We start from the raw sequence: 115,343 nt of genomic DNA, 5'->3' as shown, positions 1-115,343 counted from the left end.
GCTGGTAGGCCTGATTGACGTCGCGCTGGAAAAACTCCTTGCCTTCCACCGTCACTACCGGCGCTTCTTTGCCGCCGCCGAGATAATTTTGAATGCCCCACAAACCGAACAGCACGCAAATAAATATCAATATGATCGATGCAAAAACTCCATGCACCTTTTCTCTTATTTCTAAAAGCATAAACGCTTTCCTTAAACAGAATTAAACCCGATCGCTAAAGGCGATAAAATTACACGCAAAAAAAAACCTCGGACCGTACGGCCCGAGGTTTCTGTTTTGGCGGAGCGGACGGGGCTCGAACCCGCGACCCCCGGCGTGACAGGCCGGTATTCTAACCAACTGAACTACCGCTCCAAAGTCTGGTGGGTGCTGAGGGGTTCGAACCCCCGACCCTCGCCTTGTAAGGGCGATGCTCTCCCAGCTGAGCTAAGCACCCGACTAAAGAGCGACTAGTTTACAGCATCTTTTAAAGATTTGCCAGCTTTAAATGAAGGAATTTTTGCGGCTTTAATGGTGATCTCTTCGCCGGTTTGCGGGTTGCGGCCTTTACGTTCCGCTCTTTCTTTAACATCGAAAGTACCGAAACCAACCAGGGCAACGGAATCGCCTTGTTTCAATGCGTCTTCAACGGCTTTGATAAAACCATCCAGAGCCCGACCAGCATCGGCTTTTGTCAACTGTGACGCACTGGCAATAGCGTCAATAAGTTCCGATTTATTCATTTATTTCCCCTTAGGATGTCGTTGTATTAATTATGCTCGGCAAACAAACACGTGTTTTGCCCGCCCACCGGTTATTCCACCAACCCGAATACGGCCTCTCCTCTGCGAGAGGCCGACATTTATATCAACGGGCTGCGATCGGTGTCAAGCGTTAGGAGCCTTGGAAACCACGATTTTTGCGGTTTCCAAGGATTTTAACCCATGCTTAATGTGCCACTACCCCGGACTGTTTTACCTCGACCTTTGCGCTAGTCGCATCGGCCAATTCAGCCGGAGAAAGAGGGGTTGGCATACGTTGTAAGGCCAATTCCAAAACTTCGTCGATCCAACGTACGCACTTGATCGCCAGATTGCGTTTGATGTTTTCCGGAATCTCAGCCAAGTCTTTTTCGTTTTCGGCAGGAATGACCACGGTAGCGATGCCGCCTCGGTGTGCGGCAAGCAGTTTTTCCTTCAAACCACCGATGGGCAAGACCTCCCCGCGCAGGGTAATCTCGCCGGTCATAGCCACGTCGGCCCGCACCGGAATCTTGGTCAGCGCCGAGATAATCGCGGTGCACATGCCAATACCGGCGCTCGGTCCGTCTTTCGGCGTCGCTCCTTCCGGAACGTGGATGTGAATATCGCTCTTCTGGAACACTTCGCTGTCGATACCTAATATACCGGCCCGACTGCGCGCAACCGTTACGGCGGCCTCGATAGACTCCTTCATCACATCGCCAAGCTTGCCGGTAGCCAATTGCTTACCCTTACCGGGCATGACTGCGGTCTCTATCGTCAGCAGTTCGCCGCCGACTTCGGTCCAAGCCAGACCGGTTACTTGGCCGATTTGGTCGCTATCCTCGGCCATGCCGTAGCTGAACCGGCGCACACCAAGGTACTTGTCCAAGTTCTTTTCGGTAATGGAGGTCCGCGACTTTTTCGCTTTCAGTAACAAATCCTTAACTACTTTACGGCAAATCTTCGATATTTCCCGCTCCAGGCCGCGCACCCCGGCTTCCCGAGTGTAGTAACGCACAATATCTTTGACCGCGCCTTCCGAGATATGGATTTCCGACTCGATCAAGCCGTTACTCTTGATCTGCTTCGGAATCAAGAACCGGGTCGCGATATTGATTTTCTCGTCTTCGGTGTACCCGGCCAAGCGAATGATTTCCATTCTGTCCAGCAAGGCTGGCGGAATATTCATTGTGTTGGCGGTAGCAACGAACATCACGTCGGACAAATCGAAATCGACCTCCAGGTAGTGGTCGGAAAACGTGTGGTTCTGCTCGGGGTCCAGCACCTCCAACAACGCCGATGCCGGGTCGCCGCGAAAATCCGCCGCCATTTTGTCGATTTCATCGAGCAGGAACATCGGATTGCGGGTTTTGATCTTCGCCAGGTTCTGCAGAATCTTACCCGGCATCGAACCGATGTAGGTCCGGCGATGACCGCGAATCTCCGCCTCGTCTCGGACGCCGCCCAGGGCCATGCGCACGTATTTACGGTTGGTAGCACGGGCAATCGATTGTCCCAACGAGGTTTTACCAACCCCCGGAGGTCCGACCAAGCACAAAATCGGCCCTTTCAACGCTTTGACCCGTTGTTGAACCGCGAGGTATTCGAGAATGCGTTCCTTGACTTTTTCCAGACCGAAATGTTCGGCTTCCAATACCTCTTCGGCCACTTTCAAATCGTGGCGAACCTTGGTTTTTTTCTTCCAAGGCACGTTAACCATCCAGTCGATATAATTCCGAACCACTGTGGCTTCCGCGGACATCGGCGACATCATCTTCAATTTGTTCAGCTCGGCGGTTGCCTTGGTTTTCGCTTCCGCACTCATACCCGCAGCGGCGATTTTCTTTTCCAGCTCTTCGATTTCGTTGCCGGCCTCATCCATTTCGCCCAACTCTTTCTGAATCGCCTTCATTTGCTCATTCAGATAGTATTCGCGCTGGTTCTTTTCCATCTGTTTTTTGACGCGGCCGCGAATCTTCTTCTCCATTTCCAGAATATCGACTTCGCCTTCCATCAGCGTCATCAGGTTTTCCAGACGCTTGGCCACGTCGACCATTTCCAGCATCTCTTGTTTTTCCTCGACCTTCAGCGCCATATGCGCCGCCATCGTATCGGCCAGACGGCTGGGATCGTCAATGCCGGACAAAGAATTCAAGACTTCGGGCGGAATTTTGTTATTCAGCTTCACGTACTGATCGAAGGAGTTGATCGCGGTGCGTTGCAGCACTTCCGCCTCCTGCTCGGAAATATTCATTTCGTCCGCTAACTCGATGACGCTGGCAGCGCAATAACTGTCGACTTCGCAGTATTGGATCACCGAACAGCGTTGGCTACCCTCCACCAGCACTTTCACGGTGCCGTCCGGCAATTTCAGTAATTGCAGGATATTGGCCAACGTTCCGACCTTATACAGATCGTCGAAGCCCGGTTCGTCGACATCGGCTTGTTTCTGGGCTACCAGCAGCACCTGCTTATCTTGCTTGATAGCGGCATCGAGTGCGTCGATAGACATGCCTCGGCCGACAAACAACGGGATTACCATGTGCGGGTAAACCACCACGTCCCGTAAAGGCAGGACTGGAATCAGTTCGTCTTGGTTTTTCAAATCGGTCATTTCAATTGCTCCCGGAGCACGTCAATACACACCCAATCCTATATGAGGACGATCCTGGAGAAAACAAGTATCTTAAATTCAGCGCAAAAAAAAGGAGTTTGGTATCAGCCAAACTCCCGGATTTTGTTTCGGCTCAAGCAAAGCCGGATGTTTCAGACTAAGAAGCGTCGGAAACGGCCATTTTCGGCTCGGTTTCGTAAACCAAAATCGGTTCGGAATTACCCGATATCACGCTTTCGTCGATCACGACTTTCGAAATTTTGTCGTTGGACGGCAATTCATACATCGTATCCAGCAAAACATTTTCGACGATAGTACGCAGGCCGCGGGCACCAGTCTTTCGTTCCATCGACTTGCGGGCAATCGCCGCCAATGAATCGTCTCTGAATTCCAGTTCGGCACCTTCCATTTCGAACAGATGCTTGTACTGCTTGATTAACGCATTTTTCGGCTGCGTCAGAATTTGAATCAACGCCGCTTCGTCCAATTCGTCCAAAGTCGCAATCACCGGCAAACGGCCGACGAACTCCGGAATCAAACCGTATTTAATCAAATCCTCTGAACGCACGTCTGCGAAAATCTCACCGACATTTCGACTGTCGTCCTTGGTTTTGACTTCGGCGGCAAAACCGATACCGCCTTTTTCGGTACGGTTTTTGATGACTTTATCTAGGCCGGCAAAAGCGCCACCGACGATAAACAGAATGTTCGCCGTGTTGACTTGCAGAAAATCCTGCTGCGGATGCTTGCGCCCACCTTGCGGCGGCACCGAAGCTACCGTGCCTTCGATCAGCTTCAGCAGGGCCTGTTGCACCCCTTCGCCGGACACATCCCGCGTAATCGACGGGTTATCGGCTTTACGGGAAATTTTGTCGATCTCATCAATGTAGACGATGCCGGTTTCGGCCTTCTCTACGTCGTAGTCGCACTTTTGCAGAATCTTCAGGATGATGTTTTCGACGTCTTCGCCGACATATCCGGCTTCGGTCAAAGTCGTTGCGTCTGCGATCGTAAACGGTACATCCAACAATCTGGCCAGCGTTTCCGCGAGCAGGGTCTTACCGGAACCGGTCGGACCTATCAACAGAATATTACTTTTCGCCAACTCGACATCGCTTTTCTTGCTGTTGCTACGCAGGCGTTTGTAATGATTGTAAACGGCCACTGCCAAAATTTTCTTGGCGTTTTCCTGGCCGATTACGTAATTATCCAATTCAGCTTTGATTTCTTTGGGCTTAGGTAACGCACCGCCGGATACCGCCATTTCGTCTTCGAGCAATTCATCCCTGATGATGTCGTTACAAAGCTCGACACACTCGTCGCAAACATAAACGGATGGCCCGGCAATCAGTTTCCGCACTTCATTTTGGCTTTTACCGCAAAAAGAACAGTAAAGAAGCTTTTCGTCGTCTTTACCTTTCTTGTCTCTACTCATAGACAGACTCCACCGTTTCACTTCGCTTCATCACAGAGATGAAATACTTCAAAAACCAATAGTAAACTCCCCCGCACATCGCGGCAACCGGGGTGCGTTGCTGTTAACCGCTACGACTGGTCAACACCTTATCGATCAAACCGTAATCCACGGCCTGTTCCGCACTCAGAAAATTATCCCTATCGGTATCCTGTTCGATCTTCTGCAAGGACTGGCCGGTGTGGTGCGCCAACACCTTGTTCAACCGATCCCGAATCTGCAGGATTTCTCTTGCATGGATGTCGATATCCGAGGCCTGTCCCTGGAAACCACCCAAAGGCTGATGAATCATGACCCGGGAATGCGGCAAGCAATAACGCTTACCGGCCGCACCGCCCGCCAACAACAACGCTCCCATACTGGCCGCCTGGCCGATGCACATGGTGCTGACGTCCGGCTTGATAAACTGCATCGTGTCGTAGATCGCCATACCCGCAGTTACCGAACCGCCCGGCGAATTGATGTACAGGTGAATATCCTTATCCGGGTTTTCCGATTCCAGGAACAGTAGCTGGGCCACAACCAGATTGGCCATGTAATCCTCAACCTTGCCCACCAGAAAAATGACCCGCTCCTTCAGTAAGCGGGAGTATATATCAAACGATCTTTCCCCACGGGCTGTTTGTTCAACCACTATCGGCACTAGACCGCCCGCCGCTTGCGGCGCCATCATTTCGCTAATCACATTTTGGTTAAACACGTTAAGCCCTCATTGTCACTATCGTTCCATTACCTGATCAAAACCGACGGTCACGTCGGCGACTTTAGCCTGACTTACGATCCATGCCACAGCCTGATCCTCGAGAACCATTTGTTGCACGTCGTTCAGCCGAGACTTGTCTGCATAATACCAGTTCACGACGTCTTCAGGGCGCTCATAACTCTTCGCCATGTCTTCGATAACCGAACGAACTTTGTCGGCATCAACCTTCAATTCGTTTTTATGAATCACTTCGCCCAAAATCAAGCCCAAGGCCACGCGGCGCTTGGCTTGCTCTTCGAACATATCCCGCGGCAGATTCAGGTCTTCCAATTTCAAACGCATGTTCTTGGCCCGTTCCGCGTAAGGCTTCATCAGGGCTTGAATTTCCTGGTCGATCAATGCATTGGGGATCGACACCGAAATGTGCTCGAACAACGCATCCATCACGGCGGTTTTCAATTTGTTTTTCAAGCCTTGCGCCAACTCCCGCTCCATGTTGGCGCGCACATCGGCGCGGAAGGTTACCGCATCGCCGTCTTCGACGCCGTAGGCTTTGATGAAGTCGGCATCGACTTCGGGCAACACAGGCTCCTCGACTTTAACCAATTCGACTTCGAACTCAGCCGGTTTGCCGGCCAGCTTTTCACTGTTGTATTTTTCCGGAAAAGTCACAGCAAATGTTTTGCTTTCGCCGACGTTCAGGCCTTTCAGCTCGTCTTCGAAACCGGGGATCATCTGCTTGCCGCCGATCTCGACCTGATAGTTTTCGACCTTGCCGTCGGTGAAGTTTTCGCCTTCGCAAACACCGGAAAAATGGATCGAAACTCTGTCGCCTTCTTGCGATGCGCGTTCGACGCCGTTCCAGGTTTTCTTCTGTTGCCGCAACTTTTCGACCATGTTATCGACATCGCTTTCTTCGACGCTCGCATTAGGCCGTTCGATTTGCAAGTTGTCGATGCCGTCCAACGCGATTTCCGGATACACTTCAAACTCGGCGACGTATTCGAATCCCTCGGTTTTCTCGCTGGGATGGATATGAGGATGACCAGCCGGATTCAAATCCTGCTGTTGCAAAGCTTCAAAGTAAGTCGACTGAATCAAGTCGCCGGTGACTTCGTTTCTGACCCGATCGCCATAAAGTTTTTTCACCATACTCGCAGGCACTTTACCCGGGCGGAATCCATCGACTTTGACGGTGCGCGCCAGTGTTTTGAAGCGAGTTTCCATTTTTTCCTGAACTACGGCGTCTGGAATGCTGACAGTCATTTTCCGGCTTAATTCTGATGTCTTCTCGACAGAAACTTGCATTGCTTTACCTCGATAACTAAAAAATAGGAATTTATGATTCGGGAGAATCGTCGACGATGTTCAAATCCGGGGAGCTTTACGGTCGTAAAGTGACGCATTAAGCGGGTATGGTGCGAGCGGAGAGACTCGAACTCTCACGGGGTTACCACTGGAACCTAAATCCAGCGCGTCTACCAATTTCGCCACGCTCGCAAAACAAAAGAACGCGGCATTATAATCAGCCGACCCGGCAAAAACAACTTCGGTTACCTTTTTTCTATGAGGCAATACGCCACTTCCAGCATGAATATTCGACTGCGCGGCGCAATCGCCGCTTTGGCATTAGCCCTTACGGCGGGCGCAAAGCCGGCACTGGCGGACGGACAAACCCCATTCGCCCACAAACTGGTTTTTGAGAATCAACAACATCCGGTCTACGTGGCTATCGCCAATAGCGCCGAGCAACGGGAATTGGGTTTGATGTTCCGCCGCGAGCTCGGCCCGGACCAAGGCATGCTATTCGTTTATGCGGACCAACGCCCGCGCAGCATGTGGATGAAAAATACGATGATCGCGCTCGACGTGCTATTCGTCTCCGCAGACGCCAGGATCGCCGCCGTCCTGAAAAACCTGCCTCCCTGCAGAATCGACCCTTGCCGGATCTACGACTCGCAGATTCCGGCGCAGTACATGCTGGAATTGCCGGCCGGCTTTATCGACCGGCACGCAATCGGCATCGGCCAGAAATTGATCTTGCCCGACGGCCTAGCCACTGCCGACAGGGATTAAGGCCCATTGACATCCTCGGCATCGCCTTCATACGGCGTTGCGTATTTGCATTCCTTCTGCGGGCAGACTTTTTCGGTGCCCCGGCGCTTCGTGGTTTTCAAGGTCAGAATCGGCCAATGACAATCCGGACATTCTTCCTTGATCGGCGCATCCCATAACGCATAATCGCATTTTGGATATTCCGAACAGGAGTAGAAAATCTTACCGCTGCGTGCCTTGCGCTTCAAAATCGCGCCTTTTTTGCACTGCGGGCATTCGACCCCGGTATCCTGAGGCTTTTCCAGCGGTTCGATGTGCTTGCATTTCGGATAAGCGCTGCAACCGACAAACTTGCCGTAACGCCCGGTCTTGATCACCAACGCCGACTCGCACTTCGGGCAGACGCGACCTTCGACCACTTCCGGCTCGTTAGCCGCCACCGCATTGTCTTCGCCGAGATTGCGGGTGTAAGAACAAGTCGGATAATTGGTACAACCGATGAAACGGCCGTTCCGGCCCAACCGGATCGACAAGGCGCTGCCGCATTCCGGGCATTTTTCGTCGATACTTTCTTGCGTGACATCCTTGCGCTGCACGCTTTCTTCTTTCTCGTTGATCAACTGGGTAAACGGCCGCCAGAAATCGTTCATCAACGGAATCCAATCCTTTTCGCCGCGGGATACCGCGTCCAGTTCGTCCTCCAGATTAGCGGTAAAACCGTAGTCAACGTACTTGGTGAAATGCTCCGTCAGGAATTTGTTGACGATGCGACCGACATCGGTCGGATAGAAACGCTTGTTTTCTATCGTCACATATTCGCGATTTTGCAGTGTCGAAATGATGGTCGCATAGGTCGAAGGCCGGCCGATGCCGTGTTCTTCCAAAGCCTTGACCAAACTGGCCTCGCTATAACGCGGCGGCGGCTCGGTAAAATGCTGGGTGGCGACGATCTCCTGCAGCTTGACCGGCCGCCCTTCCTCCATCGGCGGCAGAATACTTTCCTGGTCGTCCGCCGCTTCTTTGCTGTCGTCGACGCCTTCCAGATAAACCATCATGAAGCCGGGATTGGTCACGGTGGAACCGGTGGCGCGAAACACATTTTTTTCGCTACCGCAGTTCAAATCCACGGCCACAAGATTCAGAGTGGCATGGATCATCTGACAAGCTACGGTACGCTTCCAGATTAAATCGTAAAGTTTGTACTGCTCAGCCGTCAGCCGGCCTTTGACCTGCTCCGGCAAACGTCGCACCGAGGTCGGCCGAATAGCCTCGTGAGCTTCTTGTGCGTTTTTTGACTTGGTTTTAAATTCGCGCGGCTGTTTCGGCACGTTCTCGGCACCGTATTTCTCGGCAATCAGAGCGCGAATATCGGCAACAGCTTCTTCTGCCAGATTCACCGAGTCGGTACGCATATAAGAGATTAAACCGACGGTTTCGCCACCGAGATCAATGCCCTCGTACAACTGCTGGGCAACCATCATCGTGCGCTTGGTGGTAAACCCCAGTTTCCGCGCCGCTTCCTGTTGCAAGGTCGACGTGATAAACGGCGGTGCCGGATTCCTGTTGCGCTGTTTCTTCTCCAGCTTGGCAACGATCAGCTGGCCGTCGGCTTCGGCCAACAAAGCCTGTTTGACCTGATGGGCCTGCGCTTCTTCAGTAAAGCTGAATTGGTTGAGCTTTTCGCCGTTGAAATGCGTCAGTTTGGCTTTGAAAGGCTGACCCTGGGCATTGGCTTCGGCAGTATGCGACCAGTATTCGCGGGTCTTAAACGCTTCGATCTCCATCTCGCGCTCGACGATCATCCGCAACGCCGGACTTTGCACTCGGCCGGCGGACAAACCGCGGCGGATTTTTTTCCACAACAACGGCGACAAATTGAAGCCCACTAGATAATCCAAGGCCCGCCGCGCCTGTTGGGCATTGACCAGACTGTTGGATAACTCGGTCGGATGGGCAATGGCTTCGGTGACAGCCTTCTTGGTGATTTCGTGAAACACCACCCGCCGCACCTCTTTGTCCTTCAGGAGCTTTTTCTCCTTCAAATGCTCGAACACGTGCCAGGAAATCGCCTCGCCTTCCCGATCCGGGTCGGTCGCCAAATAAAGCGTATCCACATCTTTAATGGCCTTACCGATTTCCTGCAGATGGCGCTGGTTGCGGTCGATAACCTGATACTTCATCGCAAAGCCGTTCTCCGGATCGACTGCGCCTTCTTTGGGTATCAAATCGCGAACATGGCCGTAGGAGGCGAGAACCTGAAAATCTTTACCCAGGTATTTTTCGATGGTTTTGCATTTCGCAGGCGACTCTACAATGACTAAACTTTTGCTCATACAGTCGTAAAAGCCTCAGTGTAAAGAACTAGGTATCAAATCGTAGACGATGTCTTCCATTCTGGAAAAAGCGGCACTGTCACCGGGTTGGCTCAATAGCACCATCAACACGATCCACTTCAATTTGTCTAGGGTGATATTTTCGTCTTTCAAGGCCATCGCCCGGTCGATGGCAATCTCGCGGTTGCCCGGAGTCAGAATGCCGGCGTGTTCCAAGTACATCAGAAAGTCACGGCATTCCAAATCGAAAACAGCGTTTTCCTGCTGGCTAAAAATCCGGAAAGACGACGAAATCGCCGGCGATATGCTGTCCATTTCCGCGAGCGACTCCAGCCAATCGAAGGCTTTATTGACGTCCGGCTGCTGAAAACCGGCATCCAACAATTCGCTGGCAATGATTGAAGTATCGGGGTAGTTATCGCTGTCGCCATCCAGATAGTTTTCAAACAGATATATCAGCACATCAAAAATATCTTCTTTCATTAGAACCTTTATTTGATTCGAAGGTAGCTACCGCCGGCGATACCGGCCACGTAGCCCTGCAGCTCCAACACCAGCAACATCGAGGAGACCTCTTCGACCGTCCAAGTACCTGCGTGCACCAAAGCATCTACCGTTGTGGGGCTATACGGAATCAAATTCAATAGATTTTGTTGTTCCAGGTCAAGCACAGTCTGCGCCGATTCCGGCTCGGTTCGCATACTTTGTTGATTATATTGGCCTAATTCTTCAAAAATATCCTCGACGGTCTCCACCAGTTTCGCACCTTGCCGAATCAGGGCATTGCAGCCGCGTGCCAGCGGGTTATGGATCGAACCCGGAATCGCAAACACCTCCCGATTCTGCTCCAGCGCCAGCCGCGCCGTGATCAGCGACCCGCTCTGCTGCGCCGCCTCCACCACCAGCAAGCCCAGGCATAGGCCGCTGATGATGCGATTCCTGAGCGGGAAATGACTGGCCTTGGCGCCGGTGCCGGGCGGAAATTCGGACACCAAAGCGCCGTGCTCGACGATTTGCGTGGCCAAGTCCTTGTGCCGGGCCGGATATACCCGATCCAGCCCGGTGCCGGCCACGGCAACGGTACGGCCGTTGGCGTTCAAAGCCCCTTGGTGGCTGGCGGCATCGATGCCCAACGCCAAACCGCTGGTGATGACCAATCCGGCGGCCGCCAGCGTTTCGGCAAATTGCAGAGCGGTACTGACTCCGACCGGAGACGGATTGCGACTGCCGACGATCGCCAATTGCGGCTCGGCCAATACGGCCGGATCGCCTTTGACGAACAGCACCGGCGGCGGCCGGTCGATTTCTTTCAATTGGGGAGGATAGTCCGGATCCCGCAGCGTAAACGCATGGTTACCGGTTTGTGCCAGCCAAGCCAGATCCGTTTCGACGGCCTGCCAGTCGGGCGCTTGCAACACGGAGATTAACTTGTCGCTGATTCCGAGAGCGCCAAGGCTGGCGCGGGAGGCAGTAAAAATAGCTTCAGGTTGAAAATGCTCCAGCAAGCGCTGAATCGTTCCGCCGCCGACGCCCGGCATGCGCAACAAGGCCAACCAGTATTTCAGCTCGGAATCGCGCGCGAGGTCCAATTCAGTCAACCGATCGAGCCGCTCGCCCCGGAGCACTTAAGATCAGGTCGCGCCATACCGTAAAGGTCAAGGCGTCTGCACCCGGTCCAAGGTGTGCATCGCGGCCGACGCTTTCATCACCAAGGCATAGCTGACCCGCTCGAAGGTCCGGAACACCATCAGTTCGCCGGCCAGCTCGTCCGGCATTTTCACAGCAACCCCTTCCGGAGACTGGTAGCGGTCCAACAAGAAGTTACCGCGCCGGTAAACGTCGAACACATGGCCGACTTCGATACCGTCGGCCGTTCCTTTATCGATCACCACCACGTCGTGCTGGCCGATCTGGGATACGCCGCCCATCACCCGGATAATACTGCCGACGATTTGTTTTTCCGGCGGCCGCGGGAAGTAGTTCAACGCCAATTCGCCTTCGGACGTCAGCATCAAGCGGTCGCCGCGCTGAACCTCCATATCCGATTTATTGATGAGCAGCGTCGCCGGATCGCCGGGCTGTTGCAACGTGGTATCGGCAATGAACTGCGCCTCGTAACCCAAAATCTCTTTGGTAACCGGGCTGATGTAAGGTTTGCCCTGCCGGTAGATCGTATAACCCAAGCCCTGTGGCTCCTCGATCGCCCGCACGTAAACCCCGTCGCCAGCACCGGCGATCAGATGCTCGCCAACAAAACCGATCACGTAGGGCGCACGATGCAATTCATCGGCCGTCACCACTTTCGGCGAATTCAGAAACTGGATAATCGCATCACTCGGCACCATCCGTATGGCTTGTTCGACCGAAGATTCGCGAACCCGTGGCAACAGTTTTTCTTCAGTTGCATCGCCCGGAGCGAAACTTAACCTGGGTTTGCCGTCAACATAAGAAAAGTACAAAGTATCACCCGGATAAATCCAGTGCGGGTCTTTAACTTGCGGATTGTTATGCCAGAGTTCGGGCCATTGCCAAGGATGTTGCAAAAACTTGCCGGAGATATCCCACAGCGTGTCGCCTTTTACCACCGTGTATTGGTCGGGATGATTGGGGTTGATCTGCAATTCGTCGGCGCGTGCAGTTGCCGCGGCCAACAACGAAAATGCAATACCCAGAGCGGTGCGAAGCAACATATATCTATCCTGCCGAAGCCAGTAACGTGTTCGATCCGATCTCTAACAGCCGAAACCGGGCGTAGTATGAGCCGGCCGGCGCTATCGCCGCCGGCCGCCAATAGAATTTGCCGCACAGTTTAGATGAATTGACGCAGATTGCCAGCAGTACGCCGCGGCTCGCCAGCCTGCCGCAGCATGCAAACCCAGGCTGATTTCGGATAGAATCGCCGACATTGATTTCAGCAATACGGAGTAAGGCGTGAGTATTCTTACGATTTTGGAGTTCCCCGACAAACGCTTGCGCACGGTCGCCAGCGAGGTGGAGCGAGTCGACGACGGCATCAGAAAACTGGTCGACGACATGATCGAAACCATGTATTCGGCCAAGGGCGTCGGCTTGGCCGCAACCCAGGTCAACGTCCATAAACGCGTGATCGTGATGGATGTCTCCGAAAACAAAGACAATCCAATCTGCCTGATCAACCCGCAAATCGTCGAACGCGACGGCGTTGAAGAATCCGAAGAAGGCTGCTTGTCCGTGCCCGGCTTCTTCGAAAAAGTCAGCCGCGCCGAACAGATCAAAGTCAAAGCGCTCGATCGTAACGGCGACAGTTTCGAACTCGACGCCCGCGACTTGTTGGCGGTTTGCATCCAACACGAAATGGACCATCTGGAAGGTAAGCTGTTCGTCGATTATCTGTCGGCATTCAAGCGTAACCGAATAAAATCCAAACTGGATAAGATCCACCGCTCACAGGGCGTATAAGGACAACCATGAAAATCGTTTTTGCCGGCACCCCGGAATTCGCGGTGCCAACGTTGCAAACCCTGATAGATTCGCCGCACGAAGTTATCGCCGCCTATACCCAACCGGACCGGCCGGCCGGCCGCGGCCGTAAATTGACGGCCAGTCCGATCAAACATTTGGCGTTGACGGCCGGCATCCCGGTGGCCCAGCCGGAAAACTTCAAAACCGCCGACGCTATCCACGCCTTGGCCGATTTGCAACCGGACCTGATGGTCGTCGTCGCCTACGGCCTGATCCTGCCACAAGCCGTGCTGGACATTCCCAAATTCGGCTGCATCAACGTCCACGGCTCGTTATTGCCGCGCTGGCGCGGTGCAGCCCCGATCCATCGTGCGGTCATGGCCGGCGACAGTAAGACCGGGGTTACGATCATGAAAGTCGTAAAAAAACTCGATGCCGGCGACATGCTTTATAAAATCGAGTGCCCGATCGGCGCCGATGCCACGTCCAGCCAACTGCACGACCACCTGGCCGAACTCGGTGCCGACGCTTTGCTGAAAGTCGTGGATATGATCGAAAACGGCACGGTACAAGCCGAAGCGCAGGACGAGAGCCTGGTCACTTACGCGCACAAGTTGGAAAAACAGGAAGCGATAATTGATTGGCGGCAATCGGCGACCGAACTGGACCGGAAAATCCGCGGCCTGAACGCCTGGCCGGTGGCGCAAACCGCCTTCAACGGCCAGCCCTTGCGGGTCTGGCGCAGCGAAGTATTGGACAAGGCGGCGACCGCAGCGCCCGGCACGATAGATAGTTCGACGCAGGCCCTGGATGTCGCCACCGGCGAGGGCATGCTTCGACTGCTGGAAGTGCAACTACCGGGCGGCAAGCGCATCAACGGCAAGGATTTCCTGAACGCGCATCCGACCGCCGGCGTCGTACTCGGCTCATGAACCTTCGCGGCTGCGCAGCGCAAATTCTGGCCAAGGTCATTGGCGACGGCCAATCGCTGACCGCTGCTTTGGAGCACGGCCTGCCCAAGCTGAAGGACGCGAAAGACCGAGCCTTCGTTCAAGCCTTGTGTTACGGCGTAGTCCGTCACTTTTACGCGCTGGACTTCGCGTTAGGCAAACTGCTGAGCAAGCCGCTAAAAGCTAAAGATGCCGACATCAAGACCCTGTTGCTGGTCGGCCTTTACCAACTGCAACACATGCGCGTCAAACCGCACGCCGCCGTTTCGGAAACCGTCGCCGCCACCAGCCACAAACCTTGGGCCAGAGGCCTGGTTAACGGTGTGCTGCGCCAGTATTTGCGCGACGCGGACAGCTTGTTGCAAGCCGCAGACCGTGATCAACAGGCCCGACTCAACCATCCGCAATGGATTATCGAAGCGCTGTGCCGCGACTGGCCGGACCGCCACGAAAAAATTCTGCACGCCAACGACCAGGCCGCACCGATGTTTTTGCGAGTCAACCAACGCCAAACCGGCCGCGATGCCTACCTGGACCAATTGGCCGCGCAGGGCATTGCCGGCCAGCCGGTCGATTGCAGTGGCACGGCAATCCGATTGGATCAGGCAGTGGCAGTCGAGCAATTGCCCGGCTTCAGCGATGGCCAGGTCTCTGTACAGGACGGTGCCGCGCAACTGGCGGCCGAACTCCTCGACGCCCAAACCGGCGACTGGGTATTGGACATGTGCGCGGCACCAGGCGGCAAGACCGCAGCGATTCTGGAACGGCAGCCGGCATTGGCCGGACTGGTGGCGATCGACGTCGACGCCCAGCGCCTGCAAAGGGTCGAGGAAAATCTGGCCCGCCTGCATTTGCAGGCCGAAACATTGGTCGCCGACGCCGGCCAAGCCGCCGATTGGGCCGGACCACGCCGCTTTCAGCGAATTCTACTGGACGCCCCCTGCTCAGGTTTCGGCGTGATCCGCCGCCATCCGGACATCAAATTGCTGCGCAGGCCGGAAGACATTACCGCGCTTCTGGCCACGCAAGCCAGAATCCTGCAGGCTGCATGGCACCTGCTCACTCCCGGCGGCATCCTGCTTTACGCCACCTGTTCGGTACTGAAAGCGGAAAACGAACAGCAAATCGCCGCGTTTCTGGCTACCCATGCCGACGCCGAAGAATTGGCGATAGACGCGCATTGGGGCCTACCCCGCCCGCACGGCCGGCAAATATTGACCGGGGAAAGGCAAATGGACGGCTTTTATTATGCCAAGCTGCGCAAATCGGTTTAGCCCCGGCCTGTTTGCGTTATGTCTGGCGCTGGGTTCAGCACCGGCCTGGGCAGGTGACTACGCCGCCCGGATCGAATATGCCGAACTACAAACCGAAGGCGATACCGCAACCATCTCCAGCCAGATCGAGTACAGGCTGAGTCCGGTCGCCAAAGAAGCGCTGGCCAAAGGCGTGCCGTTGACCTGGGACGTGGTAATGGAATTGCGCGAACCCGGCTGGCTATGGGACAGCGTGGCCTACCGCAGCAAGCAGCGCTACCGGCTGCAATTTCATGCGCTATTGAACCAATATGCGGTGCAAACCCCTCAAAACCACAGCGAGATGTTTTTGACCCTGAGCGCCGCGCTGCATTTCATGGCCAGCGTGCGCGACCAACAACCAATCCCGGCCGCCGCGCTGCAAACCGGCCGCTACTACCAACTGGCGGTGCGCAGCGAGTTTAACCGCGAGGCGTTGCCGATCCCGTTGCGCCCGGTAGCGTATCTGGATCACCGCTGGTTTCTTTCCAGCCATTGGAGCCTATGGCCTATTCAAAAATGAAGCTGCCGGCCAGCGCGTCCATCGTCATTCTGTTCGGTTTCGTACTGCTATCGCTGCAATTGATGAGCAGCGCCACCCAGGAGTCGTCGGAACTCGGCGAGCTTTATTCCTGGCTGTTGGTCATCAATACTTTGGGCTCGATCATTCTGCTAGGCCTCGTCGTCGTCAACGCCTACTCGCTGGTCCGCGAGCTGAAGAAAAAGGAAGCCGGCTCCAAACTGACCACGCGCATGGTCTCGCTATTCGTGTTGCTGGCACTGGCGCCGGCTGCAATCGTGTTCTACTTTTCGGTGCAATTCTTGCACCAAGGTATCGACAGTTGGTTTAACGTCGAAATCGACCGCGCCATGGACGACGCGCTGGAGTTGAGCCAATCGGCGATGAATCAACGCATGAATTGGCACATCAAGCAAACCAAGCAAATGGCCGAGCAATTGCAGCACAAATCGGAAACGCTGATTGCATTGGAAGTCGGTTCGTTGTGGCGGGAATCGGGCGCGCTGGAACTTGCGGTATTTACCAACCAGGGCCGGATTCTGGCCTCGAGCAGCATCAATCCCAGCGACATTCTGCCGCATCTGCCCGACGAGCAAATCTGGCTGCAATTGAAGCAGAACAAAGAATATTTCGCCTTCGACCCTGGCGACAACGACGAAATGCTGGTGCGCATCATCGTCGCGATCGAAGCCGACCAAAGCCGATTTTTACAAGTACTGTACCCGATCCCGGTTCGGGTCACCGATTTGGCTGATTCGATCGAATTCGCCTTCATTCGTTACCAGGAAATGAACTTCCTGCGCGACTCACTAAAAACCAGCTTCTCGTTGATCCTGCTGCTGGTGCTGCTGCTAAGCATGTTGGCAGCGATCTGGGTTGCCTTTATCAGCATCCGCAACATCGTCGCTCCGGTCAAGGAATTGGTGAAAGGCACCCAGGCCGTCGCCGACGGCGACTACCAGCAGCAATTACCGGTCATGAGCCAGGATGACCTGGGCTTTCTGGTCGAGTCGTTCAACCAGATGACCCGGCGCATCGCCCGTTCCCGCGACGAAACCCGCGCCGCCGGCCTGGAGGTGGAAAATCAGCGCGCCTACCTGGAAACCATCCTCGCCAACCTGACCGCCGGCGTAATCAGTTTCGACGCGGCATACTTCATCCGCACTGCGAATCAGGCCGCCTACCGGATTTTGCACATCCCGGTCAGCCATTTCGTCGGCCAGAATCTACCCGCCTTGGCCGAGCTGCATCCCGAACTGGCCGACGTGTTGACAGCAATCCAAAGCCTGCTGGAAAAAGCCGATGACATCTGGGAGCAGCGCATCGTCTTTCTCGGCCCCAACGGCCGCCAAGAGCTACTGTGCCGCGGTACGCCGCTGTTTTCGCAACACGGCGCCCACACCGGCGCCGTGGTGGTGTTCGACGACGTCACCGATTTGATTCAAGCCCAGAAAAACGCGGCCTGGGGCGAAGTCGCCCGGCGTCTGGCCCACGAAATCAAGAACCCATTGACGCCGATCCAACTGTCCGCAGAGCGTTTGCAGCACAAGTTGTCCAAAGAACTGCAGGATGGCTCAGCCGAGTTTCTGCAACGCGGCACCCGCACCATCGTCCAGCAAGTGGAAGCGATGAAACGCATGGTCGACGACTTCTCCGAGTACGCCCGCCCGTCGAAAAAGCAGGTCGAAAAAATCAACCTGGTGGATTTGATCCAGCAGATCACTACGCTGTACCTGCCGTCCGGAATTAGCTTCGCGATGGCCGCCGCCAGCCAGCACGTCATTGTCGAAGTCGATCCGGTCAGCATTCGCCAGGTGCTGCATAACCTGATCAAGAACGCGCAAGAAGCCACTGGGGAAAAATGCCATATCGCCATTAAAATCGGCAAAGTCACGCGCAATAACACCGATTATGTCGAAGTCGGTTTGTACGACAACGGCAGCGGCCTGAATGCGGATCAGATCGAAACCATTTTCGAACCCTACGTCACCAGCAAATCCAAGGGTACTGGTTTGGGCCTGGCCATCGTCAAAAAAATCGTGGAAGAACACGGCGGCGTGATTTGGGTGGATACGGCATATAATGGCGGCGCTGGCTTTCTGCTCCAGCTACCGGTTTTTGAATTTGGAACGATGCATGAATAAACAAGCGCCCTACATATTGGTGGTCGACGACGAACAGGATATTCGCGAACTGGTGTCGGAGATTTTGGAAGACGAGGGCTATCAAGTCGCGATGGCCGAAAATGCCACGGAAGCGAAGAAACTGAAAAACCAGCGCCAGCCGAATCTGATTCTACTCGACATCTGGATGCCCGATAGCGACGGCATCACGCTGTTGCGGGAATGGGTCGGCGAAGACAGCTCACTCTGTCCGGTAATCATGATGTCCGGCCACGGCTCGGTCGAGTCGGCAGTCGAAGCCACCCGCCTCGGCGCTTACGATTTTCTGGAAAAACCGCTGTCGATGGCAAAATTGCTGTTGATCGTCGAGCGCGCCCTGGAGACCAGTTCCTTGCAGCGGGAAAACGCCGGCCTGAAGCAGCAATTGATGATAGGCGTGGAGCCGGTCGGCAAAAGCGCCGTGGTCGAGCGCACCAAAGACAAACTGAAACGTCTGGCGCAACACGACGCCCGCGTGCTGCTGGTCGGCGAAGCCGGCGTCGGCAAGGAGATGTACGCCCGCTACCTGCACAACAACAGCTCCCGCCGCGACGGCGCCTTTGTCGACGTCTCGGTCGGCAGTATCTCCCCGGAAAACGCGGCGGTCGAATTTTTCGGCCGCGAAGACAACGGCCGGATTTACCGCGGCCTGCTGGAGCAGGCCGACCGCGGCACGCTGTTCCTGGGCGAAATCGGCGGCATGGACCCGGAGACCCAGACCCGATTGCTCAGCGCCTTGGAATCCAGTTCATTCCTGCGGGTCGGCGGCAGCCAGGCCGTGCGGGTCGACGTGCGCGTGGTCGCCTCGACCCGAATGGCACTGGAGGAAGAAGTCAACAACGGCCGCTTCCGTCAGGATTTGTACTATCTGTTGAATGTGGTGACCTTGGAGATTCCGCCGCTGCGCGAGCACAGCGAGGACGTACCGAGTCTGCTGAATTTTTACGTCGACCATTTCGTCGTGCACGAAAAACTGCCATTCCGCCGTTTTTCGATGGCGGCGCAGAATTATCTGCGCAACTACAGTTGGCCCGGCAATGTCCGCGAGTTGCGCAATCTGGTGCAGCGGTTGATGATTCTGGGCGCCGGCGACGACATCGAGTTGGACGAAGTCAAAGCAGCCTTAGGCTCGATTGCCGAGCAACCCAAACTGGGCTTGAACGTGCCGGAGTTTTTCAACCTGCCGCTGAAAGAGGCCCGCGACCATTTCGAAAAATCCTATTTGGAATACCATTTCGAAAAAAACGGCGGCAGCGTCGCCAAGTTAGCTGCCGCTATCGGCATGGAACGCACCCATTTGTACCGGAAACTGCATTCGCTGAAAATCAAGCTGTAATTGCAACTTGAAGTTAGCGGGCGGTTTAAGTAGAATGCCATGCTTTTACAGCTTCAACCGATTTTAAGAAAGCAACGATGAAAACATTTAGTGCAAAGCCCGCAGAAGTTAAGCGCGATTGGTACGTGATTGATGCAGAAGGAAAGACATTGGGTCGCCTTGCTACTGAAATTGCACGACGTCTTCGCGGCAAACATAAACCCGAATACACCCCGCACGTTGATACCGGCGATTACATCATCGTCGTCAATGCCGAAAAAATCGGCGTTACCGGCAACAAAGAAAAAGACAAAATGTATTACCGCCACACCGGTTATGTCGGCAACATGAAATCTGCTTCTTTGGGCAAACTGAGACAAACCTTCCCCGACCGCATCATCACCACCGCAGTGCAGGGCATGCTGCCTAAAAATCCACTCGGCCGGGCGATGTTTAAAAAATTGAAAGTGTATGCCGGTCCGGAGCACAATCACCAGTCTCAACAACCTAAAGTTTTAGAATTCTAAGCAGGTAGATAGTTTATGGCAGCTCAATACTACGGAACAGGTCGCCGCAAAAGCTCGGTGGCTCGTGTCTACGCAACGGTCGGCACAGGCAAGTTCATCATCAACAACCGCCCTGTAGACCAATACTTCGGCCGCAAAACCGATGAAATGATCGCCAGACAACCTCTGGAACTGCTGGCGAAATCCGGCGATTTCGATATCAACATCATCGTTTCCGGCGGCGGCCCGTCCGGCCAGGCCGGCGCGATTCGCCACGGCCTGACCCGCGCGCTGATGGCCTACGATGAGTCTCTGCGTTCTCCACTGAGAAAAGCCGGTTATGTAACTCGCGATGCCCGCGAAGTCGAGCGTAAAAAAATCGGTTTGCACGGCGCCAGAAAGCGTCCGCAATACTCGAAACGTTAAGAAACGATCGATCACAAAAAGCCGCACATCAGCGGCTTTTTTTTCGACTGCCGCATAGGCCTCGTCAAACCCCCAGCCCCAACTCGCGAAAGCGGAACATACTGGACTTGTTCGGCGCCACCAACGCCGCAGCAGCATTGGCAACCGGTAACTCGACCACCGACCAAGCGTCGACAACCCCGAATTCGCCAGGAATCGCAACAAGCTGTCCGCCCGCTTCCAGCGCAAACTCGCACAAGTCCAAACCTGCCGCAATCCCACGCCCGACCGCCTTAACAAACGCCTCCTTCTTGACCCAGAGACGGTAAAAAGTCGGCAATTGCTGCTCGGTCGGCAACGCCGCCCACTCCCGATATTCCCGCACCGAGAAACAACGCCCGGCGAGCGCATGCAGATTTCGCCCGACTCGCAGACTCTCAACATCAACCCCCAACTCGCCGAGATCGGACACCGCAATCAGCAAATGATCTCCGGAATGAGAAATATTAAAATGCAGCCTTGCCCCCACTAACGCCGGCTTGCCGTACTCGCCCGACTCGAACACCAATTCCCGCGGCTCAACATCCAAATACCCGGCCAATGTGCAACGCAACAAGCCCCGCACCGCAACAAAGCCCTGGCGCCGCTCCGGGCGTTTATACTCTTGGCTCCGCTGTCGCTCCTGATCCGACAATAAGGCATCCCAAAAGGTTAAGGCCTTAGAATCCAGCCCCCTCAACTCGGCATGCCAAACATCAACAAATTGCGCCCGCAAAACATCCCTCCTCTTCAAAACCTGTCGCTGCTTACCGCGAAACCAAGCAAAACCCTTGGTTTTCCTTGACGAAACCGGCCAAAGACAGTAGCTTATCCAACCTTTTTTGTAAAATCCGCATTTCACGCTTTGGTTAGCTTTTCGAGGGCATAAAATTGGAACTCAGTGGCGGACAAATTCTTGTCCAATGTCTTAAAGATGAAGGTGTCGAATTTGTATTTGGCTATCCGGGTGGCTCTGTCTTGCACATCTACGATGCCATTTTCCATCAAGACGACGTTAAACATATTCTGGTGCGGCATGAGCAAGGCGCCACCCATTCGGCCGATGCCTATGCGCGCGCGACCGGCAAACCAGGCGTGGTGCTGGTCACCTCGGGCCCGGGTGCGACCAACGCCGTAACCGGGATCGCGACAGCCTATATGGATTCGATCCCGATGGTGATCATTTCCGGCCAGGTGACGTCGCCGGTAATCGGCAGCGACGCGTTTCAGGAAGTCGATACGGTCGGTATCACCCGCCCCTGCGTCAAACACAACTTCCTGGTCAAGGACGTCAACGATCTGGCCGAAACGATCAAGAAAGCGTTTTACGTGGCAACCACCGGCCGTCCCGGACCGGTTCTGGTCGACGTACCCAAGGACATCACTGATCCCAATATTAAGATACCTTACAAATATCCGAAAAAAGTCAGTATGCGCTCTTACAACCCGGTGGTAACTGGCCACAAGGGTCAGATCAAACGCGCCGTGGAAATGCTGTTGGGTGCGCAACGGCCGATGATTTATTCCGGCGGCGGCGTCATCTTGGGCGAAGCCCATGATGAACTGACCGAATTGACCCGGATGCTGGGTTATCCGATCACCAACACGCTGATGGGCTTGGGCGCCTATCCGGCCACCGACAAGCAATTCGTCGGCATGCTCGGCATGCACGGTACCTATGAAGCCAATATGGGCATGCACGAAGCCGACGTGATTTTGGCGGTCGGTGCCCGCTTCGACGACCGTGTCACCGGCAAACTGGCCGAGTTCTGCCCCTATGCCAAGATCATCCACATCGACGTCGATCCAGCCTCGATCTCAAAAACCGTGAAAGTGGACGTACCGATCGTCGGCGAAGTCAAACCGGTGTTGCAGCAAATGATCGAACTGATCAAGGACAGCAAAACCAAGCCGTCAAAAGCGGCGCTGGAATCCTGGTGGCAATTAATCCAAAGCTGGCGCGACGTCAATTGTCTGGAATACGACCGCGAAAGCCGGATCATCAAGCCGCAATACGTCGTTGAACAACTGTATGAAGTCACCAACGGCGAAGCGTTCGTGACTTCGGACGTCGGCCAGCATCAAATGTACGCAGCGCAGTATTACAAGTTCGACAAACCGCGGCGCTGGATCAACTCCGGCGGCCTGGGCACAATGGGCTTCGGCTTACCAGCGGCAATCGGCGTCAAACTGGCATTTCCGGATTCCGACGTAGCCTGCATCACCGGCGAGGCCAGCATCCAGATGTGTATTCAGGAACTGTCGACCGCGTTGCAATACAAAACACCGGTCAAGATCATCAACCTGAACAACCGTTACATGGGCATGGTTCGCCAGTGGCAGGAATTTTCCTACCAAAGCCGTTACTCGCACTCGTACATGGACACGATCCCGGATTTCGTCAAGCTGTCGGAGGCCTACGGCCATGTCGGCATCCGCGTCGAAAAACCGGAAGAAGTGCGCGACGCCTTGAAACAAGCATTCGAAATGAAGGACAGAACTGTGTTCCTCGATTTCATTACCGATAGAACCGAAAACGTATACCCGATGATTGAAGCCGGCAAAGCTCACCACGACATGAAATTGCGCGTCGCGCCCGGCACCCCGGTCGAGAGGGAGTTGTCCTGATGCGCCATATCATCTCCATTTTGATTGAAAACGAATCCGGCGCCCTGTCGCGGGTGGCCGGCCTGTTCTCGGCGCGCGGCTACAACATCGAATCGCTGACCGTCGCCCCGACCGAAGATCCCAGTCTGTCGCGGATGACCCTGGTCACCAGCGGCAGCGAAGAGATCATCGAGCAGATCACCAAGCAATTGAACAAACTGATTGATGTGGTCAAATTGATCGATCTGGCCGAGTCGGCCCATATCGAGCGCGAATTGATGCTGGTCAAGATCAAAACCACGCACGACACCCGCGAGGAAGTAAAACGCATGGTCGACATTTTCCGCGGCAAGATCATCGACGTGACGCCGAACAGCTATGTGGTCGAAATGACCGGCCAATCCAACAAACTGGATGCCTTCATTCACGGCTTCGAGGAAGGCAGCATCATCGAAGTGGCGCGTTCCGGGCCGACCGGCATTTCCCGCGGCGAGAAAGGCTTACATCTTTAAATGCTAGCGGAGCGCGAACCCACTGCGCTCCGCACAGCGGCCGCCAAACACAATTTTTAATTCACACCAAGAGTAACGAGAAACACTATGCAAGTTTATTACGACAAAGACGCCGATCTCTCGATCATCCGCAGCAAAAAAGTTGCCATCATCGGCTACGGCTCGCAAGGCCACGCCCATGCCAACAACCTGAAAGACTCCGGCGTTGACGTCGTGGTCGGCTTGCGCTCCAACTCCGCGTCCGTCGCCAAAGCCACCAACAGCGGCCTGATCGTGAAAGATGTACCGGAAGCCATCGCCGGCGCCGACGTGGTCATGATCCTGACCCCTGACGAATTCCAATCCAAACTGTACAAAGAAGAAATCGAGCCGAACATCAAACAAGGCGCCGCCCTGGCTTTCGCCCACGGTTTCTCCATCCTGTACAACCAAGTCGTACCGCGCGCCGACCTGGACGTGATCATGATCGCGCCGAAAGCGCCGGGCCACACCGTGCGTTCCGAATTCGTCAAAGGCGGCGGCATCCCTGACTTGATCGCCGTGCATCAAAACGCTTCCGGCCAAGCCAAAGAATTGTGCTTGTCTTACGCTTCCGCGATCGGCGGCGGCCGTTCCGGCATCATCGAAACCACCTTCCGCGACGAATGCGAAACCGACCTGTTCGGCGAACAAGCAGTACTGTGCGGCGGCGCGGTGGAACTGGTCAAAGCCGGTTTCGAAACCCTGACCGAAGCGGGCTACCCACCCGAAATGGCCTACTTCGAGTGCTTGCACGAACTGAAATTGATCGTGGATTTGATGTACGAAGGCGGCATCGCCAACATGAACTACTCGATCTCCAACAACGCCGAGTACGGCGAATACGTCACTGGTCCGCGTGTGATCAACGACGAAAGCCGCAAAGCGATGAAGGAAGCCCTGAAAAACATCCAGGAAGGCCGCTATGCCAAGCAATTCATCCAGGAAGGTGCCACCGGCTACCCGGAAATGACCGCACGCCGCCGCCTGAACGCCGAACACCCGATCGAAACCGTCGGCGCCAAACTGCGGGCGATGATGCCTTGGATCAAAGCCAACCAAATCGTCGATAAAAGCAAGAACTAAGCTTATCGGCTAGGATTAAAGCCCATCTACACGATGGGCTTTTTTTTGCCTGCAGGATTCTGCCGAATGTCCGATAGCGCTCACTGGAAGCGGCCTAATGCCGCCCTAATCGCTTTGCTGTCCTTACAAATCCCGGCGCCCTGCTCCGCCGACTTCATGCAATGGAGCAACAGCGAAATCCAATATCTGCACGGCAGCAACTACCACGAGCCTTTCAATCCTAACAACGTCAGCCAAGCCATCGTCACGATCACTCATGCCCACGGCTGGGCGTACGGCCGCAACTTTTTCTTCATGGACACACTGTTCAGCGAATCCGGCCAGCAGGCGCAAACCCATTTATACGGCGAAGCCTACAGTACCTTCAGCTTGAGTAAAATCGGCGGCCTGGATTTATCTTACGGGATTTTCAAAGACTTTGGCCTGACCGCCGGCATCAACCTCGGCGAGAACATGAACAGCCGACAAAGCGGTTTTCGGGCCTGGCTGTACGGCATCAGCGTCGATTTCGACTTACCCGGCTTCAATTACTTCAACATCGATTTTCTGCGCCAACGCGTCACCGAAACCGCCGACATTGGTACCTCCTGGCAAATCACCCCATTCTGGCAATTACCGTTTCAAATCGCCGGCACAAAATGGAGTTTCGAAGGCTTCGCCGATTTCATCGGTCGCAACCAGACCGCCGCTCGCCAGGCGCTGGCCCAACCGCAATTGAGATTGGACCTGGGCGATTTCTGGGGTGACTCAGGCCATCTGTTTATAGGCCTGGAGTACCAATATTGGCATAACAAGTACGGCATCAAAGGCTTGCACGACAATGTGCCGCAGGCTTTGCTGGTCTGGAAATTCTGAACGGTTCGAGGGCGACCAAACTATCTGGAGACAGATTGCCGCACTGTCCGCTTTACAGCGCGCAATCCCGCCCTGTCACGCAATCGCAATAGCACGCCCCGGACCGAGCATGTAAAATGCCGCCAACTTGTTACCGCTTGCAACCGCCATGCTGAAAAATCCTCAACCGAAACGCCACCGCGGCATTTATCTGCTGCCCAACCTATTTACCACAGGCGCCATGTTTGCCGGTTTTTACGCGATTACGTCGGCGATTAACGGCCGCTTCGAAACGGCGGCGATTTCGTTGTTCATCGCCATGGTACTGGACGGCCTGGACGGCCGGGTCGCCCGCTTGACCAACACCCAGAGCGAGTTCGGGGTGCAATACGACAGTTTGTCGGACATGGTTTCCTTCGGCGCCGCACCGGCCATCGTCATGTATTTGTGGACTTTATCCAGTATGGGCCAGGCCGGTTTGTTCGCGGCTTTTGTGCACATGGCCGGAGGCGCATTGCGGCTGGCGCGCTTCAACACGCAAGTCGAAGTCGCCGACAAGCGCTACTTCCAGGGCCTACCCAGCCCGGCAGCGGCAGCGATTCTGGCCGGCGGCCTGTGGTTTTGCGTCGAGAACGGCTACGACGTAGAAAACTTCAAATATCTAGTGTTGCTGGCCACCATCACCACCGGCCTGCTGATGGTCAGCAATTTCCGCTATTCCAGCTTCAAAGAAATCGATCTGAAAAACAAAGTGCCGTTCATCGTCGCCATTATCGCGATGCTGGTCATCAGCTTTGTCATGGCTCAGCCGCAACGCATGCTGTTCCTGCTGTCGGTCGGTTACGCCGCATCCGGCCCTATCATCACGCTGGTAATGCGCAAACGCCGGCTACAAAGCCGCAAGGGCTAGACGTGGCCGACGCCGACGGTAATTTGCTGAGTACAGCGCTTTACCGTCAGTGGCGCCAATATCGCAAACGCCTGAAAGCCTGCTGCCAAACGTGCAGCGAAGACCACGTCCACGCTTTGCGCACCGGCATCCGCCGTTTGTTGAGCATTCTCGGGCTATTACAGCAAATCGGCCCTTGCCGGCCGCTGACGCCGTTACGCAAGACGCTCAAACACCAACTGGACAGCTTCGACGATCTGCGCGACGTGCAGGTCATGCTCTACGAAGTGGCCGGCAAGCTGCCGCAATTGCCGGAATTAAGCGACTTCCTCGACCACCTGCACCGACGCGAGCAACAACAACTGACACGTTTACCTGCGCTCGTTGCCGAGCTGCGCCAAGCCAAACTGCGCCGAAAAATCGATAAGGCGGCGCGCCAATTTCGGCATCCCAAAGCCCACCGAAACCAAATCTCTGCCGACGTACTCAACGCATTGGACCGAATTTATGCGGAAGCGATGGCGCGCTACGCTGCGGTTTCTGTCGAAGACCTGCACAGCATCCACCGCCTGCGTATCTCCGTTAAAAAACTACGCTATGCCATCGCCGCGATGGCGGCAACCGTCCCGCGATTGCCGGCCGACCACGACCAATGCTTGCAACGCTATTTGACCGCCATGGGCGAGATCCAGAATACCGTCGTCATGCTCGCGGCGCTGCAGAACTTCTACGGCGGAAATGCACCGGAATCGGCGTTGGCACACTATCGGCAGCGCCAAAACCAGTTGATCGGCGAATTTGTCGCTCACCACGAAGAGTTATTCGGTTTCTGGCGCCCCGCCCCCGATCAAGCCTTCCCCTGGCAGTAAACGCCGCCGGTATTGCCGGCCGCGGCTTTATAGTACAATTTCGGGCAGTTTTCGGCCGCGACGGCGGCGCACGATTTTTTCACAAAACGGGTTCAGACAAATGGCAACGATGGATGATAGAGACGGTTTGATATGGCTAGACGGGAAATGGGTTGACTGGCGTGACGCGAAAGTCCACGTCCTGACCCACACCCTGCATTACGGCTGTGGCGTCTTCGAAGGTCTGCGCGCTTACAAAACCGACAACGGCACCGCCATTTTCAAACTGGCCGAACATACCGACCGTCTGTTCCGTTCCGCGCATATCATGAACATGAAAATGCCGTACTCCAAGGAGGAGATCAACCAGGCCCACCGCGACGCGGTCGCCAAGAACAATCTGGAGTCGGCCTATATCCGCAGCATGGTGTTCTTCGGTTCCGAAGGCATGGGGCTGCGCGCCGACAACTTGAAAGTCCACGTCATGATCGCGGCCTGGACCTGGGGCGCTTATCTGGGCGCGGAAAACATGGAAAAAGGCATCCGCATCCGCACCTCGTCCTACACCCGCAACCATGTCAACAGCACGATGTGCAAGGCCAAGGCCAACGGCAATTACATCAACTCGATCCTGGCCTTGCAGGAAGCGCTATCGACCGGTTACGACGAAGCGCTGCTGCTGGACCACGAAGGTTTCTGCGCCGAAGGCAGCGGCGAAAATCTGTTCATCGTCCGCAACGGCAAGATTTACACCCCGGAAACCACCTCGGCGCTGGAAGGCATCACCCGCGACACACTGATGACGATAGCTCGCGAACAAGGCTACGAAGTGATCGAAAAGCGCATCACCCGCGACGAAGTTTATGTCGCCGACGAAGCCTTCTTCACCGGTTCCGCCGCCGAAGTGACGCCGATTCGCCAATACGACAACCGCGACATCGGCTCCGGCAGCCGCGGCCCGATTACAGAGAAGTTGCAAGCCTTGTATTTCGACTACGTCCAAGGCCGCCGCGCCGACCACAAGGAATGGTTGACGCTGGTATCCTAAACCGACGTGCCTGCCCCGCATAACATCCTGGTCGTCGGCCCATCCTGGGTCGGCGACATGGTGATGGCGCAAAGCCTGTTCATCACGCTAAAACAACGCCTCCCCGATTCTCATATCGACGTCCTGGCGCCGACCTGGTCTTTGCCGTTATTGGCAAGAATGCCGCAAGTGCGACAAGGCATAGCCATGCCGCTCGGCCACGGCCAATTCGGCCTCGGCGCCCGGTTTGGCTTAGGCCGTCAGCTTCGCGGCCGTTACGACCAAGCTATCGTCCTGCCCAACTCCTGGAAGTCGGGGCTGGTGCCGTTTTTTGCCGGCATCCCGCTACGCACCGGCTATCTTGGCGAATTGCGCTGGGGTCTGCTCAACGACCCCCGCCGACTGGATAAAAACCAACTGACCATGACGGTGCAACGCTTTGTCGCGCTGGGACTGCCTGCTGCAAACGAACAGCCGCCGGCCTATCCGATTCCGCAACTGGCGATCAGCGCCGAACAGCGCCGACAAGTCTGCGACAAATTCCGCATCGATGCCGACAAAAAAATCCTGGCACTGTGCCCCGGCGCCGAATACGGTCCGGCCAAGCGCTGGCCGGCCGAGTATTTCGCCGCCGTCGCCAATGCCAAAATCGGCGACGGCTGGCAGGTCTGGTTGTTCGGTTCCGATAAAGACCGACCGGCCGCCGATGCCATCGTGAATTTGACCGGCGGCGTCTGCCGCAATTTCGCCGGTGACACCTCGCTGGCCGAAGCGGTCGACTTGCTGTCGCTGGCCGACGCCGTAGTCAGCAACGACTCGGGCTTGATGCACGTGGCCGCCGCGCTGGACAAAAAAATCGTCGCCGTTTACGGCTCCTCCGATCCGGGCTTTACCCCGCCGCTGAATCCGGCCGCGCATATTCTGACCCTGAAATTGGAATGTTCGCCCTGCTTCAAGCGCGACTGCCCTTTCGGCCACACCCGCTGTCTGGTCGACCTACGCCCCGAGCAGGTGCTGGCCGCACTGGGAGCCTGACAATGAGAATTGCGATCGTCAAATTGTCGGCATTGGGCGACATTGTGCATGCGATGGTAGCCTTGCAGTTCATCAAGGCCGCCTATCCGGATCTGACAATCGACTGGATCGTCGAAGAACGTTTCGCCGGGCTGCTGGCAGACAATCCGCATATCGATCAGGTGCTGCCGCTGAATTTGAAGGCCTTGAAAACCGATAAGCTGCGCATATTCGGCGAAATCGGCAAGGTCCGCGGTTATGCCAAGCACGGCTACGATCTGGTAATCGACGCCCAGGGCTTGATCAAATCGGCCTTGGTCAGCCGGCTGCTGGCCGCCAATTGCGCCGGCTTCGATCGCAATTCGATCCGCGAAAAATCGGCGGCCTGGTTTTACGCGCAGACCGTCGCCTGCCCTTACGATGCCAACACCATAGACCGCAATGTGACGGTGCTGACCCGGCCGCTCGGGCTGGAGGTCGGGACCGATCGCATCCTGGAAAAACAGCCTTTTCTGTTTTTTCGACCGCCGCGAATCAGACTGGAAGACTATTTTTCCAAGCAACAAAGCAATATCCTGCTGGTGGTTGGCTCGACCTGGCCCAGCCGCAATTATCCGCTGGAAAAATATCTGCAGGTGATTTTCGGCGTGGAAGCCAATTTTCTGATCTGCTGGGGTAACGAAAAGGAACACTGGATGGCGCAATGGCTGGCGGAACGCAGTCTGGCGCGGGTGTTGCCGCAGATGAACCTCAACGACTTGAAAGCGGTCGTGGCCAAATCCGATCTGGTGATCGGCAACGACACCGGCCCGACCCACATGGCCTGGGGCATGAACCGACCATCTATCACCTTGTTCGGCCCGACACCTGTCAGCCGGGTATACCAGACCGAAATCAACCAAGTGCTGAAATCCCCGTCCGTGGTCGATCCGTTCAAGCTGAACAAAAACGATTTTTCGATCGGCGAAATTCCGGTAGCCGATATCGTGGCCTTGGCCAGACAATTGTTGCCAAAGCCTGCCGCCGAAGCGGCAGAAAGTTAAAGCCGCTCCATCGCCGCAAAGCTGGCGAGCAATTCGATAAACGGCTCGTCGGTTGCCGGAAGCCGCGCTATGGCTATATTGGAATGGACGGCTTGACTCAAATCGATGCGTTGTTCCTGAAACAGCAACTGTTTGTTGGAGTCGGCAATGACGCGGCACGCCGGCCGGCCTGGATCATCAGCCGGCATCTCATCCACCATCGCCAACACGCCATTGGACAATTCGACAACACATCCCGGCGGATAGACGGTGACGGCCTCGATCAAGCCGGCCACCGCGACGGCATCGAATTGTGCCGGACTCGCCTGATACAGATACCGGAGCGCTTCGACTTTGCTTTGCGCAGGCCGGTCGGCGCGATCGCTAAGCAGGGCTTCATAGACCGATGCCGCACCCACCAGCCGGGCCGGCAAACCGATTTGCCCGCCGGCCAAACCGCGCGGATAGCCTGCACCGTCCGGCCGTTCGTGGTGATCCCCGACAACCTCCAGCACCGTGCTTGGCACCTCCGGCGTCGTCGCCAGCAGCGCCAATCCCGTCGCTAGATGTTGCCGAATTTCTAGCTGCTCCGCGTCGGTCAGCAGCGAGGCTTTGCCTAAGATGGCTTGGGGCAGCTTTAGCAAACCGAGATCATGCAATAACGCGCCGATTGCGGTATGCCGCACCAGCTCCGGCGCCAATGCCTGCCGCTGTGCCAGAGCTGCGGCCAGAAAACAGACGTTGACCGCTTTGTGCGCCAACCTGTCACCACTCTGGTGCCAGCCTTCAACCCGGTTTAGCGAGATGCAGCCGCTATCCAGCACAGACACAATTTCGCAGGCAATGTCCTCGACGGCGGCGAAATCCAAGCCGGAGCCGGCGCGAATCCTGCCCAACACCGTTTCGAAACGGCTCCGGAACTGCAGCAACGGCCCCGGTTCCGGCGCGGCCGGCGCCGACCGGTCAGACGGGGTTGTGTAATCGTGTTCCGGCTCGGCTACGTCCAGCCCCTTCGCCAAATCGATGAACACTTCGCGGCAATACTGCCTTAAGGTATCGATGTCGGCGTCAGAGCGGATTAAAAACTTGGTGGTGAGAAACGGAATGTCTATCCATTTGCGGTCGGTACCGCATAGATACATGCCTTTACGCAGTTGGCTGGTGGCGATTTTTTTTACCATGGCAAAGAGTCGAAACGGTCTGTTGTGCAGCCGCAAGCGGGTTTCAGGAAACTTCCGGATACGCTTGGCTGAATTTACCGTCCCGGCAGTATTGGTTTAAGTCGATCCCGTAATCCTGCGGCCGCATAATTTGTTTGATCCCGTAACGCTTACCGTTTTTGTCGGTAGCGGTCACCGCCAGATCGAGGATGTGCTCGGCGATTGGCTGTTTGTTCTCGTCTTGAATCAGCAAAATCTTCGGCTTCAGCCGGTCGGCTCGGTTTTGTTCGACAATGACGCCAACTTCGCCGTTACTCAACTCGGCTAAATTGCCTTGCGGGTAAAAACCGATGCAGTTAATGAATTGAGTAACGAAATTGGCCTCGTAGTGCTGATTCATGCCTTTTACCAAGATGCCCAGCGCCTCCAAATGCGGTTTGCCTTTTTGGTAAACCCGGTCGCTGGTGATCGCGTCGTAAGTATCGACCACCGTCACCAAGCGCGTGAACAACGATAGCGCTTCTTTTCCCAATCCGCGCGGATAGCCGGTGCCCGCCAGATGCTCGTGGTGAGCATAGGCCACATCCACCGCGCCGGGATAGGCGTTGCGCGCCGACATCAGCACATTGCGTCCGTGCAACGTATGCTGACGCATGATGACCATTTCATCGTCTTCCAACCTGCCGGGTTTGTTCAGAATTTCCAGCGGCACTCGCATTTTGCCGACATCGTGCATCAACCCGCAAAATCCGAGTTTGTTCAATTCCTGGACCGAGAGCTTCAACTCGCGCCCCAGCAATATCGACAACACGCAGACATTCATAGAATGTTGAGCGGTATATTGATCCTGATCCTTGAGCTGGGTTAACAACAGCATGGCATCCGGATTCTCCAAAACTTGATCCACCGTTTCCGCCACGGCCTGCTTCACCGCGCTGACGCTGAACTGGTTGCCGAAGCGGATGTCATCCAGCACCGTTTTAATCAGACTACCGGTTCGGTTGAACGTATTTGCGGTCTGGTTGAACGATCTGGCAAAACTCAAGTGCTTGAGCGAATCGCTGTTTCGGGTCGGAATTGCTCCGGCCGACGACTTTTGCCATTTGACGTCGATATAGACGTAATCGCAAATATCCTGAATCAACTTAATATCGGCTGGGCTTTCGATCACGATACGATCGAACATGAACGGCGATTCTTTCCGCGGCTCCTCCAATCGGCATACGCACATACCGACTCTCAATTCGTAGACATGAATTCTGAGCTCACCGTCGTCTTTACTACTCATACCTGCGACACATCCCAACACGTTTACACATTTCAGCAATGGATACAGCTTAATACAGTCAGCAGCCGAACCCTATAGTCATACGACGCCGATCCCGCAAAATTGCATCGTCAAGTATGCGGCAATTCACAGTTAGAATCGGAAGATTCGGGTAGTGCATGCAGTCAGGCCACACCAAGCGAACCCAAGGACTTCCGGCGGTAATAATTCAATTGCCAGATTCGGATAAAGGTTTACACTGCATTTCCAACATGCCGGCAACCTCAGGCCGAAACCGATTTCGGCAGTCGTCGCCGCATGCTTACGAACAATAAGAATAGCGCCAGATCGGCCATTTTCCCGGAGAGAATCGTTATGCTGTTGAATCACAACGATTTCCAAGTCGACGCCGACGAATTTTACAGCCCCGAGCCGGCACCGAAACGTTTGCGCCGCAGACACCTGTTTTTTCTGGTCCTGCTGCCGGCTTTAGCCGCGACCGAATCCTATGTGTTTCTGCAACCTGCCGTCTATCAAAGCCAGGCGCTGGTATTGACCACGGCGGCGAGCGATATAGACCAAACCCACGCCGTAGCTGATCTGGAACACGTTAATATCCAAAAACAGGTACTGCTGGGGCAAAACGTGCTGGATAAAACCGTGGCAGTACTGAATAGCACGGAGAATTCGCCGCATGTCGGGGTCAACCAACTAAAAACCTTATTTCAGGTCAGCCCGATCGCGGATACCAATCTGGTACAACTCAGCGCCGAGGGCCACGAACCGCATTTTTTGCAAAAAGCCTTAAATACCTGGATTAGGGCCTACCAACAAATCCGCAGCGAATATATTGCCGAAATCAGCGATAAAGCCACGGTCGACATCAACGCCGAACTGATGCGCCTGGACCGGCAAGTACAAGACCAGCGCCGGAGCGTTGAAACCTTCCGCCGCGAACACGACATCGTTTCGCTGCAAAGCCCGGATAACGAAGCCCACGCCCGGTTGCAAGGACTAAACGGCGCGTTGAACAACGCCCAGGAAGAGGAAGTCAAGGCCAAGGCCAGACTCGAAGCGATCCGCGATGCTTTAGCGACCGGCAAAGCCGTGGTGACCGATACCGATTCGCAAACCCTGGCAGTATTGACGGCGCAAGCAGAAACCTTACGCGCAGCGCTGGAGCGCCAACGCAGCCAATACACCGACGAATACATCGATTTTCACCCGACGCTACGTACGGTTAAAATCCAACTGGCCGAACTGGAACGAAAAATCGCCGAGAAGGAGCAATCGGCCAGCCGCTTCGCCGAACAGGAGGCGGAGAATAATTACAATGCGGCCCAAGCCGCTGTGAAAAATCTGCGCCAGGAACTGGAACGGCATAAACAACAGGCAGCCGCTTACACCGACCGTTTTGCCCAGCATCAGGCAATGTTGGAACAGCTGGCCAAAGTGGAAGAGCTGCAAAGGCAAACTCGGCAACGACTGGTCGAAATCGAAGTAAAACAGCGACAAAGTAATCCGCAGCTGGATGTGGTCGACTGGGCCTCGTTACCGGAAACGCCGATCAGGCCAGACTACACGGCGGAAGCCGCAATCGCCGCTGCCGCCAGTCTGATGCTGGCGTTATTGGTCGTCTGGCTGCGCGATTACCTGAACAGGGAACCGATGCTGGCGACGATCAACAGCGTCACCGAATACCAAATCTACCACCAAGCCGACCCTCAACTGACAGAACATCCGGCCCCGCCCCACGTGGAGTTCGACCAAGTCAAAAAACTAAGGCGCTGGGACGATCCGAAACCTCTACCCGACGATCCGTCCCATTCCTAGGCGCTACCGCAGCATCAATGCTAGAATCCGGCTTTTGTTAAACTCAAGCCAAAAGGAAATTCATGAGCCTCATTACCGTAGAGCACAACCCCAGCGAAGAGCGTTTGCAGGAACTGGGTGTAGCAAGCTGGCCGATCTGGGAAAAAGAAATCTCTACCTTCACCATCGATTTCGACGAGACCGAAACCGCCTACGTGCTGGAGGGTGAAATCATCGTCACGCCGACCGGCGGCGAGCCGGTCCGCATTCTGCCGGGCGATTTGGTCATGTTTCACGCCGGCCTCGACAGCCATTGGGAAGTCGTCAAACCGCTACGCAAACATTACCACTACGATTGATTGCCGCCGCAGGCTGGCACTGATCGAAAAGGCATCTGCGGATGCCTTTTTTGTTTGCCGAACCCGCCTGGGTAATTTGTGGCCGAAAAGCCGACCCAGTCAGGATAAGGCTTGGGCCGGTTTCGGCGATTTTAAGCTCGGCTTTGGGCAAACCCCTTTTGCAAAACGCCCTGCCGATAATATTTACTGATGTCGATACCGTAATCCTGCGGCCGAACGATCCCTTTTATGGTCAGCACGTTACCGCGCTTGTCGAGTACCATTTCGGCCAAATTGACCACTCTTTCTTCGACCGGCTGCCCTTCCGAATCGAGCAAAATGATGACCTTAGGCCTCAGGCGCGCCAGCTCGTTGACTTCGACCACAATCGCAATTGCGCCATTGGTCATCTGCACCAGACTGCCCGGCGGATAAACCCCCAAGGCTTCGATAAATTTGACGACCAGCCGACCGTCCAACTGGCTGCCGCTCAAATTCGACATGATGCTGGTGGCCTCCAGGTGAGTCCGGCCCTTTTGATAGACACGGTCGCTGGTCATTGCATCGTACATATCGACAATCGTCACCATCCGGGTAAATAACGAAATGCCTTTGTCTTTGATCCGCCGCGGATAACCTTTACCGTCCAGGGTTTCGTGATGGGTTAAAGCCGTTTCGATCGCGCCCAAATACATATCCGAGCTCGATTTCAACAACTCGTGACCCAGCGAGGTATGCGAACGCATAATTTCCATTTCATCCTCATCCAACTTGCCGGGCTTGTTTAAAATCTCAAGCGGAATCAACATCTTGCCCATATCGTGCATCATGCCGCACAAGCCTACCAAATTCAGGTTGGACACCGAAAAGTTCAGGTGCCGGCCCAACACAATGGACAAAGCGCAGACGTTCAAACTATGTTGAGCGGTATATTCGTCCCGGTTTTTCAGCTGGCTTAGCCAAAGAAAAGCATCCGGCGAATGCAAAATACTGTTCACGCATTCGGCCACGGCAGCCTTGGCGGCCTTAGTATCGACGCCCTCGCCGCGAGCGATACGCTCCATAAAATCGGAAACCAGCTCCCCCATCTCCTGGTAAACCGATTCGGCCCGTTCGATTTCCTTTTCGAACACGCTCAATTTCGGCGGTGGCGGCGGGAAATCGGCGATGCTGTCTAAGGATAGATTTTCTTGCCCACCTTTGTACTCGACTACTTTCTTACGGCTCTTGGTGACGTCGATATACACGTACTCGCAAACCTCGCGCACCTTGCGAATATCGTCCTCGGTTTGCAATTCGAAACCCTGAAACAAAAACGGACTGTCCAGCCAGGGCCGGTCCAATTCGATCACATACATGCCCAGCTTGAGCTGAGCCACCGGCGTATAAACCCGCTGGTTAACGTCGTAAACGTTGACAGTGCTCTGTACCGTTTTTTTCTTGTTGCGACGGAACGGCCACCAATTTGTTATAGGCATGTGATTCGATTTACCGAAGAAGATGGAATGCGCTTTCCTGACCAAGGCGAAATCGCCGTCATCTGGCGCCAGCCGAATTGGGCCGGATGATACCGGTATGTCCAACGTTACCCAAGTTTTCCGCCGTGCGCTAGCTCTCGTTTCCGAGATGGAAACCTATCGTACCGGCATAACCGGCCACGACATAAAAGTAACATAATTTATCAGCGGACAGACGGACGGACTAGCCGAATGGAGGGCTGCGGTTGCTTGGCCCGCAATCCATCTGGCATTCCCCTGGCCTTGAACCGGCAGGATTTGAGTTTGGTCGCTTCAGACCCGCCACACGGAAGCCGAAACCACACCACTACCTGTTGCCCACGATGGCACAGAGCCGAGCGAATGGCGTCGCCAAGCTTCGACGCCTAAAACGGAACGCCAGTGGAAATAGGGCCGGCTGAATCGTTACTGGGTTAAGCAAAGCCGAAACGCGGCGGCAACTTGTTTCAGATTTTCATCTTGGCGAGCTGAGCCTCGAATTCTTCGAGCGTCATCGCCCCGCTTTTACCGTCGCGCCGGTGTCCGGCATCAAAGAAATAAGTCCTCGGCAACTCTCCATACCAAGCCGGATCGATCTCATAGCGTAATTTTTCCGGATTGTCGCCGCTAAAAGCCCAATTTTCCATACTGCCAAGCTTATGAGTGTCGACGATCCGCTGAATCTCGGGCAAGGCATCCCCCTCATCGGCCGCCAGCATCACGATCTTCAACGCCGGGTGTTTGTCGTGCAATTGATTGATGGCCGCCATGTCCTTCAGGCACGACGGGCAATCCACCGACCAGATCGCCAGCATCAGCGGCTTGCCGGCATTCGCCGCCAGAATTTGCTGGTAACTGCCGGGAATGAAGGGTTTTATCGGTGTTTGATCGGCCTCGGCGCTACCGGCCAAGCAAGCCATAGCCAAGCTAAAAAACAGGACAGGTTTTTTCATCAGTTAATGTCCGAATAGTTGGAAGGGATACGAGCTTTTTCGCTTGGCACATTACCGCCGATCCCGCCCGCATTCAAGCTGAGACTGAATCAGCAGACTAAGTCAACGATATATATGTTATTTAACATAGTTTTAATACCGCTTTGCCAATTCGTTCCACCACCCTAGGAACAACCTCACGTCGATTCCGCCCCTCCAAGCGACACTAAATACTCACTCCAGGGCTTCAAAGGCCGCCGTCGCCAAACTCGCGGCGAGCTCTGCAGAACGCTCGGTGTGGTCGGCTATCTTCCGGTTATTGCATCTCTCGAGCGGCGCCTGCCAAATACCGTGCGATGTGTTAGGCAATTTCCACTACATACTTCGCAAACATTCAACAGTTACCTAACGCAAAAGCCCTGCATTCGCGGCATATCACTCATTCAATACCCAGAAAATGAGTTAAATAACACAGTTTATTTTTAACACCCGCTTAAAACAAATAAAATCAAATAGATAACAACATGGTTTCACTATTGCTACTTAAAAACCTTTACACTTACCCGCTTTTGTTACCCGCCTTGTCGGCAATTTTGAGACTTTTCCGTACCATGCCAAGAAAAACTAAAATTAAGTCCGCATTCCTGATACTACCCGGTGCCGTCGCGTTAACACCCGACGTCAACGCTGCCGAAGCCTCCACGACACTATCGGACGTGGTTGTCACGGAGCAATCCGAAGACGGCCGCCCGGAAACCCCATCCAAAACCGATTTCGCCACGCCTAAAACCAAAGTGACCAAGGCAGCTATCGAGAAGACCAATGCCGTGACGACGGTGGACGCAATGAAATTCGAATCCGGCGTGTTTGCCCGGCAACGCTACATCGGCGACCAAAATGCCCCGATCGGCATGCGCGGCTCCAGTCCCTACCAAGGCGGCCGGGTCATGGTATTCATGGACGGCATGCCAATCTGGAACCCGTTGCAAATCAGCTTTAACGGCTCACCGCGCTGGGGTTTGATCGGGCCGGGCGAGATCAAATCGATAGACGTACTATCCGGGCCGTTTTCCGCCGAATACAGCGGCAACGCGATGGGCGGGGTTCTGAACTACAACACGTTGATGCCGCAGAAACGCGAAATCTACACTGAGGCGACCTATTTCGTGCAACCGTACGAATTCGAGGGCACCAAAACCAATCTGCAAGGCTTTAAGACCTTTGGCTCCTACGGCGATAAATTCGGCGATTTCAGCACCTATTTCTCGTATAACCATATCGAGAACGAAGGCCAGCCGATGACGCCGCAATTCTCCGGCGATAAAGGCTTCAACCGCAACACCGCCTTGGCCGGCATACCGAACGGCGCCTTTCTGGAGAAGAATCCGCGCACTGGCCAGTACCGGTACAACTACGGCGACGACGGCATCCAGCATTCGATCGACGACCTGTACAAATGGAAAGGAAGTTACGCGATCAACCCCGAGTTGGAAACCAACTTTGTCATTGCATTCCAGAATTTCGAACGGACCAATACCGGCCAGTCTTTCATCGAGCGCGCCAACGGCACCACCGTCTGGCCGGGCAGTAACGTAGCCAATTCCGGTTCGTTATGGCCGGCCACGTTGGGCGCGTCGCCGACCACGCTCGGTACCAGCACCCAAACCCGGCAAACGCTGACCTTGGGCTGGGGCTTGAAAGGCCGAATCGCCGGCGATTGGTATACCAACACCAATATCAGCTTCTTCGACATCCTGAAAGACCAAACCATCAGTTCCAACTACAATCCGCAAGACCCGAACCGGGTCATGACCGGACGCGATAGTTCGTTCGACGATTCCGGCTGGTTCAACATATCCACCAAGTTCAATAATGAACAATTCCTGGGCCGCAAGGATTTGTCGTTCGCGACCGGTTACGAATTTCAGCACTCCAGAATTTTGCTGACCCAAACCAACTTGGCCAATTATGAAAACAACACCCAAGCGACGAATTGGCTGAACTCGAAAAGCGGCGGCACCACCGATGTCCACGCCTTGTTCGGCCAATTGAGCTGGCGCTTTATGCCGGATTGGGATGCCACGGTCGGCACCCGGCTGGAACGGTGGAACAGCTATGACGGCATCAACCTGACCAGTACCCAACAAACCGGCCGCTTGAATCCGGCCGACAGGCAAGTATCGAGATGGTCGCCCAAATTCTCGCTGGGCTACGAGCCGGGCCGGTGGAAATTTCGTTATTCGGTCGGCAAAGCTTATAAGTTCCCGTTACCGGAGGAACTGTATGGCAACTCCAGCGGCGTCAGCGGCAACGTTTCGCTGGCCGACGCGACTTTGAAACCCGAGGACGGCACACACCACAACTTGCTGGCCGAATACGACTTCAACAACGGTTACGTGCGCCTAAACCTGTTCCATGAAAACGTCCGTAACGCGATCTACAACCAGTCGATTTATTTACCGGGCAGCGCGGTGCTGAGCACGCTGGTGTCGTCGATCGGCGAAGTCGAAACCGACGGTCTGGATTTTACGATCAACCACGACCGGGTGTTCGGTTCCAATTTCGACGTTAAATTGAACACCACGATATTGAATGCCGAGATCATCGCCAACGAGCGCAACCCGGCCTATGTCGGCAAGCAGTTCCCGTTGATGCCGAACTACCGCGCGAATCTGTTGACCACCTACCACTACGGCACCGATTGGGATTTTTCGGTCGGCACCCGCTACTCGGGCAGACAGTTTTCGCAATTGGATAACTCCGATCTGCAACTGCCGTACTACAGCGCATTTACCGAATCGGTCTACGTCGATTTGAAAGCCACATACCGCTTCAACAAAGCCGGCCACGTCTCCGCCGGTATCGACAACATCAACGACTACCAAGCGTTTTATAACCACCCCTTACCGCAAAGAACCTTCTTTGCCCAGGTCGGTTACAAATTCTAGTTATGCTATTTCGCTTGCGGGGCCGGTTATCCGACACCGGTTTCGCAAGCCGAATATTCCCCCGCGGGTTATCCGCAACACCCCTTTCAAATCAGCCTTCCCCTGTTCCGATTGATCCTGGCAATAATCCGAACAGAATTACTCCCGTTGTGAAATTAGGTTGTGTTGAGCAGCGAGAGAATATTGTCGTCCGACAAGCGGTCATTTCCCCGGCTTTACCAAAGTCCGCAAAACGATATCAAGCCGGTGTCGGGTTTGCGCAGGTTGACTGGGTTGAATGATAATGAAACCCAACTTCGAAGCGGATGGTTTGGAGTTTCCAAAAAAACATTTTGGATACAACGAAACTTGATTAATCAAGTCACCTGCTGGGTTTCGCGTTGCTCTACTCAGCCTACTACCCCCTTGTTAGCATAACAAGGCTCCCAAGCGGAACAGTGGCTGTCATCCGTACATTAGACTCACGTTGAGGTATTTCATGCAAATCATAGTTACCCTTACGGATGCGTTGTTTGTCCTGACCGGTATCGGCGTTATTCAATTCCTTCTTGGTTTGTGGATCAAGGCTCGCATCGAATCCTCGATCAAATCAGAGTATGACAAGCTATTAGAGGACTATCGATTTGACCTTAGAACTAGAGAACAAGCGGCCAAGGCTGCCGAATACATCGCTCTAGCACGGAATCTTAAATTAACGTCGACTGAGGCGGATTACTGTCGCGCGAATCAATTGGCGTGGGAATTAGCGCTCTGGTTACCAGACGACCTTTATCGTAATCTTGGTAAGGCGTTAGCATCTCCATCGCCCGACAACAATATTCTGTCTGTACTCATCGAGATTCGAAAATTATTGCTGAAGACACCAGGAACTCTTAACGATACAGAGGTAATTCACCATGCTCAAAACGTTAGAGCAATTCGGTCTCTTGGCAGTTAAGCAGCGCGCTAACCCTCTGATTGCGGTACCGTAGATCCGGTAAACAATGCGCACCACGTCGTTCGCACTTGGTGCGGTACGTAAACTCAATGCACCCTAAGTCTGCTATTAGCATTTTTGATTTGTCTGACGGTTCTGAAGCCCAAACCCACCAGCGCCTCTCCCCTCAATCCTCCGGCCCAAAACACTGCTGGTAGTCCTTGCAGACTTCGCAGGACGGCGCCCGGCAGACGTACAAACCCTCGGCTTCGCAGAGCTGTTTGTACAAAAATTTCTTCCATTTCATATCCTTGCTGTTGCGTGCGACCAGGTTGGGAAAGTTGTAGGCCAGCATCGCCGACAGATCGGCGCGCGACCACAAACCCAAGTCCTGCCACAAATGGTCGCTGCCCAGGCAGGCGGCGACGATCAGCGCAATCAGCCATTCGGTATCGGCGCCCGGTTGCGCGGCGAATTGGCGCAATAGCGTTTCCAGATCCTGTTTTTCCAGCATCCGGCTGTAATCCAGGGTGTGGCCGGACACGGCGGCCTCGGCCAACATATAGCCGGGAAAATGGCTAGCCAGCAACGCGACGAATTGCTCCGGCGCCAAACCCAGCCGATCCGGCAACGCGCCCTCTCCCACCGCCCAACTGGCGATGATTTGCGCCAGCCAGACGCTGTTGGGCGACCAGCCGGCGCACGCCGCGAGTTCCTGATAAATTTGCTGCCGTGACTTTGGCGTAACCGCTAGACTCGGAATAGTTTGGGTCGGTTCTAGAGCAGGCATGCAATTCATTTCGGTCCTCCGGCGTTTATGGATGGAACGGACTAATACTCAACGCGGATGTCTTCGTCCCTGACGATCATCTGGCAAGCCAGACGCCATTCGCAGGGCAGATCGTCGACGATCATTTTCTCCAGCTCTTCGCCGGTGACCTTGCCGAGCTGCTTTAGCACCGCTTTTTCTTTTTCGGTCAGCGGGCCGCCCATGCGTTGGTTCTTCTTGTCGATACTGGTGACTTTGACCAGACAGGTACCGCATTCCCCGTCTTCGCATTCGAAGTGGATGGGGATTTTGTTCTCCAGCGCCAGCTTCAACACGGTTTGGGTGTGGCTGCCGGCGACGGCGTAAACGGTTTTGTCCCGGTATTCCGGGCTTGAAAATGTGACTAATGCCATGTGTTGTCTCCTTGAACGGCTTACACCGGTTTGACGGAAATCTCGCCGCCCAACACCTGCGCCTGACAAGCCAGACGGTTGTGCTTGCCGGCCATGTTTTCCCGCAGAATTTTGTCTTCCAATACCGAGGGCTCGGTCAGATGATTCCAGCCCGACGTCACTTTCATGATGCAGGTGCCGCAATCGCCCTCTCGGCAGCCGTAGGTAATGCCGGAACCGACCTTCTCGGAAACCTCGATGATGCGGGTGCCGGCGGGTACGGTGACGGTGACGTTGATGTCTTCGAATGTAATGGTCGCTTTGGCCATTGAAAAAACTCCTTACGCTATTTAAGTGTCATCTCGGCAACCTCCAATCTGAGGACTGCCGTTTTGGAATCCGCAAAGATTCCCGATTCCCGCCGACTCGAAAGCCGGCGGGGTTCGCCTATCCGTCCTGGGATCGGCTTAGCCGGCCTACTGCACCGGCTCAACGCGTGACGTATGTCTAAAACTGTTGAACACGCATCCGGCTCAGGCCAGATCCGCAAAATTAATCACTTTCGATAAGCGGGCGCCGGTCAACTCCTGCGCCAGCTCCAAGCCAAAGGCCGTGCATTCCAGGATTTCGTCGTCGGTCGGGATCAATTTCACCCGCAAGCCCGGAATCGGCACCCGCAATTTCAGGCCGCGCAAGCGGTCCTCGACCAAACGCACGCCCTCACCGGTCCAGCCGTAAGAACCGAACACGCCGCCCAGTTTGTTCTTTAAATTCACCACCGCCAGCGACGACAACAAGTCCCAGATCGGCTTGACCGCGTCGCCGTTGATGGTCGGCGTGCCCAACACCAGGCCGTCGGCTTCCTCGATCAGATCGACGAAGGGCCCGACCTCGCCGCCTTCCAGGTCGTACAGCGACACCCGCACGTCCTCGACCTGCATCGCTCCCTGGTAAATCGCCTCGGCCATGCGCCGGGTATTGCCGTAGGAACTGATGTAAAAAATCAGCAGGGTTTTCTGGTTGGGGCTGAGTTCGTTATGCAAGGCCGGGCTGGACAGTTGCCGGTAGCGCTGGATGTAATGCTGCGGTCGGTCGCGCAGAATCGGGCCGTGGGTCGGCGCGATCAGGGTCAACGGCAAAGGCTCGATCAATTCCAGCGCCCGCACCACGTACTCCTTGAACGGCCGCATGATGTGGGCGTAGTAGTATTCGAACGAGAAACGGAAATCGCCGACGCTGTCGTTGAACAGACGCTTGTCGCAGAAATGGCAACCGAACACGTCGCCGGAAAACAGCATCTTTTCTTCCGGGGAATAGGTGCACTGGGTATCGGGCCAATGCAGATACGGCGTGTGCAAAAACTCCAGCCGGCGGTCGCCCAACGATACCGAATCGCCGGTCACCACCGGCGTAAAGCTCAACGCGTCCTGCTTCAGCAGGCCTTTCAGCATGGTTTGGGCTTTTTGGGAAATGAACAATTGCGCCTGCGGCGCCCGCCGCATCAGTTCCGGCAGCGCCCCGGTATGGTCCGGTTCCAGATGGTTGAGGACGATGACTTTGATTTCGCTGTAATCGGCGACGCTTTCCAGCCGGGCGAAAAAATCGCCGGCGAAGCCCTCCTTGACCGTGTCGATTACCGCGACACCCTCGCTGCCGCGGATGACGTAGGCGTTGTAGCTGGTGCCGTTGGCGGTTTTTAATATGATGTCGAAGATGCGCAGATTGGGATCGAAGGCACCGACCCAATACACCCGCTCGGATAGCGGCACGGCAATCGGTGTACCGTCGTCGCTTTCCAGCTTGACGCCCTTCATGGCCCGTACGCCTCGGCGCGGGCCTGGCGCGGGCAGGTCTCCAGGTCTCTGCCGCTGGGCGCTGATTTCAATCCCAGCCAGGCATCGACTTCGGCTTCGTCGAAGCCGGACACCCGCCGCAGACCGGATTCCATCAACGGCCGCCGGATCAACAAGGGTTGCTCCACCATCAAGGCGATCGCCTGCTGTTCGTCGAGTGTTGCCGGGTCGATCAGTCCCTGCTTGATCGCCGGCGCGCTGCGGTTAAACCATTCCGCGACCGGCTTGTCGCCGAAAAACGAACGCAGCTTGACCTGCTGCTTGGCCCAGGGCTGCTGCAACAAGTCGTAGACCACCAGCAAATGGCCGGCTGCGCTCAATAGCTGCTTTTGCCGGGTGTTGTTCAAACAGCCCGGCTTCTCGTAAAAGTGGACGGTAGCCATAGCCGTCAGTGGGCTTGGAGTTCCGCCATCACCTCGGCCATTCTCTCCGGTGGAATGCCGGTCAACGAACCGGGCGGATTGATCGCCAAACCGTTTGCATCCAGGATCGCACCCTCGATCGGGCAGATGCTGGCGCATTGGGTGTCCTGGTAATCGCCTTCGCATTCGGTGCATTTGTTCGGATTGATCCGAAAATGTCCGGCTTTGCTGGACATGAAAATCGCCTTGCTCGGGCACAAAGGCTCGCAGGCGTAACAGTTGACACAGGATTCAATGATTTGTAGAGCCATGACGTTCGTCCTATGCAGGCCGGGTTACGGCCGTAACCCGGCATTGGATTCGATGGCCGGGTCGCGCGTTAACGCTAACCCGGCCGAGGTTTATTAAGCGGTTGCCCGCTCTTCGGTAGCGCTCTCGTCCAGCTTGCCGGCGGCGGCCAACTCTTTGTAAACCGCCATCACCGCATCCTCGATCGGTTCCATCGCGTGCTCGCCGTTGGGTTGGATACCGGCTTGCTCCAGCATGTCCCAAGGCTCGTAGCCGATTTTGGAGCACAACACCACTTCGCAGCCTTCCAGCGCCCGGATCGTGCGTTGCAACACGCTCTCGCCGTCGCCGCAAGTGTCGTCGCCGCTGCAGTACAAATCGGTTTTGCGGTGGCTCATGAAGCGCACGCCGTCCGGCGAGGCTTCGTAGATCAGGAACTCTTTGGCATGGCCGAAGTGCTGGTTGATCACGCCCTGGCCGCTGGTGGCGATGGCCATCAACACCGGACGAGTATTGAGCTTGGGCTCGTCGGCATGGCCGGCGGCTTTTTCAGCTTTGGCGGCGCGCTTGCTATGCATTTCCTCGGCAATCGCTTCGTGGATGACTTTGCGTTTTTCCATCGCCGATTGGTAATCGATCTCCATCGCCTCGATCTTGTCCATCGTGAACTCGTCGCCGCGGTCTTCACCCAGCAGACCGACCGCGTCGGCCCGGCATTGGCGGCAGTGGCGCATCATGTTCATGTCGCCGGAACAGGCGTCCTGCAGATCCATCAACTCGTCCTGAGTCGGGCCGCGTTGGCCCATCACGCCGTAGAAAGTGCCGTGTTCGGCTTCGGCGATCAGCGGCATCACGTTGTGCAGGAAAGCGCCCTTGGCTTTGACGATTTTGCTGACTTCAGCCAAATGCTTGTCGTTGACGCCGGGAATCATCACCGAGTTGACTTTGACCAGAATGCCCCGGGCCGTCAGCATTTCCAGGCCTTTTTGCTGCTGCTCGATCAGAATTTTCGCGCCTTTGACGCCCTTGATCCGCTTGTTCTCCCAGAAAATCCACGGATAGATTTGGGCACCGATTTCGGGATCGACGCAGTTGATCGTGATCGTCACGTGGTCGATGTTGTGTTTGGAGAGTTCCTCGACCGATTCCGGCAAGGCCAGACCGTTGGTGGAAACGCACAGTTTGATGTCCGGCGCTTCGGCACTCAGCCGACGGAAGGTTTCGAAGGTGCGTTCCGGATTGGCCAGCGGGTCGCCGGGGCCGGCGATGCCGAGTACGGTCATTTGCGGAATGTTGGCAGCCACCGCCATGGTTTTTTTCACGGCCTGATCGGGAGTCAGCAACTCCGATACCACGCCCGGACGCGATTCGTTGGAGCAATCGTATTTGCGGTTGCAATAATGGCATTGGATGTTACAGGCCGGTGCCACCGCGACGTGCATCCGCGCGAAATAGTGGTGGGCGTCTTCCGAATAGCACGGATGGTTTTCCACTTTGGCCCGGATCTCGTCGGACAAGTGGCCTAATTGGTCGTCCGATGAGCCGCAGGAGTGGGAGGAGCAGCCGCCGCCGCTGGCCGCTGGAGTTTCGTTCAAAACTGGCAATTCCATGATCTTCACCTCGCTTAAATGGGTTGCAAGAGAGATAGCACAGGCCATGCCAGTTATTTTTCGATCGTAACCATATGATTTATTGGATTTTTCAAATCAAGCAACCTTCAACTTGTCGCAAATATCACATGCCGATGTTTGTAAGAGCACAAACCATCGCGTCGAATTGTCGAAATTTCGGAAACCATTGGGATTTGCGGTCGGATATAGCCTGGCCCAACGCGGCAAGTTCGCGACGAAAACCCTACTTATTTTGAGTGTGGCGCCACAATCCGTGTGATAGACTTCACATAAATCAACATTCGCCTCCCCGGTGAATAGGGCTGCGCTGCTGGCCAACGGATAACGCGTCTACGACCTTAATATGGAGCTGGGCCAACGCTTATGAACAGGTTTCGTTCTCCCGCCGCGATGGGCGTTTTAGGATTTTCGGTCCGGTTGGGCGTAGCGTTTCTGTCCTTGCCGGGGCCGGCCCTTGCCGCGGTCTGTACCTGGGAGGGCGGCGACTCGGTCTGGTCCACCCCCGGTAACTGGAGCTGCGCGGCCGTGCCGGGCAATGCCGACGACGCGCTGCTGAATACGGACAACAACCTGGATCTGGATGTTGCCGCCACCGTCCAAAAATTCACCCTGGCTTCCCCCAGCGCCGTACTGCAAGGTAGCGGGCCGTTGACTTCGAACAGCGCATTCGATTGGCAATCCGGCACGGTCAGCGGCAGCGGGGTTTTAACCTCGAACACGACCTACAATCTGCAATCCGGTTCGTCAGTGGCGACAACAGCTACACCGGCACGATCCAGGTCAACGCCGGGACCTTGATTTTCAACGGCAGCGGCAACCACACGCTTACCGGCAGTTATACCGACGCCGGCACCTTGGAATTTCGGCGGCACCAACCAGTTCGCGACCGGCGCGACAATCGCCACCACCAATTTGACCTTCAGCGGCGATAGCAACCAGATCACCAGCGGCGGTACCAACACCCTGAACGCAGCGCTAACCGCGACCAATGCGACTTTTAGCGGCGCCGAAAACGTCGACACCACCAATATCAACGCCGGCTACACCGTCAGCGGCACCACGACAATCAATGGCGGCAAAGTCAATTTCGCCTCATCGACGCCGGCGATATTGGGTCAAACCCTGGTGATTAACGACGGCCACGTCACTTTCGCGGCGGCCGTCACCGAAGTCGACCAGTACATTCAGACCGGCGGCACCTTATCCGGACCGGGCGAATTGAGAGTGTCTTCGACAACCTTGTCCGGCGGTTCCATGCTCGGACCCGGCAAATTTATCATCGACGGCAGCGTCGGCGGCCAGTTGGTCAACCAGGGTACGCTAGGCGCCAATGGCAACAACCTGGTGTTGAACGGCCCGGTCACCGGCAGCGGCGCCCACGTCCGCCCCCTCTCCCGCAGGCGGCGCACCGACAAGCGCTGACCGCTCCGGCCAGGCGCCCGGCGCCACGCCCGGTTCCGGCGCGCTGTCGATCAATCTGCAAAGCGACCGGGACAGCCCGCCCGATTTATTGTCGTCGTTCAAGAACCTGGGGTTTTTCCTGAACGGCCAGTTCGAATGGGTGGACCGCAGCTCGACACTGGTGCAGCGCGGCTATCGCTCGGCGCTTTACGGCGTTACGGCCGGCGCCGACTACCGCTTCAGCCAGCGGTTTTTATTGGGTACCTCGATCGGTTACGGCAACACGTTCGCCGAAGTCGCCAACAACGGCGGCGACCAGTCCATCGGCGGCTATACCGCATCGCTGTTCAGCTCGTTGAATCTGACCGACAACTGGTATATCGATGCCGTCGGCAACCTGACTTACAACCAATACCATACCAACCGCACCACGGCCTATACCGACGCCAACGGCAATGCCGTCAACGAAACCGCAAAAAGCAAAACCGACGGCTGGCAACAGCAGTTGAGCCTGTCCAGCGGCTACGATTTGCCGGTCGGCGAGTGGACTTTCGGTTTGCGCGCCCGCGGCGAATACGCGCGTATGTCCATCGCCGGACGGAAGGAACACGGCGCCAATTTGGGCATGAACCTGATTATCGACGACCAGAAATACGATTCGCTGACCAGCGCGGTCGGCGCCGTCGTCATGCGCAGCTTCAGCCTGCCGTTCGGGGTACTGGTGTCGCAAATCAACGTCGAATACGAGCGGCAGTGGATAGACAAGTTACCCAGCATGAAGACCGGTTTTGCCGACCAACCCAACGTCAAATTCACCACCGCGTCCTACGTGGTCGACCAGGATTATTTGAACGTCAGGGCCGCGGTTTCGGCACAATTGCCTTACGGCGGTTCGGCCTTCGTGCAGTACGATACGACCTTGGGCCTGGAGAACACCTCGCGCCACGCCATCAATGCCGGGGTAAGGTTCGAGTTCTGATGTCGGGGCCGGAAATAAGCAGAGTGGAGAGGAGATTTGTTTAGAAAACCTCCTCCGCCCCCTGGTAGCTGAAGAGAGGAAGCGATTGCAACAGGACTGTCGCAATCGAGGAGATTATTGCTTAACGCCGTTCGTCGGCCTCTTCGCCGATTTCCCATTCCTCGGTGGCAGTCTCGATGATCTTGCCGCTGGCGGCATCGACTTCTATCTTGGTTTCGACGCCTTTGTCGTTGACGATATCGAATTCATAAGACGCGGCGCCGTTTTCCTCGATCTCATATTCGACTTCTTCTATGGTGCCGGGATTGGCTTTCAATGCGGTCGCCGCGGCGTCTTCTTCAGTAACCTTGACGCTCTTTTTGAAGGCCTGACTATTCGGATCGGCGACTTCCGATTCCCGCTCGGTCACTTTGCCGCTATCGGCGTCGCACATGAATTCCCATTCCTGACGGTTGCCGTCGCGTAATTCCAGCTCGTAAACACCCTTGCCGGCCACATTCAACTTCTCCAACTTGACCAAGTCGCCTGATTTTTCTTTTTTCACCGCCTGGATACAGCTTTCCAAACCCTGATCGGCCGCCACCGCACCCAGCGACAACAAACCCAAACCGGCCATTACCGCGGTTTTTACCGATATCTTCTTCATAACTCACCTCACATAAAAAAAGGAAAAATTCCCGAACGACGGGAATCATACCCTTCAACCCGAGATCAAGCCATGGCTTTCGGCAAATTTTTTCATCGTGTCCCGACCGTCCAAGCCAAGTTTCAGCTTCAACGAGGTCTGACAGTTGGAAACGGTCTTGGAACTGATGCCCAACTGCTCGGCGATGTCTTGCAAGGCAAATCCCTCGGCCAACATGCAAAACACGTCGAACTCGCGCGAGCTCAATGCGTTGAACGGCTCCAACAAGCGCTTGACGTGGCGGATCGCCAAGACTTGGGCGATATCCGGGTCCAGATAATAGGCCCCGCCCTGAACTCGATGGGCTATTTCGGCCAGACGTTGCGTATCCGTACCGAAATCGGCGACTCCAACCACGCCAGCCTGCAGGTAGGCCAAGGCCCGGCTGCCGCTAACACCCGACACGATCAATGCCCGACAATCGGGAGCCAGTTTGCGCATCTCAGCCACTTGTTGTTCGACACCAAGCCCCGCCCGGTCGGCAAACGCTACCACATCTGCTTGCAAGCAACCGCGCGTGTCACTTTGGCTCAAATCGGCACAAGGCGCAAACGCCAGTTGCACGCCAAGCTCGGCTAACACGCCGGCATCGATCGGATAGTCAAATAACGCGGACTGTACCATCAACAAACGGATGGGCACGGCATCTCCTTGACGAGAAAGAGGGACAAATTCAGGTTCTAGACCAGCGGAAATTGTATGCGTTATGCCGATGAATTGGCAGCGGAACGGCTTATCGGCCGATATTAACGTGCAATTGGCGGGAGTTGGCTTCCGTAAGGCGGACGAAGCGTCGAGGCCGGTCCGATTTCAGAAAGTTTAGCGGCCGCAGGCCGATAAAAAACGCATCCTTGCGTGGCGACATCCATGCCGCTCCAGTCCACTCGACATTAGCCGACCGGTTTCCGAAAACTAAATTCAATATTTGCAGCGGACGTTTTCGCAGCCTCTACGCGGCGCCTAATTACACCCTGCGCCGGGCACACCTTGGCTGCCGGCGAGTCCCCCAATCCGCTAGGGCCGGCATCAAACGGGAGTTGATTCGATATCCAAACTGGCCGAATTGGTCGCAGATACGACGCGAATCCATTGTCTTACTCCATCGCTCAGGAAATCCTCCCGAATTCCAGAATCAATGCGTTCTTGACCGAGTTCGGGAGTTTTTCCCGTGCGCCCGGCAAAAGACTGCTTGCGCTGAGACCAGCGCAACGCGAACGGTAGTAGCGTTTACCCTCTCCGGCGCAGCTCAATACAAGCGCTTGCGAAACAACCAGCCGGCGCAGCTCAGACAGAACAGGCCGATGATCGCCAGCGGCCAGTATTGGTCAAGCAAGTCGGCGGTCTGCAAGCCTTGCAGAAACACGCCGCGGATGATGACCAGAAAATAGCGCAGCGGGTTGATCAGCGTGAAATGCTGCACCAGCTCGGGCATGTTTTCGATCGGCGTGGCGTAGCCGGACAAAATCACGCCGGGCACGATCACCAGAAAACCGCCGAGCAGGCCCTGTTGCTGGGTCAGCGACAGCGACGAAATCATCAGGCCGACGCCGATCACCGAAAACACGTACAACACGATCCCCAGATACAGCGCCGGCAGGCTGCCCAGCAACGGCACCCGGAACCAGAACACGGCAAAAAAGATACTGAGCGAGGCCTCCAGCACGCCGATGATCAGGCCAGGTATCGCCTTGCCCAACAGAATCTCGGTCGGGGTAAACGGCGTCACCAGCAGTTGGTCAAAGGTGCCCTGCTCCCGCTCCCGCGCCACCGACAAGGCCGAGACCGTCATCGTCACCACCAGGGTCAGCAGGCCGACGATGCCCGGCACGATAAACCAGCGGCTTTCCAGATTGGGGTTGAACCAGGCCCGCACCACCAGTTCCGCCGGCGGCCCGGCCTGGCCGCGGCCGGCCGCCCAGTCGTTGTTGAACCGGCTCAATACCGAACGCAGATAACCCTGGGCAATCTGCGCGGTATTCGAATCGCGCCCGTCCAGCAACACTTGCAGACTGGCCGGCTGGTGCCCGCCGAGCAGATCGCGGCTGAAATTGCGGCCGATGTGCAACACCAGCAACACCCGCCTGCTGTCCAGCGCGGCAGCGATCTGCTCCTGCCGGGTAATCCGCAGCTCTTCGCGGAAGGCCGGCGCACCGGTAAAGCGGGCGATCAAATCCCGCGCCGCTTGTCCGCTGTCTTCGTTGTAAATCGCAATCGGCATCTGGTTCAGATCGAAGGTGGCGGCGTAGCTAAGCACGAACAATTGCACCAGCGGCGGCACGATCAGCACGAAGCGGCTTTTCTTGTCGCGCAGCAAATTCAAAAATTCTTTAGCCAACAAGGCATAAACCCGCCACCACATCGCTTACTCCAAGCGGCGCGGCGCGCGCCACAGGGCCAGGGCCAGAAAGGCCGCGGCCATCACCAACAAGGCCAGGGCATTGGGCAGAATCACCTCCCAGACGTCGCCGGCCAGGAACACGGTCTGCAAAATAGCCACGAAATAGCGCGCCGCGACCAGATGCGTGATCAGTTGCACCGCCGGCGGCATGCTGTCGATATTGAATATAAAGCCGGACAGGATAAACGCCGGCAGAAAGGTAACGATAATCGCGATCTGGCCGGCGACGAACTGGTTTTTGGCGGCAATCGAAATCAACAGGCCCATGCCCAAGGCCGCCAGCAAAAACAAGGTGCCGGCCAGCAGCAACACCCACAGCGAGCCGGCCAGCGGCACCTGAAACAAAAACACCGCCATGCCGATCGACAACAACATGCCGCCCATACCCAACAGGTAATACGGCAACAGTTTGCCCAGCAGCACTTCGCGCACCGTCACCGGCGTCGAAATCAAGGCTTCCATCGTGCCGCGCTCCCATTCCCGCGCCACCACCAATGCGGTCAACAAGGCGCCGATCAGGGTCATGATCACGGCGATCAAGCCCGGCACCAGAAAATTGCGGCTGCGCAACGCGCTATTGAACCAGATCCGCGCTTCCATCTGCACCGGCCGGTTTACCGTCCGGCCGCTGTGTTCGGCGTGGACGCCGAGCCATTTGTCCCACACGCCCTGCACATAACCGGACACCAGCCTGGCGGTATTGGCGTCGACGCCGTTCAGAATCACTTGAATCGGTGCCGGCGCATTGGTTTGCAAACGCCGGGCGAAATCGCTTTGCAAATGGACGATGCCGTTGATCTGCCGCGCCAGCAAAGCCGCTTCCGCCTCGTGCAGATTGGCGAAATAGCGCGGCGCGAAATAGTCGGACTGCGCGAAGCCGCCGGCAAATTCGCGCGCGGCCGGCGAGCTTTGCTCGATGACCAGACCGATAGGCACCTGCTTGGCATCCAGCGATACTCCATAGCCGAACAGCAACAGCAGAAACACCGGCATCGCGAAGGCAATCGCCAGACTGCTGGGGTCGCGCCAGACTTGCAGGAACTCCTTGCGCATCAAACCGCGCAAACGCAAACCGAAACCGCTCATCCGCCGGCCTCGCCGCCGGCTTCGACCAGCCGGATAAAGGCCTCTTCCATCGTCGTTACCGGCTCTGCGCCGCCGGCCTGGCTGCGCTGTTTGATCTCGGCCGGCGTGCCGGCCGCCAGAATGTCGCCTTCGCGCATGATCAGCAAGCGGTCGCAATATTCGGCTTCTTCCATGAAATGGGTCGTAACCAGAATCGTCACGCCCTGCGCCGCCAATTGATTGATCCTGGCCCAGAATTCGCGCCGCGCCAGCGGGTCGATGCCGGAAGTGGGTTCGTCCAAAAACAGGATTTCCGGCTCGTGCATCAAGGCGCAGGCCAACGCCAAGCGCTGCTTGTAGCCCAAGGGCAGATCGGCGCTGTTATGCTCCAGAAAGGCTTGCAAGCCGAATTGGCCCACCGCCCAATCGATCCGTTCCCGGCGCCGGCCCTGGTGCAGGCCGTAGGCCTGGCTGAAAAACTCCAGGTTCTGCCGGACCGACAATTGGCCGTACAGCGAGAATTTTTGCGACATGTAGCCCAGCCGGGCTCTGGCTTGCGAGGCGGCGCGGCGCAAATCCAGCCCGGCCACCTGCAAGGTGCCGTTGCTGGCCGGCAGCAGACCGCACAGCATGCGGAAGGTCGTGGTCTTGCCGGCGCCGTTGGCGCCTAACAAACCGAAGATTTCGCCGCGGCCGACCTGAAACGACAATTTTTTCACGGCCTGGAACCGGCCGAACCAGCGGTCGACCTGATCGACCTCGATCACAGGAGTCCGGCTGCCGCCGAGTTTGGCGCCCGCGCCGTGAGGGTTGAAACAAACCGTCTCCGCATCCGCTAGGCTGCTGTGGCACCGGGTCAGCAACAAAATAAAGGCATCCTCCAAACGCGGCGCCACCGGCCGGGCGATCAAGGTTTCGGCGCCCGGAAACAACTTGGACCAATCCGGCCGGCTACCCGGCCTGACCACGGTGCGTACCGCACCGCTTTGCACGACGCTGTCGACCACGTCGGGGTGCGCCGCCAAGCGTTGTTGCAAGGCCCGGTTCGAACTGCGGGGGCTGGACAGTAGGAAACTGCAATCCCCGGCCAGTGCGTGGAATGCGGCCGGCGCGTCCTGGTGCAGGATTTCGCCGCGATCCAGCAACACCACCCGCTGGCAGCGTTCGGCTTCGTCCATGTAAGCGGTGCTGAGCAATACCGTGGTGCCGAATTCTGCCACCAGCGTGGCGATGATCTGCCACAACTCGCGGCGCGACAGCGGATCGACGCCGACCGACGGTTCGTCCAGTAGCAGCAGCCGCGGCCGGTTCAATAAAGTGCAGGCCAAGCCCAGCTTTTGCTTCATCCCGCCGGACAAGCGGCCGGCCAGTCGCTCGCCGAACTTGGCCAGATTGGTCATCCGCATCAAATCGGCGAAGCGGCTTTGGCGCTCGGTTTGCGCAATGCCGTACAGATCGGCATACAGTTGCAGGTTCTCCTGCACGCTGAGGTCTTCATAGAGGCCGAAGCGCTGCGGCATGTAGCCGATCAGACTGTGCAACTGGCCGCCGGCCGTGATGCTATCCAAACCAAAGCTTTCGATGCGGCCGCGGTCGGGCAGCAGCAAACCGGCAGCCAAACGTAGCAACGTGGTTTTGCCGGCGCCGTCGGGTCCGACCAGCGCCGTGATGCCGCCGACCGGCAAAGCCAGGTCGATGTCGCGCAGGGCCGGGCCGGTATCGGCAAACGCCTTGCTGACCGCAGCAAAGCGCAGCGCGCAGGCACTAGCGGATTGGTTCACGGCCGCGGGCCGCAGCCCGGTTGCGCCAGCGGTTGCTGCCGGGTATCGATCGTCACGCTGACCGGCATCCCCAAGCGCAACTGGTCCTGGCTATCGCAGACGAATACCCGGATCTGGTAGACCAGGCTGGTGCGCAGTTCGCTGGTTTCGACGCTTTTGGGCGTGAATTCGGCGGTCGGCGAGATATAGCCCACCCAGCCGGGATAAGCCTTACCGGGAAAGCTGTCGCTGTAGACGCTGGCCGGCGCTCCGGGGCGGACCTTGCCCAGATCGGTTTCGGCCAGATAGGTTCTGGCCCACAGCGGCTCCGGCAGGGCCAGGGTCAACACCGGCGTCTGCGGGCCGGCCATGTCGCCCGGTTCCAGGATGCGGTTTTGGACGACGCCGGTCTGCGGTGCGTACAAATGGGCGTCGGTCCAGGCTTTTTCCGCCAGTTGCAGCGCGGCGCGGTCGGCCTCGACCTGGGCTTGGGCCGCCCGGATATCCTCGCGCCGCGGTCCGATCTCGGCCAATGCGTACTGCTGCTGCAAGGCGTGCAGCGACTCCCGCGCCGAGTCGTATTGGGCCTTGGCCCGATCCACCGACTCTACGGAACTGAGTTTGCGCGCCACCAGGGTTTTCAAGCGGGCCAACTCTTTTTCCGCCAGCACCACGGCGGCTTCGGCGGCTTTGACATCGTTACCGGCTTTGCGAATTTCCTGCGGCCGGGAGCCGTGCAATAGCTTGTCGAGCTGGTGTTGGCGCACGGCCAGCGTCGCCGCCGCCTGATCCTTGGCATATTGAAAACGTTCCAGCGCTTGCGTCGCCAACAGCTGGCCGCGCTCGACCCGCTCGCCCTCCTGCACCTCGACCCGCTCGATCCGCTCCGGGTCGCGAAAACTCAACTCGACCTGGCGGATATCGATATTGCCGTGCAGCAGCAACACATCCGGATCGCCGCCGTTTCGGCTGGCCTGCCAGCCCAGGCCGACTGCGCCAACCGCGAGTAACGCACCGATAATCGCCAACCTTCGTTTCGTCGCCACGCTCCGCTACCCGCCAGTTGTCCTGAAGCCTGCAGTATAGCCAATGGCCGAGTCCGGGTTAAGACGCCGGTGGGTTGCCCACAGGCAAGCTGGCACCCGTTTGAGATCAGTCCGCCCCATACTCGGGGAAATCGGTACTTGGCTCGTAACGGCCATTAGCCGCCGAATGGAATAAAAGTGTTAATGGCGAATATCTAGCCAAAAGCAGGCGTAGGGTGTGGTGAATTTACGAACCGCACCAATCGCGAACGATTCGGTGCACGTTGTTTACCGCATCCTAGCGAGCTGATAGGTTAAAGAAAAAGCATTGTTTGCTGACAAATCGGTTGGCCGTAATAATCGGTCCAATACTCATTTTTATCCCCCTATAGCAGTATTAACTAGCCACGCATGAACAGCAACTGGCTGCACGCTTCAAAATGCCGTTTTCGCTTAAACCGACGCCAGTACATGAACCTGTTTCTGCAGTTACGCTGCAACTCACCTGATTGATCACTCTGCTTATCGTCTTGCCGGCACAAGAGCACTGGTTAGTTGCGTTCGGAGGAAGATTAGATGTGCAACTCGCAAGCGACTTAACTGTTGGCCCAACTGGGCCTTGCGGTCCCATAGCCCCTGCCGGCCCTTGTGGACCAGTGAAACTCAGCCCCTGTTGAATTTCAACGGTGTATGGCGTTCCGTTAAACCAGTCAGGTCGGGTATTGCACGAAAACGTGTCATTGAAGGATATGTAAACAGGAGCCTTCGTTAATTGCGCCTGCATGAGGCTGGCTCGCCAAGCATTGCATATTTCTGGGGGAATGTACCCTCTTGTACCATCGTAGTAAACCGTGTCTGAGTCTCGATCGACGTGACATATTCGCCAATGATTAAAGCCGGGAGTATCTAATAACACGGTCAATGACTGATCTTGACCTTCGATGAGAATTGATTTGACTTTTCCTTGACATAGATAAGGTGCCGAGACGGCGATTTCAACTAAAAAAATCCAGAAAATAACGATAGAAAAAATTTTTTTCATAAGGGCAACTCCAAAATCAATTTGAATCACCCTCGGGCACAGCCGAGGGTGAAGACTTTTTTAATATTCTGGCAGGTCATGACGAGGCCAACTTCGCCCGTCTCCCTCCCTTTTATTTTTATTTGTTCTGATTATTCCTATCGTAAGAATACGAATTCAGACGATTCTGGTAGCAATCATGGCTTTCCCAGCTTTGCTGTGGCGATGGCGAATAACCCCGCTGAGATTCGAAAATCCCAGCGTTTCTTTGCCCTTCCCAGCTTGTACTACCGTCATGATTTCTAAATGGATTAAGTAAGTGGTTGTCGCTCATAGCTATTCTCCGAAATATTAAAAATCCCTACCAGTTGCTTAAAACGTCATCCGTTGACGACTTATAGAATAAACAAAAAACGCCGCAAGTCAATGATTTATTTAATTAAATCAATAACTTATATTTGATTAACTTGCCAGACTTGACCTCTCATAACTACAGTTGATATAAAATTCCAACATTGGAAAATTCATCAGTTTTTGGTGGTGGTTATGTCAGATAAAGAATCAATAAGAAGAGAAAACAGCAAAATCACTCCCACTCATTGCGGTGAAAAAATTAGGCAAATCATGAATGAAAAACGGATTTCGGAGGATCAAGTATTATCAAAACTTGGCTACCGCCCTCTCAATACCAACCCCAACGGATTTAGTCGATTTATAAAAGGACAATCCGCAATCGGACTGAATGGTTTGCTTGAGCTGGAGGATTTGCTAGATGTTGATATGCAGGATATTGTCAAGAAAGAATATGCGGAAAAATTTAGCAGTTTTAAGCTCAAGCATTTTGAGGATGAATGCAATCTCAATGCTTTTTTGTTTGACTATGAGGAGCGTCATGGTGGCAGATATGCCGTTTTGAACAGTTTCCCTAGCATGATTTATTATCCAAACGACGATCCTAATCGGAAAAAACGCTTCGATCTGCTCAACAAGAACGGAATAGACAACAAAGAATACTACCCCCTTAGAGCAATACTTGAATTCGCTTTTGGAAATTTTTCAAAATTCTCCAAAAACAGAAAATAGGAATCTTAAATAATGTGATCAGCTGTCACACCGGAGAAAATAAAGACGATCATCAGCGGATCAAAATCATCGTTGATAATGATAACTTTAACTACTCGCCATTTGCCGCAGACTGCGAAATAATTGATAGAAAAATACTGATAATTGCCGCACCTTTTTATTCAAATTCCGTTTTTGTTATGAAGTCAATACAGTATGTAGAAAAAAAACTATATTCTGATATAACCAGAGGCAGCAGAGATCATGTTATGGAACATAATCGGAGCCTAAAAATGCTAACCCTGCTTCGGGATTGCCTGGAAAGCAACGAATGTACAGTAAATGGCTTTCTTGAAAAGCTTAAAACTAATAAATCTAGCCTTTACGAACCAGTATTACACGTATTACCTTTTTTTGAACTTAAATAGACACTATATGCGAAACACAAACCTGAGTGGGCAAAATCAGGCCAAAAATTTGTTGAATGAGTCAATTGCAAGTTAATAGCTTGCGGTCAATGTATTGAATTTTTTCCGTTCATCATTAAGTGTGACCGGTTAAGTCTGAATTGCCGACATTGAATCAAGCGGAGCACGTAGGATGCGGTGAACAACGTGAACCGCATCGATCGCGTCACTCTCTCGCCGCTATCTTCGATAAGTTGATTTCATGCCCCCAATTCTCGGCATACAAACCTAATTTCACATAACGATGAAAGCTGGAATAAGGCCAATCTTTGACTACCTGAACCCATCCATGTTTGACTGGGTTCCAATGAATATAATCGATATGCTGCCGGTAGTCGGTTTCATCGCGAATCAGATGCTCCCAGAATCGCCTTTGCCAGACACCCCGTTCGCCTCGTTTTTCTCGACTTTTCGATATTCTCTCGCCTTTGGCGACTCGCCGGGAAAAATTGGCTTTGATTAATCCCCAGCGGGTAGAAAAATCGGAATCGCCAACCGGCAAGGTCAAAATGCAATGCAAATGCTCTGGCAGCACAACAATCGCGTCAATTTCAAAAGCGTGGCAGCTTTTAACCTGCGCGAAGGCGGTTCGTAGTGGATCGATCTGGTCTGTCAGCAATCGGTTGCCACGACGCTCAGCCAGATTGACCGTAAAAAACCACGTGGCTCCGGGATATTGAAAGCGGCGATAGTCTGTCATAGTTGTTATTTAGCTCCTTTCTCGATCGATGCGGTTCGTTCCTCACCGCATCCTACAAGGATATCTGCCTTACCAAAGGCATTTGCCATTTCCCGATAGAGTGAGCGATCTTTCATCACGGCCGGGCTACCCGCAAGGCACTTCGCCGTAAATATTTATTGTTCGCTCTCGCATCACATCAACCTTACGGGCCAGATCGTTTGAAAGCGCCGCTATTAGTCCAACCTGTTCCGACAAAGTCGAACCCAGCAAAAAATATCGCTGTCGCCAACCTGCTTCACCATGCACGACCGAAGCCTTTGCCAATCGGAAAACCGGCAGGCGAAGCGCCGGCCTGTATGCGCAATTTAATTGCTCAGGTTAACGCCTGCCATAACCTGCTCAATTCCGCGCCGACAACCGCAATCCAGATCAATATGGCGATGCCGGTGGCGGCGGCGGAGACGTCCTTGATGATACGGATTTTGTCGTTATGGCCGGATTCGACGAAATCACACAGCGCTTCGATGGTAGTGTTGAACATTTCCGCGATCAGCATCAAGCCGGTCGCGGCAAACACCGACAAAAAATCGAGCCATTGCCGGTAATAAAAACATGCGGCCAATACCGGCACCGACAGCACGCATTTGTAGGCGACACTAAAGTCGTAAACAACGGCGTAACGCAAGCCGGACAGGCACACCTTGATTTTGCGTAGCGGGTGGTAGCCCGGTTGGCCGGTGCTTAAAAACTTATTGCGCATGGGTGTTCCGGTTGGCCTGAAAGGTTGGGCAGGTTTACGCTAAGCCGTTGCGAAAGCGCAATCATTGCGACCAATCGTCCGTATGTTCCACAAATTTATCGCGCAGGAAGCGGCCGTGGATCGACAGGCCTTGGGCGTCGTGCCGATACAGGCTGGTCAGCATGCTATGCAGCGAGCGGTCGAGCAGGTCCAATTGTTCCGCCAATAAGGCATGCGCGGTCTTGCCCTGGCTCACCGGTTCGGTGCGGGCCAGCATGGGCGGCAGGGCCAGGTAGCGTTCGATGGCGCCGGGCAGGTAGTCGCCGGCGATTTGCTGCAGGTTGTAATGGTCGGGGTCGGTGGCGTCGGCGGTTTGCGGCAGGCGCGACAAGAGCGTCATCAAAGTATCGACGATGCCGGTGATTTTGCGTTCCACCTCGTCGTCGACCCTGCCGGCGACGCGGCGCTGCAGGGATTCCAGTTGCTGACGAACCGGCAACAGAACGGCTTGCTGCGTTGGGGTTTGGTGGGCGGCGGAATTTGCCCCGGCTTTCTCGATCCGCTGGTAATACAGCGTTTCCGCCGTCCCGCGCAATTGCGTTTCCAGGCGTTGCAACTCCTGGCCCAAACGTTCCTCGGCCGCGGAACCGCCCGCCGGTTCCGGATCGGACGGCGACAGACGCAGGTAGTGTTCTAGCATAGTCGGCAACTGTTCCAATACCGCGCGTTTGGCCGCGGCCAGTTCATTACTGCTGCGATTGGACAGACCGTCGAAATCCGGCAGCAGGTTCAGTACCAGTTGATGGGTATGCTCCAGCGCCGACCGGGCCGCGGGCTGGCGCAAGCGGGCCTGGGTGGTCTCGATCAGTTTTTCCAGGCGCCGGGCCTTGCGCCGCAAGCGCCAGGACAGTTCCGATACCGACGAGCGCCGCCCCGGCAGTACGATCCATAACACCAGGTAAAGCCAGAACGTCAGGCTGAAACTGAAAAATATCGAGCCGAGAAAAATAAACCGCACGGCGGTGACGCTAAAACCGGTATAACGCGCCAGCCCGCTGCAGACGCCACCCAACCGGCGCCGGTCGAGATCGCGTTCGAGTTTGCGGCTTGCGGCAGCTTCCGGGAATATTGGCATGGCGCCCTCAAAGAGTTGGGTTTTGGCGAGACGTGTCGAAAGCCGATCATACCCCAATTCGCCAGCCGATCCGAACCGAAACGGGCCGCGCGGCTGAACGCGATCGGGCGCCAATCCAATCCGGGTTATCATAGGCCGCGCCACTGGCCGCCACTTGCCGGCGCAGATCGGCACTAGCAATCCGGTTCCGGACCCGCCCACATTTAACGCCAGCAGCAGGGAGACCCACGATGAGCAATATCCCCGAATTGACCCCACCGGAAACTCTGACCGCACCGGCCCCGGTGTTGCCGATCGCCAAGGAGCAAGCGGTTTCCATGGTCAAACTGCCGGCCGAAACCGTGGTCAAACTGGACCAGCGCGTCGCCGAATTCATCGATACGGTGTTGGCGGAATCCAGCCAAAGCCCGGCCTTCAAGGCCAAGGTGGATAGCGTTCACCAGCTTGGTGCCGGCGAAATTAAGGAAGCCGCCGCCATTTCCAACCGCCTGCTGGCGCGTCCGGCCCAAGCGCTGGATGCCGGCGTGTTCACCGAGGGTTCGAAAATCTCCCGTTCGCTGGTCGATCTGCGCAACCAAGTGGAAGCGCTCGATCCCAGCCGCCAGGGCGACTTGCTGCAACCGCGCAAATTGCTGGGCTTGATTCCGTGGGGCAACCGGCTGCACGATTATTTCCAGCAATACCAATCGGCCCAGCAGCATATCGATGCCATAATCGTCGCCCTCTACGGCGGCCAGGACGAACTGCGCAAGGACAACGCCGCCATCGAAGAAGAGAAAGTCAACGCCTGGCACACCATGGAAAAGCTGGAGCAATACATCCACGTCGGCCGCAGCATCGACGCAGCGCTGGAAGCCAAGCTGGCCGAGATCGAGCCGGCCGACCCGGAAAAGGCGCGCATCATTCGCGAAGAACTGCTGTTTTACTTGCGGCAGAAGGTGCAGGATTTGATGACCCAGCTCGCCGTGACCATCCAGGGTTATCTGGCGATGGACCTGATCCGCAAGAACAATCTGGAGTTGATCAAGGGCGTCGACCGGGCCACGACCACCACCATCTCCGCCTTGCGCACCGCCGTGATCGTGGCGCAGGCGCTGGCTAACCAAAAGCTGGTGTTGGATCAGATCGGCGCGCTGCGTGCCACCACCGGCAACCTGATCGAATCCACCTCGGCGCTGCTCAAGCAGCAGGCCGGGCAAATCCAGCAACAGGCCGGCACGGCTGCGGTCAGCCTGGATCAACTGGCCGTGGCCTTCAAAAACATCTACGACACGATGGACACGGTGGCCAATTACAAACTGGAAGCCCTCGCCAACATGAAACAAACCGTGGTATCGCTGAGCACGGAAATCGACAAGGCCAAAGGCTATCTGGACAAAACCCGCGAGAGCACCGTGCAGGAAACCAAGCAGACCTTAAAAATCGCGGCGGATGACGACATCGTGTTTTGACGGCCGGACGTCGGACCCGGTAGCCGCGATCCGGCCAAACTCTCGGCCTCAGTCCACCAAGACCGGCGTTGGCCTTTGCGGTTTATCTCTAGTACACTGCGGTTAACCTAATGTTTCAGACTCTGCGCTTATGACTTACTGTATCGCCGTCTCTCTGAAGGACGGATTGGTGTTAACCTCGGATTCCCGAACCAACGCCGGCATCGACAACGTCAGCACCTACGGCAAAATGCATGCCTTTACCACGGCCAGCGATCGCAAGATCATCCTGCTCAGTGCCGGCAATCTGGCTACCACGCAGGCGGTGATCGACCAATTGAAACGGGACATCAAGGAGCAGGCCGAAGTCAATTTGGACAGCGTCAGCTATTTGTCCGAAGCCGCCGATTACGTCGGCCATGTCAGCGTGGAAAAGCAACGGCGGCATGTCGATGAAGGCCAAAGCAGTTTCAACCCCTCGGCCACCTTCATCCTGGCGGGGCAGATCGGCCAGGAGCCGCACGGCGCCTATCTGGTGTATCCGGAAGGCAATTGCATTACCACCTCCCGCCAAACCCCCTATTTGCAAATCGGTGAAAACAAATACGGCAAACCGGTCCTCGACCGGTTTCTGAAAATCGAAACATCGCTGCAGGAAGCCGGCCGCTGCTGTCTGATTTCGATGGACTCGACCATGCGCAGCAACGCCAGCGTCGGCGCACCGGTGGAACTGCTGGTCTATCACAAGGACAGCCTGGCTCTCGACGAATACTACTGCTTCCAGGAAGATAACGAATACCTGATACAACTGCGCCGCATGTGGCATGAAAAGCTGAAGGAAGCCTTCGCGACGCTGCCGCAATTCAGCAAGGCCGATTCCCGGCCGCTACCGATGAATTGCTGAACGCCCCCAGACCATACCCCCTTGCCGCCCGGCCTGACTCTTTCGGCCGGGCCCAACCGTCCGGCGTCCAAATTGGACGCTACGCACGCCAACCGATCCGCCGTCCAGCGGGATATAACGCCCGCCAACACTGTCCAACCGCGGTTGGATCAGCGTTGCCGTCAAATTTCAACACGCCAGAGTCCGGAAAAAACCCTCCACAATCTGAAAATTTTGTCTATACTTTTCCACGCCTTACAGGCCATTTTTAAAGCCTTTTACACCAAAAAACTCGTCATCCAAGCCTAAGGGGCTTGAGGAGAGTGCCATGAAAATCCTACTTGTTGCCCGCCCCGCCAAGTTGTTGGCAGTCATCGCCGTTTTTGCCGTTTGGCCCGGCACTACCGGCGCCACCCCCACCGCGACGCCCGAATCCCGCCCGGAATTGATCCTCAGCATGCCATCGGACCGCTGGCTGGACGAACGGCCGGCGCAAAGTGGCCCGACGTTGGCCGATAACCGCGAGCAAAATTTGATTGGTTCGCGGAAAAGCCGCAAATCCAATGTCGACGTCGACTGCAATATGGATTTAAACCAAAACACCCTCGGTACCGCCCCGCTCAGCGAACGCCTCGGCGGCAATTGCGAATTTGGCTACCACTACTAAATCGACCAGCCCTTTTCTGCAGGCGCCGAACCCGCTCGCGCCATTGCCCCGATAGCGAGCACTGCGCTCCGGTTTGGCGCGGCCTTGATATTGCTGCGGCACCCGCGGTATGTCGCCTGCGAGCCGCGGACCGCCCATTCCGGAATCCGACGCCCCAATCCGAACGCAGCGGCACGACATTTGCTGTCGGAAAACCGGCAGCGGCCAAGCAACCGAGACTGCCACTATCGATTGCGTAATTCGCCTTAAACCGGCAAACTCGTCGCCATGACCACTTTCAGCCTGCCAGAAGCTTTCGCATCCGCGTACCGCCAACAGCCCGAGTGCTACGACGAAATGCTGGACGAGAGCGGCCAGATCCGCGGCCATTGGCTGCATTTGATGCAAGCCTTGATCCAGCTTGGCCCGGACGAGGTGGCGCAACGCCACCGCGAAGCATTGCGGCTGTTGCGGGAAAACGGCGTCACCTACAATGTCTACGGCGACCCGGACGGTGCCAGCCGCCCGTGGGGATTGGACCCGGTGCCGCTGCTGGTCTCCAGCGACGAATGGTTCGATATCGAAGCCGGCCTGTTGCAACGGGCCGAATTGCTGAACTTGATCCTGGCCGACCTCTACGGCCCGCGCGAGCTGATCAAAAAGAACCTGTTGCCGCTGGAACTGGTTTACAACCACGGCGGCTTTTTGCGGGTCTGCAACCAGATTCGCTTGGCCGGGCAGCACCAACTGATACTTTATGCCGCCGATCTGGCTCGCGGCCCGGATCGAAAAATGTGGGTGTTGGGCGACCGGACCCAAGCGCCGTCCGGCGCCGGCTATGCGCTGGAAAACCGGCTGGCCATGTCCCGAGTGCTGCCCAGCTTGTTTCGCGACAACCAAGTCCATCGGCTGGCGCGTTTTTTCCAGTCGCTACGCGCCGGTCTGAACGCAATCGCGCCAAAACACCACGAATTGCCGCGGGTCGTGGTATTGACGCCGGGACCGCTCAACGAAACCTTTTTCGAACACGCCTATCTGGCTGCCTACCTGGGCTATCCGCTGGTCCAAGGCGACGACCTCACCGTGCGCGACGGTTGCGTCTGGCTGAAATCGCTGACCGGCCTGCAACGGGTGGACGTGATCCTGCGCCGGGTCGACGACAATTACTGCGATCCGCTGGAACTGCGGGAAGACTCGCGGCTGGGCGTACCCGGTTTGTTGGAGGTCGTCCGCCGCGGCAATGTCGCCATCGCCAACCCGCTGGGCAGCGGCGTGCTGGAAAACCCCGGTCTGATGGCCTTCCTGCCCGGTATCGCCGAATACTTTCTGGGCCAGTCGCTGAAATTGAATTCAATCGCGACCTGGTGGTGCGGGCAAAGTCTGGAACTGAGCTACGTGTTGGCCAACTTGCCACGGCTGGTGATCAAGCCGATTTACCGCAAACCCGGCGAGCACGCCGTGTTCGGCCACAAACTGAGCCGGGCCGAACTGGCCGCCTGGCGCCAGCGGATTCAGGCGCGGCCGGCTATCTACGTCGGCCAGGAGTACGAAAGCTTTTCCACTGCGCCGAGTCTGGCCGAAGGCAGCTATCAGCCGCGGCAATCCTTGTTGCGCTGCTTCATGGTGGCTCGAGCCGACGGCTATACCTTGATGCCGGGCGGCTTGACCCGCAGTGCCCACAGTTACGGCGAGATGCTGATCACGAACCAGATGGGCAGCATCAGCAAGGACACCTGGGTCATCGCCAGCGAACCGCAAATCACTACCCTGCCGCAAGCCGGCGATAACGGCCTCAGCGGCCATGCCAGCGCCCTGCCCAGCCGCGCGGCCGATAATATTTTCTGGGTCGGCCGCAACGCGGAACGCGCCGAAGGCGGCATTCGCCTGATCCGGGCCACGATCAAAAAATTATTCATCAATCCGGAACGCGACAATCCCGATTACCAACACAGCATGCATACCCTGCTGCGCTGCGTCACCGGCACCACCGGTTCCTACCCCGGTTTCTTTGGCGAAGATGCCGAGGAATTGCTGAAGGCGCCGGAAGCCGAGTTGCTGGCATTGGCCACCGATGCCGACCGCATCGGCAGCCTGCCCGATACCATCAACCGCATGGCGCAGTCGGCCTATGCCGTGCGCGACTTGTGGTCGTCGGATACCTGGCGGGTGGTGGACGAAATCGAAGAGCAAATCGCCGCGGCGCAACGCCTGCGCAAGTCCGGACTGTGGTCGATGCAGGAACAGATGGACCAATTGGTCACGACCTTGTCCGCCTTCAGCGGCCTGGCCATGGAAAGCATGACCCGCGGCGACGGCTGGCTGTTTCTGGACATTGGCCGCCGCCTGGAACGCGGCCTGCAACTGGTGTCGCTGCTGCGCACCGCATTCGCCGAACCGCAAAGCGAAGCCGCCGAAACCCGGCTAATCGAATCCTTGCTGGACAGCAGCGACAATCTGATCTGCTACCGGCAACATTACCGCGCCAACCTGGAGCTGGCGCCTTTTCTGGAATTGCTGTTGCTGGACCCGAACAATCCGCGTTCCCTGGCTTACCAAATCGGCCGGCTACAAGAACACGTCGCCAAACTGCCGCGCGAGGCCGGCAACCGCCGCATCGGTGCCGAGGAACGTTTGCTGCTGGAGGCCAGTTGCATTTTGCACATCGCCAACATCGAAGAATTGCAGACTGTCGCCGCAAGCGGCAGCCGCGAAGCGTTGGACAGCCAACTCGGCAAAATATACGGGCTATTGGCCAATCTGTCGGAAACGCTGACGGCGACCTATTTCCGCCACGGCGATGCGCCGCAATCGCTGCTTTGAGGGCTTGCCATGCGTTATAAGGTGACTCATACCACGGCTTACAGCTACCAGCAAACGGTCGGATTGTCCTACAACGAAGTCCGCATGTTGCCGCGGCCGACCCCAAATCAGCAGGTGATCGACACCCAATTGCAGATTTTGCCCAGCCCCAGCGAATACCGGGTACGGAACGATTTTTTCGGCAACCAGGTGGCTTGGTTTTCGATCCGCGAACCGCACCAGACGTTCGAAGTCACCGCCGTTAGCGAAGTCCGGGGCATCCGCCAGCCGGCACAAATGGATCTCAGTCACGGCGTCGCCTGGGAAACCGCCAAACAGATACTGCACAGCGAGATCAGCGAACCGACCCTGGACGCGCGCCAATATGCGCTGGATTCGCCGCTGGTCAGCGCCGGCCCGGAGCTGGCGGCGTATGCAAAGCCATCCTTCGCACCGGGCAGAGCGCTACCGGAAGCGATACGCGATTTGATGCAACGCATCTACCGCGATTTCACCTTCGATCCGGAATTCACCACTTTGAGCACGCCACTGGCAACCGTATTGGAACACCGGCGCGGCGTCTGCCAGGATTTCGCCCACTTGGCGATTGGCTGCATCCGCTCCCAGGGGCTGGCGGCGCGTTACGTTAGCGGCTACATCGAAACGCTGCCACCGCCGGGCCAACCAAAGCTGGTCGGCGCCGACGCCTCGCACGCCTGGTTTTCGGTGTATTTGCCGGACCTGGGCTGGATGGACTTCGACCCGACCAACAACCAAACCCCTGGCGACCAGCACATCGTCGTCGCCTGGGGCCGCGACTACAGCGACGTCACGCCGCTGAAAGGCGTCATTTTCGGCGGCCAGGACCACGAGTTGAGCGTCAGCGTCGAAATGGAAAACCTGGGCCAATAAACCGGCGCGGTTTATTGCGGGTATTCGGTTCGGGCTGAACCTGTCTAAGGCCCAGCTGACCCGCACTTCGAAACACTCCCTACCCAAGGGACCAAAGGCGCTATCAATTGAGCGAACCGGCGCCGCTCTCAACCGGCCAGCCTCCGCGGCCGGCTGCAATGGATGACAAAACCTTATCATTTGTGCGATAAACGGTCGGTTTCGGCACCCCGAATCCCGGCTCTTCGTTTTGACCTAAGGTATTTGTTTGCAAACTATATTTTCCCCTTTCAGCGGCAATCCGCTTGCAGCAACCGCACTGGCCTTGGCCTACGCGCTGGCGGCAAAGCTGGCCGCAGATTTTTTTGCGTCCTATGGCACGGTCGCCATTATCTGGCCGGCCAGCGGGATTGCCTTGGGCGGATTGTTGCTGGGCGGCCGCCGCTACTGGCCTGCCGTGTTTTCCGGCGCTCTGGCCGGCAACCTGTGGGCCGGCAGCCCGCCGCTGGCGGCATTGGCCTTCGCCGGCGGAGCCGCCGTATCGGCATTGGCCGGCCAGCGTTTATTGCGCCATTCCCCCACTCTGTTGCAAACCCCGCAGGATTTCCTGCGCTTACTGCTCTGCGGCAGCCTGGTATCGGTCATCTCGGCGTTTTGCGCCGCCACGGCGTTACGTGTTTTCGAATTGAGCCCGGCCGGACAGTGGACCAACGACTGGCTGCATTGGTGGATGGCGGATTTGCTGGGCATCGCCATCGCCACCCCCATACTGCTGCTCCGGCAATACCGTCCCCTGGTCCGCTGGAATGTCTGGCGTTACAGCCACGGCGCGGCCCATCTGGCGCTAGCCCTCTTGGCCGGCCATATCGTCTTTTTAAATTGGCCGCTTTATCCGGGCGCTTTCGGCAAAGCCTTTTACCTGCTGGCCTTTATCGGTTACGGGGCATTAAATTTCGGCCTACCCGGCGTTTTGCCCTTGGTCGCGACAATAGCGATGCAAACGCTGCTCGGCGCCGCACTCGGCCGCGGTTACTTTGCCGGCGTCGATCCTCACAGCGGGCCCTACCTGGAATGGTCGTACCTGTTGCTCTGCGCGGTCCTCGGCATCATGCTGGCCCTGGCCGTCGAAAACCACAAACGCGCGGAGCTGGCCGCCAAATCGCTGAGCGCGTTTAACCGGCAGATTCTGGAGTCGCTGCAACAAGGCGTGGTGATCTACGATGCTCAGGGCCGGTACCAGCTATGGAACCGGTTTATGCAGACCCTCACCGGCATCGGCGAAGACGACTGTTTGGGCCGGACACCGCTGGAAAAATTTCCCTGGCTGGCGGCAACCGAGGTCCCGGCCGGGATCAAGCGTGCCCTGAAAGGAGAAACCGTCTACCACGCCCCGTTCCAAAGCGTGGACGGTCGTTGGCTCGGTTCGGTGCAGACACCGTTGCGCGACGCCGACGACCGCATTGTCGGGGTAATCGAACTGGTGAAGGACGAGTCGACGCAAATCCAGTTCGGCCAATCGCTATCCACATCGGAAGCCCGGTTCCAGAGCATTCTGGACCATACGCCGACGATGATTTTCACGAAAACCCCGGACGGCGCCTACCAAATGGTCAACCGGCAATTCGCTGCAATATTCGGCCTGAACGAAGACGAGGTGCGCGGCCATTTCGATGCCGACCTGTTCCCGGCCGAGATTGCCGCCAGCCTGAGCGGCAACGACCGCATGGTATTAGAGGCCGGGCAGCCCATGATCTTCGAAGAGCAAATCCCGCACCGGGACGGTACGCTCCGAACCTACTTGGTGCATAAGTTCCCGCTACGCACCCCCGGCGGCGACATCTACGCAGTCTGCGGCATTTGCACCGACATCAGCGAGCGCAAGGCGGCCGAAAAACGGCTGCAAGAAAGCGAGCGGCGTTGGAAATTCGCCTTGGAAAGCGGCGGCGACGGGGTCTGGGACTGGGACCTGGCCAGCGGCCAAGTGTTTCTATCGCCGCGCTGCATGGAAATCCTCAATTTCGACGAACTCGACGCCCGCGATAACTACCGCAATTGGAAAGCCAGCATCCATCCGGAAGACAGCCCGAAACTGATGGCCGATTTACAGGCCCATCTGAATAATCTGAACCCACGTTTCAGTAACGAACACCGAATCAAAGTCGACGGCGACTGGCGCTGGATCTTGAGTCGCGGCCTGGTCATCGAACGCGACGCCAACGGCAAGGCCTTGCGGATGATCGGCACTCACACCGATATTTCCAAACGTAAGCTGCTGCAATGGCAACAATTGGAAAAAATCGTCGCCGGCGCGCCGGAAGCGGCGCTACTGGTCGCAGCCAGCGGCAACATCCTGCTGGCCAATCAACCGGCGGCAACCGTATTCGGCTATGCGCGCGAGGCCCTGATCGGCCGTAACGTCGACGATTTGGTGCCGTTTCCGGCCAACCTGAACCATGCCGCGTTGCGCGAGCGTTTCATGCGGGATGACGTAGCCAGGCCGATGAGCGCCAACCGCTCGCTAGCGGCACTGCGTGCCGACGGCAGCCAGTTTCCGGTGGAAATCAGTCTGAACCCGCTCGAAATCAACAATCAACATACCGTATTGGTATCGGTGCACGACGTCAGCGAACGCAAACGCCTGGAACGGGAAATGCAATTGATGGCGATGATCCACCAAGCCATCGGCGAAGCGGTGATGGTCGCCGACGCCAACAATCGGATTATCGCCATAAACGACGCCTTTACCCGCCTGACGGGTTACCGTGAAGAGGAAGTGATCGGCAAAACCACCGATATTTTGAAATCCGGCCGCCACAGCCCCGACTTCTACCAGCACATGTGGCATTCGTTGCTGCAGACCGGCCACTGGCAAGGCGAAATTTGGAACAAACGCAAAAACGGCGAGATTTACCACGAGTGGCTGGTGATCAACAGTATCTATAGCGAAAACGGCGAGCTGGAACGCCGCGTGGCCATGTTCTCCGAAATTACCGAACAAAAACACGTGGAACAGGCCATCTGGCGCCAGGCCAATTTCGATCCGCTGACCGATCTGGCCAACCGCCGCATGTTCCAGGACCGGCTGAACCAGGAGATCAAAAAATCGGCACGCGACCGCACAGGCTTGGCGGTAATGCTGCTGGATCTGGACCGATTCAAGGAAGTCAACGATACGCTGGGCCACGGTATGGGCGACGTATTATTGAAGGAAGCGGCCAAACGCCTGCTCGACTGCGTTCGCCAAGCCGACACCGTGGCCCGCCTGGGCGGCGACGAATTCACCATCATCCTCGGCGAACTGGAATCGCAGGCCGACACCGACCGGGTGGCGCAGGCCATTCTGCACAGTCTCAGCGAGCCGTTCCGCTTGGGCGACGAACTCGCGTATATCTCGGTCAGTATCGGCATCACCCTGTATCCGCAGGATGCCACCGCCGCCGAGCAGTTGATGAAAAACGCCGATCAGGCCATGTATAGCGCCAAGCAGCAAGGCCGCAACCGCTACAGTTACTTTACCGCCGAGATGGAACAAGTCGCGCAAAACCGCATGCGGCTGACCAACGATCTGCGCCAAGCTTTGGTTAACGGCGAATTGGAACTGCATTACCAGCCGGTCGTGGACCTGACCACCGGCGCCATGCATAAAGCCGAAGCGCTGTTGCGCTGGCGCCATCCGAAGCGCGGCAGAGTCAGTCCGGCCGAGTTCGTACCGCTGGCCGAGGAAACCGGCCTGATCGTCGACATCGGCGACTGGGTGTTCCGGGTGGCGGCCCAGCAAATCGCCCGCTGGCGCGCCAGCCACGCGCCGGATTTCAAAATCAGCATCAACAAATCGCCGGTCCAGTTCGCCCGCCATAACCGAGTCGACAGCGAGTGGCTGGCTTACTTGCAATCGCTGGGCCTGGCCGGGCAGGCAATCGTGATCGAGATCACCGAAGGTCTGTTGCTGGATGCCGACAACGTGATCCGCGACCACTTGTACGCCTACCGCGATGCCGGCATCCAGGTTGCGATCGACGATTTCGGTACCGGCTATTCGTCGCTGTCGTATTTGAAAAAATTCGACATCGATTACCTGAAAATCGACCGAAGCTTCGTCCGCAATCTGGGTTTTGACGCCAGCGATCTGGCATTGTGCGAAGCGATCATTGTCATGGCCCACAAATTGGGCCTGAAAGTCGTGGCCGAGGGCATCGAAACCCGGCAGCAAATGCAGCTGTTGCGGGCCGCCGGTTGCGATTACGGCCAGGGCCATCTGTTCTCCAAGCCGTTACCGGCGGAAAAATTTGCCGACTTGTTCGGTAGTAACCTGATCGAGGCCCAAGCCGCCGCCGACGGCGATTCCGCCACTAACAGATCTGCCGACGGCGAGCCGGAACGCGATTGACGGTTGTCAAACGGCGGCTGATGGCCGACACTTAGGGTTGAAACCGGGGCCAATCCGGCGCCCCGCTGCAAAGGAGCCTGTATGCCGATCAAGATCCCATTCGCCGCAGCACTGCTGTTGAGCTGCGCAATGGCCGCCGCGCCGGCCACAGCTCAGGAGGCGCCTTCGCCGCTGCAAGCCCTGCAAAACTTCGGCATCGGCACCGAGCAAATCGCCCAGTTGGACCGCGGCGAGATTGTCGGCTACGACGTCAGCGAAACCAGCCAAAAGGAGTTGGCGATAGGGGTGGCAATGGTATTGCCGGTGCCGTTGGCGCAGATTGCCGATTACATCAAGAAGGGCAATATGAATGCGATCGAAAGCGACATTCTGGCCAGCGCGACGCTGGGCCCGAATCCGAGCAGCGACAGCTTTAAAAAATTCGCCTTCACCGACAAACAACTGGACGAAGCCAAGGCCTTTCTGGCCGCCGAAGCCGGCGACGAATTCAACCTCTCCAAAGCCGAGCTGGACCGCCTGAACAGCCTGCAACCCCAACTGGAAGACGCCGACGACAAGACCCTGTTGAAAACCGCCAACCAGACCTACCGCGAGTTCTTGCTGCAGCGCCTGCTGGCGTACAAAAAAAACGGCCTGAACGGCATCGCCGCCTACATCCGCGACGGCGGCAGCGCCGACCCCGCTGCCGAGTTGCGCACCGACGCCGTCAACAGCAAAGCCTGGGCCCGCTACTTTCCGGAATTGCAGCAAGCCTGGTTGACTTATCCGGCCGCATTACCTGCCAATACGACCGAGCAATTCATTTGGTTGAATCGGCGGGTGGAAGACCGGCCCACCGCGATTCTGAATCATAGGCTAATCTCAGTCGGCGATGCCGGCGGCATCATCCTGTCCCGCCAGTTTTACGTCGGCCACTCCTACAACTCCAGCCAGGTCGTCGCCGGCGGTTTGCCCTATAAAGACGGTACGCTGGTGTTCTATTCGATCCGCAGTTCCACCGACCAGGTTGCCGGCATGGGTAGCAGCCTGAAACACTCGATCGGCCGCGAGCAAATGAAAAAGGAGATGGTCAAACGCCTGCAGCGTCTGAACAAAGATTTGAAACGCAAACCGGCGACCGTGGCGGCAGAATAATCATGACGACGCCGGTCGATTGGCGGCGACCGGCATGCCGCCGCCCCCGCCAGCCTTGCACATCATCCCGGCCCTGGTAAACCAAGCCGGTAACCAGTTTCCTCCCCAGCCCTAAAACCCTGATGAATATTAAACACAAAGCACACCCCTGGCACGGCATCCATCCCGGCGACAATGCGCCGGACATCGTCACGGCCTTCATCGAAATCGTGCCGTCGGACACGGTCAAATACGAAATCGATAAAGACAGCGGTTATCTGAAGATCGACCGGCCGCAGAAGTTTTCCAACATGATTCCGACTTTATACGGGTTCATTCCGCGCAGTTACTGTGCGGAACGCATCGCCGAATTCGCCGCCAGCCGTTCCGGCCGTGACGTGACCAAGGGCGACGGCGACCCGCTGGATATTTGCGTATTGAGCGAACGTAGCGTGACCCACGGCGACATCCTGCTGCAAGCGATCCCGATCGGCGGTTTCCGGCTGCTGGACGGCGGCGAGGCCGACGACAAGATCATTGCGGTGATGAAGGGCGACGAGTTTTACCGGCAATGGCGCGATGTTTCGGACTGCCCGGATTCCTACATCAATCGGCTGAAACATTATTTTTTGACCTACAAACATCTGCCCAGCGAGAAGAACGTCTGCGAAATCACCCACGTTTACAACCGCGAAGAAGCGCACGAAGTGATCAAACGGGCCATGGCCGATTACCAATACCACTTCGGTTGCCAGGACGACGAGTAGTCCGGGTCCGGCACGTTTTTTGGCGACTACAGGGCGGCGGCTTTGGAAAACACCCGGATCACCACCACGCCGGACACGATCAGAAACATGCCGGCCAGCGCCGGAACATCCAGTTGCTGGCCGAACAACAGCCAACCTACCGACGCGATCAAAACGATGCCGACTCCGGCCCAGACCGAGTAGACGATGCCGATCGGGATATAGCGCAAAGCCAGCGCCATAAAGAAAAACGACACCGCGTAACCGGCCACCACGATCAGCGCCGGCCAAAGCCGGGTAAAGCCGTCGCTGGCTTTCAGCGCCGAAGTCGCCACCACCTCGCTGCCGATTGCCACGGCTAATAACAACCACGGATTCATATCCACCTGCCTGTTTATGGAACGACCCCGACATTATTAGCCCGAATCGGCTTGCCCGGTCAACGCCGAATCAACCGACCAAGGCCGCAGCATTGCTAAACCGGCATACAGTCTATTGCCGAATTCGGTGGTTTATTAATGTCGCCAATTTCGATAAATTGTCCGTCGGGCCAGCCTGGATTAACGCCCGCTTGCCGCGGCGCCGGACCCGGCCTTGATTTGGCAGACTCGTTTCGACCGCGATTGCCGTTAACAGGAAGAAAAAACAGACCATGAAGACTTTTGTAGACAAGGTTCTGACCCAGGCCGAATTGCAGCCGGCCCGATTGCTGGAAATTTTGCGGGCGGTGCAAGCCGAATTCCGCCACATTCCGGAGCCGGCCATAGCGCAGATAGCTGCGAGTTTGCAAATTCCGCGCACGCAAATCATCGCGGTCGCCGAGTTTTACAGCTTTCTGCATCTGACGCCACAAGGCCGCTACGATCTGCTGGTCTCCGACTCGATTACCGACCACATGCTCGGCAACCGGCAAGTGCTGGACGCGCTGGCCGCGCGCTTGCAAGTCCAAGTCGGCAGCGTGCGCGGCGACGGTCTGGTCAGCCTGAACCGCACTTCCTGCACCGGCATGTGCGACCAGGGCCCGGCCGGGCTGGTCAACGGCTATCCGCTGCCGCGTCTGACCCCGGCCAAAATCGCTGCGGTGGCGGAGTTGATCGAAAAGCAAGTGCCGCTGGCGGACTGGCCGGCCGAGCTGTTTCAGGTTGACGAACCGATTTGCCGCGCGGACTTGCTGCTGAAGCAGCCGTTCAGCAGCGGCGAGGCGTTGCAGACCACGTTCGCCCGCGGGCTGGCCGAAACCCTGGCCGAAGTCGACCTATCGAATTTGCGCGGCCGCGGCGGCGCCGGCTTTAAAACCGCGTTGAAGTGGCGCACCTGCTCGCAGCAAGCGGCGACGCCCCGCTATGTGATTTGCAACGCCGACGAAGGCGAGCCGGGCACCTTCAAAGACCGCATGTTGCTCGACCTTTACGCCGACCAAGTCTTCGAAGGCATGACCGTCTGCGCCGCGATCATCGGCTCCAGCCACGGCCTGGTCTACCTGCGGGCCGAATACCTGTTCCTGCGCGACAAGCTGCTGGCGGTGCTGCAGGCCCGGCGCGAGCAAGGCTTGCTCGGCAAGGCGATCTTGGGCCGGGAAGACTTCGATTTCGACATCGAAATCCGCATGGGCGCCGGCGCCTACATTTGCGGCGAAGCCTCGGCCCAAATCGAATCGCTGGAAGGCAAGCCCGGCATCCCGCGCACCAAGCCGCCCAATTCGGTGGTGTGCGGCTACCAGCGCAAACCGACCGTAGTCGACAACGTCGAAACCTTTTTCGCCGCCACCCACATCGCCATTCAAGGCGGACAGTGGTTTGCCGAAGTCGGCACGCCGCAGTCGACCGGCACCAAACTACTCAGCATCAGCGGTGACTGCCGGCGGCCGGGAATTTACGAATACCCGTTCGGCACCCCGGTGCGCCAGATTCTGCTGGATTGCGGCGCCGACGAAGTGATGGGCGTGCAAGTCGGCGGCCCGTCCGGCACTTTTATCTCGAACCGGGAACTGGACCGGGTCGTGGCGTTCGAAGATCTATCGACGGCAGGTTCGTTCATGGTGTTCAACCGCTCGCGCAACCTTTTCGCCATCGCCCAAAACTTTATCGACTTTTTCGCCCACGAGAGTTGCGGCTTCTGTACCCCGTGCCGGGTCGGCACTGCGTTGCTGAAAAACCAGTTGGCGAAAATTGCCGACGGCCACGGCGCCGCCGAAGACCTGGAACAGCTCAGCGCCTTATGCGAAGTGGTCAAGAACAATAGTCATTGCGGCTTGGGCGAGTCGGCGGCCAATCCGATATTGACCACGCTGCTGAGTTATCCGGAGCATTACCTGCAACAATTGCAAGTCAGGGAATTCGCGCCGGGCTTCGATCTGGACGCGACCTTGGCGGCGGCCCGCCGCCTGGCCCAGCGCGACGATGCCGCTGCGCATTTGAACCAAGTGGAGAATTGACATGAGCGGCACGCTGACCATAGACGGCAAGACCATTCCGTTCGCGGAAGGGCAAAGCGTGATCGAAGCCGCGCGTTGTGCCGGCGTCTACATTCCTCACCTGTGCCACAAGCCGGGCTACGCGCCGCACGGCAGTTGCAAGCTGTGCACGGTGTTCGTCAACGGCCGCAAAACGTCGGCCTGCACCTTTCCGGCGGCAGCCAACCAGAACGTGGTCAGCGATACCCCGGAACTGCAGCAGGACCGGCTGCGCCTGACCCAGATGCTGTTCGTCGAAGGCAACCATTTCTGCCCGTCCTGCGAAAAGTCCGGCAATTGCCAACTACAAGGCGTGGCCTACCATTTGCGCATGCTGGACAACCACTACCCGCATTTCTACCCGCAGCGAGAAGTGGACGCTTCGCATCCGGACATTTTGCTGGACCACAACCGCTGTATTTTCTGCAATCTGTGCGTGCGGGCCAGCCGGGATAAAGACGGCAAAAACGTGTTCGCCATCGCCGGCCGCGGTATCAACAAGCGCTTGATCGTCAATTCGGCCAGCGGCAAGTTGAAAGACAGCGACATCAGCGTCGCCGACGAAGCCACCCAGGTCTGCCCGACCGGCGCGATTCTGATCAAGCGTAGCGGCTACCAGTTGCCGATCGGCCAACGCCTGTACGACCAACGCCAAATCAGCGAGGTTGCGCTGTCCGCGGAGGTTGACCATGAGCCCTAAAATCAAAATCGCGACCACCTCGCTGGCCGGCTGCTTCGGTTGCCACATGTCATTTCTGGATATCGACGAGCGCATCACCGCGTTGGCGGAAGTGGTGGAATTCGACCGCTCGCCGCTGACCGACATCGAACACTGCGGCCCCTGCGACATCGGCCTGATCGAAGGCGGCGTCTGCAATTCCGAAAACGTGCACGTGCTGCGCGAGTTCCGCAAGAATTGCAAGGTGCTGGTCGCGGTCGGCGCCTGCGCCATCAACGGCGGTCTGCCGGCGTTAAGAAATTTCGTTTCGGTCGAGGAATGTTTACTGGAAGCCTACCGCGACGGCATCGGCGTCGACAACCCGCAAATCCCGAGCGATCCCGAGTTGCCGTTGTTGCTGGACAAAGTGCATCCGATCCACGAAATCGTCAAGGTCGATTACTTCATGCCCGGCTGCCCGCCGTCCGCCGACGTGTTCTGGACCTTCCTGAGCGCGCTGATCGAAGGTCGCGAGCCGAGCTTGCCTTATGAATTAGTCCATTACGACTGATAAGGAACCGTTATGTACGAACATTTGGAAACCGCCGCCAATCCCGCCGGCCTGAAGCGGGTCGCGGTCGATCCGGTCTCCCGGGTCGAGGGCCACGGCAAAGTCACCTTGTTGCTGGATGACCGGAACCGGGTGCAACAGGCCCGGCTGCATATCGTCGAGTTTCGCGGCTTCGAGAAATTCATTCAGGGCCGGCCCTATTGGGAACTGCCGGTGCTGGTGCAACGGCTGTGCGGGATTTGCCCGGTCAGCCACCACTTGGCCGCGGCCAAAGCCATCGACCAGTTGGTCGGCATCGATCCGGCCGATCTGCCGCCGGCCGCCGACAAACTGCGCCGACTACTGCATTTCGGCCAAGTCCTGCAGTCACATGCGTTGCACTTTTTTTATCTGTCCAGCCCGGACTTGCTGTTCGGCTTCGACAGTGAGATCGGTCAGCGCAGCATTGTCGCGGTACTGGCCGACCATCCCGAGATCGGCTTGCAGGGCGTCAAGCTGCGCAAATACGGCCAGGAAGTGATCCGCCTGGTATCCGGCAAACGCGTGCACGGCACCGGCGCGATTCCGGGCGGCATGAACAAGGCGCTGAGCCGCGAGGAGCGCGACTATTTGTTGCAGGACATCGGCCAGATTATGGCTTGGGCGCAGGCAGCGGTGGCCTTGGTCAAGCGCTTGCATAGCGCCAACCGGCCGTTTAACGACCAATTTGCCACGATCCGCAGCAATTACCTGAGCCTGGTCAACGCCGACGGCGCGCTGGAGCTTTACCACGGCGGCATTCGCGCCAAAAACGCCGACGGCGCGACCCTGTTCGACCATTACGATTACTGCGACTACCAAGATTTGATTCGCGAGGAAGTGCGGTCGTGGACCTATATGAAATTCCCCTACCTGACCGCTCTGGGCAAAGCCGACGGCTGGTACCGGGTCGGGCCGCTGGCCAGGGTCAACAACTGCGATTTCATCGACACGCCGTTGGCCGAGGCGGCTCGCGTCGAATTCAAACAACAACTGGCAGATCCGGCCTTGGTGCATAGCACGCTGGCCTTCCACTGGGCGCGGATGATCGAGCTGCTGCACTGCGCCGAAAGCATCGAACAATTGCTGGCCGACCCGGATTTGCTCAGCAGCGAGCTGGTAGCCCAGGGCAGCAAACGTTACGAAGGCATCGGCGTGATCGAAGCGCCGCGCGGCACCTTGTTCCACCATTACCAGATCGACGACAACGACATCGTCACCAAGGCTAACCTGATCGTCTCCACCACCAGCAACAACACCGGCATGAACGAATCGGTACGCCAGGTCGCCGCCGAATACCTGTCCGGCCGGGAATTGACCGAACCGCTGCTGAACCAGTTGGAAGTGGCGATCCGCGCTTACGACCCCTGCCTGTCCTGCGCGACGCATGCGGTCGGCAAGATGCCGTTGCAGGTGGAATTGGTCGATGCCGCCGGCCAAGTCGTCGATCGTTTGCTGCGGCACAGCAACGGCGAATTCGCCCGCGGCGACGCGGTTTGATGACGGCCAAGCCGGTTTTGCTGCTGGCCTGCGGCAATCCGAGCCGGGGCGACGACGCCTTGGGACCGCTATTGCTCGAGGCGCTGGCCGAGCATGCCGATCCGGACCTGGTCGAATGCATCGTCGACTTTCAATTACAGATCGAACATTCGCTGGACTTGCAGGACCGGCAACTGGTGATTTTCATCGACGCGTCGGTTCGGGAGCCAAGTTTCGAATTCACCATGCTGACGCCAGAACCAGCCCTGAGCCATACCACCCACGCGCTGAGTCCGGCGGCATTGCTCGGCGTTTACCGCTCGCTCCACGGCGAACCGCCACCGGCCTACCTGCTCAGCATCCGCGGCCATAGTTTCGAACTGGGCGAAGCCTTGAGCCCGGCGGCTCAGGCCAATCTGGCCCAAGCCACCCGCTTTGCACTGGACCTGCTACAGGGCGCGCCGACTGAGATGGCGGCTTGCGCTGCAAAGCTTGCGGTTACGCCCAGCGCCAACGGATAGCGCGGAACCATCCTGCGACAGCAAATCGGCGTGTGTAAACGCAACGGAATTTGTAAGCCGGGCTATATTTGCCGTCTGCAACCCCTAACCGTTCAGTTCATTCAGCGTCCGCCTTGCAACCGCCAACATCCGACATGACTATCGATTCGCGTTTCGCCCCATTTCGCCCGGCCCGGCGCCGTTTCCTGCAACTCGGCGCAGCCGGCCTGGCAGCACTGAGCCCGGCAGCAAATGCTCTGTTCCGCCTGAATAACCCTTGCCTGAATCCGACTGAAACGCCGATGCTGGAGTTGGAAACAGCCGCCTGGCAAGGTATCGATCCGGCCGATTGGTGGGATTGCCATACTCATATCGTCGGCTCCGGCGACGGCGGTAGCGGTATCACCCAAACCCCGGACATGCACGCGCCGTTGCGCCATCCGATTCAAACCCTGCAGCATTGGGCCTACGCCAATGCCGCCTGCATTCCGGACCAAAATCAGGACCAGGCCTTCGTCGATCGGCTGCGGGCCTTGATGGACACCATGCCCAAAGGCGCCAAGGCCATGTTATACGCCTTCGACCGCGCCCACGGCGCCACCGGCGACCCGGATCACGCCAACACGGCGTTTTTTGTACCGAACGAATACGCCCAACGCCTGGCCAAGGCTGATCCGGACCGCTTCGAATGGGTCGCCAGCATCCATCCCTACCGCGCCGATTGCGTCGAAGCCCTGCAGCAAGCCGCCGCCAAAGGCGCGCGGGCGGTGAAATGGCTACCGCCGGTGATGGGGATCGATCCGGCCTCGCCGCTGTGCGACCGGTTTTATAAAGCTGCGGCAGCATTGAATATGCCGATCATCACCCACGGCGGCGAGGAGAAGGCCTTGCACGGCGCCGACCAACCGTTGTTCGGCAATCCGTTACGACTGCGGCGGGCACTGGAAACCGGGGTGCGGGTGGTGATCGCCCATTGCGCCACAATCGGCCAGGACGTCGATGCCGACGGCCGCGAAGTCAGAAGTTTCGATTTATTCGCCCAGCTCATGAGCGAGCGCCAATGGCAGGGCCGCTTGTTCGGCGACATTTCCGCAATCGTGCTGCGCAACCGCGATCCGGAGGTTATCAAAACCCTGCTCAGCGAATCCGGCTGGCATGATCGGTTGCTGTTCGGCTCCGATTACCCGCTGACCGGCATCTTGCCGTTGATTTCGGTGCCGGCCTTAGCCGAGGCCGGCCTGTTGCCGGAAACAGCGATAGCACCGCTGCAAACCCTGCAGGACTATCATCCGTTTCGCTTCGACTTCGTGTTGAAACGCACCTTGTCCTGGCAAGGCAAACGCTTTGCCGACCGTATCTTCGCGACCCGGCCGTTTTTCGCCGCCGGCCGACCAAGCGCCGCTTAAGCCGAGCCCGGCCGCTGCCGGGTCCAGGCCAACAACAACCAGGCGGCACGGCCGAAGCCGTAACTGGTCGTGACGATGCTGGCAAAGGTATAGAGTTTAAATAACAGCAACCAGCCGTCCGCCTGCGGCTGCGGGCCGTCCAGGTGCGGAAACAGCGCCATCAGCAAGAACAGGCTGGAATTGGTGCAAGCTCCAACCACCATCGCCCACGCCACCAACCGGGGCAAGCCGATGCCGGCCGCCGCGAAGCCAAACAACAACGCGCTCATCAGTAAATAGTCCAAATGCGCCTGCAACAAACGCGCAGGCTTGCCGGGGAACAGCACCTGCAGCGGCGCCAGTTCCAGGTTCAAACCAACCATGCACCAGGCCAGCAGCAACGCCACCAGCAGCCATAACGCCGCGCCTTTCAACAACAAAATATCGGTCGGCGCCGGATTGTTCTTAGCCATCTTCTTCTCCCTCGGTTCTCTCAATCGATGCGGTTATCCTAGCCGCCAGACACGCGGCCGGCTTGACCGGGACGGCGCTATCGCTTGACTGCAAAGGTGCCGGCGAGGCTATCATGGGCACATCGAATTTAGGGAGCTATACCGTGAAGCCATCCGCCAATCCGGCGTTACGCCTATCGACCGCCGACCTGCCGCCGGCACAGCGGCGGGACTGGTTACACGAGGTGATCGGCCGCGAGTACGCCAAGGTCCGGATCACACCGCCGAAGCAAGCCGAGCTGTTCAACGAGATGACGATTTACCCGTGGCGGGAACTGCGGCTGTCGGCGATCCGCTCGCACAGCATCGGCCTGCACTGCCCGCCATGCGAACCGGAAACCGCCAGCCAGGATGCTTATTTCGCGGTGGTCTTGCTCAGCGGCCGCTACCGGCTGCAGCAGGACGGCCGCGCAGCGGAACTGCAACCCGGCGACATCGCGTTGTACGACGCCACCCGGCCCCACCGGATCGACTGCCCGGAGCCGTTTGCCAAACTGTTGGTGTCGATTCCGCGCCAAATGTTGAAACAACGCTTGCCAGGCGTCGAGCGTTGTTCGGCGTTGCAGATTCCCGGCGACTCCGGCCTCGGCGCGGTAACGGCCGATTTCTTGCGTAGCGCCGCGCGCCAGGCCGATTGCATCGACGTCGCCCGGTTTGCACCGCTGGCCGGTCAGGCGCTGGATTTGCTGGCGTTGACATTGAACACGCTACGGCCCGGCCGATTCGAATTAGCCGACCACCGCACGTTGACTCTGAACCGCATCAAACGCCTGATCGAAGCCCGCCTGACCGACCCGGCGCTGGACAGCGCGGCAATCGCCCGCACGGCGCACCTGTCGCCGCGTTACCTCAACGCCCTCTTCAACGCCGAAAACACCTCGCTGATGCGCTACGTTTGGCTGCGCCGGCTGCAACATTGCGCCGAGGAACTGCGGTCCGAGCAACATGCCGGCCGCAGTTTGACCGAAATTGCTCTGTGCTGGGGATTTAACGACATGGCCCACTTCAGCCGCGCCTTCAAACGCCATTTCGGCTGCACGCCCAGCGATTACCGGCAGATGCAGGCTTAGTTTTTGGACGATGGCGCTGGCCCGGCCGACAAGGCCTCTCCGCCGTCACCTTCAAGTTAGGCCGATGCCGAGCGATCCAAGCGCCGCCGCGTTATCTCTACCCCGCCACCGCCCATCTGCAACGTCAACAAAATTTTTCACTAATCACTCGCAATAAAATTAATTTGACATATTTGCTGACTAACTTATAACTGAGTCGCAGGCTCGCCGCCGGGAAGGACTATTTGTACCCAGGTAGGCGAACCCGCAACCCGCGGTGATAAGGATCAAACCGCGAATCGGGGGAAATCCGTTGGAATCAGGCCCTGGCGTGCGATGCAAGCGACTACGCCGAGTCGGTTCCAAGCTAACGCCGGCCGCCAGTTTTAACGCAATGCGGAACAGTCCCATTGCCAAACCGACGGACGGCTTTTAACCCGTTTTTCCAGGAGCCGGTATGAAGCTGCAATCGATTTTAAAATGGATAGTGGTCGTTACTTTAAGTACGACGTTCGACGCAAACGCCGCCAACATCGCTGTTTACGGCGGTTACTACGCAACCGACATTACGAATTGGCTCAACACCACCGGTAACGCCGCCAGCAATCGCGGCGAAGCGGAGATTACCGGCACCGACCTGCTGGATGTGGATGTGGTAATCATGGACCGCACCATCAGCGGCAACATCGCTTTGGCCGACTTCATTTATGCCGGCGGCAAGTTAATTACCGAATGGAGCAGCTCGCAATATGGCATGAATTTGCTGGGCGGCCACGCCAGCGATAATTACGACGGCTACATCACCAACGACTCGATAAATTTCAGCGCCAGCGGATTGGCGCTGGGTTTGGGACAACTCATCGGGGCCAGTTACCGCGATGGCGATCGGACGGAATTTTTTCAGGACTTCGATGCGTTAGGCAGCGGCAGCATCCTGGCGACAAGGGGTAGCTCCGGCGCGCCTGTCATTGTCGGCGGCAGTTACGGCGCCGGCTACATTTTCGTCAACGGTTTTGACTGGTCCGACGCGTTTCCGAACGCCAGTTCGCAAACCCACCAGCTGTTGCTGAATCAAATCGATCCCAGCCAGGTACCGGTACCCGCTGCGCTATGGTTGTTCGGTTCGGCGCTGGCGGCCGTCAGCCGATTCGGCCGCATCAAGCGATCGCGCTAACCCAGCACCGGCAACGCCGGGCAAACCGCCAAGCGCGGGCGTCCCGGCGCACTCGAAACCGCCGGTCAAACCACGGCCCGCAGCAAATTGCCGTAATACAAGGCGTTGCCGGTCCGGCTGCGGGCCCACAGTTGCCTGGTTTCGCTTTGACCTTGTCCAAAATGCAGTCCGGCCGCGGCGGCCAATTCCTGCAGCCCGACTTGGGGCGAGTAGGTATTCAACACCAGAAAGCCGCCGGGCTGCAGCAGGCCGCGCGCGGTTTCCGCCAGCCGCGGCAACTGGTGTTCCAGCTTCCACTTCTCGCCGTTGGCGCCCAGCCCCCAGGCCGGCGGGTCCATGATGATGCCGTCGTAGCACTTGCCGCGTTTCAGTTCGCGGCCGGCGAATTTCAAGGCGTCTTCCAACACCCATTTGATATCGGCCAAGCCGCTCAGCGCCTGGTTGGCGTTGGCCCAATCCAGCATTTGCCGGACCGAATCGACATGGGTCACGTCGGCGCCGGCCGCGCGCGCCACCAGCGAGGCGGCACCGGTATAAGCAAACAGATTCAAAATTCTGGCGCCGGGGGCGACCCGCTCGGCGATAAAGCGCCAATTGGCCTGTTGTTCCGGAAACAGGCCGAGGTGTTTGAATTGGGTCAGCTTCAAATTAAAGCGCAGTTGCCGGTAGCCGATGCTCCAACTCTCCGGCGCATCGGCGCGCAATTTTTGCCAACGGCCTCGAGTCGAGGACGTTTCCACAAACTCCCAGTGCGCCAGTTCCCGCCATTCGGTAAGCGGCCATAACGCGGCGGCGACGGCGTTGATTTCGGGCCGGATGGTCACCACCTCGCCCCACCGCTCCAGCTTCCGGCCGCCGCCGGCATCCAGCAATTCGTAATCGCACCAGGCTGCGGCGTATTCCCGCCGGTTTTCGGGCTGCGCTGCTTGAGTGCTGACTTTGGGCCGGGCGGGATGCCGGCGGCGTTGGGAAAGGTTGGATGGAGACGGCATGATTCGTTGAGCGGGCTGATTAGAATTGATCGGCTGGACGCCTAAGGTTCGGCGGCACGGGCGGCTATTCTATCGCGGCGGCCGCGAAAAATAAGCCGGGACCGGAATTGGCGTTAGGCGCAACTTTCGCCGACGCTTTATCAGGCTTTGCCCGCATTTGTAATACGTTTCACCAAATCTTCATCGAACAATCACAACTTCATCACAAAACATCCCTATTGTGCCCGGCGTGCCGACCAGTAACGGACTGCTGCGGCCCACCAATTAGGATTTTTGTTTTGTGGCGAGGCGATCGGACGAACCTTTGTTGCCGCAGTGTCCCCCATTCACTGCAGCGGCCGCCACTCAACACCAAACACAACCGGAGCCGCTTAAATGTTCAACCAAAAATTTCTTTGCCAGACAGTGTTACTGTCGGCGCTATCCGCCAATGCCGGCGCCGCGGTGCTGAATGCTAACGGCCAATGGCATCCGTTCGACGTCGACGAAGCTGTCTCCGCTTCCGCCGGCCTGGAATGGATAGACCTGGACGGCAACGCCTTGAGTTTCGATTTTACCCTGACGGGCTCGGCCATTTTAAGAATCGTCGACGGCGGTTTTGCCGGCGACCGTTTCGACGTGTTCAACGGCAACCTGCTGTTGGGCCGGACCTCGGCGGCCAGCAATAATTACCCCGACTCGCTGGGCCTGGATTTCGACGCAGCCTTTGCCGACAACCGTTACAGCCGCGGCGTATTCCTGCTGGGGCCGGGCAGTTACAGCATCAGCGGCTTACTGAGCCAATCGGCGCTGGACGACAGCGCCGGCGCCATCAATGCCACGGTCGGCGCGATCAGCCTGACCGCCGTGCCGTTACCGGCCGCCGCCTGGTTGTATCTGGCCGGAACCGGCCTCATGGGCTTGACCGCCCGCCGCCAATCCAAATCCGGAGTTTAAGCGCATGAATCTGCATACCTTAGCCGGCGCCATCGCTTTGGGCCTGAGCGCCGCAACCGCCCAAGCGGTAACCACCATGCCGGCCACGACGATCAAAATCGTCGCCTTCAACGACTTCCACGGCCAACTGGAATCGCCGGGCAATTTCCGCAACCTGCCGACCGATGCGGCTTCGACCATCCCGGTCGGCGGCGTCGATTGGATGGCCGGCTACGTGGCCGACCTGAAAGCGCAAAACCCCAGCACCATCGTCGTCTCGGCCGGCGACATCATCGGCGCCACGCCGCTGGTTTCGGCACTGTTCCATGACGAACCGACCATCGAAACCATGAACCGGCTGGGCCTGGAATTCAACGCGGTCGGCAACCACGAATTCGACGAAGGCAAGAACGAATTGAAGCGGATGCAAACGGGCGGCTGCCACCCGACCGATCCGAATAGCTGCAAAGGTGCCGAGGTCGGGACGCCGGTGCCGTTCGAGGGCGCCAAGTTCAAATTCCTGGCCGCCAACGTGGTCGAAACCGCCAGCGGCAAAACCCTGTTTCCGCAGTACGCGATAAAAGTCGTCGGCGGCGTCCGGGTCGGCTTCATCGGGATGACCTTGAAAGAAACCCCGACCATCGTCACCCCCACTGGCGTTGCCGGCTTGACGTTTACCGACGAAGCCGCCACCGTCAATGCGTTGATCCCGAAACTGCGCGCCCGCGGCGTCGAAGCGGTCGTGGTGTTGATCCACCAAGGCGGCACGATTCCGGTCACGCAGAGCGTTGCCACAATCAACAATTGCGACGGCGGCCTGGCCGGTTCGCCGATCAAAACCATCGTCAACCAACTGGACGACGCAGTGGACTTGGTGATTTCCGGCCACACCCATCAAGCCTATAACTGCCAAATCGCCAACAAAGCCGGCCGTTTGATTTCGGTGACCAGCGCCAACTCCCAAGGCCGGGTATTGACCGACATCGACGTCACGATCGACACCCGGACCGGCGAAGTCAGCGCGGTCAATGCCGAGAACATCGCGGTGGTGCGCAACAACCCGGCCATCACACCGAATGCCGGCATCAAAACCATCGTCGACAACTACAAAGCGCTGGCCACGCCGATCGCCAACCGGGTGATCGGAACCATCAGCGCGGCGATTACCCGCACCGCAACGGCTGCCGGCGAATCCGCGCTGGGCGACGTGATCGCCGACGCCCAATTGGCGGCGACCAGCCCGGCCGGTTTCGGCGAAGCGGTGGTTTCGTTTATGAATCCGGGCGGCATCCGTGCCGATTTGACCTATCCCGGCAGCAGCGCCGGTGAAGGCGACGGCAAGGTCACTTACGCCGAAGCCTTTACCGTGCAACCGTTCGGCAACACCTTGGTGACATTGACCCTGACCGGCACCCAAATCCACACTTTGCTGGAACAGCAATTCACCGGTTGCACCGCGGGTTACCCGGCCGGCGCGCCGGCTAGCGGCCAGCCGTTCAACCGGATCATGCAAGTTTCGGGAGGTTTTAGTTACGAGTGGTCGGAAAAAGGCACACCGTGCGATAACGTCGATCCGGCCAGCATCAAAATCAACGGTGTCGTGGTCGATCCGGCCGCCGGCTACCGGGTGACCGTCAACAACTTCATGGCCGACGGCGGCGACCAATACTACGTGTTGACCCAGGGCAGTAACCGCTTGGGCGGCGCCTTGGATTTGGACGCCCTGGAAAGCTACTTCCTCGCCAACGGCAGCGTCAACCCCGGCCCGCGCAACCGGATCTTGTTGGCGCCGGCACCCTAAAGTTTCAGGCTAAAGCTCTGCAGCACTTTGCCCGCCGGTAGGCTTACGGCGGGCTTTTTTTGCAATGTGCATTCTAAGGCTGGATAGCGCAACGTCCACCCGCAAAGATGATTACCCGAGTTGTGCAATACAGGGGTGACGCACTACCTGATTCCCTAGGTCTGTTTCGTGCAAACTGCGGTTGGGATTCAATAAGGGCCGCTTTGGTCGAACTCGCGAATTTAGCTCGGTCAATTCAATGGCTGACATTCCAGCTTTTGCTTACGCGAATGAGTAAAACGGCCCGTTGCGGTCTATCGCCTAATCTGATTCAATGGCCTCCGCCTGATGTTTACCAGTCATACCTACCAGGTTCCGATGATATACAGAAGGGAAACCCATATGCTGATCAATGATTTATCGTTTCGAGGATCATTTTTCGGTAGATATACAGAACCATCTAATTACTAGTTATGTTTCTTGGAGCGAAATACCATGAGTATGGATATAAATGTATTTCTAAATGAGTTGGACGATTCAATCGTTCCAATTTGGTTAGAAAAAATGCAAGAGCTCGGCATGTCTTGCCAAATTCATCCCGAGTTCTCGTTTCGCACGCATTCGGGGTTTTTGCCTTTTAAAATCAATATACGGGACCATTCTCACCCTGACTTAATAGGCAAAGATTACTATGCAGGGTTTGAGTTCTATTACGACCATTTCGATGTCAATAAGCATATAAAGCAGCCTAAACAATCATGGATAGATAAACTCTTGAGAAAACCAGTACCCGTTGCATATTTCGCTAATGCGGAAATAGATCAACGGCTTAAAAAATGCACGAAATCAACCTTATTCAATTTTGGCTCATCGGACACTTTTGATCTGAGAATGGCGTTACTTGCATCTGCAACACTTACCGAGATAGCGAAAGGTATCTGCTGGCAAGCGTTTTCAGACGCATGGCCTAGTAGTGATACGATAGTTTCCCAAGCACTTAATGAAGTGTGCGAGTATGAAAAATCATTAACGCCTAAAGACTTCAAAGTGCATGAATTCAAAGGATGGATATGAAAAAACATAACGATTGCGTCAACGTGACCGGTTTTCCGCTGGCGCTCCAAACCGGCCCGTTACGCTGGCGTTAGGCGCTTCATGGCATCGAAAGCGAAGCCTCTAAATGACGAATTAAGGAAGCGATTCTATCCGTTGGTAATATCAAGAGGATTTGAAAAGCTAAAGTCTAGCGATCCCCATTTTACTGAATTCAAAAGGCAAACCTCTGTGGGGGAAGATTTTTTTGAAGTTCAGTGGGACAAATATTGGCGACCTTATTTTGTTCTGAATTTTAAGAAGCAGGAAACAGATGATCCACGCTGGAGTTATGGCGGTCGCCTTCAACGAAAGCGAGGTGGCTCAATGGCATGTTGGTTTAGTGTAAGAAGACCTCTTTTACATAGACTATTCACCCTTCAATGGAACTATAAGCCGCAGGAAGTTGTGGATGAGCTAATCAATGCATTTGAAGAATTAGAACAATGGTGGAAAAATGGGGAAATTGGTCCTCATATTTATATTTGGCAATATCATGCCTAACAGGTTGGTGAAAAACCATATTTGAGACGCTAATTTTGCTCAATCGAACCAACATTTAGTAGGAAATCGGCTTCATCGTCACTAAATATAGAGTCATTCAAAGCCAAAAAAGAGTTTTTCACCAACCTGCTAACAACGCGCTCAAAGGGACGCTCCGCTTCGCTACTCGCCCCTTAGCTCTGCGTTATGCATCAGGAGATATCTGTGCAGGAACCCGATGACAAATTCTTTGATCGTGCAGATGCACATATTCATCTTTCGAACGATCAGATTTCTGGAGGCGTCACGAAAGGCAAAGTCAGTGCATCAATGATGTACGCCACAGCAAGGTTCAATTCGTGGGTGAGCGCAACCGGCTGGGCCAATTCAGAAGAAATGGAAGCCGCAAAAGAAGAAACCATTGAGTACTTCGTAAATGAGTACCGAAAGATGCTAGACGAAAACCTAAACGACTACATCAAGAACTTCAAAAATTACATGGGTGGCGGCAATGCATAACCAGCGGGTCAACTTGACGGCAAAAGCTACGCTCCTATCGTCGCTACGCTTTCGCCGTCAAGTTACCCTTATCGTTAGGCAGAAAATATGAGCTACATCGCTTCGTTTTACCTCGTGAAAGCGTCTCAAGCAGAAGAACTTGTCTCTTTGGCAGAGTTGATTCCAGCCCAGAAAAAATTTCTGGGGATATTTCCTAAAAAGGTGGTGGATACAAAAACGAAGTTCTGGGACTTCGTAGCTAACCACGTATCGGAGTTGAATGAATACGAATACTCTGGGTTTGCTTTTGTCGAGTTATTCGCGCTGTTCCCTGATGTTACCGCTATTAGTAAATCGTCTTTAGGCATTCGTATTGCCAAGGCGATGGACAGCACCTATTTATCGTTCACGGAACACGAAGCGCAGGAGGCTTTGTCGGCACTGGGTTCTGAACCTCCCGGCGATGCTAAGATTCGAGCCTATTTCGAAGAAGATGACCGGGGCTATGACGCATCCGATTGGGTCATTCCCGTTCAGGAAGCGTGGAGCACTTTGAAGGAGTGGTTGCACCAAGTGCATGGTAACGAAATTGGCTTGTTGTCAGTTGGCTAGTGTGAGCCACGGAGCCTACCCGGCGCTCAAAGCGACGCTCCGCTTCGCTGCGCACGCTTTAGCTTGGCGTTGGGCATAAAAAATGAAGCCAGCTATAGCATTTAAAAAAATTTGGGAAGATGATGATATGGTAGAACTGACCATATCTTTTTCAGATGGCAAATCACTATTCCAATGTGATGTTTATGTTGGCCATCAAACAATGGCCGAAGCTGTAAACGATCTTAGCGTTTTCAAAAATCAAATTTATGGTGGCCTCTATGACTTGAGGTTTGGAGAGTTTGGACCGGAGTATGCTAGCGGTGCATTTCATGCGCGTTTCGAGTTTCACCGCTCTGGAAATGGAAAATTATCAATTACAGCTAAGGCGGAGTCAGATTGGAATGATTTTACTCACACAAAAGTTGCAAGCAACGCAACTTTATATCTTAAGACAGAGCCGGTCTTGTTTGATAATTGGCTAAATGAATTAAATGGTCTTAAAAACGGATCAAGTAATGAGGCCGTACTTGAGTGTACTCAATGAAAATGCCCAACCAACGCGTTAACTTGACCACAAAAAGGAAGCTCCGCGCCTATCGTCGCTACGCTTTTGCCGGCAAGTTACCCTTATCGTTAGCCATCAGGAGATCAATTATGGAAACTGAACTCGTAAAAGAACTGATTGATGAATTGGAAGCTGAAATAAATAATGGTGGCTTCGATCAATTCTTTTTTAACTCAGCAGGTGACAAAGCCGCAGACATTATCAGCGCACTTAGTTCAATTGGCGCAGAACATACTGCGAATATAGTGCGAGCCGCTTGCGCAAAATTTCCTGGAGGTATGCCTCCAAAAGATAGAGATGCCCGTCAGGAAGTCCTCGAGCAGGTTTCACCTGACAGTGATGCTTTTGAAGAAGAGGATCAGGCATTTTTGGAATACAAAGACGATCTCTCTGGTTTGGTTGCAAACTATGTCGGCTAACACATCGCTCATAGGGACGCTCCGCTATGCTAAGCGCCCCTTAGCTCTACGTTAGGGCGACTATGAGTCTTGAAAACTCACAACTCGCCGGGCTAGTACTTGCAGGAATATTCACTATCGCTCTTCTCGGTCTGACGGTTTGGCAACGAATCAAGTACCCCAAACGCAAGAATCAACAATCTGATCCAATTGCAGAAGCAGAGGTTTATCTGGCCTACGGGCTAAGAAAGAAAGCAATTGAAGTACTCAAGAAGGCCCAACTGGAGACCCCGAATCGTGTTGATATTGGAGAAAAACTGGATGAGCTATCTAAGCAACCCTAACCCCGCGCTCAAAGGGACGCTTCGCTGCGCGCCCCTCACCTCCACGTAAGGCAGCATGTCTCCGACGATTGTGATCCGAGCCGTTGCTGCGTCAGACCAGCATGAGTTCATTTTGGCTGCACGACGAAGCCGCGAGCTTCATCGGCCATGGACATCGGCGCCTTGCGATGAAGCGGCGTTCACGCGATACCTTGCCCGCTTTGATGCCCGGAACAACTTTGGCTTCGTGGTCGTGCTTGCGAAGTCCGGGGAACTCGTTGGTGCGATCAACCTCACGAACGTGGTCTACGGGCTGTTTCAGAGCGGCTACCTCGGCTACTTCGCATTCCAGGGCCACGAAGGCCGTGGTTACATGAAGCGGGGTTTGTCTCTTGTCGTACGCCACGCCTTCCGCGAGCTGAGGCTACATCGCCTGGAAGCGAACATTCAGCCCGGCAATCTAGCCTCCATCGCACTTGTTCGCGCCTGCGGCTTCAGGCAGGAAGGCTACTCGCCCGCGTATCTCAAGCTCGGCGGCCGCTGGCGCGACCACGAGCGCTGGGCGCTGGTGCGGGGCCGCCCAAATACAGCCTAACATGTCGATCAACCCGAGCCTTCGCGGCATCGCACCGCGATTCGCTACCTTCGCGGCTTGCGCTCTACTTGCCGGGTGCGCCAGCACAAGCGTCACTTTGCAGCCCACGCCACAGGCTCCTGTCTGCACTTCCTCGACCAACGCGCTCGTCCTGTGGGCGCCTAACTGGCGTCCCGATCAAAAGGACCGGACCGCGCGCGAGGAAGCCGCCGCCTCCGGTCTGAACCAGTTCTTTGCTCAATCGGGCTGTTTCGCCCGCACTGAACTCCGCAGGGTGCAGGCGCTGGCGCCGGCGACAGTCCAAGCGGCGCTTGGCAACACACGCGAGCCGGTCGGCTCGGTAGTTGGCATTGAGGTCCGCGAGCTTGGCCCGATTGTCAAGCTCCTGTCGTCTCTGGCGCTGGTTGAAGGCGGAACCGAAGTGGTCCTGCGCATTGCTGAATACTCGCCTCAGTCAGCCGCTGAAGTGCGCCAGTTTGTCGTGCACTGGAAGAATGGCGGCCCAGGTGTCGTCCGGGGCGTCGCCGGCCTAGCCGATGACATGCAGTCTGCCTTGCACACGGGCCTCCAACCCGGACCACGGTAGGATGCGGTAAACAACGTGCACCGCATCGTTCGCGATCGGTGCGGTTCATAAACTCACCACACCCTACGCCTGCTTTGGGCTGGACTGTTGACATTGGCAATTTTGTTTCGTGTCCCGGCTTTTGGTCGGCAGGAGCCTAAAGACCGAGAGTTCCAACCAATCTCAGGAAAGTTATTGACGCTAAATTCCCTTCGATTTCAACCCAGCATGCATTAACCGGCTACTGCGGCTTTAACGCGTGTTGAGATCATTTCCAACCCTGTCTTCACATCGCCCTTTTTGAGATCGAAAAAAAACCGGGCCTGCCAATTTTGGCAGACCCGGCTAGACCAGCGAGGAACTGGAATCGGTTTATCGACTGTTAATCAGAATACTTCCGCAAACAGGTTATTGGCCCACGCCAACATCATCTTGTAATTGTCGGAGTTAATCTGCTCGGCTTCGCCGGAGGCGGCCGCGATTTTTTCCATCGCATCCAGCGCCGGGTTATAGCGGTAACCGGCGGTCAAAAACGACGCCGTGCTGGCCGTGATCGGACTGAAACAGGCGGAATTGGTGACCGGCGCTTCGTCCGGCATCACTCTTGCCGGCCTTAACTGTAGATGGCGCAACAGCGCGTCGGCGCAGACTTTGGCCTCGGAGTTGGCGATATGGCCGGCTTTGGGTTGCACCGAATCGTGGGCATCGCCGATCACGTAGACATCGTTATCGTAAAGCGACTGGTAAGTGTCGATATGAACGCCGGCCCAGGCCTTTCCGCCCAGCAAATGCCGGAAGTCGGTTCCGAACAATAAATCGGCCGCCTTTTGTTTCGGAATCACGTTGATCAAATGGAATTTTTGCGCGGAACCAATCGGGTTGGCCGGCAATGCTCCGGTATAACTGACGTTGATGGTTTTGTCCTGAGGCAAGGCCAGGCGCGGATTGAAGGCCGCGGCGGCGCTGACGGCGTTGACCGTGGCATTGGGTTGATACTCGATTATGCCTTTATACAGTCCCGAAAAAGCCTTGCCGAAATTCAGCGGTTCGGCTTGGATCGTCGGATTCGCGTCCAGCACGAACAATTTGCCGCCGCCCTTTTTGTTTTTTAAATAATCGGCGATCAAACAAGCGCGCTCGTAAGGCCCTGGCGGACAACGGTAGGGCTTGGGCGGAATCGTCATCACCACCCGGGCTTTACCGCCGCTCGGCAACATTTTCAATTGATCGCGCAGATTATTGGTTTGCAGGCCCGCTTTCCAGGCATGCGGAAACGGGGTATTGGTGTCGGTCCAGCCGTTCTGCAGCATGCCCGGCGGAAAATCGAAATCGATACCGGGCGACAGCACCAGTTTGTCGAAGTAAATCTTGCTGCCGTCCGCCAGCGTGACGAAGCGACTGCCGTTGAGTTCGGCTCCCATCCCGGCCACGGCGCCTTGTTTGAAGGCAAATTGGTATTTTTCAGCGGCTTTGACTAACGGAAAGGTTAAATTCGCCAACGTTTTCTGGTTGTTCAAAACCAGGTTGGACAAGATGCAGGAAACGTGGGCGGCATTGCTGTCGACCAAGGTGACTTTGACGGCTGTCCCACCCCACAAGGCGATGTATTTCGCGACCGAAGCCCCGCCGAAGCCGCCGCCGACCACGACGATTTCCAACGGATCGGCCGCGGCAACGGCAGCGGCGCCGGTATCGGCTTTAGCCAGGGTACCGGCGACTGCAGCCGAAGCGACGGTGCCGAGGCCCAATTTTTTGACAAACGTTCTTCTATCCATGGTTAATCCCCTTGATTTGGCAAAGTCGACAGGTATTGGGCAATTGCATTCAGCTCGCAATCGCGATAAGCGCGGGCTTGCAGACTCATGATGTCCGCTTTGCCGTTGCTCTTGAATTCCCGCAAATCGCCGTATAAATCGCTGGCGGACTTGCCGCCGATGGAATCGATTTCACCTAACGATCGCCCCTGGTAACCGTGGCATTGATAACATTGCGCCGCCAGCAATTCTCCGTTCGGCTGCATGACCCGCTGCACGCCGTTGGCGTCGGTCACGCTACAATCCGCCGGCAATGCGGCGGCAACCTCTGTTGCTGCAACGGCCAGCAACACTAACAACACGTTTTTTTTCATGATAGTTCTCCTCGTCTCCTGGTGCAGAGCATCGCTTCATTATTTAATAATGAAGCTCTAATACATTAAGCCGCCAAGATGAATCCAACTTGAATTCAAGATTAAAATCCGGTGAAAACTGTGGTTTTTATACCGTCTATTCTTTGCCTCAGCTGTAAAAGGACGCCGCCGAAGCCGATGCAGCAACGATTGTCATAATTCCGCCACATTGCTCGGCTAATCTCGCCCGTAACCACCATCCAGGGGAAATGGGTATGCGCGATAAGCCTTGCGGTCGAGCGGCTAACAGTTGTCAGTCGCCCACCGTTCGCAACCAAGTTGTTGCTTCGATTTGGCTGATGTTATGCCTGGTTTTGGCTTTACCGCCGGCGATTGCGAAACCGCAGCACAGTGACGTCGTCATCGTCGGCGCCGGTCTATCCGGGCTCAGCGCCGCCTACTATTTGCAGCAGGCCGGGAACAGCGTGACACTGCTGGAAATGAGCCCGCATATCGGCGGCCGGATTCGGACCGCACACTATCCGGACGGCGCCCATGCCGAAATCGGCCTGGAAGAGTTTTGGAGCAACAGCCCGGCCATCGAGTTGTTCCGGGCGCTGAAGATTCCGTTGGAAACCTCGTACAGCAGTTTTTCCAGCTTTTACCGCCAGGGCCGTTTGTATCCGTTTACTCAGAATTCCAACCGGGCGTTTCTGGAATCGGTGCTGGATCCGGCCGAGCTGAAGGCTTACCAAGCCTGGGATAGCAACATGTCGGCTTTGCAGCGGCAACTGGAACAAAAACCGCTGAGTCCCGAATTGCGGGCCTTGCAGGATATCTCGTTCGCCGAATGGATCGAAACCCGCAGCGGCTTTCCGGAAACCGCGCAGCAGTTGGTGCGGATCGAAACCGAACCGGAATTCGCCACCTCCTGGCGCAAGATCAGCGCGTTGGAAGGCATCGCCGAATGGCGCTTGTTCTCCGGCGACGGCGCGACGCCGTACCACGTAATCGGCGGCAACCAGCGCGCCGCGGAAAGGTTGGCCGATGCGGTCGGCCGCAAGCGGATCAGGTTGAACCAATTGGTGACGCATATCACCGCCACGGCGGAAGGCGTGGAAGTCACCGCCGTCGATCAAAGCAATTTTCGCCAGCGGATTTACCGGGCCAGTTACGTAATTACCGCCATTCCGTTGTTCCGTCTGAACGATATCCAATTCGAACCGCCGTTGAGTGCCGAGCGCAAACAGGCGATTCGAACCCAATCCGCCGGCGCCTATTTCACGGCCCACGTGTTTCTCGACCCCGACGCCGCCCGGTTCTGGACCGTGCAAGGCCAGAGCGTGCTGCCCATCCTCAGCGACGGCCCGCTGGGCGTGATTTATGCCGGTCAGTCCCAGCCCGGCCGCGACATCTTGTTGAATCTGCTGGTCAACGGTGCCAGCGCGGAGCGCTTCAATTCCCGCGTCAACGACCCGGACCAAATTCGGGAGGAATTGCTGGTCGCGTTCGACCAGCTCTGGCCCGGCGTGCGGCCGGCGATCAAGCGGATGCAGTTCTACCGCTATCATCCGCGGGCCATCGCTTCTTGGCCGGTGGGGCGCTCGCGCTTCGACGAACTGGCCGATGCGCTGCGAGCAGGCCAAGGCCGAGTCTACTTCGCCGGCGACTTTAGCGAAGACACCCATTCCAACGGCGCAGTCGAATCGGCCCAACGCGCGGTGCAGGCGATTCTGACGGCGTCGCGGCCCCACTGAAACGCGCCAGTTGCTTCGGTTCGAACTTTAACAATTCGGCGTTTTTGGAAGCCGATCATGGCATAGGGTATAGTTGGGTTACCGTGCATTTTTTGCGAGCCGAGCGCCTTGATCGCGGCTTAAACTCCCGCCCCATACCATGAGTAACCGGCGCTCCAAGCCGCAAAAACCGGATTCTTCCACCTGAACATTCAGTGCCAGACAAGGCCAAAGCCTCCTATGCCCGAAAACGCCATCGGCCAGTCCGCCGCAATTCTAGACAGCGACTTCATCGCCATTGCGATCGTCAAAGACCGGCACGTCGTCTGGGCCAACGCCGCGATGCATCGTATATTCGGTTACGCACCGGGCGAATTGGTGGGCCAAGCCACTCGCCAGCTGTTTCTGGATCAGGCCGGGTACGAGGCGTTCGGCCGCGAGGCGTATTCGGCGATAGCGGCTGGCCGAACCTATACCGGAACCATCCCGCAAAGACGCAAGGACGGCACGACGGGCTGGTACGAATTCAACGTTTCCGGCCTTGCCGGCTGTCCTGACATGGCCATAGGCGCCATCGTCGACCGCACCGCCTGCCATCGCGAGGTGCAAAAACTCGAACAGAGCGAATCACGCTACCGGTCGGTCGTGGAAGACCAGACCGAAGTCATCAGCCGCTTTTTGCCGGATGGTACGTTCTTGTTCGTCAATGAGGTCTATTGCCGGCTATTCGGAAAATCCGCCGCCGAATTGATCGGCCACCGCTGGCAACCCGTAGCCCATCCCGACGACGTGCCGATGATCGAAGCCGGACTGGGCACAATGGCGCCGGATCAGCCTGTCGTCGTGATCGAGAACCGGGTCTTCATCGCCGGCGGCGAGCTGCGCTGGATGCAATTCGTCAATCGCGGCTTTTACGACGAAACCGGAAATCTGAAAGAAATTCAATCGGTCGGCCGCGATATCACGCGTCTGAAACAAATCGAATCGGACCTGCGCGAAAGCGACGAGCGGCTGGAAATGGCGTTGGCAGCCTCGGGGCTGGTGCTATGGGACTGGAATATACCTGAACGCAAGGTCACCGCCGGGAATCGCTGGTTCGACTTGCTCGGCTACACCGACGCGGAACTGGGTACGGACGAAGACGACTGGATGGCCTTAATAAATCCTCGGGACCTGGAACGCTTTAGCCACAAGCTTCAAGCACATTTGCATGGCGAAACCGCCAGCTTCGAAAGCGAACACCAGTTGCGGCATAAAGACGGACATTGGGTTACGGTCGAAGCCAAAGGCAAGGTGACTCGCCGGGACAAGGACGGCATGCCCTTGCGCATGGTCGGCACCATTCAAGATATTACGATGCGCAAGCGTCTGAACGAAGAAGGCATGGATTTGTTGAAGCGGATCGAATCGTTGATACGCGACAGTTCATCGTCCCCCTCTGCAGCAACGGCAGAAGGCAAAACCGCGGAAAGTCTGACCAAACGCCAGCGGCAGATCCTGGGGCTGATCGCGATCGGCATGACTTCGGCTGAAATCGGCAAGCGCTTGCATCTGGCGACGCCAACGGTCATTTCGCACCGCCGCAACCTCATGGCGAAGCTGGATCTGCACAGCACCGCCGAAGTCACCAAGTTTGCAATCGATCACGGCCTACTTCCTTCCAAATAAGCCGGCCTAGTCGGCTGCGCGCGGAAATTAGCATATATACGCTATAGAGTTACCATATTATGGTGGTTATTTTTTTGTACCGTTGTCTTATGCTTGCCCTATGTTGGACGCGCAACAACTCAAACAATGGACAAAATAGATTTCGGGCAGAACTGCCCGCTTACCCGTTATTTGCAGAAAATATCGATGTTAGACGCCGGCGGCCGTAAATCGCAGTTTGCCGGCGCCTTGCTGTGCGGATTTGGTTATCCGGATTTTATCCGGAACTTGCCGGACGTTACTTTCACGGCACAGCTGTTGCGATCTATCGCCGAGTCCGGACAAATCGAGATTTTATCCGACGCGGCAAATCGCTGCACCGAATGCCCGGAATTAGGCCGTTGTGAAATCGGCACTCAAATCATGGCAGCCTCTCACACCCGGTAGCAACGCTGTCCGGTCCCTATTCCCCGTTCTCCCACCGCTCCCGGTACCTCTTACGCCGTCAATCCCTGAATGGCTGCCCGCTGCCGGTCAGTGACGGTGATCGTGTCCCATTTGCGCCTGAACTTTGACGACGAACGGATCGTATTCCTTGTCGCCCAGGTCCGCGAAATCGACAATCTCATAGCTGTCGCTCGGGATCGGTTGCCAGGGAGCGGAGCCGAGGGCGTAGGCGTTCAGCAACTCGGTCCGTTCGACGGCAGTGGCGGTTTCGCGTTCGATCAACACCGGCAGGCCCAGATCCAGCCGAATGACGACATGCCATTCGGCACCGGCCACGGTACCTTGGTATTCACGCACCGGTTTACCGTCCAGTCGATCCTCGCTACCGGCTTCCAACCGTTCCAACACGGCCGGATCGATCAATAGCGCCAATTTCTGCCAAGCCGGTTTGCTGCCGAGCATTTTCAAATCATCTTCTTGAAATTCGAGCGCCCGGCGGTCACCGTGATACAGCTTGCGGTGAATTAAAGTCTTGCCGTCGCGTTGCCAGAGCTCGCCCAAGCCGAGTTGCGGCCGCTCGATGACGATTTGCTTGGCATCGCGCCAAAACCGCCACGTCACAGGTTCCGCGTCCGCGTCGGCCAAATCGTGCCCATGCTCGCCTGGTCCTTTGGACAGCGTGGTTCTATATTCGGCAGCGGCGGGCGGCAGGTTGGTGGATGCTAAGTCGACAAGTCCGCCGGGCACGGCTTGATGATGGGGTGTCTGGCTACATGCGGCCAGAATTACCGCCGTAGCGAAGACAAAGAGGAGCTTGGAAAGCGAATTAACAATTTGAGCCATGAATAAGCGGATACGGGATTGACGAAAAAGCCGGGGGCATTTTAGCCGCCCCCGACAAAGCAATAGCGACAGCCGTTAGCGGCGGTCGTTCCAGCCCAGCGCGTCCGCCATGATGTGGTAGATCACGTTTTGCTCCAACGTGCCGCGCACCAAGTAGGCACCGGGGCCGTCGGCATAGATCGTCACGTCTTCGCCGGCATGGGTTTCCGAACCCATCGGCACGGTTGCTTCTTGCATATAGTTAGGATTTTCGGTGTCTACCGCACTCAAATCCGGGCGCAGCTTGTTGCCGGCATACTCTGCCGCCACAGTGCCTTCATTGGCCGGGTTGAACTCCTTGCGTTGCAGGCCGCCGGTCCAGCCCGGGCCGTTGGCATAGGATAAGGTGGTATACGGCAAGCCCAAAGAATCTTTCGATTCGACGCCGTCAATTGCCGTCTTGCCCAGAATAGGATTACCGCGCGATGGGTAACCGGCGATGGTGAACACATGACTGTGGTCGGCGGTAACCAGGATCAGGGTGTCCTTGTCGTTGGTCAGTTGCTTGGCTTTTTTCACTGCATCGGACAGCGCTATCGCGTCTGTCAATGCCCGGTAAGCGTTGCCGGCATGATGACCATGGTCAACCCGTCCGCCCTCAACCATCAAGTAAAAGCCTTTGCGGTTTTTTTGCAGAACTTTGATCGCTTTTTCGGTCATTTCCGCCAAGGAAGGCTCGCCTGCAGCATCGTCTTTCCGATCGGCTTCGTAACGCATGTGCGAGCGTTCGAACAGACCCAACAGATGATCGGTCTTAGCCGGATTCACCGCATCGAATTGGGCTTGGTTCCAAACATACTCCGAGTTGTTGTATTTGGCCGTCCATTCGGCGGTCAAATCGCGGCTATCGGCCCGGCGGCCCTTTTGGGTCGGATATTCCGGATCGGTCGCCGTTTTCGGCATGAAGTAGCTGCGGCCGCCGCCCAAGGCCACTTCCAAACCGTCGCCGTAGGGGAACTCGAGCAATTGGCGGGCGATGTCTTTCACCGTCGCGCCGGCCGGCAGATTGCTGTCAGCCTCCCAGTCGCGATCGGCAATGTGAGCATAATTGACGGCCGGAGTGGCGTGGGTAAAGCGGGCGGTCGTCACAACCCCGGTAGACATACCGCGCTCCTCGGCACGCTCGAGGATGGTTTTTACACTCTTCGCTGCGGTGACGTCGGCACTCGTTTCGGTACGGGCAACACTTTGATCGACAGAAATCGCACCATCGTTGGCTTTGACGCCAGAGACCATCGCTGTCGCAGTCGGCGCCGAGTCGGAAGTCTGCTGGTTGGCGCTAGCGGTAACCGAATGCGCCGTGTGGTTGAATCTTTCGAAACTGAGCCGGTTGAATTCGCCGTCGCGCCCGTTCATCTGGCCTTCCAGGATGCGGGCGGCGGTAACGGTGGAAACGCCCATACCGTCGCCGACGAACAAAATCACATTTTTGGCTCTGCGCAGATTAGGCAACTCGTATTTGTTAAGCCTGACAGCTGCTTGGCCGGCTTGGAACCATTCGCTGGCGGATTCCGGAACTTGGCCCGCCGGTAAGTCGTGATGGTGCCGGTAGTTGTCGTCTGCTACCGCGGCAATTGAAAGCGTCATACCAAAGGCGCCCAGCGCCGCGGCTAGTTTGGCTTGTTTCATGTGTTGGCTCCAACATTAGATTCGGAAACCGGCAGCTTAATGGCCGAACATGACAATTTCGTGAAACGGGTTGACTTATTTCCATATTTCAACTAATTTTGAAATATGGAAAATAAAACCGCCGTTACCGCCCTCGCCGCACTGGCCCAAGAAACCCGCTTATCGCTGTTCCGCGCCCTGGTCCAGGCCGGGCCGGCCGGTTTGGCAGCGGGCAAGATCAGCGAAATGCTGGGAATTTCGCCGTCATCGTTGTCGTTTCATTTAAAAGAACTGGTTCATGCCGGTTTGATAGAGTCCCGCAACGAAAGCCGCTTCGTCATCTATTCGGCCAATTTCGCGGCGATGAACCAGCTCCTGGCGTTTTTGAGCGAGAACTGCTGCGGCGGAAACGACTGTTCGGGGGCCTCGGTCAGCCGCTGCGAGCCCCAAACATGAAATCCGGGCGATTGCCGGAGCGGTCGCTCGTCACGATAACCCTAATCCCAATTCAGCATCCCGATCTATGATGAACGTTCTCTTTCTTTGTACCGGTAACTCCTGCCGCTCGCTGATGGGCGAAGCGATTTTCAACCATCTGGCGCCGCAAGGTTGGCATGCCATCAGCGCCGGCAGCAAGCCGCTCGGCCGGCTCAATCCCGGCGCCGTGGCCTTGCTGGAGGAAAAAGGCATTGCCACCGCCGGCTACTACAGCAAGTCCTGGAACGATCTGCCGGTCACGCCCGACATCGTCGTCAGCGTCTGCGGCAATGCCGCCAACGAAACTTGCCCGGCCTATCTGGGCCCAGTGCTGCGCAGCCATTGGGGCGTGGAAGATCCAGCCCATGCCGAAGGCACCGAAGCTGAAATCAAAGCCGCATTTGAAACGGCCTACGCCATTCTGCGCTATCGCATCGAACAATTTCTGGCTTTACCGTTGACCGAATTGCAACACGACCCGGTACGCTTGAAAGCGGAGATGGACCGGATCGGCGTGTCTTTACCTTAACCAGCAGGAGAACAGCCATGAGCAGCATTCAAATCTTCGATCCCTCGCTGTGCTGCAGCAGCGGCGTCTGCGGCGTGGAGGTCGATCAGCAACTGGTCGATGTCGCCGCCGACATCGCCTGGGCCCAGCAAAGCGGTGCCGCCATCGAACGCTTCAATCTGGCGCAGCAGCCTTTGGCCTTTGCCGAAAATCCGGTTGTGAAAGCTTTCCTGGAGCGGTCGGGCGCGGAGGGATTGCCGCTGGTTTTGGTCGACGGCGAAATTGCCTTGACCGGCCGCTATCCGAATCGAAACGAATTGGCACGCTGGGCCGCGCTCGACACGGCGACGGACAAACCGGAAGCGGCCTGCTGCAGCGGCAGCCGCTGCTGCTGATCGGCCGGGGACTGCCTTGAACTTTCTGCAGCAAGCGCCGCGCTTTCTGTTTTTCACCGGCAAGGGCGGCGTCGGCAAGACCTCGGTGGCTTGCGCCAGCGCCGTTCATTTGGCCGATAGCGGATCTAAAGTGCTATTGGTCAGCACCGACCCGGCCTCGAACGTCGGCCAGGTTTTCGGCCTGGATATCGGCAATCGCATCGCCGCCGTTCCCGCCGTCTCCGGTTTGAGTGCCCTGGAAATCGACCCGCAAGCCGCCGCCCAAGCTTACCGCGACCGCATCGTCGGCCCGGTCAAAGGCTTGTTGCCGGATAACGTGGTCAAGGGGATCGAGGAACAGCTCTCCGGCGCCTGCACCACCGAAATCGCCGCCTTCGACCAATTCACCGGCTTATTGACCGATGCCGAGTTGGTAGCGGGTTACGACCACATCGTCTTCGACACCGCGCCCACCGGCCACACCATCCGCCTGTTGCAATTGCCCGGCGCCTGGAGCGGCTTTCTGGAAGCGGGCAAAGGCGATGCCTCGTGTCTGGGGCCGCTGGCCGGCCTGGACAAACAACGTACCCAGTACAAAGCTGCGGTGGATGCGCTGGCGGACAGCACCCGTACCCGCTTGATTCTGGTCGCTCGCGCCCAGCAGTCCACATTGCGGGAAGTGGCGCGGACCCATCGGGAACTGGCCGAGATCGGCCTGCACAATCAATACTTGCTGATCAACGCGATACTGCCGGCCGAGCAAGTCGCGGACGACCCGCTGGCAATGGCGATCCATCAACGCGAACAAGCCGCATTGGCGAACATGCCCGACGTCCTCGCCGCCTTACCTCGCGACGCGGTGATGCTGCGGCCTTTCAACATGGTGGGATTGGCTGCGTTACGCCACTTGTTGACCGGCGGCGGCGAAGGCCTGGACCCGGCCGGCGAGCCTTGCCGGCCCGAAGCCCATCCCGGTTTGGCCGAGTTAGTCGAAGAAATCGCACAAGCAGGCCACGGCCTGATCATGCTGATGGGTAAAGGCGGCGTCGGCAAGACCACGCTGGCAGCGGCAATTGCGGTCGATCTGGCCCGGCGCGGCCTGCCGGTGCATTTAACGACCTCCGATCCGGCCGCGCATTTGCAGGAAACGTTGGTCGGCGCGCTGGAACAGTTGACTGTCAGCCGGATCGATCCGGCCGAGGAAACCGAACGCTACCGCCAGCAGGTATTGGCTACCAAGGGGGCACGCCTGGACGCCCAAGGCCGGGCGCTGCTGGAAGAAGATCTGCGTTCGCCGTGTACCGAGGAAATCGCCGTGTTCCAGGCCTTCTCCCGCATCATCCGCGAGGCAGGCCGGCAATTCGTGGTGATGGATACCGCGCCGACCGGCCATACGCTGCTGTTACTGGACGCCACCGGCGCCTACCATCGCGAGGTGGCGCGGCAAATGCAACCCGGTATTCACTATCAGACGCCGATGATGCAATTGCAGGATAGCCGGCAAACCAAAGTGCTGATTGCCACGCTGGCGGAAACCACGCCGGTGCTGGAAGCCGCCAATCTGCAACAGGATTTGCGCCGGGCGGGTATCGAGCCCTGGGCCTGGATAATCAATAACAGCATCGCCGCCGCCAACGCGACCTCGCCGCTATTGCGGCAACGCGCCAGTAACGAACTGACCGAAATTGCCGCCGTCGCCAAGCGCCATGCGCCGCGCTACGCCGTGGTACCGTTGCTGCAGGACGAGCCGGTCGGAATCGCCCGCCTGCAACAGTTGACCGGCTCGGATCACTGAGATTTTTCGATGCCGGAACGAATTGCGACTGTTTTATTTCTGTGCACGGCCAACTCGGCGCGCAGCATCATGGCCGAGGCCATCCTCAATCGAGTGGGCCCCGGCAGATTCCAGGCATTCAGCGCGGGCAGCGAACCCGCCGGCAGCGTGCATCCGTTGACCATCGAGCTGTCAAGCCGGCTGGGTTACGAGACACGACCCTTACGCAGCAAACATTGGTCCGAATTCAGCGGTACCGAGGCGCCGCCAATGGATTTTGTGTTCACCGTTTGCGACAAAGCGGCCGGCGAACCCTGTCCGGTCTGGCCGAAACGGGCAAGGGCCCATTGGGGCGTGCCGGACCCGGCACTACTCTACGGCTCGGAACAGCAACGCAAGCAATTATTTTTCGAGGTTTACAGCCTGTTGAAACGCCGTATCGAATTGTTTTGCGCGTTACCGCTGCCGACCTTGGACAGTCTGACCCTGACCCAAAGAATCGACGAAATCGGCCGCAGTGCCGCCGACAGCCACTCACCTTCCGAACCGAGGATATTGCCGCCATGAAACGTCTTCATATCCATATCGCCGTCGACGACCTCGAAGCCAATATCCGCTTTTATAACGCGCTATTTCAAGCCGAACCCACAGTGCTGCAGAGCGATTACGCCAAGTGGTTGCTGGACGATCCGCGCGTCAACTTTGCCATATCGCAGCGCGGGCGCAAACCGGGCCTGGATCATCTGGGCATACAAGTCGAATCGGCGCCGGAGCTGGAAGCGGTGCAATCGGGCTTGACCGCTGCGGCGGTACCGCTGGCCGAGCAAAAGCAGGCCGCCTGCTGCTACGCCAAGTCGGACAAGTATTGGACGGTGGACCCGCAGGGCATTGCCTGGGAAGCCTTCCACTCCCTGGAACAGATCCCGATGTTCGGCGCAGACGATGTGATCCAGATGCCGCCGGCTGCGACCTGCTGCGGCTCCACCCAAAACGATCCCAGCCAGTGATCGTTTGCAATGATTCGGACACCCTTTCCGGAAAACCGTTTGGAGGAAATTTTATATGAATACCCCACTCTGCCCTAGCCCGCGTTTGTCGTTCCTGGACCGGTTTTTGACGCTCTGGATTTTTATCGCGATGGCCATCGGCGTCGGCCTGGGCTTTGCACTGCCCGAGCAGGTCAAGCAGATCAACGAAACGGTTTCCGTCGGCACCACCAATATCCCGATCGCGATCGGTCTGATCCTGATGATGTATCCGCCGCTGGCCAAGGTGCATTACGAGGAATTGGGCGACGTGTTTCGCAACTGGCGGGTACTGAGCTTGTCGCTGGTGCAAAACTGGATTATCGGGCCGATTTTGATGTTCGGCCTGGCGATTTTATTTTTGCGCGACTATCCGGAATATATGGCCGGATTGATCATGATCGGCCTGGCGCGCTGCATTGCGATGGTGATCGTCTGGAACGAACTGGCGCGCGGCGACAACCAATATTGCGCGGCACTGGTCGCGTTCAATAGCGTGTTTCAGGTGTTGTTTTTCAGCGTCTACGCCTGGCTGTTCGTCACGGTGCTGCCACCGCTGTTCGGCCTGCCCGGCAGTCTGGTAGACATTACCATCGGCGATATCGCCCACAGCGTGTTTATTTATCTGGGCATCCCGTTCATTGCCGGTTTTAGCAGCCGCTGGATTCTGATCAGAGCCAAGGGCAAGGTTTGGTACCAAGAGCTGTTCGTACCGAAAATCAGCCCGCTGACTTTGATTGCGCTGTTGTTCACGATTGTGGTGATGTTCTCGTTGAAAGGCGAACTGATCGTGCAACTGCCGCTCGACGTATTGCGCATCGCGCTGCCGCTGCTGGTGTATTTCGTGGTGATGTTTCTGGTGAGCTTTGCCAGCGGCAAATTGATCGGCGCCGACTACGGCCAAACCACCACCTTGGCTTTCACCGCCGCCAGCAACAACTTCGAACTGGCAATTGCGGTGGCGGTGGCGGTGTTCGGCATCGACAGCGGCGCCGCCTTTGCCGCTGTGATCGGCCCGTTGATCGAGGTTCCGGTCATGGTGGGTCTGGTCAACGTGGCATTTTGGTTTCGAAAACGCTTGTTCCCCGCCGTCGGCTAGGGCGGATGGGCGCCGGATGCACGACATCAACCAAAGTATTCCGATCCGGAAGCGGTCATGGCGCCAAGTTTCCGGATCTGAGTTTCCGAAGTAGACTGCTATTGCTCCGGTCGATGCCGGCCACCTACTCGCCGTGCTCCGCTTTTTCAGCCAATTCCCGGCGGTATTTATAGGCCACCACACCCAACGCCACGCCGGCGCCGAACCAGACCAACGGGTGCCGCAGAATTTTTCTGACCAAGCCGACCTTGGTGGTGGCAACCGCCCCCGCCACGGCACCGGCCAGCGCCGGATGCATCATGCCTTCCCCCATCTTCATGGCCGTGCCGACCATTTTGCTGCCGGCCTTGCCCGCCGCTTTCGCTCCGTGTACATGTGCCATGGTAATCACCTCAATCGCTATAAAAATAAAGTAATGCAAGCCTCCGGCTGGATCCGAAACCGTTTTAGCGGCCGGGCCTGTTGGATCGGCTTCATTCGGCTGCATCGCGCCGGGCGGCATATTCGCGGCTTTCGGCAACCAAATCCAGCACATTCTCGCGTTGCCGCAACAGAAAGTTCTTACTCTCCACAGCTGTGCGGCTGCCGACGAGGATGATTTCTTTGCGGTATTTGTGGGTCAGGTAACCGCTGACCACGCCGGTGGCGAACCAAGGCCCCGGTAATGCTTTTGCTGGCGTGGGTGACGCCGGAAATGACGATGCCCATGAATACGCCTTTGACCAAGGCCTCGCCTCGGGTCGGCGGAGCCATCCGTTTGGCTTTGCGGCCACCGGTTCCGGATTTTTTACGGGGATCGTGCTGTTCGTGGGCGGTAATGCTGTGGTCGCTCATAACTGTCTCCGTGTTGGCAACGGGAATTAGCCTGCGCCATGCAGTCGACGCCAAAGTGGCCGGCTACGATCTGGCACAGGCTTGACCGGTATATCAGACTTCACTAATCTTGCTCCAGTTTTGTTGCGCGGTCAATTCCCTTAAATTTAGCCGCCAAATCGATTATCCGAGATTCCACTATGCCATCAGCCCCTACCCCACCCGGTTCCGGCAGCGTTTTTAAAAAAATACTGACTATCGGTTTTGCCTTAGTCGGAATCGGGCTGATCTTGTGGCTGGACAGCTGGTTCATGGATCATGCCGGCATGCCGGATTTGAACGGCGACCTGAATTTCGGCCTGCTGTTTCTGATCGGCTTTTTGACCAGCTTCCACTGCGTCGGCATGTGCGGCCCATTGATCCTGGGTTATATCGCCAAAAGTGCCAAGGCCGGGCAACATTCGCATACCGCCCATCTGTTATACGGCGCCGGCAAGACGGTTTCCTACGCGTCAATCGGCGCACTGTTCGGCGCATTCGGTGCCATGGTCGCCTTCACCCCGTTTACCCAAGGCGTGATCGGCGTGGCCGCCGGCTTTTTCCTGATTCTGTTCGGCATCCATATGTTGGAAATATTTCCGGCTTTGCACCATTTCCAGTTCAAGACACCGGCTTTTGTCATGCGTTTCGTCGGCAAAGAATACCGCAAGCACAGCAATCCGTTCGTGATCGGACTGCTGAACGGCCTGATGATTATTTGCGGCCCGCTGCAAGCCATGTACGTGATGGCGGCCGGCAGCGGCAGTTGGTCGCAAGGCGCCGCCATTCTGTTGTTTTTCGGCCTGGGCACCTTGCCGCTGTTGATGGGCTTCGGTGTTTTGACCAGCCTGTTATCGGCTAATTTGACCCCCAAATTGCTGAAAGCATCCGGCGTGATTGTGATCGCTTTGGGCGTCATTATGCTGAACCGGGGTCTGTCGGTAACGGGCAGCGGTGCGGATTTCAACACGCTGCTGGCGCGGCTGTCGCTGGAATTCGCCCCGACCTCGGCGCAAACCCAGAGCTGCGAGAACGAACAAACCATCCGGATGGAGGTGCTGGAAAACCGTTTTTCTCCGAACAAATTCACCTTGCGCAAAGGCGTCCCGGTGAAATGGGTCATTGACGTCAAAGAGCTCAATCAATGCAACAAAGAAATCGTAGTCCGCGACTACGGCCTGGAAATTCAGCTGCGGCAAGGTGCGCAAGTGGTCGAATTCACTCCGCCTGAAGCCGGCGTGGTAGCGTGGAGCTGCTGGATGGGCATGATTCCGGGTACGTTTATCGTCGTCGACGACGTCAAGCCGGCGGTACCCGATACCGCCTCGCCCGCCGCAGTCGATGCCGGGGAGACTGTCTTGCAACGGCTGTTACACCTATTTCGCGAACGGTGGCAAAAAATCCTGCGCTAACGATAATCAGCTTTCAGCCCCGACACGTGTCGTTACCGGATCGTCGCTCGCGCCGGTAACTCCTCGCCGAATCGAACGGCTGCCGTTGCAAGGGCTTGAACTTGCGGCGGACAAAATGGCCGCAGAAGTCGGATTCAAGCCTGCGCTCGATTCGCGCCCCCAATCCCAACCAGACCAGATAAGTTCACATCCCTGTGGCGATGGTTTGCCGAGCGGCGGCATCGGCAAGCGGACGCTACGGAATCGAAAAACCAAACCGTACTGCCCTGCTTGTTATCGATCTTAATCCGCTCGCAACAAAACAAGGTGTCAATCCGATTAAGGTTTGGCGAAATGTATTACACGGTTTCGCACATTGCCCGCCGGGTCTGGCGGCGCTCGCCGGCAGCAATCGATAACACCAGCAGCGCCATGGCCGCAAACGCGCCGCTATCGCCTAAACGCAGGTAAGGCGTAGCACCGCGCATCGGCACAATACGGTCGGTAATTGCGACGGTGCTGAACAACGGCGCTTGGCGCTTGACGGTTCCGTCCGGGGCAATGAAGCCGGTCACGCCCGTGTTGGTGGCCCGTACCAAATAGCGGCCGGTTTCCAGCGCCCGCATCTGCGCCATCTGCAGATGCTGGTGGGGTTGGGCCGAGTCGCCGAACCAGGCATCGTTGGTCATGTTGACGATATACCCGGCCTCGGCCGCCTGACGCGCGACCAGTTCGCCGAATGCATCTTCGTAACAAATGGTCGTGACAAAGGCATGGCCGCCGGCCCGCAACAGCGGTTGGCGGGCGCCGCCGGCGGCGAAATCGCCAAGCGGGATCGCCAATTGGTCCAACACCCAACCCGACAAGGGTTGCAACGGTAAATATTCGCCGAACGGCAGCAGATGGATTTTGTGGTAGAGCGCTTGCGTTTCGCCCAGAGCCAACACGCTGTTGTAGTAATCCTTACCCTGGCCGCTGCTGGGCAAACCGACCACGATATCGACGCCGCGCTCGCGAGCTGCGGCGTGCAGAGGGTCGATAAAAAACGGCTTCACATCTTCCAGAAAAGCCGGGATCGAGGTCTCCGGCCAGATGATAACGTCGGAATCCCAGTGTTGTTCGGTCAGCTTACGGTACAACTTCAAGGTTGCCAGCTGCTGGTTCGCCTGCCATTTGTCGCCTTGGCCGATATTGCCCTGCACCAAAGTAATATCGATCGGCGCGCCGGCGGCTTCAGTCCAGGCGATAGCCTGCATCCCGGCACCGCCAGCCCATATCGCCAGCAACATCGCCGAGCCGAGCCGCCAAGACAATCGGCCTTGAACGATCTCTGCCATCGCAAACCCGGACCACGCCAGCAAAAAGCCGACCGAATAGGCGCCGCCGAGCGGAGCGAAGCCGGCCAGCGGCGTAGCGGTCTGGCTGTAACCGATCTGCAGCCAGGGGAAACCATTGAGCACATAATTGCCGCGGAAGTACTCGACCGCCAACCACAGCAAGGCGGCTCCGGCAACCCGCGACCAAACGCCAGGCCACGGCGTCATCGCAATCAACCAAGCCGCCAGCGCCGGAAACAAGGCCCATACCGCCACCAGCAACGCGGTCAAGGCAGCGGCACTGACCGCGTCGGCGCCGCCGAACTCGTGAATACTGATAAACACCCACCAAATCCCGGAACCGAACAAGCCCAAGCCGAAGCAATAGCCAACCAAAGCCGCTTGCCGGGGAGTGCGCCCGCTCCAGCTCAGATAAAGTAAGGCCAGCGCAATAGGCGCAAGATAGGCGTAGGCGTATGGGGCGAAGGCCAGAGTCAAAAAGCTGCCGCTGCCGAGCGCGGCGATTTCGGGGCGGTGACGAAAGATTCGAAACATGAACAAACCGGAGTGCAAATGGAGCGGCATTTTATGCAGCCACGTGCGCTTATTCAAAATCCGCCAACGTTGCAGCGGTTATTCTGTTCTAAACTTGTTTGGGTTTTACTATGCATATCAACGCGCCGTTCATGACAGACACCGCATCCTTGCCGTTCCAACTGACCAGCGAATCGCTGGCAGGCTGGTTGAAATCGCTCAGTTCGCTGGCGCCGGCCGTTGCCGCCAACCAGCTCAATCTGGCCCTGAAAGAATTGGCGCGGACCAACGCCGATGCCGCCCCGTTGCTGCCGTTGTTAATCAATCTGAGCCCGCTGACGCTGCACCTCGCCAACAGTCTGGCCAATCTGGCCCGCGCCGAAGCCCAGGGTAAAGCCTATAAAATCGCCAAACTGGCTGTACAGCTCCTGCGCCATTTGAGTTTGGCGTTGTGCCGGACGGTCGAATCCAATCAACTGGCGGCGGAGTCGCAACCGATCGCAATCTTCCACGCCCTACAACTGATCGGCTATTGCCAACGCATTAGCGCCTTGTTTTACGAACCGCCCTCAGCGACATTATGGAAAAAAACCGCCCTACTCTACCAGATTGCGTCGAAACAAGATTGGCTGCAGCGGGAGATCGTCGCCAAGTTCGCGGATTTGAGACAACCGAATTCGATTGAAGGCGTGGTCAAACGCAATCTGTTATTCGCGATTTGCGCTCCCAACCGCTACCCGGCCGTGGAGATCGAACAACTATTCAAACTTGCCGCCATCGCTCAACCCTTGCTGGAAACCAGCATGCAACCCAGCCGGAATCCGGATTTTTGCTGGGAGCTGAAAGACGGCGAACCCTATCCGGCCAAACGCGGTCATTGGCACACCTCGCGCGGCACGGTAGCGATCCGCAGCCATCGACTAGGTCACGCTCTGCGCCTGGGCGAAATCAGCAGCGAACTGCCGCAGGCTGCGCTAAACAAACTGACGCAACACCTTTGCGGCTACGACCAATTGTTCGCGACCGTGGATTTAAAGCCGCCGATATTGCCGGCGCAGTTTTTTCCGGGTTTGAGCAGCGTTCAGGCCTATTTGTCGAGCCAGGATAAATTGTCGAAAATCATGCGCCTAAGCGGACAAACGGCGAACCGGAGCGCCATGCGCGACATGAGTCTGGTGCCGTTGGAGCACGAAAAAAACTTTTACAAACCGAGTACCGGCCACGTTTCCAACTTCAGCAATCAACCCGGCTTTACCGTAACGCTGCTACGCAACCATAGTAAGCAATTTGTCGTGGCCGAAAGTGCCGATGCCGCATTCAATACCGGCGACATCGGCATGCTGAGCCGGGAGCAGCAAGCACCCAGGTTGATGCTGGTACGGCGCCAGGTGGCATTCGAAAATACTTCGCTGATCGCGTTGGAGCCGGTGTTAGGCGAATTATCGATCTACGACTTCTCCATCGGCGACGGCGACACCCTGCAAGCCGTTCTGGTCAATGCCGAAAGCGGTACCGAAGTATTTCTGCCCAAAGGCAAATATGCGCTGGAAAGCAAAATAAGCTTGGCGCACGGACCGAGCTTGCAATTGAAAAGCTGTCTGGAATTTAACGAATACTACGCTCGCTTCCGCGTCACTCTTGATTCGTAACGCCGTGCGGCACGTGCGCGGCCGCGACCTGATGCCGTTCGGCCGAATCGCAATGGCCTTTCTGGTCGTCGAAAAAGATATCGGCGCCGAACGCCTTCAGAAAGGCGCCCTTGGACATTCCGCCCAAAAACAAGGCTTCGTCGATCCGAATCCCCCAAGCGCGCAAGGTACGCACCACCCGTTCGTGGGCCGGCGCGGCACGGGCCGTAACCAAAGCCGTGCGAATCGGCGAAACATCCTGATCGAAATGGGTTTGAATCCGATGCAAGGCGCTGAGAAATTCCTTTAACGGCCCGCCGGACAACGGCTTGTGAGCTTCGCTACGTTCGTTGGCGGCAAATGCAGCCAGACCGTGTTGCTGGTATATCCGTTCCGATTCGTCCGAAAACAACACCGCATCGCCGTCGAAGGCAATCCGCAATTGCGGCGACGGATTGGCTACGGCACCGGAAACGATGGTCGCCGCGGCATAGCCGGCGGCCAGCGCCTTGCGGACGTCTTCGTTGTTGGCGGACAAAAACAGATGGGCGCCGAAGGCCGGAATGTATTCGTAGGGCGACACGCCGCTGGTAAACGCGGCGCGGGTAATCGCCAAGTCGTAATGGTTGATCGAGTTGAAAATGCGCAGGCCGGTGTCGGCGCTGTTCTGAGACAACAGGATGATTTCGACCAGCGGCGAACCGGGAAAGGCTTTATTGATGTCGAGAAATTTTTTGACCAGCGAAAAGCCGAATCCCGGTTGCAGGATTTCGTTTTCGTGTTCGATCTGGTAGCGGCAAAACGCTTCTTTGCCCTGGGTTTCGAAAATTGCGTGCGACTCGTCCAGGTCGAATAAGGCCCGCGACGATACCGCCACCACCAGTTTCTGGTTACTCATCCCGGCAGCCTCAATCCTTGACGCGAGTGACCCAGACCGAATCGAGGTTCAAGGTTTTCTTAACCTTTGCGGCGTAGGCTGCCGCTTCGTACTGAGTTTTAAAACCGTCGACGCTGAGGCGGTACCAGTTTTCGCCCTTGGTTTCGGTCTTGCTGACCTTGGCCGGTACGCCTTTGCCGGCGAACTCCTGGGCCTTGCTTTTGGCGTACCAATCCTGCTTGAATGCCACCAGGTTGACTGCCCAGTTCTCTTCGACCGGTTCCGGTTTTTTCTTTTCCGGTTTCGGCGCGGCCGCGACAACAGTCCGGCCTTTTTCCAAAGCGCTGACCTTGTTCTGCAAAGTTTCTATCGCTGCACCGATTTGCAAGTTCTGATTGGCCAGCTCGGTCAGTTTAGTCGCCTGGTCGCCAGCAGGTGCCGGCGCAGCCCCAGGGTTGGCGTGCGGCACTTTGCTCAATTCCGTAATCTGGGTCGACATGACGCCGGCACTGACCGTCAATTCGTCCAATTGTTTTTGCATCATTGCCATCTCGGCCGCGTCGTTGGTCGGCGCGGCATTTGCCTGTTCCTGCAATTTTCCGATAATGGTGACCAGTTCGCCGACTTGGGATTTGGTAATAAGGCCCTGCACCCCCAGACCGATACTCGCCAGCAATGCGACACCGGCCACACCAGCCGCCGCGTAGGCCAGCACCGGTTTTTTGGCAGTGAGCGCATCCAAGCCACGTTTGGTTTTTTTCTGTTCGACTTGCAGGTTTTCCAGGCCGGTCTGGCACTCGCCAAGTTGAGTCCTGTCCGGTTTCTCGGCCAATTCATGCTTCAACTGCTGCAATTGCCGTTTCAACTCGCCGACCTGGCGGTTCAATGCCGTAATGTCGCCGCTGTAGTCGACGGCCGGCGGCGGCGGCGGAGGTGGTGGGGTAACCGCGGCAGCGGCTACCGAGGCTGCTGCGGCAACCGCCGCCAGCTCCGGCTCGTCGTCGCCGGCAATCAGAATATCGCCATCGTCGGCTTCAGCCGCCGCTGCCGGCTCTACCGGAATATTCGGTTCCGGCTGGTTCGCTTCGCCGACGGCAGCAGGGGCTAGCACTTCGGCGGCATCGGTTTCGGTAAAGGCCTCGCTTGGCTCCGCCTCGGCCGTTTCGGCAACGGGCTCGGCCAAATCGTCGTCCGCGGTAATATCGAAATCCGCCATCAGAAAATCCGCCGTGTTACCGGCCGACTCCGATTCATCGCCAAATTCGTCGATATCTGCCACGCTTTCCTGGCCGGCCCGGCCCGGCTCGGCAGCGGTAGCCGCAAGCACCGAGTCGATGTCGGCGAATTCGTCGATGTCGTCGGCCACTGTCAATTCGGCCGCGTCGGCAATGGCGTCGGCCTCTTCCAACTCGCGTTGAATGTCGGCACCGACGGCATCGGCAACTTCGTCGGCCAGGTCGTCCGACTCCCGGCCGGGATTGATTGCGATCTCGGCAATCTCAGTATCGAATTCGTCGCCGAATTCGTCGATATCGTCCAGCGGCCGGTTCTTGCCGGCCGGCAGGTCGATTTCCAACAGGTTGTCGAAATCGCCGAACTCGTCGATCTGCTCGTCCGCTTCGCGACCCAAGGTTTCGTCTCCGACCAGCAAGCGGTCTATCGCTTCGTCGTCGTCGATTTCGCCAACCTCGCGACCAGCCGGCTCGCTGATGTTCAACATCGCATCCAGGTCGTCGGCGAAGGCATCCAGAGTTTTCTTGCTTTTATTACCAGTCGGTTCAGCCATGAGTTTTCTCGGTTCGGTCGGGCGGCCGCTTACGCGCCCGAATTAAGCGTCTGTTGCGCGAGGTTTATCCGGCATTCTTGGCGGCAGTCACCAGCGCATTCACGTCCATCCTCCGCTTGAGTTGGATGTTGCCGAAACCGGCGTCCGCCATCTGTGCCAGCGCGATAGACTCGCGCATCACGTGGTTTTCGGATTCGTCGCTGAACAGATGTATGATCCAATGCTCCAGTAAATCCAAGCGTTCGATGCCGGTTAATACTTTGAAGTAACCGGCGACTTCCTGTTGCGTGGCACGGGTGTGTGCGTCGATGTCGTCCAGGCCGTAGCGGTCGCCGTTGACGAAGATGCCGCCCGGTTTCAACACCCGGTAAATCTCGGCCAACACTTGACGCCGGTAACCCGCTTCGAAGTTATGCAAGGTATAGGCGGATGCCACCGCATCGGCGCTGTCTGCCGGTAAATCGCGCAATGCGCTTAACGCGTCCTGTTCGGAAAAATCGAGCCGCCCCTGTTGCTCCCAGTCTTGCAAGCTCAATTTGGCTTGGTTTTGCATCGCCGGTTCGCTGTCGACACTCAATACCCGACAATTTTCCGCCGCCGACAATATAGCCAGCGTGGTAATACCGGTACCGCCGCCCAACTCGACCACACTGGCCGGGGTAGCGTGGCCCCGGCAAAAATCGCCGATTTCCAAGCCGACCAGACGACTCATTTCCGTCGCGAACGGGCAGATCAGTTTCAGCATGTCGTATTCCCGACCGATCACGCCGGAGAACATCGCATCGAACGGGTTATCGGCACTCATTTATC

The 115,343-nt window shown here is 56.9% G+C and carries 113 protein-coding genes and 3 tRNA genes (2 of these 116 running past the window's edge); 67 read left to right on the top strand and 49 right to left on the bottom strand.

Features of this window, described 5'->3' with window-relative positions; genetic code table 11:
- The 9 genes from C2U68_RS14340 to C2U68_RS14300 all read right to left on the bottom strand — a co-directional run.
- Positions 1–181: the start of a SurA N-terminal domain-containing protein gene (locus C2U68_RS14340; protein WP_140913144.1), read on the bottom strand. The gene continues 1,688 nt to the left of window position 1, outside the view; the window shows 181 of its 1,869 coding nt (coding positions 1–181); it begins with the start codon at positions 179–181; its stop codon lies beyond the left edge, outside the window.
- Between the two features lie 97 nt (positions 182–278).
- Positions 279–355 (bottom strand) — tRNA-Asp (locus C2U68_RS14335).
- A gap of 6 nt (positions 356–361) precedes the next feature.
- Positions 362–437: transfer RNA gene (locus tag C2U68_RS14330), tRNA-Val, on the bottom strand.
- A gap of 13 nt (positions 438–450) precedes the next feature.
- On the bottom strand, positions 451–723 hold the full coding sequence (locus C2U68_RS14325) for an HU family DNA-binding protein (protein WP_020482925.1): 273 nt from the start codon (positions 721–723) through the stop codon (positions 451–453).
- Between the two features lie 205 nt (positions 724–928).
- Positions 929–3,328 carry an endopeptidase La gene (gene lon, locus C2U68_RS14320; protein ID WP_313901415.1) on the bottom strand — a complete coding sequence of 800 codons (2,400 nt, stop codon included), beginning with the start codon at positions 3,326–3,328 and terminating at the stop codon, positions 929–931.
- A 166-nt stretch (positions 3,329–3,494) separates the two neighbouring features.
- A complete protein-coding gene (gene clpX, locus C2U68_RS14315; RefSeq protein ID WP_140913142.1) occupies positions 3,495–4,772 on the bottom strand; it encodes an ATP-dependent Clp protease ATP-binding subunit ClpX in 1,278 nt (425 codons plus the stop codon).
- A 103-nt stretch (positions 4,773–4,875) separates the two neighbouring features.
- On the bottom strand, positions 4,876–5,481 hold the full coding sequence (clpP, locus tag C2U68_RS14310; RefSeq protein ID WP_140913164.1) for an ATP-dependent Clp endopeptidase proteolytic subunit ClpP: 606 nt from the start codon (positions 5,479–5,481) through the stop codon (positions 4,876–4,878).
- A gap of 48 nt (positions 5,482–5,529) precedes the next feature.
- The gene (tig, locus tag C2U68_RS14305; RefSeq protein WP_140913141.1) at positions 5,530–6,822 is read right to left on the bottom strand and encodes a trigger factor; all 1,293 of its coding nucleotides are present in this window, start codon (positions 6,820–6,822) and stop codon (positions 5,530–5,532) included.
- Positions 6,823–6,930: 108 nt separating this feature from the next.
- A tRNA-Leu gene (locus C2U68_RS14300) sits at positions 6,931–7,014 on the bottom strand.
- A 90-nt stretch (positions 7,015–7,104) separates the two neighbouring features.
- On the opposite strand from C2U68_RS14300, the gene C2U68_RS14295 reads away from it, so the two are divergent.
- Positions 7,105–7,590: a DUF192 domain-containing protein gene (locus tag C2U68_RS14295; protein WP_186289618.1), complete on the top strand. Its 486-nt coding sequence runs from the start codon at positions 7,105–7,107 to the stop codon at positions 7,588–7,590.
- Here the strand turns inward: C2U68_RS14295 and topA are convergent.
- From topA to C2U68_RS14275, 4 genes are all read right to left on the bottom strand, one after another.
- Positions 7,587–9,902, bottom strand: coding sequence for a type I DNA topoisomerase (topA, locus tag C2U68_RS14290; protein WP_140913139.1), 2,316 nt, complete (start codon positions 9,900–9,902; stop codon positions 7,587–7,589). The two genes, C2U68_RS14295 and topA, sit on opposite strands and share 4 nt — an antisense overlap.
- A 15-nt stretch (positions 9,903–9,917) precedes the next feature.
- A complete protein-coding gene (locus C2U68_RS14285) occupies positions 9,918–10,385 on the bottom strand; it encodes a DUF494 family protein (protein WP_140913138.1) in 468 nt (155 codons plus the stop codon).
- Between the two features lie 8 nt (positions 10,386–10,393).
- Positions 10,394–11,440 (bottom strand): DNA-processing protein DprA, encoded by a 1,047-nt coding sequence (gene dprA / locus C2U68_RS14280; RefSeq protein WP_140913163.1) that lies wholly within the window; start codon positions 11,438–11,440, stop codon positions 10,394–10,396.
- A 117-nt stretch (positions 11,441–11,557) separates the two neighbouring features.
- Positions 11,558–12,592: a LysM peptidoglycan-binding domain-containing protein gene (locus C2U68_RS14275; protein WP_140913137.1), complete on the bottom strand. Its 1,035-nt coding sequence runs from the start codon at positions 12,590–12,592 to the stop codon at positions 11,558–11,560.
- A gap of 241 nt (positions 12,593–12,833) precedes the next feature.
- Between C2U68_RS14275 and def the strand changes: the two genes are divergently transcribed.
- The 8 genes from def to rpsI all read left to right on the top strand — a co-directional run bounded on the left by def (position 12,834) and on the right by rpsI (position 20,514).
- Positions 12,834–13,340: a peptide deformylase gene (gene def, locus C2U68_RS14270; RefSeq protein WP_140913136.1), complete on the top strand. Its 507-nt coding sequence runs from the start codon at positions 12,834–12,836 to the stop codon at positions 13,338–13,340.
- A gap of 8 nt (positions 13,341–13,348) precedes the next feature.
- Positions 13,349–14,275: a methionyl-tRNA formyltransferase gene (fmt, locus tag C2U68_RS14265; protein ID WP_140913135.1), complete on the top strand. Its 927-nt coding sequence runs from the start codon at positions 13,349–13,351 to the stop codon at positions 14,273–14,275.
- A complete protein-coding gene (gene rsmB, locus C2U68_RS14260; RefSeq protein WP_140913134.1) occupies positions 14,272–15,567 on the top strand; it encodes a 16S rRNA (cytosine(967)-C(5))-methyltransferase RsmB in 1,296 nt (431 codons plus the stop codon). The genes fmt and rsmB overlap by 4 nt, the downstream gene beginning before the upstream one ends.
- Positions 15,542–16,108: a DUF4390 domain-containing protein gene (locus C2U68_RS14255; RefSeq protein WP_140913133.1), complete on the top strand. Its 567-nt coding sequence runs from the start codon at positions 15,542–15,544 to the stop codon at positions 16,106–16,108. The genes rsmB and C2U68_RS14255 overlap by 26 nt, the downstream gene beginning before the upstream one ends.
- The gene (locus C2U68_RS14250) at positions 16,090–18,249 is read left to right on the top strand and encodes a sensor histidine kinase (protein ID WP_140913132.1); all 2,160 of its coding nucleotides are present in this window, start codon (positions 16,090–16,092) and stop codon (positions 18,247–18,249) included. The genes C2U68_RS14255 and C2U68_RS14250 overlap by 19 nt, the downstream gene beginning before the upstream one ends.
- Positions 18,242–19,603 (top strand): sigma-54-dependent transcriptional regulator, encoded by a 1,362-nt coding sequence (locus C2U68_RS14245; protein WP_140913131.1) that lies wholly within the window; start codon positions 18,242–18,244, stop codon positions 19,601–19,603. Before C2U68_RS14250 ends, C2U68_RS14245 begins: the two co-directional genes overlap by 8 nt.
- Positions 19,604–19,680: 77 nt before the next feature.
- Entirely contained in the window at positions 19,681–20,109 is a 429-nt protein-coding gene (gene rplM / locus C2U68_RS14240; RefSeq protein ID WP_054759837.1) for a 50S ribosomal protein L13, read from the top strand.
- Between the two features lie 15 nt (positions 20,110–20,124).
- Entirely contained in the window at positions 20,125–20,514 is a 390-nt protein-coding gene (gene rpsI, locus C2U68_RS14235; protein WP_140913130.1) for a 30S ribosomal protein S9, read from the top strand.
- A 64-nt stretch (positions 20,515–20,578) separates the two neighbouring features.
- Here rpsI and C2U68_RS14230 read toward each other — a convergent pair whose 3' ends face one another.
- Positions 20,579–21,268, bottom strand: a complete 690-nt coding sequence (locus C2U68_RS14230) for a 4'-phosphopantetheinyl transferase superfamily protein (protein ID WP_260839363.1) — start codon at positions 21,266–21,268, stop codon at positions 20,579–20,581.
- Between the two features lie 155 nt (positions 21,269–21,423).
- Between C2U68_RS14230 and C2U68_RS14225 the strand changes: the two genes are divergently transcribed.
- The 9 genes from C2U68_RS14225 (at position 21,424) to waaC (ending at position 30,410) form a co-directional block, all read left to right on the top strand.
- The gene (locus C2U68_RS14225) at positions 21,424–23,160 is read left to right on the top strand and encodes an acetolactate synthase 3 large subunit (protein WP_140913128.1); all 1,737 of its coding nucleotides are present in this window, start codon (positions 21,424–21,426) and stop codon (positions 23,158–23,160) included.
- Entirely contained in the window at positions 23,160–23,651 is a 492-nt protein-coding gene (ilvN, locus tag C2U68_RS14220; RefSeq protein ID WP_140913127.1) for an acetolactate synthase small subunit, read from the top strand. The genes C2U68_RS14225 and ilvN overlap by 1 nt, the downstream gene beginning before the upstream one ends.
- 87 nt (positions 23,652–23,738) lie before the next feature.
- Positions 23,739–24,755: a ketol-acid reductoisomerase gene (gene ilvC / locus C2U68_RS14215; RefSeq protein WP_140913126.1), complete on the top strand. Its 1,017-nt coding sequence runs from the start codon at positions 23,739–23,741 to the stop codon at positions 24,753–24,755.
- A 66-nt stretch (positions 24,756–24,821) separates the two neighbouring features.
- Entirely contained in the window at positions 24,822–25,610 is a 789-nt protein-coding gene (locus tag C2U68_RS14210; RefSeq protein WP_260839362.1) for an outer membrane protein OmpK, read from the top strand.
- Between the two features lie 148 nt (positions 25,611–25,758).
- Entirely contained in the window at positions 25,759–26,499 is a 741-nt protein-coding gene (gene pssA / locus C2U68_RS14205) for a CDP-diacylglycerol--serine O-phosphatidyltransferase (RefSeq protein ID WP_140913124.1), read from the top strand.
- Positions 26,500–26,501: 2 nt separating this feature from the next.
- Positions 26,502–27,347, top strand: a complete 846-nt coding sequence (locus C2U68_RS14200) for a CHAD domain-containing protein (protein ID WP_186289617.1) — start codon at positions 26,502–26,504, stop codon at positions 27,345–27,347.
- 100 nt (positions 27,348–27,447) lie between these two features.
- Positions 27,448–28,374, top strand: a complete 927-nt coding sequence (locus C2U68_RS14195; protein WP_140913122.1) for a branched-chain amino acid transaminase — start codon at positions 27,448–27,450, stop codon at positions 28,372–28,374.
- 6 nt (positions 28,375–28,380) lie between these two features.
- Complete coding sequence (waaF, locus tag C2U68_RS14190) at positions 28,381–29,388, top strand: lipopolysaccharide heptosyltransferase II (RefSeq protein ID WP_140913121.1); 1,008 nt, start codon at positions 28,381–28,383, stop codon at positions 29,386–29,388.
- 2 nt (positions 29,389–29,390) lie between these two features.
- Complete coding sequence (gene waaC / locus C2U68_RS14185; RefSeq protein ID WP_140913120.1) at positions 29,391–30,410, top strand: lipopolysaccharide heptosyltransferase I; 1,020 nt, start codon at positions 29,391–29,393, stop codon at positions 30,408–30,410.
- Here waaC and C2U68_RS14180 read toward each other — a convergent pair.
- Positions 30,407–31,570, bottom strand: coding sequence for an HD-GYP domain-containing protein (locus tag C2U68_RS14180; RefSeq protein WP_140913119.1), 1,164 nt, complete (start codon positions 31,568–31,570; stop codon positions 30,407–30,409). The genes waaC and C2U68_RS14180 overlap by 4 nt on opposite strands.
- A 43-nt stretch (positions 31,571–31,613) precedes the next feature.
- Entirely contained in the window at positions 31,614–32,837 is a 1,224-nt protein-coding gene (locus tag C2U68_RS14175) for an HD-GYP domain-containing protein (RefSeq protein ID WP_140913118.1), read from the bottom strand.
- Between the two features lie 354 nt (positions 32,838–33,191).
- On the opposite strand from C2U68_RS14175, the gene C2U68_RS14170 reads away from it, so the two are divergent.
- Together C2U68_RS14170 and C2U68_RS14165 are read left to right on the top strand one after the other, a co-directional pair.
- Positions 33,192–34,649 carry a hypothetical protein gene (locus C2U68_RS14170; RefSeq protein WP_186289616.1) on the top strand — a complete coding sequence of 486 codons (1,458 nt, stop codon included), beginning with the start codon at positions 33,192–33,194 and terminating at the stop codon, positions 34,647–34,649.
- Between the two features lie 62 nt (positions 34,650–34,711).
- A complete protein-coding gene (locus C2U68_RS14165; RefSeq protein WP_140913116.1) occupies positions 34,712–34,987 on the top strand; it encodes a cupin domain-containing protein in 276 nt (91 codons plus the stop codon).
- A gap of 131 nt (positions 34,988–35,118) precedes the next feature.
- On the opposite strand, the gene C2U68_RS14160 is transcribed toward C2U68_RS14165, so the two are convergent.
- Both C2U68_RS14160 and C2U68_RS14155 read right to left on the bottom strand, forming a co-directional pair.
- Entirely contained in the window at positions 35,119–36,444 is a 1,326-nt protein-coding gene (locus tag C2U68_RS14160; protein ID WP_140913115.1) for an HD-GYP domain-containing protein, read from the bottom strand.
- Positions 36,445–36,929: 485 nt separating this feature from the next.
- The gene (locus C2U68_RS14155) at positions 36,930–37,415 is read right to left on the bottom strand and encodes a TlpA family protein disulfide reductase (RefSeq protein ID WP_140913114.1); all 486 of its coding nucleotides are present in this window, start codon (positions 37,413–37,415) and stop codon (positions 36,930–36,932) included.
- 590 nt (positions 37,416–38,005) lie between these two features.
- On the opposite strand from C2U68_RS14155, the gene C2U68_RS14150 reads away from it, so the two are divergent.
- Positions 38,006–40,342, top strand: coding sequence for a TonB-dependent receptor (locus C2U68_RS14150; protein ID WP_186289615.1), 2,337 nt, complete (start codon positions 38,006–38,008; stop codon positions 40,340–40,342).
- Positions 40,343–40,820: 478 nt separating this feature from the next.
- A complete protein-coding gene (locus C2U68_RS14145) occupies positions 40,821–41,279 on the top strand; it encodes a hypothetical protein (protein WP_140913112.1) in 459 nt (152 codons plus the stop codon).
- Positions 41,280–41,445: 166 nt separating this feature from the next.
- Here C2U68_RS14145 and C2U68_RS14140 read toward each other — a convergent pair whose 3' ends face one another.
- The 7 genes from C2U68_RS14140 to nifB all read right to left on the bottom strand — a co-directional run bounded on the left by C2U68_RS14140 (position 41,446) and on the right by nifB (position 46,532).
- Positions 41,446–42,048: a nitrogen fixation protein NifQ gene (locus C2U68_RS14140; RefSeq protein WP_140913111.1), complete on the bottom strand. Its 603-nt coding sequence runs from the start codon at positions 42,046–42,048 to the stop codon at positions 41,446–41,448.
- A gap of 41 nt (positions 42,049–42,089) precedes the next feature.
- Positions 42,090–42,440: a 2Fe-2S iron-sulfur cluster-binding protein gene (locus tag C2U68_RS14135; protein ID WP_140913110.1), complete on the bottom strand. Its 351-nt coding sequence runs from the start codon at positions 42,438–42,440 to the stop codon at positions 42,090–42,092.
- A gap of 20 nt (positions 42,441–42,460) precedes the next feature.
- Positions 42,461–42,748 (bottom strand): 2Fe-2S iron-sulfur cluster-binding protein, encoded by a 288-nt coding sequence (locus tag C2U68_RS14130; protein ID WP_054763155.1) that lies wholly within the window; start codon positions 42,746–42,748, stop codon positions 42,461–42,463.
- 204 nt (positions 42,749–42,952) lie between these two features.
- Positions 42,953–44,233 (bottom strand): FprA family A-type flavoprotein, encoded by a 1,281-nt coding sequence (locus tag C2U68_RS14125; RefSeq protein WP_140913109.1) that lies wholly within the window; start codon positions 44,231–44,233, stop codon positions 42,953–42,955.
- On the bottom strand, positions 44,230–44,655 hold the full coding sequence (locus C2U68_RS14120; RefSeq protein WP_140913108.1) for an ArsC/Spx/MgsR family protein: 426 nt from the start codon (positions 44,653–44,655) through the stop codon (positions 44,230–44,232). The genes C2U68_RS14125 and C2U68_RS14120 overlap by 4 nt, the downstream gene beginning before the upstream one ends.
- A gap of 5 nt (positions 44,656–44,660) precedes the next feature.
- Entirely contained in the window at positions 44,661–44,945 is a 285-nt protein-coding gene (locus C2U68_RS14115; protein WP_140913107.1) for a 4Fe-4S dicluster domain-containing protein, read from the bottom strand.
- Between the two features lie 93 nt (positions 44,946–45,038).
- Entirely contained in the window at positions 45,039–46,532 is a 1,494-nt protein-coding gene (gene nifB / locus C2U68_RS14110; protein WP_140913106.1) for a nitrogenase cofactor biosynthesis protein NifB, read from the bottom strand.
- Between the two features lie 384 nt (positions 46,533–46,916).
- Here nifB and C2U68_RS21645 point away from each other — a divergent pair, with 384 nt between their 5' ends.
- From C2U68_RS21645 to C2U68_RS14095, 4 genes are all read left to right on the top strand, one after another.
- Positions 46,917–47,351, top strand: coding sequence for a hypothetical protein (locus C2U68_RS21645; protein WP_260839361.1), 435 nt, complete (start codon positions 46,917–46,919; stop codon positions 47,349–47,351).
- Positions 47,288–47,485, top strand: coding sequence for a hypothetical protein (locus C2U68_RS21835; RefSeq protein ID WP_409563859.1), 198 nt, complete (start codon positions 47,288–47,290; stop codon positions 47,483–47,485). The genes C2U68_RS21645 and C2U68_RS21835 overlap by 64 nt, the downstream gene beginning before the upstream one ends.
- Positions 47,466–47,975 (top strand): hypothetical protein, encoded by a 510-nt coding sequence (locus C2U68_RS14100; protein WP_140913105.1) that lies wholly within the window; start codon positions 47,466–47,468, stop codon positions 47,973–47,975. Before C2U68_RS21835 ends, C2U68_RS14100 begins: the two co-directional genes overlap by 20 nt.
- Positions 47,976–48,063: 88 nt before the next feature.
- Complete coding sequence (locus tag C2U68_RS14095) at positions 48,064–48,933, top strand: autotransporter outer membrane beta-barrel domain-containing protein (RefSeq protein ID WP_186289613.1); 870 nt, start codon at positions 48,064–48,066, stop codon at positions 48,931–48,933.
- A gap of 121 nt (positions 48,934–49,054) precedes the next feature.
- On the opposite strand, the gene C2U68_RS14090 is transcribed toward C2U68_RS14095, so the two are convergent.
- The 7 genes from C2U68_RS14090 to C2U68_RS14060 form a co-directional block, all read right to left on the bottom strand.
- On the bottom strand, positions 49,055–49,579 hold the full coding sequence (locus C2U68_RS14090) for a PepSY domain-containing protein (protein ID WP_140913103.1): 525 nt from the start codon (positions 49,577–49,579) through the stop codon (positions 49,055–49,057).
- A 54-nt stretch (positions 49,580–49,633) separates the two neighbouring features.
- Positions 49,634–50,260: a LuxR C-terminal-related transcriptional regulator gene (locus tag C2U68_RS14085; RefSeq protein WP_140913102.1), complete on the bottom strand. Its 627-nt coding sequence runs from the start codon at positions 50,258–50,260 to the stop codon at positions 49,634–49,636.
- Between the two features lie 604 nt (positions 50,261–50,864).
- Positions 50,865–51,977 carry an ABC transporter permease gene (locus C2U68_RS14080; protein WP_140913101.1) on the bottom strand — a complete coding sequence of 371 codons (1,113 nt, stop codon included), beginning with the start codon at positions 51,975–51,977 and terminating at the stop codon, positions 50,865–50,867.
- Between the two features lie 3 nt (positions 51,978–51,980).
- The gene (locus tag C2U68_RS14075) at positions 51,981–53,102 is read right to left on the bottom strand and encodes an ABC transporter permease (RefSeq protein WP_140913100.1); all 1,122 of its coding nucleotides are present in this window, start codon (positions 53,100–53,102) and stop codon (positions 51,981–51,983) included.
- Complete coding sequence (locus C2U68_RS14070; protein WP_140913099.1) at positions 53,099–54,862, bottom strand: ATP-binding cassette domain-containing protein; 1,764 nt, start codon at positions 54,860–54,862, stop codon at positions 53,099–53,101. The genes C2U68_RS14075 and C2U68_RS14070 overlap by 4 nt, the downstream gene beginning before the upstream one ends.
- A complete protein-coding gene (locus C2U68_RS14065; RefSeq protein WP_140913098.1) occupies positions 54,859–55,887 on the bottom strand; it encodes an efflux RND transporter periplasmic adaptor subunit in 1,029 nt (342 codons plus the stop codon). The genes C2U68_RS14070 and C2U68_RS14065 overlap by 4 nt, the downstream gene beginning before the upstream one ends.
- Positions 55,888–56,263: 376 nt before the next feature.
- Positions 56,264–56,908 carry a collagen-like protein gene (locus C2U68_RS14060; protein WP_140913097.1) on the bottom strand — a complete coding sequence of 215 codons (645 nt, stop codon included), beginning with the start codon at positions 56,906–56,908 and terminating at the stop codon, positions 56,264–56,266.
- 525 nt (positions 56,909–57,433) lie between these two features.
- Between C2U68_RS14060 and C2U68_RS14055 the strand changes: the two genes are divergently transcribed.
- Positions 57,434–57,970, top strand: a complete 537-nt coding sequence (locus C2U68_RS14055) for a hypothetical protein (RefSeq protein WP_140913096.1) — start codon at positions 57,434–57,436, stop codon at positions 57,968–57,970.
- A gap of 14 nt (positions 57,971–57,984) precedes the next feature.
- Positions 57,985–58,377, top strand: coding sequence for a hypothetical protein (locus C2U68_RS14050; protein ID WP_140913095.1), 393 nt, complete (start codon positions 57,985–57,987; stop codon positions 58,375–58,377).
- Positions 58,378–58,582: 205 nt separating this feature from the next.
- Here the strand turns inward: C2U68_RS14050 and C2U68_RS14045 are convergent, their stop codons facing one another.
- The 3 genes from C2U68_RS14045 to C2U68_RS14035 all read right to left on the bottom strand — a co-directional run bounded on the left by C2U68_RS14045 (position 58,583) and on the right by C2U68_RS14035 (position 60,972).
- Positions 58,583–59,116 carry an REP-associated tyrosine transposase gene (locus C2U68_RS14045; RefSeq protein WP_140913094.1) on the bottom strand — a complete coding sequence of 178 codons (534 nt, stop codon included), beginning with the start codon at positions 59,114–59,116 and terminating at the stop codon, positions 58,583–58,585.
- Positions 59,117–59,471: 355 nt separating this feature from the next.
- Positions 59,472–59,858, bottom strand: coding sequence for a diacylglycerol kinase (locus tag C2U68_RS14040; protein ID WP_140913093.1), 387 nt, complete (start codon positions 59,856–59,858; stop codon positions 59,472–59,474).
- 61 nt (positions 59,859–59,919) lie between these two features.
- Complete coding sequence (locus C2U68_RS14035) at positions 59,920–60,972, bottom strand: PspC domain-containing protein (RefSeq protein WP_186289612.1); 1,053 nt, start codon at positions 60,970–60,972, stop codon at positions 59,920–59,922.
- Between the two features lie 230 nt (positions 60,973–61,202).
- Between C2U68_RS14035 and C2U68_RS14030 the strand changes: the two genes are divergently transcribed.
- The 8 genes from C2U68_RS14030 to C2U68_RS13995 all read left to right on the top strand — a co-directional run bounded on the left by C2U68_RS14030 (position 61,203) and on the right by C2U68_RS13995 (position 73,888).
- Positions 61,203–62,423 (top strand): toxic anion resistance protein, encoded by a 1,221-nt coding sequence (locus C2U68_RS14030; protein ID WP_140913091.1) that lies wholly within the window; start codon positions 61,203–61,205, stop codon positions 62,421–62,423.
- Positions 62,424–62,553: 130 nt separating this feature from the next.
- Positions 62,554–63,306 (top strand): peptidase, encoded by a 753-nt coding sequence (locus C2U68_RS14025; RefSeq protein WP_140913090.1) that lies wholly within the window; start codon positions 62,554–62,556, stop codon positions 63,304–63,306.
- A gap of 307 nt (positions 63,307–63,613) precedes the next feature.
- Complete coding sequence (locus C2U68_RS14020; protein WP_140913089.1) at positions 63,614–63,952, top strand: hypothetical protein; 339 nt, start codon at positions 63,614–63,616, stop codon at positions 63,950–63,952.
- Between the two features lie 267 nt (positions 63,953–64,219).
- Positions 64,220–66,751 carry a circularly permuted type 2 ATP-grasp protein gene (locus C2U68_RS14015; RefSeq protein ID WP_140913088.1) on the top strand — a complete coding sequence of 844 codons (2,532 nt, stop codon included), beginning with the start codon at positions 64,220–64,222 and terminating at the stop codon, positions 66,749–66,751.
- Positions 66,752–66,760: 9 nt separating this feature from the next.
- Complete coding sequence (locus tag C2U68_RS14010; protein WP_140913087.1) at positions 66,761–67,642, top strand: transglutaminase N-terminal domain-containing protein; 882 nt, start codon at positions 66,761–66,763, stop codon at positions 67,640–67,642.
- A gap of 247 nt (positions 67,643–67,889) precedes the next feature.
- On the top strand, positions 67,890–72,008 hold the full coding sequence (locus tag C2U68_RS14005; RefSeq protein ID WP_140913086.1) for a PAS domain S-box protein: 4,119 nt from the start codon (positions 67,890–67,892) through the stop codon (positions 72,006–72,008).
- Between the two features lie 81 nt (positions 72,009–72,089).
- Positions 72,090–73,142, top strand: coding sequence for a hypothetical protein (locus C2U68_RS14000; RefSeq protein WP_140913085.1), 1,053 nt, complete (start codon positions 72,090–72,092; stop codon positions 73,140–73,142).
- A gap of 122 nt (positions 73,143–73,264) precedes the next feature.
- Complete coding sequence (locus C2U68_RS13995; RefSeq protein ID WP_140913084.1) at positions 73,265–73,888, top strand: inorganic pyrophosphatase; 624 nt, start codon at positions 73,265–73,267, stop codon at positions 73,886–73,888.
- 26 nt (positions 73,889–73,914) lie between these two features.
- On the opposite strand, the gene C2U68_RS13990 is transcribed toward C2U68_RS13995, so the two are convergent.
- Positions 73,915–74,247, bottom strand: a complete 333-nt coding sequence (locus C2U68_RS13990) for an SMR family transporter (RefSeq protein ID WP_140913083.1) — start codon at positions 74,245–74,247, stop codon at positions 73,915–73,917.
- Positions 74,248–74,519: 272 nt separating this feature from the next.
- Here C2U68_RS13990 and C2U68_RS13985 point away from each other — a divergent pair, with 272 nt between their 5' ends.
- The 6 genes from C2U68_RS13985 to C2U68_RS13960 all read left to right on the top strand — a co-directional run bounded on the left by C2U68_RS13985 (position 74,520) and on the right by C2U68_RS13960 (position 80,951).
- Complete coding sequence (locus tag C2U68_RS13985) at positions 74,520–76,301, top strand: NAD(P)H-dependent oxidoreductase subunit E (protein WP_140913082.1); 1,782 nt, start codon at positions 74,520–74,522, stop codon at positions 76,299–76,301.
- A 1-nt stretch (position 76,302) separates the two neighbouring features.
- On the top strand, positions 76,303–77,019 hold the full coding sequence (locus tag C2U68_RS13980; RefSeq protein ID WP_140913081.1) for a 2Fe-2S iron-sulfur cluster-binding protein: 717 nt from the start codon (positions 76,303–76,305) through the stop codon (positions 77,017–77,019).
- A complete protein-coding gene (locus tag C2U68_RS13975; RefSeq protein WP_140913080.1) occupies positions 77,009–77,548 on the top strand; it encodes an NADP oxidoreductase in 540 nt (179 codons plus the stop codon). The genes C2U68_RS13980 and C2U68_RS13975 overlap by 11 nt, the downstream gene beginning before the upstream one ends.
- 12 nt (positions 77,549–77,560) lie before the next feature.
- Positions 77,561–79,066 carry a Ni/Fe hydrogenase subunit alpha gene (locus tag C2U68_RS13970; RefSeq protein ID WP_140913079.1) on the top strand — a complete coding sequence of 502 codons (1,506 nt, stop codon included), beginning with the start codon at positions 77,561–77,563 and terminating at the stop codon, positions 79,064–79,066.
- The gene (locus C2U68_RS13965) at positions 79,066–79,566 is read left to right on the top strand and encodes a hydrogenase maturation protease (protein ID WP_140913161.1); all 501 of its coding nucleotides are present in this window, start codon (positions 79,066–79,068) and stop codon (positions 79,564–79,566) included. The genes C2U68_RS13970 and C2U68_RS13965 overlap by 1 nt, the downstream gene beginning before the upstream one ends.
- Before the next feature lie 134 nt (positions 79,567–79,700).
- Complete coding sequence (locus C2U68_RS13960) at positions 79,701–80,951, top strand: amidohydrolase family protein (protein ID WP_140913078.1); 1,251 nt, start codon at positions 79,701–79,703, stop codon at positions 80,949–80,951.
- Here C2U68_RS13960 and C2U68_RS13955 read toward each other — a convergent pair.
- Positions 80,948–81,403: a hypothetical protein gene (locus C2U68_RS13955; RefSeq protein ID WP_140913077.1), complete on the bottom strand. Its 456-nt coding sequence runs from the start codon at positions 81,401–81,403 to the stop codon at positions 80,948–80,950. The genes C2U68_RS13960 and C2U68_RS13955 overlap by 4 nt on opposite strands.
- A gap of 143 nt (positions 81,404–81,546) precedes the next feature.
- On the opposite strand from C2U68_RS13955, the gene C2U68_RS13950 reads away from it, so the two are divergent.
- Both C2U68_RS13950 and C2U68_RS13945 read left to right on the top strand, forming a co-directional pair.
- Entirely contained in the window at positions 81,547–82,512 is a 966-nt protein-coding gene (locus C2U68_RS13950) for a helix-turn-helix domain-containing protein (protein WP_222101913.1), read from the top strand.
- Positions 82,513–82,948: 436 nt separating this feature from the next.
- Positions 82,949–83,665, top strand: a complete 717-nt coding sequence (locus C2U68_RS13945) for a hypothetical protein (protein WP_140913075.1) — start codon at positions 82,949–82,951, stop codon at positions 83,663–83,665.
- A 65-nt stretch (positions 83,666–83,730) separates the two neighbouring features.
- Here the strand turns inward: C2U68_RS13945 and C2U68_RS13940 are convergent, their stop codons facing one another.
- Positions 83,731–84,657, bottom strand: coding sequence for a class I SAM-dependent methyltransferase (locus C2U68_RS13940; RefSeq protein WP_140913074.1), 927 nt, complete (start codon positions 84,655–84,657; stop codon positions 83,731–83,733).
- A gap of 375 nt (positions 84,658–85,032) precedes the next feature.
- On the opposite strand from C2U68_RS13940, the gene C2U68_RS13935 reads away from it, so the two are divergent.
- The 11 genes from C2U68_RS13935 to C2U68_RS13885 all read left to right on the top strand — a co-directional run bounded on the left by C2U68_RS13935 (position 85,033) and on the right by C2U68_RS13885 (position 92,486).
- Positions 85,033–85,593, top strand: a complete 561-nt coding sequence (locus C2U68_RS13935) for a VPLPA-CTERM sorting domain-containing protein (RefSeq protein ID WP_140913073.1) — start codon at positions 85,033–85,035, stop codon at positions 85,591–85,593.
- A gap of 4 nt (positions 85,594–85,597) precedes the next feature.
- Complete coding sequence (locus C2U68_RS13930; protein ID WP_140913072.1) at positions 85,598–87,373, top strand: bifunctional metallophosphatase/5'-nucleotidase; 1,776 nt, start codon at positions 85,598–85,600, stop codon at positions 87,371–87,373.
- 474 nt (positions 87,374–87,847) lie between these two features.
- The gene (locus C2U68_RS13925; RefSeq protein WP_140913071.1) at positions 87,848–88,426 is read left to right on the top strand and encodes a hypothetical protein; all 579 of its coding nucleotides are present in this window, start codon (positions 87,848–87,850) and stop codon (positions 88,424–88,426) included.
- Between the two features lie 81 nt (positions 88,427–88,507).
- Positions 88,508–88,948, top strand: a complete 441-nt coding sequence (locus tag C2U68_RS13920) for a hypothetical protein (protein ID WP_140913070.1) — start codon at positions 88,508–88,510, stop codon at positions 88,946–88,948.
- Positions 88,949–89,152: 204 nt separating this feature from the next.
- Positions 89,153–89,446, top strand: coding sequence for a DUF3144 domain-containing protein (locus C2U68_RS13915; protein WP_222101912.1), 294 nt, complete (start codon positions 89,153–89,155; stop codon positions 89,444–89,446).
- An 87-nt stretch (positions 89,447–89,533) separates the two neighbouring features.
- Entirely contained in the window at positions 89,534–90,037 is a 504-nt protein-coding gene (locus C2U68_RS13910; protein WP_140913068.1) for a hypothetical protein, read from the top strand.
- Between the two features lie 82 nt (positions 90,038–90,119).
- Positions 90,120–90,563, top strand: a complete 444-nt coding sequence (locus C2U68_RS13905; RefSeq protein WP_140913067.1) for a hypothetical protein — start codon at positions 90,120–90,122, stop codon at positions 90,561–90,563.
- A gap of 110 nt (positions 90,564–90,673) precedes the next feature.
- Complete coding sequence (locus C2U68_RS13900) at positions 90,674–91,003, top strand: DUF4375 domain-containing protein (protein ID WP_186289611.1); 330 nt, start codon at positions 90,674–90,676, stop codon at positions 91,001–91,003.
- Between the two features lie 62 nt (positions 91,004–91,065).
- Positions 91,066–91,326: a FimV family protein gene (locus C2U68_RS13895; RefSeq protein ID WP_140913065.1), complete on the top strand. Its 261-nt coding sequence runs from the start codon at positions 91,066–91,068 to the stop codon at positions 91,324–91,326.
- Between the two features lie 55 nt (positions 91,327–91,381).
- Complete coding sequence (locus tag C2U68_RS13890) at positions 91,382–91,900, top strand: GNAT family N-acetyltransferase (RefSeq protein ID WP_140913064.1); 519 nt, start codon at positions 91,382–91,384, stop codon at positions 91,898–91,900.
- A gap of 1 nt (position 91,901) precedes the next feature.
- The gene (locus C2U68_RS13885) at positions 91,902–92,486 is read left to right on the top strand and encodes a hypothetical protein (protein ID WP_140913063.1); all 585 of its coding nucleotides are present in this window, start codon (positions 91,902–91,904) and stop codon (positions 92,484–92,486) included.
- A 365-nt stretch (positions 92,487–92,851) separates the two neighbouring features.
- On the opposite strand, the gene C2U68_RS13880 is transcribed toward C2U68_RS13885, so the two are convergent.
- Together C2U68_RS13880 and C2U68_RS13875 are read right to left on the bottom strand one after the other, a co-directional pair.
- A complete protein-coding gene (locus tag C2U68_RS13880) occupies positions 92,852–94,240 on the bottom strand; it encodes an FAD-dependent oxidoreductase (protein WP_140913062.1) in 1,389 nt (462 codons plus the stop codon).
- A 2-nt stretch (positions 94,241–94,242) separates the two neighbouring features.
- Positions 94,243–94,593, bottom strand: coding sequence for a c-type cytochrome (locus C2U68_RS13875; RefSeq protein ID WP_140913061.1), 351 nt, complete (start codon positions 94,591–94,593; stop codon positions 94,243–94,245).
- Between the two features lie 338 nt (positions 94,594–94,931).
- Here C2U68_RS13875 and C2U68_RS13870 point away from each other — a divergent pair, with 338 nt between their 5' ends.
- The 3 genes from C2U68_RS13870 to C2U68_RS13860 all read left to right on the top strand — a co-directional run bounded on the left by C2U68_RS13870 (position 94,932) and on the right by C2U68_RS13860 (position 98,402).
- Positions 94,932–96,329, top strand: coding sequence for a flavin monoamine oxidase family protein (locus C2U68_RS13870; protein WP_260839360.1), 1,398 nt, complete (start codon positions 94,932–94,934; stop codon positions 96,327–96,329).
- Between the two features lie 219 nt (positions 96,330–96,548).
- Positions 96,549–97,976 carry a PAS and helix-turn-helix domain-containing protein gene (locus C2U68_RS13865; protein WP_140913059.1) on the top strand — a complete coding sequence of 476 codons (1,428 nt, stop codon included), beginning with the start codon at positions 96,549–96,551 and terminating at the stop codon, positions 97,974–97,976.
- 186 nt (positions 97,977–98,162) lie between these two features.
- Entirely contained in the window at positions 98,163–98,402 is a 240-nt protein-coding gene (locus C2U68_RS13860) for a hypothetical protein (RefSeq protein WP_140913058.1), read from the top strand.
- 87 nt (positions 98,403–98,489) lie between these two features.
- Here C2U68_RS13860 and C2U68_RS13855 read toward each other — a convergent pair whose 3' ends face one another.
- Entirely contained in the window at positions 98,490–99,023 is a 534-nt protein-coding gene (locus C2U68_RS13855; protein ID WP_140913057.1) for a hypothetical protein, read from the bottom strand.
- A gap of 297 nt (positions 99,024–99,320) precedes the next feature.
- Positions 99,321–100,913: an alkaline phosphatase gene (locus C2U68_RS13850; RefSeq protein ID WP_186289610.1), complete on the bottom strand. Its 1,593-nt coding sequence runs from the start codon at positions 100,911–100,913 to the stop codon at positions 99,321–99,323.
- 105 nt (positions 100,914–101,018) lie between these two features.
- Between C2U68_RS13850 and C2U68_RS13845 the strand changes: the two genes are divergently transcribed.
- The 7 genes from C2U68_RS13845 (at position 101,019) to arsB (ending at position 106,149) form a co-directional block, all read left to right on the top strand.
- Positions 101,019–101,348, top strand: a complete 330-nt coding sequence (locus C2U68_RS13845; protein WP_140913056.1) for an ArsR/SmtB family transcription factor — start codon at positions 101,019–101,021, stop codon at positions 101,346–101,348.
- Positions 101,349–101,418: 70 nt separating this feature from the next.
- Positions 101,419–101,898 (top strand): arsenate reductase ArsC, encoded by a 480-nt coding sequence (locus tag C2U68_RS13840; protein ID WP_140913159.1) that lies wholly within the window; start codon positions 101,419–101,421, stop codon positions 101,896–101,898.
- Between the two features lie 17 nt (positions 101,899–101,915).
- Positions 101,916–102,272 (top strand): arsenite efflux transporter metallochaperone ArsD, encoded by a 357-nt coding sequence (arsD, locus tag C2U68_RS13835; RefSeq protein ID WP_140913055.1) that lies wholly within the window; start codon positions 101,916–101,918, stop codon positions 102,270–102,272.
- A 16-nt stretch (positions 102,273–102,288) separates the two neighbouring features.
- The gene (gene arsA, locus C2U68_RS13830) at positions 102,289–104,046 is read left to right on the top strand and encodes an arsenical pump-driving ATPase (RefSeq protein ID WP_140913054.1); all 1,758 of its coding nucleotides are present in this window, start codon (positions 102,289–102,291) and stop codon (positions 104,044–104,046) included.
- A gap of 9 nt (positions 104,047–104,055) precedes the next feature.
- A complete protein-coding gene (locus C2U68_RS13825) occupies positions 104,056–104,592 on the top strand; it encodes an arsenate reductase ArsC (RefSeq protein ID WP_140913053.1) in 537 nt (178 codons plus the stop codon).
- Positions 104,589–105,032 carry an ArsI/CadI family heavy metal resistance metalloenzyme gene (locus tag C2U68_RS13820; protein WP_140913052.1) on the top strand — a complete coding sequence of 148 codons (444 nt, stop codon included), beginning with the start codon at positions 104,589–104,591 and terminating at the stop codon, positions 105,030–105,032. The genes C2U68_RS13825 and C2U68_RS13820 overlap by 4 nt, the downstream gene beginning before the upstream one ends.
- Positions 105,033–105,087: 55 nt before the next feature.
- Positions 105,088–106,149 (top strand): ACR3 family arsenite efflux transporter, encoded by a 1,062-nt coding sequence (gene arsB / locus C2U68_RS13815; RefSeq protein ID WP_140913051.1) that lies wholly within the window; start codon positions 105,088–105,090, stop codon positions 106,147–106,149.
- Between the two features lie 124 nt (positions 106,150–106,273).
- Here the strand turns inward: arsB and C2U68_RS13810 are convergent, their stop codons facing one another.
- Both C2U68_RS13810 and C2U68_RS21240 read right to left on the bottom strand, forming a co-directional pair.
- Positions 106,274–106,531, bottom strand: coding sequence for a hypothetical protein (locus C2U68_RS13810; protein ID WP_140913050.1), 258 nt, complete (start codon positions 106,529–106,531; stop codon positions 106,274–106,276).
- Between the two features lie 179 nt (positions 106,532–106,710).
- The gene (locus C2U68_RS21240) at positions 106,711–106,983 is read right to left on the bottom strand and encodes a hypothetical protein (RefSeq protein WP_186289621.1); all 273 of its coding nucleotides are present in this window, start codon (positions 106,981–106,983) and stop codon (positions 106,711–106,713) included.
- 179 nt (positions 106,984–107,162) lie between these two features.
- On the opposite strand from C2U68_RS21240, the gene C2U68_RS13805 reads away from it, so the two are divergent.
- Positions 107,163–108,413 (top strand): sulfite exporter TauE/SafE family protein, encoded by a 1,251-nt coding sequence (locus C2U68_RS13805; protein WP_260839359.1) that lies wholly within the window; start codon positions 107,163–107,165, stop codon positions 108,411–108,413.
- 338 nt (positions 108,414–108,751) lie between these two features.
- On the opposite strand, the gene lnt is transcribed toward C2U68_RS13805, so the two are convergent.
- Entirely contained in the window at positions 108,752–110,263 is a 1,512-nt protein-coding gene (gene lnt, locus C2U68_RS13800) for an apolipoprotein N-acyltransferase (RefSeq protein WP_222101911.1), read from the bottom strand.
- A 131-nt stretch (positions 110,264–110,394) separates the two neighbouring features.
- On the opposite strand from lnt, the gene C2U68_RS13795 reads away from it, so the two are divergent.
- Positions 110,395–111,891, top strand: a complete 1,497-nt coding sequence (locus C2U68_RS13795; protein WP_140913049.1) for a hypothetical protein — start codon at positions 110,395–110,397, stop codon at positions 111,889–111,891.
- Here C2U68_RS13795 and C2U68_RS13790 read toward each other — a convergent pair.
- From C2U68_RS13790 to C2U68_RS13775, 4 genes are all read right to left on the bottom strand, one after another.
- Complete coding sequence (locus tag C2U68_RS13790; protein ID WP_140913048.1) at positions 111,875–112,768, bottom strand: 5'-nucleotidase; 894 nt, start codon at positions 112,766–112,768, stop codon at positions 111,875–111,877. The two genes, C2U68_RS13795 and C2U68_RS13790, sit on opposite strands and share 17 nt — an antisense overlap.
- Positions 112,769–112,778: 10 nt before the next feature.
- Entirely contained in the window at positions 112,779–114,533 is a 1,755-nt protein-coding gene (locus C2U68_RS13785; RefSeq protein ID WP_140913047.1) for an SPOR domain-containing protein, read from the bottom strand.
- A gap of 64 nt (positions 114,534–114,597) precedes the next feature.
- On the bottom strand, positions 114,598–115,338 hold the full coding sequence (locus C2U68_RS13780; protein ID WP_140913046.1) for a class I SAM-dependent methyltransferase: 741 nt from the start codon (positions 115,336–115,338) through the stop codon (positions 114,598–114,600).
- Positions 115,335–115,343 carry the 3' end of a DUF1244 domain-containing protein gene (locus C2U68_RS13775; protein ID WP_140913045.1) on the bottom strand. Its footprint extends 297 nt past the window's final position, so the window shows 9 of its 306 coding nt (coding positions 298–306); its start codon lies off the right edge, out of view; its stop codon occupies positions 115,335–115,337. The genes C2U68_RS13780 and C2U68_RS13775 overlap by 4 nt, the downstream gene beginning before the upstream one ends.

The organism is Methylomonas koyamae, from assembly GCF_006483455.1.
Taxonomy (GTDB): Bacteria; Pseudomonadota; Gammaproteobacteria; order Methylococcales; family Methylomonadaceae; genus Methylomonas; species Methylomonas koyamae_B.
The sequence above is the reverse complement of the archived record's forward strand: the minus strand, read 5'-3'. Positions and strand labels throughout refer to the sequence as shown.

Bases quoted from the DNA above. Each gene is read 5' to 3' on its own strand.
- C2U68_RS14170 (WP_186289616.1), top strand. From the start codon at position 33,192: ATGCTGTTGAATCACAACGATTTCCAAGTCGACGCCGACGAATTTTAC.
- C2U68_RS14325 (WP_020482925.1), bottom strand. From the start codon at position 723: ATGAATAAATCGGAACTTATTGACGCTATTGCCAGTGCGTCACAGTTG.
- C2U68_RS14015 (WP_140913088.1), top strand. From the start codon at position 64,220: ATGACCACTTTCAGCCTGCCAGAAGCTTTCGCATCCGCGTACCGCCAA.
- C2U68_RS13885 (WP_140913063.1), top strand. From the start codon at position 91,902: ATGTCGATCAACCCGAGCCTTCGCGGCATCGCACCGCGATTCGCTACC.
- clpP (WP_140913164.1), bottom strand. From the start codon at position 5,481: ATGGCGCCGCAAGCGGCGGGCGGTCTAGTGCCGATAGTGGTTGAACAA.
- arsD (WP_140913055.1), top strand. From the start codon at position 101,916: ATGAGCAGCATTCAAATCTTCGATCCCTCGCTGTGCTGCAGCAGCGGC.
- C2U68_RS13955 (WP_140913077.1), bottom strand. From the start codon at position 81,403: ATGGCTAAGAACAATCCGGCGCCGACCGATATTTTGTTGTTGAAAGGC.
- C2U68_RS14140 (WP_140913111.1), bottom strand. From the start codon at position 42,048: ATGCCTGCTCTAGAACCGACCCAAACTATTCCGAGTCTAGCGGTTACG.
- C2U68_RS13820 (WP_140913052.1), top strand. From the start codon at position 104,589: ATGAAACGTCTTCATATCCATATCGCCGTCGACGACCTCGAAGCCAAT.
- C2U68_RS14055 (WP_140913096.1), top strand. From the start codon at position 57,434: ATGTCAGATAAAGAATCAATAAGAAGAGAAAACAGCAAAATCACTCCC.
- C2U68_RS14130 (WP_054763155.1), bottom strand. From the start codon at position 42,748: ATGGCCAAAGCGACCATTACATTCGAAGACATCAACGTCACCGTCACC.
- C2U68_RS13865 (WP_140913059.1), top strand. From the start codon at position 96,549: ATGCCCGAAAACGCCATCGGCCAGTCCGCCGCAATTCTAGACAGCGAC.
- C2U68_RS13850 (WP_186289610.1), bottom strand. From the start codon at position 100,913: ATGAAACAAGCCAAACTAGCCGCGGCGCTGGGCGCCTTTGGTATGACG.
- C2U68_RS14120 (WP_140913108.1), bottom strand. From the start codon at position 44,655: ATGGCTACCGTCCACTTTTACGAGAAGCCGGGCTGTTTGAACAACACC.
- C2U68_RS13825 (WP_140913053.1), top strand. From the start codon at position 104,056: ATGCCGGAACGAATTGCGACTGTTTTATTTCTGTGCACGGCCAACTCG.
- C2U68_RS13880 (WP_140913062.1), bottom strand. From the start codon at position 94,240: ATGGATAGAAGAACGTTTGTCAAAAAATTGGGCCTCGGCACCGTCGCT.
- C2U68_RS14295 (WP_186289618.1), top strand. From the start codon at position 7,105: ATGAATATTCGACTGCGCGGCGCAATCGCCGCTTTGGCATTAGCCCTT.
- C2U68_RS21240 (WP_186289621.1), bottom strand. From the start codon at position 106,983: ATGAGCGACCACAGCATTACCGCCCACGAACAGCACGATCCCCGTAAA.
- C2U68_RS14115 (WP_140913107.1), bottom strand. From the start codon at position 44,945: ATGGCTCTACAAATCATTGAATCCTGTGTCAACTGTTACGCCTGCGAG.
- C2U68_RS14180 (WP_140913119.1), bottom strand. From the start codon at position 31,570: ATGGTAAAAAAAATCGCCACCAGCCAACTGCGTAAAGGCATGTATCTA.
- ilvN (WP_140913127.1), top strand. From the start codon at position 23,160: ATGCGCCATATCATCTCCATTTTGATTGAAAACGAATCCGGCGCCCTG.
- C2U68_RS14025 (WP_140913090.1), top strand. From the start codon at position 62,554: ATGACTTACTGTATCGCCGTCTCTCTGAAGGACGGATTGGTGTTAACC.
- C2U68_RS14150 (WP_186289615.1), top strand. From the start codon at position 38,006: ATGCCAAGAAAAACTAAAATTAAGTCCGCATTCCTGATACTACCCGGT.
- lnt (WP_222101911.1), bottom strand. From the start codon at position 110,263: ATGTTTCGAATCTTTCGTCACCGCCCCGAAATCGCCGCGCTCGGCAGC.
- rplM (WP_054759837.1), top strand. From the start codon at position 19,681: ATGAAAACATTTAGTGCAAAGCCCGCAGAAGTTAAGCGCGATTGGTAC.
- pssA (WP_140913124.1), top strand. From the start codon at position 25,759: ATGCTGAAAAATCCTCAACCGAAACGCCACCGCGGCATTTATCTGCTG.
- C2U68_RS14195 (WP_140913122.1), top strand. From the start codon at position 27,448: ATGGCAACGATGGATGATAGAGACGGTTTGATATGGCTAGACGGGAAA.
- C2U68_RS13965 (WP_140913161.1), top strand. From the start codon at position 79,066: ATGACGGCCAAGCCGGTTTTGCTGCTGGCCTGCGGCAATCCGAGCCGG.
- C2U68_RS14135 (WP_140913110.1), bottom strand. From the start codon at position 42,440: ATGGCATTAGTCACATTTTCAAGCCCGGAATACCGGGACAAAACCGTT.
- C2U68_RS14010 (WP_140913087.1), top strand. From the start codon at position 66,761: ATGCGTTATAAGGTGACTCATACCACGGCTTACAGCTACCAGCAAACG.
- C2U68_RS14155 (WP_140913114.1), bottom strand. From the start codon at position 37,415: ATGAAAAAACCTGTCCTGTTTTTTAGCTTGGCTATGGCTTGCTTGGCC.
- C2U68_RS13960 (WP_140913078.1), top strand. From the start codon at position 79,701: ATGACTATCGATTCGCGTTTCGCCCCATTTCGCCCGGCCCGGCGCCGT.
- C2U68_RS13890 (WP_140913064.1), top strand. From the start codon at position 91,382: ATGTCTCCGACGATTGTGATCCGAGCCGTTGCTGCGTCAGACCAGCAT.
- C2U68_RS21645 (WP_260839361.1), top strand. From the start codon at position 46,917: ATGAACAGGTTTCGTTCTCCCGCCGCGATGGGCGTTTTAGGATTTTCG.
- C2U68_RS14160 (WP_140913115.1), bottom strand. From the start codon at position 36,444: ATGCCTATAACAAATTGGTGGCCGTTCCGTCGCAACAAGAAAAAAACG.
- waaC (WP_140913120.1), top strand. From the start codon at position 29,391: ATGAGAATTGCGATCGTCAAATTGTCGGCATTGGGCGACATTGTGCAT.
- C2U68_RS14255 (WP_140913133.1), top strand. From the start codon at position 15,542: ATGCCAAGCTGCGCAAATCGGTTTAGCCCCGGCCTGTTTGCGTTATGT.
- C2U68_RS14000 (WP_140913085.1), top strand. From the start codon at position 72,090: ATGCCGATCAAGATCCCATTCGCCGCAGCACTGCTGTTGAGCTGCGCA.
- clpX (WP_140913142.1), bottom strand. From the start codon at position 4,772: ATGAGTAGAGACAAGAAAGGTAAAGACGACGAAAAGCTTCTTTACTGT.
- C2U68_RS14045 (WP_140913094.1), bottom strand. From the start codon at position 59,116: ATGACAGACTATCGCCGCTTTCAATATCCCGGAGCCACGTGGTTTTTT.
- C2U68_RS13805 (WP_260839359.1), top strand. From the start codon at position 107,163: ATGCCATCAGCCCCTACCCCACCCGGTTCCGGCAGCGTTTTTAAAAAA.
- C2U68_RS13790 (WP_140913048.1), bottom strand. From the start codon at position 112,768: ATGAGTAACCAGAAACTGGTGGTGGCGGTATCGTCGCGGGCCTTATTC.
- C2U68_RS14245 (WP_140913131.1), top strand. From the start codon at position 18,242: ATGAATAAACAAGCGCCCTACATATTGGTGGTCGACGACGAACAGGAT.
- C2U68_RS13980 (WP_140913081.1), top strand. From the start codon at position 76,303: ATGAGCGGCACGCTGACCATAGACGGCAAGACCATTCCGTTCGCGGAA.
- C2U68_RS14030 (WP_140913091.1), top strand. From the start codon at position 61,203: ATGAGCAATATCCCCGAATTGACCCCACCGGAAACTCTGACCGCACCG.
- C2U68_RS13785 (WP_140913047.1), bottom strand. From the start codon at position 114,533: ATGGCTGAACCGACTGGTAATAAAAGCAAGAAAACTCTGGATGCCTTC.
- C2U68_RS13935 (WP_140913073.1), top strand. From the start codon at position 85,033: ATGTTCAACCAAAAATTTCTTTGCCAGACAGTGTTACTGTCGGCGCTA.
- rsmB (WP_140913134.1), top strand. From the start codon at position 14,272: ATGAACCTTCGCGGCTGCGCAGCGCAAATTCTGGCCAAGGTCATTGGC.
- arsB (WP_140913051.1), top strand. From the start codon at position 105,088: ATGAATACCCCACTCTGCCCTAGCCCGCGTTTGTCGTTCCTGGACCGG.
- C2U68_RS14165 (WP_140913116.1), top strand. From the start codon at position 34,712: ATGAGCCTCATTACCGTAGAGCACAACCCCAGCGAAGAGCGTTTGCAG.
- C2U68_RS13925 (WP_140913071.1), top strand. From the start codon at position 87,848: ATGAGTATGGATATAAATGTATTTCTAAATGAGTTGGACGATTCAATC.
- C2U68_RS13905 (WP_140913067.1), top strand. From the start codon at position 90,120: ATGAAGCCAGCTATAGCATTTAAAAAAATTTGGGAAGATGATGATATG.
- rpsI (WP_140913130.1), top strand. From the start codon at position 20,125: ATGGCAGCTCAATACTACGGAACAGGTCGCCGCAAAAGCTCGGTGGCT.
- C2U68_RS14090 (WP_140913103.1), bottom strand. From the start codon at position 49,579: ATGAAGAAGATATCGGTAAAAACCGCGGTAATGGCCGGTTTGGGTTTG.
- C2U68_RS13970 (WP_140913079.1), top strand. From the start codon at position 77,561: ATGTACGAACATTTGGAAACCGCCGCCAATCCCGCCGGCCTGAAGCGG.
- C2U68_RS13870 (WP_260839360.1), top strand. From the start codon at position 94,932: ATGTTATGCCTGGTTTTGGCTTTACCGCCGGCGATTGCGAAACCGCAG.
- ilvC (WP_140913126.1), top strand. From the start codon at position 23,739: ATGCAAGTTTATTACGACAAAGACGCCGATCTCTCGATCATCCGCAGC.
- C2U68_RS13900 (WP_186289611.1), top strand. From the start codon at position 90,674: ATGGAAACTGAACTCGTAAAAGAACTGATTGATGAATTGGAAGCTGAA.
- C2U68_RS14210 (WP_260839362.1), top strand. From the start codon at position 24,822: ATGTCCGATAGCGCTCACTGGAAGCGGCCTAATGCCGCCCTAATCGCT.
- C2U68_RS13860 (WP_140913058.1), top strand. From the start codon at position 98,163: ATGTTAGACGCCGGCGGCCGTAAATCGCAGTTTGCCGGCGCCTTGCTG.
- C2U68_RS14020 (WP_140913089.1), top strand. From the start codon at position 63,614: ATGAAAATCCTACTTGTTGCCCGCCCCGCCAAGTTGTTGGCAGTCATC.
- C2U68_RS13895 (WP_140913065.1), top strand. From the start codon at position 91,066: ATGAGTCTTGAAAACTCACAACTCGCCGGGCTAGTACTTGCAGGAATA.
- C2U68_RS14285 (WP_140913138.1), bottom strand. From the start codon at position 10,385: ATGAAAGAAGATATTTTTGATGTGCTGATATATCTGTTTGAAAACTAT.
- C2U68_RS13840 (WP_140913159.1), top strand. From the start codon at position 101,419: ATGAACGTTCTCTTTCTTTGTACCGGTAACTCCTGCCGCTCGCTGATG.
- C2U68_RS13940 (WP_140913074.1), bottom strand. From the start codon at position 84,657: ATGCCGTCTCCATCCAACCTTTCCCAACGCCGCCGGCATCCCGCCCGG.
- C2U68_RS14060 (WP_140913097.1), bottom strand. From the start codon at position 56,908: ATGAAAAAAATTTTTTCTATCGTTATTTTCTGGATTTTTTTAGTTGAA.
- C2U68_RS13930 (WP_140913072.1), top strand. From the start codon at position 85,598: ATGAATCTGCATACCTTAGCCGGCGCCATCGCTTTGGGCCTGAGCGCC.
- topA (WP_140913139.1), bottom strand. From the start codon at position 9,902: ATGAGCAAAAGTTTAGTCATTGTAGAGTCGCCTGCGAAATGCAAAACC.
- C2U68_RS14080 (WP_140913101.1), bottom strand. From the start codon at position 51,977: ATGTGGTGGCGGGTTTATGCCTTGTTGGCTAAAGAATTTTTGAATTTG.
- nifB (WP_140913106.1), bottom strand. From the start codon at position 46,532: ATGGAATTGCCAGTTTTGAACGAAACTCCAGCGGCCAGCGGCGGCGGC.
- C2U68_RS14275 (WP_140913137.1), bottom strand. From the start codon at position 12,592: ATGTTGCTTCGCACCGCTCTGGGTATTGCATTTTCGTTGTTGGCCGCG.
- tig (WP_140913141.1), bottom strand. From the start codon at position 6,822: ATGCAAGTTTCTGTCGAGAAGACATCAGAATTAAGCCGGAAAATGACT.
- dprA (WP_140913163.1), bottom strand. From the start codon at position 11,440: ATGCCGGGCGTCGGCGGCGGAACGATTCAGCGCTTGCTGGAGCATTTT.
- C2U68_RS14075 (WP_140913100.1), bottom strand. From the start codon at position 53,102: ATGAGCGGTTTCGGTTTGCGTTTGCGCGGTTTGATGCGCAAGGAGTTC.
- C2U68_RS13975 (WP_140913080.1), top strand. From the start codon at position 77,009: ATGAGCCCTAAAATCAAAATCGCGACCACCTCGCTGGCCGGCTGCTTC.
- C2U68_RS13985 (WP_140913082.1), top strand. From the start codon at position 74,520: ATGAAGACTTTTGTAGACAAGGTTCTGACCCAGGCCGAATTGCAGCCG.
- C2U68_RS13995 (WP_140913084.1), top strand. From the start codon at position 73,265: ATGAATATTAAACACAAAGCACACCCCTGGCACGGCATCCATCCCGGC.
- C2U68_RS14035 (WP_186289612.1), bottom strand. From the start codon at position 60,972: ATGCCAATATTCCCGGAAGCTGCCGCAAGCCGCAAACTCGAACGCGAT.
- C2U68_RS13990 (WP_140913083.1), bottom strand. From the start codon at position 74,247: ATGAATCCGTGGTTGTTATTAGCCGTGGCAATCGGCAGCGAGGTGGTG.
- C2U68_RS14125 (WP_140913109.1), bottom strand. From the start codon at position 44,233: ATGAAGGGCGTCAAGCTGGAAAGCGACGACGGTACACCGATTGCCGTG.
- C2U68_RS14175 (WP_140913118.1), bottom strand. From the start codon at position 32,837: ATGAGTAGTAAAGACGACGGTGAGCTCAGAATTCATGTCTACGAATTG.
- C2U68_RS14040 (WP_140913093.1), bottom strand. From the start codon at position 59,858: ATGCGCAATAAGTTTTTAAGCACCGGCCAACCGGGCTACCACCCGCTA.
- C2U68_RS13845 (WP_140913056.1), top strand. From the start codon at position 101,019: ATGGAAAATAAAACCGCCGTTACCGCCCTCGCCGCACTGGCCCAAGAA.
- C2U68_RS13810 (WP_140913050.1), bottom strand. From the start codon at position 106,531: ATGGCACATGTACACGGAGCGAAAGCGGCGGGCAAGGCCGGCAGCAAA.
- C2U68_RS13945 (WP_140913075.1), top strand. From the start codon at position 82,949: ATGAAGCTGCAATCGATTTTAAAATGGATAGTGGTCGTTACTTTAAGT.
- fmt (WP_140913135.1), top strand. From the start codon at position 13,349: ATGAAAATCGTTTTTGCCGGCACCCCGGAATTCGCGGTGCCAACGTTG.
- C2U68_RS13920 (WP_140913070.1), top strand. From the start codon at position 88,508: ATGGCATCGAAAGCGAAGCCTCTAAATGACGAATTAAGGAAGCGATTC.
- C2U68_RS13875 (WP_140913061.1), bottom strand. From the start codon at position 94,593: ATGAAAAAAAACGTGTTGTTAGTGTTGCTGGCCGTTGCAGCAACAGAG.
- C2U68_RS14250 (WP_140913132.1), top strand. From the start codon at position 16,090: ATGGCCTATTCAAAAATGAAGCTGCCGGCCAGCGCGTCCATCGTCATT.
- C2U68_RS13910 (WP_140913068.1), top strand. From the start codon at position 89,534: ATGAGCTACATCGCTTCGTTTTACCTCGTGAAAGCGTCTCAAGCAGAA.
- C2U68_RS14145 (WP_140913112.1), top strand. From the start codon at position 40,821: ATGCAAATCATAGTTACCCTTACGGATGCGTTGTTTGTCCTGACCGGT.
- C2U68_RS13795 (WP_140913049.1), top strand. From the start codon at position 110,395: ATGACAGACACCGCATCCTTGCCGTTCCAACTGACCAGCGAATCGCTG.
- C2U68_RS13780 (WP_140913046.1), bottom strand. From the start codon at position 115,338: ATGAGTGCCGATAACCCGTTCGATGCGATGTTCTCCGGCGTGATCGGT.